The following is a 113837-nucleotide window of genomic DNA, read 5'->3' as shown; positions in this document are numbered from 1 at the left end:
TGGAGCCGGCTCGCCTGACCTTGTCGCTGCGCGATCTCGTCTGGGAGTTCATCTACGCCCCCCTCGAAGGAGCCGTGCTCTACGCCGCGGAACGGCTCAACGTCTTGCAGTTCCTGACCATCCGCAGCTACCTCAGCCTGGTTTTCGCAGCGCTGGTCCTCCTTCTCGTGCTGGTGGCAACATGGGCCTGATCCTCGCCATCCTCGTTCAGGGCATCCAGATGGTGCTGGTGCTGGCGCTTGCTCCGGGGCTCGTCGGTTTCACCCGCAAGGTGAAGGCGCGTCTCCTCCGCCGACAGGGGCCGTCGATCCTGCAGCCCTATCGCGACCTCCTGCGCCTTGTGCGCAAGGAAGCGGTGCTGGCCGACAATGCCTCCTGGCTGTTTCGCAACGCGCCTTATCTGATCTTCGCCACCACCTGGGTCGCGGCGGCCCTGGTGCCGACCTTCGCCTCCGGTCTGCATTTCTCCTGGGCGGCCGATCTGATCGCCATCACCGCGCTTCTCGGGTCGGCCCGCTTCTTCCTGGCGCTCGCCGGCATGGATATCGGCACCTCCTTCGGCGGCATAGGCTCAAGCCGCGAGATGCTGTTCTCGACGCTGGCCGAGCCGGCGATGATCATGATCGTGTTCACGGTAGCGCTGGTGGCCGGGTCGACCCAGCTTTCGACGGTGGCGGCCTTCATGGTCAACCACAGCACGCTGCGCGTCTCGCTGGGCCTTGCCTTGATCGGTCTGATCATCGTGGCGCTGACGGAGAATGCGCGCATACCGGTCGACAACCCGGCGACCCACCTTGAGTTGACCATGGTGCATGAGGCCATGGTGCTGGAGTATTCGGGTCGCCACCTCGCGGTGATCGAACTCGCCTCGGCACTGAAGCTGCTGCTCTACATCTCGCTGATCGCCTGCATCTTTGCGCCTTGGGGCATGGCGCGCCAGGACGATGGCCTGATTGGAATGGCAATCGGCGGTGTCACCTGGGTCGGAAAGCTTGCGGTCGGCGGCTTCCTGATGGTGGTGTTCGAGACGGCAATCGCCAAGATGCGGGTGTTCCGCGTACCGGAGTTCGTCGGCGGCGCGCTGATGCTCGGCTTGCTCGGCACTCTGTTGCTGTTCGTTTCGCGGAGCTTCTGATGGAACGCTTTTCCCTCGATGCTGCGCATCTTCTGGCCGGAGGCATGGTGCTGGTGAGCTTCATGATGCTCTATCAGAACCGTATCCTCGGCCTTCTCAACGTGTTCGCCGCGCATGCGGTGGTGCTGTCGCTCTCCGTCGCCTGGCAGGCCTATGTCCAGGCGGCGCCGCATCTGTTCGTCACAGCGGCCATCGCGCTGATCCTCAAGGCGATCATCATTCCGGTCGCGCTTCATCGCATGGTGCTGCGCCTTGGCGTGCACCGCGATATCGAGACGGTGGGCGGCATCGGCCTCACCATGCTGATGGGCATCGGCCTCGTGGCGCTCGCCATGGTCGTCATGCTGCCGGCCGCCGCCGAAGCCGATCCCATCGCCCGCGAGGATCTGGCGCTCGCGCTCTCGGTAATTTTGCTCGGCCTGCTGATGATGGTGACGCGCCAGAACGCCATCAGTCAGATCGTCGGCTTCATGAGCCTTGAAAACGGCCTGGTACTGGCCGCGACCGGCGCTCGCGGCATGCCGCTCGTGGTCGAGATCTCCGTCGCCTTTTCGGTGTTGGTCGCCTTCATCGTCATCGGCGTGTTCCTGTTCCGCATCCGCGAGCGCTTCGATACCATCGACACTCAGGCCCTCGACGACTTCCGGGAGGGTCGGGAATGACCGCCTTTCTCCACTTGCTCCCCTTCGCTCCGATCGATGCCGTGCTCGTGGTGCCCGGCATCGCCGCCGTGCTTCTGGCGCTGATCCCTCAGTACAAGCTCGGCGCCCGCGTCAACATGCTGGCATCGGGCATCACCTTCCTGTTCGCGTTGACGCTGCTCGTCGAGCGCCCCGACCCGACCGTCAGCATCCTGTTCGTCGACGATCTCAACGTCGTGTTCATCGTGCTTGGGACCTTCGTCGGCTTCACGACATCGATCTTCTCGGCAAGCTACATCGGCCACGAGATCGAGATAGGCCGGCTGAAGCCCGGCTACATCCGCTTCTACCACGGCATGTATCAAGCGCTGTCCTTCTCGATGAATCTCGGGCTGACGGCCAACAACGTCGGTCTGATGTGGGTGGCCGTCGAACTCGCAACGCTGACCACCGTTCTCATGGTCGGCCTATACCGCACGCAGGCGGCGCTGGAAGCGGCCTGGAAATACTTCATCCTGGGGTCGGTGGGCATCGCGCTGGCCCTGTTCGGAACCATCCTGATCTACATGGCTGCCAGACCGGTCATCGGCGAAGGCCACGATGCCATGGTGTGGACGACGCTGATCGCCAATGCCTCTTCGTTCAGCCCCGAACTTCTGAACGTCGCCTTCGTGTTCCTCATGCTCGGCTATGGGACCAAGGTCGGCCTCGCGCCTCTGCATGCCTGGCTGCCGGATGCGCATGCCGAGGGTCCGACGCCGATCTCGGCGGTCCTGTCCGGCCTGCTGCTCAACGTGGCGCTCTACGCGCTCCTGCGCTTCAAGATGCTGCTCGCCGCCAATCCGTTCGCCGTGGCGCCGGGACCGCTTCTCGTTTCGCTCGGCCTCGTGTCGCTGATCTTCGCGGCCTTCATGCTGTACCTGCGGCGCGACATCAAGCGCCTGTTCGCCTACTCGTCGATCGAGCATATGGGCCTCATCGCCTTCGCTTTCGGCATGGGTGGACCGCTCGCCAATTTCGCCGGTCTCCTGCACATGACCATGCACTCGCTGACCAAATCGGCCATTTTCTTTGCCGTCGGTCAGGTGGCGCAGGTCAAGGGAACGCAGAAGATCGCCGATATCAGGGGGCTTACCGAAAGCCATCCGACGCTGGGGTGGAGTCTCGTCGTTGGCGTCGCCGCCATCGCCGGCCTGCCGCCCATGGGCATCTTCACCAGCGAGTTCCTCCTCGTCAGCTCGACGTTTGCCCGCGAGCCCCTGCTTGCCATACCGCTGGTGGTGGGTTTGCTGCTGGCCTTTGGAGCCCTCATCTGGCGATTGACCGGCATCGCCTTCGGCAAGCCGTCGCCCAGCGTCGTCAACGCCGGCCGGCGACCGTCGATGCTGCCGCTCATCATTCACCTCGTTCTGGTGCTGATCGCCGGCCTCTACTTGCCGGGACCGCTTGTCGCCTGGTTCCAGAACGTTGCCCGAATGCTGGGGTGAGACCATGAGCACGCTCCGCACTGCCCTTCTCAACGCTGCTCTGACCATCGAAGAGCAGAAGCCCTGGCCGCGCATCGCCGTCGACGCCGACACCTGGCGCCAGGCAACACTGGCGATCGCCGCCGGCAACGCGACGCTTTCCGGCCTCTGGGCCGAACCGGGGGCCATACACATGGCCCTGCTTGACGACGACGACGGCGCGCTCATGGTGCTGAGTCTTGCCGCGCCCGAGGGCCGCTTTCCGTCGGTCGGCCTCACTCACCCGCCAGCCCAACGTCTCGAGCGGGCGATCGTCGATCTTTACGGCCTCGTTCCCGAGGGCATGCCGGACGATCGGCGCTGGCTCGATCACGACCGCTGGGGCGTTCGTGCCCCACTTGGCGCGGGCACCCCTGCCCCATCCGACGGCGCCCCCTACGCATTCCTGAAAGCCGAGGGTCCGCCCTTGCACCAGATCGCCGTAGGTCCGGTGCACGCCGGCATCATCGAGCCCGGCCATTTCCGCTTTTCGGCCAACGGCGAGATCGTCGTGCGCCTGGAGGAACGGCTCGGTTACGTTCACAAGGGAATCGAGGGACTGCTGACCGACACGACGCTGGAGGCGGCGGCCAAGGTGGTCGCTCGCGTTTCGGGCGACAGCACGGTCGCCTACTCCCTTGCCTTCGCGCGGGCAGCGGAGGCGGCCCTGGGCGTCGGGGTGCCACAGAGGGCGATCTGGTTGCGCGCGCTGATGGCCGAGCTCGAACGGCTTGCCAACCACCTCGGCGACATCGGCGGCATCTGCAACGACGCCGCCTTTGCGCTGATGCTCGCCCATTGCGGCATGCTGCGCGAGGAGGTGCTGCGCGCGGCCAAGGCCGTCTTCGGCCATAGGCTGATGATGGACCGCATCGTTCCCGGCGGCGTCACGTCGGATCTTCATGAGTCCGGGCCGATCAAGGCGCTGACCGCCCACATTCGCCAGCGCTTTCCTCGTCTGGTGGAGCTCTACGACAACACGGCTTCGTTGCAGAACCGAACCGTCTCGACGGGCCGCCTGTCGGCCGATCTCGCCCGTCGTTTCGGCGCCGGTGGACCGGTCGGCCGGGCTTCGGGCCGGGCGTTCGACGCTCGCAAGGCACCGGGCTATCCGCCTTATGGCGATCTCGACTTCAAGATGGTCAAACGGGAGAACGGGGACGTCGACAGCCGCATTTGGGTGCGCATCGACGAAGTCTACGAGAGCCTTGAGCTGATCGAACAGATCCTCGACCGACTGCCGCCCGGCCCGATCGCCTACCCGTTGGCGCCAGCGTTGCGAGAGCGCCGGGTGCCCCAGGCCGGCGGCCTGGCCAATGAGCCGCGCGATGGTACGACCGAGGGGCTTGCGATGATCGAAGGCTTCCGTGGCGACATACTGGTCTGGCTCAGAACGGACGAGACGGGGCGCGTGCTGAGAGGAACCGTGCGCGACCCGTCGGTCTTCCAGTGGCCGCTTCTGGAGGCAGCGATCAAGGGCGACATCGTCGCGGACTTTCCGCTCTGCAACAAGTCGTTCAACTGTTCCTATTCCGGCCACGATCTTTGAGACGGATGACCGATCATGCGTAGAATGCTGCTCGAGGGCTTGTTCCGACGGCCGGTGACCGAAGGCGTTCCGGCGGTCAGCGACGTCGAGGTCGAGACGCTGGCCGAACGGCTCGGAGTCGCGGCGCAGGCGCGGCTCGGCCGCAGCCTGTCGATCCGCGAGGTGGATGCCGGCTCGTGCAACGGCTGCGAGTTGGAAATCCATGCGCTCAACAACAGCTACTACGACGTCGAACGCTTCGGCCTGCGCTTCGTCGCCTCGCCGCGCCATGCCGACGTGCTGATGGTCACCGGACCGGTGACGGCCAACATGCGCGAGGGCCTCGAGCGCACCTATGCCGCGACGCCGGCCCCCAAATGGGTGGTGGCTGTTGGCGACTGCGCCGCCGGATGTGGCGTGTTCGGCAAGGGCTATGCGGTGATCGGCGCCGTTTCCGACGTCATTCCGGTCGATCTCGTCATCTCCGGTTGCCCGCCGGAGCCGATCGACATGCTGAAGGGACTGATCGGCCTCATCGAGGCGAGCGCCCGCGGCTAGAGGCGTCGGCCAAACCACCAGAGAATCAGCGGTTTGCGCCACGCGGCAATTTCCGCCACCGGACCATAGGCAGGCGCCTTGGCCAGCGCTCTGAGATAAGGTCCTACGAAGGCGAGCGGCAGAAACGCCGGTTTGGCACGCACGTCCGCCCCGGCGAGCGCGGAAAGCGCGCTGTCGAGGTGACCGGCGGCGCTGCTCCTGAGGCTGGCGAGAACACCCTCAAGCTCTCCGGCCTTGCGGCCATGGCGCACCTCGTCCGGCTCTATCCCGGCTGCTTTCAGAAGATCGGCGGGCAGATAGACCTGGTTGCGGCGCGCGTGGATCGGCAGAGCCCGCATCAGCCCGGTCAACGCATAAGCCACTCCGGCGTGCCCCGCGGCGTCGGCCACCTTCGGATCGGCGCCCTCGCAGAGCACCTGCGCGACCTCGAGGAACAGAACCGATGCCGTCTCGCCGGCATAGCCTTCGAGATCGTTCAACGTCGGCATGGCATCGTCATAGAGGTCGAAGCGTCGCGCCTCCAGCAGGTTGACGAAGCCGGATCGCCGCAGCGAAAAGCGACGGATGGTGTCGATCAAGGCGGCGGCGACGGGATGCCCGGCGACGTCCCCTCTCGCCTCCCCCTCAATGGCGTCAACCCACCATTGCAGACGAATCTCACCGGGCATCGCTTCGTGAATGGTCTCCCGGATGCGCGCGGCTTCATAGGAGAAGGCGTGGATGGCGAAAGCGTGCCGGCGCTTGTCGTCCGGCAGAAGTCCGTTGGCGAGCCAACGGTCGCGGTCGTGATCGCGAACGAGCTCCTCGCAATAGCGATAGGCGTCGTCGAGGCGAGCGGCGGGCGCCATCAGTCGACAGCCAGAAGCGCAGCGGCGAACCGGCGCCGTTCGCCCAGCATGACGTTGAACAACCGGACCGCGGCGCCCGTCGACATGGCTTCATGCTTGACGCCGCGTTCTCGCAGGACCCCGGCTAGGCCGCCCGTCACCGGAACGAGATCACGTCCGGTTCCGACAAGCAGCATGTCCAGTTCCACGGCCTCGTCGAAAACCTGGGCGAGGCTGTCGACGGTGATATCGGCGGGCGTGACCGCCGACCAGCCATGCACACCGGACGGAAGAATCAGGATCGAACCGCGATGTGACATGCCGCCAAAGCGGAAGCCGCCGTTGCCATAGGCTTCGACCGGCACCTGCTCGGGCAGATGCTGCTCGCGACGTTCCAAAGGACGGCCTCGCGGCACGAACAGCTTCATCGGCGATGCTCCGGAGGAGGCACGCCCGAACTCACGCCGGCTCGGCAGCCTCGTCGCTGTCATCCTCGACTTTTTTCGCCGACTTGTCGCCTGCCAATTGCGGATCGAGGAAGATCAGGACTGGCGCGGCGATGAAGATCGACGAATAGGTGCCGATCAGCACGCCGAACAGCATCGATCCCGTGAACGAGCGAATCACCTCGCCGCCGAAGATCACGAGCGCGGCAAGGGCGATAAGCGTTGTCAGCGCGGTGTTGGTCGTCCGGGTCAGCGTCTGGTTGATGGCGAGGTCGAGCAGGACGACGAGATTGAGACGCTTGTACTTACGGCGCATCTCTCGAATACGGTCGTAGACCACGACGGTGTCGTTCAGCGAGTAGCCGACGATGGTCAGGATGGCCGCGATCGACGACAGGTTGAACTCAACCTGAGTAATGGCAAAGAAGCCGATGGTCATCACCACGTCGTGCAGCGTCGCGATCACCGCTCCGAGCGAGTACTGCCACTCGAAACGGAACCAGACGTAGACCATGATGAGGCCGAGCGCCGTGATGATGCCGAGAATACCATTCTGGGCCAACTCGCCGGAAACACGGGGCCCGACCATTTCGGTGCGCCGATAGTCCACGCCATCACCGAGGGAAGCCTGCACCTTGCTGACAACAGCGGTCTGGGCCTCGTCGCCGCCCTCCTGGCGGGCGATGCGGATCAGCACGTCATCTTCCGCGCCGAACGACTGGACCTGTACTTCGCCGAGCCCCAAACCGTTGAGCTGGTTGCGAATTGCCTCCAGATCGGCAGCCCCGGACTTCATCTGGACTTCCATGAGCGTACCGCCCTGGAAGTCGATGCCGGTGTTCATGCCGTGGGTATAGAGCACTACGAAGCAAATGACCGACGCGAGGCCGGAGAAGAGGAAGCTCCACTTCCTCCACTTCATGAAGGGGATCTTGGTGTCGTCGGGAAATAGGCGAAGCAGGCGCATGATGGAGCCTCAGGGTCCGGATCAGAGCGGAACGACGGACGGCCGCCGATAGCGGACCCAGGTCGCCACCACCAGTCGGGTGAAGGTGATGGCCGTGAACATGGTGGTGACGATGCCGATCACGTGAGTGACCGCGAAGCCCTTGACGGGGCCGGACCCCATCTGGAACAGCACGATGGCAGCGATCAGCGTGGTGATGTTGGCATCGAGGATGGTGCCAAACGCACGGCGGAAACCGGCATCGATGGCAGACACAGGCGACCGGCCAAGCCGCTGTTCCTCGCGAATGCGCTCATAGATCAGCACGTTGCTGTCGACCGCCATGCCCATGGTCAGCACGATGCCGGCGATGCCGGGCAACGTCAGGGTTGCCTGCAATATGGTGATGATCGCCATGATCAGGATCAGGTTGACCACCAGTGCAAGGTTGGCGAACACGCCGAACAGGCCATAGGCCGCCAGCATGAAGATGACGACGGCGACTGTACCGATCAGCGCGGCACGCTCGCCGGCGGCAATCGAGTCGGCGCCAAGGCCCGGACCGACCGTGCGCTCCTCGGCAACCGACAGCTTGGCCGGCAGCGCGCCGGCGCGCAGCAGCACGGCGAGGTCATTGGCGGTTTCTACGGTGAAGTGGCCGGAAATCTGGCCCGAACCCTGGGTGATCGGCTCGTTGATGCGTGGCGCCGAGATGATCTCGTCGTCGAGCACGATCGCGAACAGCCGACCGACACTGTCGGTTGTCACCTGGGCGAATTTCCTGGCACCGGACGTCGACAGGCGGAAGGAAACCACCGGCTCGTTGGTCTGGCTCTGGAAGGATGTCTGGGCGTCGGTGAGGTCCTCGCCGGTCATCAACGGCGTCTCGTCGACCACCATCGGCATGCCGCCTTCCTTCTGCTTCAGAAGGATTTCGCCCGGCGGCAGGTTGCCCTTGGCGGCCTCATCGGCCGACACGTTGAGATCGACCAGATGGAAGGTCATCTGGGCGGTGCGACCGATGATGTTCTTGAGACGCGCCGGATCCTTTTCGCCCGGGGCTTCGACCAGAATGCGATCGGATCCCTGACGTTGGATCGACGGTTCGACGGCGCCCATCTGATCGACGCGGCGGCGGATGACTTCGATCGACTGCTGAACGACGGTGCCAAGCCGCTTCTCGAGGCCGGCCGACGAAAATCCGAGTCGCATCAGGCCGTCAGCCCCCTGATCGAACTGGAACTCGGTTACGGCGGCGCCACCAAGTGTGCCTGTCGACAGCGGATTGAGCAGATTGCCCAGGCGCTTGGCGGCCTCGTCCACCTTGTCGGCATCGCGGATCTTCAGCTGTACGACGTCGTCCTGGACACTCAGACCGGTGTAGCCGATGCGGGGTTCATCGCGCATCGCCTGGCGAATATCGCCCTCAAGCGCCTTGAGCCGCTTCTGCTTATAGTCGGTCACATCGATCTGATAGAGAAGGTAGACGCCTCCCTGCAGATCCAGGCCGAGGACAACTTGTCGTCCCGGAAGCCACGAGGGCCAGTATGACTTGATCTGGTCCGAGGTCAGGTAATTGGGGATAAGGACCACGAGCGCGACGAAAATCGTCAAGAGGATCGTGGTTACCTTCCAGCGGGAAAAATAGAGCATTTGCTGCCTCGGACCTTATTGGCCGAAAGCGGGCAGCCACGCTGCCCGCCTTTCATCTTGTGCCGACCGATCGGTCAGTTGCCTTCCTTGACGGGCTCGCCCTTGCTGCGAAGCTGCTGGACGAGACCGGCAGCGACGCGCACTTGCACCTTGGTCGTGCCGTCGCCCACATCGAGCAGAAGCTCGTTGCTGTCGTCGACGACCTTGAGAATCTTGCCGATCAGGCCGCCCTGCATCACTACCACGTCACCACGCCGCAGATTCTTCAACATGTCGCGGTGCTCCTTGGCCTTGCGCTGCTGCGGCCGAATGAGCAGGAAGTACATGATCACGAAGATCAGGATGAACGGCGCGAACTGGATGAGGAAATCGGTACTGCCGGGGGCCGCACCGGCCGCCTGGGCGTAAGCTGGGGTTACGAACATCGGGTCAACTCCATCGGCCCGCCGTCGCCCGCAAGCCGGACCGACGAGGCATTGAGACATCGAAGGGAGAGCGACATGCCGCCCATTCGAAAGTGGCCGGAATATACCTAGGCCGTTGGACTTTGCAAACCAAAGCTATGCGCCTCGGCCTCCGGATCGGGGCCTCTAGGTAGTCTCCGGCAGGATTTGCAGTGAAGCGTACCGGAAACGCCTCTCCAAGGTTTGCATCACCGCCCGGGGCGGACTAGAAAATGCCGAGAGAGTACCGCACGGTACACAAGGCGACGCAGACGGGCGAGAGGATGACCGACGTGAATGCTTCCCCCATCGAGACCCTGAACAACCACTTGGAGCGCATCGCCAGCCTTCTTGAGCGGCTGGTGCCCGCCCGGTTGGAAGCCCCCGACTTCGACGCAGCCGATGCCTTCGTCTTCGTCGCCGAGCCGGCTTCGCTGCAACCGGTCAACCGGGTCAATCGCGTCGAGATCGGTCTCCTCAAAGGCGTCGACCGCAATCGCGACATGATCGTCGCCAACACCGAGCGCTTCGCCCGCGGGCTCCCGGCCAACAACGTGCTTCTCTGGGGCGCACGCGGCATGGGCAAGTCCTCGCTGGTCAAGGCGTCGCAGGCGGAGGTCAATCGCCGCCTTGCCGGCCTTTCGGAGGTCACCCCGGTCAAGCTGATCGAGATTCATCGCGAGGATATCGAGAGCTTGCCCATTCTCATGAAGATGCTGCGCGACAGCCGGCACCGATTCATCCTGTTCTGTGACGACCTTTCGTTCGACCACGGCGATACCTCCTACAAATCGCTGAAGGCGGTGCTGGAAGGCGGTATCGAGGGGCGACCGGACAATGTCGTGTTCTATGCGACGTCGAATCGTCGCCATCTCCTGCCGCGCGACATGATGGAGAATGAACGAGCGACGGCGATCAACCCCGGCGAGGCGGTCGAGGAGAAGGTGTCGCTTTCGGACCGCTTCGGCCTTTGGATCGGCTTTCACAACTGCTCGCAAGATGATTATCTTGAAATGGTGCGCGGTTACGTCGCAGCCATGGCACTCGATGTCGATGCCGACCTGCTAAGAGCGGAAGCTCTCGAGTGGGAACGGACGCGCGGGGCGCGGTCGGGTAGAGTCGCCTGGCAATACGTTCAGGACCTCGCCGGCCGGCTGCGGCTCGCCGACTGACCGACGCGCATGGGAGGAGATTGAAGATGAACCGTGTCTTTGCGGTAGGCGCCGTGGTCTTGCTCGCCGGCTGCGTGTCGTCACCGGTGCCGGTCGTCTACAAGAGTGGATCGAGCTTTGCGGAGCGGCAGGCGGTGGCCGATCAATGCCGCATCGAGTCGCTCGAGAAAATCCCCCAGGCCATGATCACGGTCGTCCGACCGCCGGTATACCGACCCGGCTTTACCGAGTGCCGGGAAGATCCGGTGAATGGCCGCCGCTACTGCCGCGAGACCGGCGGCTTCGTCTATCCCGGCAGCAGAAGTACACGCGACGTCAATGCCGAGTTGCGGGAACGCTACATAGGTAGCTGCCTTCGCCGGTCGGGATTTGAAGTGATTGCAAAGCCGATCTGCGGCGGCGATGCCGGCGCCGCATATATGGCCGGCCGCGACAATCAGGCGCCAGCCGCCTCGCTCGCCTGCGTCACGGATGACGAACGGGTCATTCCGCGCGACTGGCGTTGATGTCCGGGGCCTATTGGAAGACACTTCGGGCTTGCCGAGACACTCGATCGGCCTTGTGGGGCACAGGGCGGGACGCAGGACTGCGATCCGATCCCTAGGTTGCAAATGAAAAAAACGGCGGCCGAAGCCGCCGAATTGAGGAAAATGTGCTGTCTCGCGCCTCGGCGCTCAGCCGCTGAGGTATGGCAACGGATCGACTGGCCGATTGCCATTGCGGATTTCGAAGTGAAGCTGCGGCCGGCTGACATTGCCGGTGGCGCCGACCTTGGCGATGGTCTGGCCGCGCAGAATGCTGTCTCCACGCTGGACCAGCACTTCGCTGGCATGGGCATAAGCCGACACGAAGCCGTTGGAATGCTTCACCAGCACCAGGTTGCCGAAGCCTTTCAGCTCGTTGCCGGCATAGATCACCTGACCGCCCTCCGCGGCCTTGATCGGCGTGCCCTCGGGCACCTCGATGTTGATGCCGTCGTTGCGCTCGCCGCCCGGCTTGACGCCGAAGGCGGAAATGACGCGACCGCGCACCGGCCAGCGGAAGCTGCCATCGGCGGCGCTTTCCACGCCCGACGATGTCGGCGTCGTGGCTTTGACGCTCGGCTGGGTTTGGCTGGGAGCCAGAGCGGCCACCTGCTGATTGGCTTGCTGGCCGGGCTTGTTGCCGGCCGGCGGCAACAGGCCGAGTTTGGCATCCGTCGCCGTGGTGGTCGTTGCCGTGGCCACGGTGGTGGTGGCGGCAGGCGCCGGCTTGCCGGGAGCCGCCGCGGCGACTTCGCTCGACACCGACTTCGGCGCCGGCGGCTTCGTGGGCGGCAACTGGCCGAGAATCTGCTGCCCAGGAGCGGTACCAGCTGCGGCGGCGGGCGCGGCAACGGCCGCGCTCTGCTGTCCGTAGGCGGGAATGACGATGTTCTGCCCCGGCGCCAGTTGAGCGCCGGCAACGAGGCCGTTGGCCGCCAACAACGACGATTCGGCAACGCCATAGCGGCGGGCGAGCACCTGCACCGTATCGCCCGGCTTGACGGTGACGGCGGTCCCGTTCGAAGGCGCCCAAGGCTGGGTAGCCGGAACCGCCCCCGTTGGCGGCGGAAGCGCAGCGGTCTGCCCGGGGCGAACGTAGGCACCGTTGTTGACGACGGCACCCGGCGCCGGGGGCAGCGTGCTCGAAGACACGGCGCCCGAGGACGGATAGGTGGAGGCCGGCGCCGCATAGGTCTGCTGCGTGTAGGCCGGTTGCGCATAGGCGGGCTGCGCGTAGGTCGCCTGGGAGTTTATGGATCCGGTCGGCATCGGATCGGCGCGCCCAATGATCTGATCCTGGTTGTCCGTCTCGGCAAACACGTTTCCGAAACGGCTGACGTCGCCGCTGCATCCGGCCGAAAAGCCGGCCAGTATGGCAACGGCGGCAACCTGGACCAGAAAGCGGGAGGTCCGGCAGATCGCTAGGTTACTCATGATCATCAGGTCTCGCCTGCTCGACTTCAACTGTAATGATTAAGCCGCAGTAACGTTGACAAAGGCTTAAAGCGAAGGGGCGACCCGCACCTGGAAGCCGCCAAACCCAGGGAAAACGGCGGATTTCCTCAAGACTTTAGGTGAACGAGCACGATCCGAACACGGAGACTCACAGTCGCCGGGCCACACCTTCCCGCAACGGGAACTGCCGGATCTTGCCAAGTTCGGCACGATGGAACAGTCGTCCATCGCGCGAGATTCGGACCAGTGTCTGCGTGTGGCCGGCCCCGACCGGAGCGACCAGCATCCCCTTGTCGGCGAGTTGGTCGAGGAGCGCCGTCGGCACCTTTTCAACCGCGCCATCGACGAGGATTCGATTGTAAGGCGCATGGCGGGTGAAGCCCTCCAGCCCATCACCGAGAAGAGTGATGACGTTGGAGATCTTCAAAGCCGAAAGCCGGTCCTCGGCGATGTCGATCAGGCTGCGAAACCTGTCCATCGTCACCACCTGGGCGGCGAGGTGGGCAAGAATGGCCGCCTGGAAACCGGAGCCGCAGCCCACTTCGAGCACCTTGTCGTTTGGTTCGACGGCCAGCGCAGACACCATCAAGGCCACCGTGGACGGGGCATTGATGGTCTGGCCGCATTCGATGGGCAACGATCGGTCGAGGTAGGCGCTTGCCTGATGAGACGCAGCCACGAACATGCGGCGCGGAACGAGCTCAAGGGCGCGCAACAGCCGGGTGTCGGTGACACCCATGCCGCGGAGCTTCATTGTGAGCTCCGCGATCGCCACCTTGTCAGGCTCGAAAGGCCTCATCGACACCATTCTCTCGCGCAATGCCACAAACATGAGTTGCGACGTTGCATTTATGACGGAGGTGTCAAAAGTAAGACGAACAGCCTTGAAAAAGCGTTTCGATCAGAACAGGGCCTGCAGTTTTTCCATGGCCGCCATGTCCGTCAGGTCGAGACGGAGCGGGCTCACGGAGACCTTGTTGCGCGAGATCGCGAATGCGTCGGTCCCTTGCGCGCACAGCATCTCACCGCGCTGGAAGGTGAGCCAGTAATAGGGCTTATGGCGCGCGTCGATACGCTTCTCGACGTCGATGCCATGGTCATAGGCAAAGTTGCCCTGCCGGGTCACCTCGATGCCGGCCACCTCGGATGGCTGGCAGTTGGGGAAGTTGACGTTGATGAAGGTGCCGTGGGCAATCCCCTGCTCCGTCAGTTTTCTGAGGATATCCGGACCCAGAGCCTCGGCGGTTTCGAAGGGAATGCGCCCCACGAAATCCTCGTAGGCCTGGCTGAGTGCCACTGCGGGAATGCCGAGCAAGGTCGCCTCGATGGCGCAGGCGACGGTTCCCGAGTAGGTGACATCGTCGGCCATGTTCGTACCGGCGTTGACACCCGACAGCACGAGATCGGGCCGACCGGGCAGCAGGTGGCGGACGCCCATGATCACGCAGTCGGTCGGCGTGCCACGCACGGCAAAGCGGCGTTCTTCGATTTTCCGCGCCCTGAGCGGATCGTGCAGCGTCAACGAGTGGGCAAAGCCCGACTGGTCGGTTTCCGGGGCGACCACCCAGACGTCGTCGCTGAGCGCACGGGCGATGTTCTCGAGTGCAGCGAGACCCGGTGCATGGATACCGTCATCGTTGGAGATCAGGATGCGCATGGCCGGGTCTTTCTCTTGCTGTTCAGACTTTTTCGATACGCGTGACGCCGCCCATCAGCGGCAGTAGCACATCCGGCACCGTCACCGTGCCATCCTCGTTCTGCCATGTTTCCATCACGGCTATGAGGGCGCGGCCCACGGCAACGCCCGACCCGTTCAGCGTGTGGACGAAACGGGTTCCCTTCGGCTCGCCGGTCGGACGATAGCGGGCGTTCATGCGCCGTCCCTGGAAATCGCCGCAAACGGAGCAGGATGAAATCTCGCGGAACCTCTTCTGGCCGGGCAACCAGACCTCGATGTCGTAGGTCTTGCGGCTGCCGAACCCCATGTCGCCGGTGCAGAGGGTCACGACGCGGTAGGCCAGCCCCAGGCGCTTCAGCACCTCTTCGGCACAGGCCAGCATGCGCTCGTGCTCTTCGATCGACTTTTCCTGGGCGGTGATGGAGACGAGTTCAACCTTGTTGAACTGGTGCTGGCGCAGCATGCCGCGCACGTCGCGGCCGGCCGAACCGGCTTCCGAGCGGAAGCAAGGCGTCAGAGCCGTAAGGCGCAGCGGCAGATCCTTCTCCTCCAGGATCTCCTCGCGAACGAGGTTGGTCAGAGGCACTTCGGCCGTCGGAATCAACCAGCGACCGTCGGTGGTCCTGAACAGATCCTCGGCGAACTTCGGCAACTGTCCGGTGCCATACATGACCTCATCGCGCACCATCAGCGGCGGAATCACCTCGGTGTAGCCATGCTCGATGGTATGGAGATTGATCATGAACTGGCCGAGCGCGCGCTCAAGGCGGGCGAGATGGCTCTTGACCACGGTAAAGCGAGCGCCGGCCAGCTTGGCGGCCCGCTCGAAGTCCATCATGCCGAGTCCTTCGCCCAGCTCGAAATGCTCCTTGGCCCAGTTGAACTGGCGCGGCTCGCCGAAGCGATGATGCTCGACGTTGGCGCTTTCATCCGGCCCGTCGGGCACGTCATCGAGCGGCGAGTTGGGAATCACCGACAGCGCGGCGTCCAGAGCGGCATCCAGCTCACGTTCCTTCGCCTCGCCGTCCTGGATGAACGACTTGATGCGCGCCACCTCCTCCATGAGTTCGGCGGCGCGAGCCTCGTCCTTGCCGGCCTTCGCCTTGCCGATTTCCTTGGAGGCGGCGTTGCGGCGCTCCTGCGCCTCCTGCAACGACTTGATGTTGGCCCGGCGCGCATCGTCGAGACGAACGGCCTCCGATACGGTGGCTTCGGCGAAGTCCGCCGACTGGCCGCGCCGCATCAGGGCGTGCTTCAGGGCTTCCGGATTGTCGCGAATCCACTTGATGTCGAGCATTGGCTTTCCCCGCGCGGCACGTCCGCCGGAGCCCTCGCATCAGCCTTCGGTGGTGGAGACGTCCCGGGACTCGCCGCGCTTGTTGATATACCTGACGGCAATAATGGACACTTCGTAGAGAAGCATCGTCGGAACCGCAAGCAGGATTTGGCTCATCGGGTCCGGCGGCGTCAGCACGGCGGCCACGATGAAGGCAAGCAGGATGGCGTAGCGGCGCCAGGATCTCAGTCCGGCCTCGGTGACGACGCCAACTCGCCCGAGCAGCGTGAGCACCACGGGCAACTGGAAGACGATACCGAAGGCGAAGATCAGCGTCATGATCAGTCCCAGGTATTCGGATACCTTGGGCAGCAGCTCGATCGCCGCCTGACCTTTGCCGCCAGCCTGCTGCATCGACAGGAAGAACATCATGATGGCGGGCATGACGAAGAAGAACACCATCAGCGCGCCGAGCAGGAACAGGATCGGGGTGGCGACGAGGAATGGCAGGAACGCCTGCCGCTCGTGCTTGTAGAGGCCCGGCGCCACGAACATGTAGATCTGGTTGGCGATGACCGGAAAAGCGACGAACAGAGCACCGAACAGCGCCAGCTTGAGCTGGGTGAAAAAGTACTCCTGCGGAGCGGTATAGATAAGCTTGACGCTCTGCTCGGCGCCCGCCGCCCGCTCATAGGGAATGACCAGGATGTTGAAGATGTCCTGGGCGAAGAAAAAGCAGATCAGGAAGCAGACAAGGATCGCCGCCACCGACTTCAGGAGGCGCGACCGCAGTTCGGCGAGATGCTCGATCAGAGGAGCCTTGGACGCCTCGATCTGGTCGTCTTCTTCTTTGGTGGTCATGCGGCGCTCCCGTCCTTGCTTCCGCCGGCAGCGGAGACCTCGGGTGCCTTCCCTTCAGCCGGCGTTGCCGTCTCTGCCGGAATCGATGGTTCGACCGGGCGAACGGTATCGACCGGCACCGGCTCGGCGACGGGCGTTTCGGCGACCGCCGCAGGCGGAGCGTCAGCCAAAGCGGCGGCTGGAGTCGATTCGACGGCCTTCGGAGGAATCGGCGCCGAGACCGACTTCTTGATGTCGTCACCGAAATTGCGCACGGGATCGAAGGTCTTCTTGAGATCGGTCAGCGGATTGGCGTTCTGAACGGTGGTCTTGAGGTCGGCGATATCCGCCTCTCGTTCGGCCTCGCGCAGCGCCTGATTGAATTGCGCCTGCATGTCGCCTGCCATGCGCCGCGCCTTGCCCACCAATTGGCCGACGGTCCTCAGGAGACGCGGCAAATCCTTGGTGGGGAAGACGATGAGCGCGACGATGGCGATCACCAGGATTTCCGTCCAGCCGACTTCAAACATCGCTCACTCGCCCACGATCGGCGCGCGCCGCACCACCCGGCGCGACGCCCCACAAAAGAACGCACGTCACAGGGGTCGATCAGACCCGCGGCGAATCGTCGGTCTTGTTCTCGACGGGCTTCGGCGGCGTTTCGTCGTCGTCAGACATGCCCTTCTTGAAGTTCTTGATGCCCTTGGCGAAATCACCCATCAGCTCAGGAATCTTGCCACGGCCACCAAACAGGATGAGGACGACGACCAAGACGATCAGCCAGTGCCAGATGCTCAACGAACCCATTTTTGTCTCCCGAGGGCGCACGCTTGCCCAAAAGTGGCGGCACTCTTGCACAACGGACGCCCCCTCGCAAGAAACCGAGGCAACGCTATGGATGAATTCCGGCTTTCTCAAGATAGTGACCAGCCCAAGGCCCCTAAGCATCATTCTTCAGGTGGCAGAGGCTCGTAGTCCTGGAAATCGAGTTCGGTCAGCGGATCCTCGTCGGGCATCAGCGTGTCCGATGCGTTGGGAGTCGGAACGCGGAATCCGGGAGGCACCGCCCCTTCGAGGAAGCCCGCCGCCTTGAGATCGTCGACGCCAGGGAGATCGGTCACCGCATCGAGGCCAAAATGGACGAGGAAGGCTTCGGTGGTTCCGTAGGTGAGCGGGCGTCCCGGCGTACGGCGGCGGCCGCGCATGCGAATCCAGCCGGTTTCCATCAGCACGTCCAGCGTTCCCTTGTTGGTGGCGACTCCGCGAATCTCCTCGATCTCGGCTCTGGTAACCGGCTGGTGGTAGGCGATGATGGCCAACGTCTCAAGCGCGGCACGCGACAGCTTTTTCGGTTCCACCTGCTCGCGTGTCAGAAGATGGGCAAGGTCGGGCGCCGTTCGAAACATCCACTTGCCGGCCACTTCCACGAGGTTGACGCCCCGCGATGCGTAAATGGTGCGAAGATCGACGAGCACCCGGGACACATCGGTGCCGGGCGCGAGCCGCTCGGCGAGTTCCTCGGCCCCGACAGGCTGCGCCGAGGCAAACAGGATCGCTTCGGCGCCACGAATCGCCGTCATCCAGGCCTCGTACTCGGCCGGATCGCGATCGCCGGCAAACAGACGCAACTGGCCGTGTGGCGTATCGTCGCTGGTGCCCGAACGGCTCATTGATCGCCCTCCTCATCCGGCACGCCCGCGACTCCCTTGCCCTTGCGCATGTAGAGAGGGGCGAAAGGCGCGGACTGCATCAGCTCCATTCGTCCCTCACGGACCAGTTCCAGCGATGCCGAAAAGGCCGAAGCACGAACGGTGGCCCGAGATTCCGGGCCGGTCATGTAGCGGATCAGATAGTCCTCGATCGGCGCCCAATCGGGAATCGCCCCGATCAGCCGTTCGAGAAGATCGCGCGCGTCCGCCAGCGCCCAGACCTGCCGCTTTCGTACCGTGTGGACGCGCACCATGTCGCGCTGCCGCTGCCTGCCGTAGGCATCGAGCAGGTCGAACAGGCTGGCCTCCCAGAGAGAGCGCCGCACGAGCCCCATTTCCTCCGGCGCGCCGCGCGGCAGAACGTCGCGTCCCAGCCGCGAACGGTCGACAAGCCGTCCGGCCAGGATGCGGATTCCTTCGAGCCGCTTCAGGCGCATCGCCAGCATGCCGGCGAGCTCCTCGGCGGAAGGTTCATCTCCGGGCGTTTCGTCGGGCGGCAGCATCAGCCGCGACTTCAGGTAGGCGAGCCAGGCGGCCATGACGAGATAGTCGGCCGCCAGCTCCAACCGGCGTTCGCCCAGCCTTTCGATGAAGGCCAGATACTGATCGGCCAAGGCTAGGATGGAGATGCGGGCGAGGTCTACCTTCTGATTGCGAGCCAGCGTCAGCAACAGGTCCAGCGGACCTTCGAATCCGTCGACATCGACCACGAAAGCCTCTCCGGCCGTCGCATCAATGTCGAGCCGGGTTTCGCTCCATTCGTCCTTCGTCGCCATGGAAGGCCGTTTCACCCCACGTTGCGCCACTCACACGGCGACGGCATCGTAAGCGACCAGCGCGGCGTCAAGCCGGGCAAGAACGCCGTCCGCATCATCATGCGGCGATCCCCCGCGCGCCTTCAATGCCCTTTCCGCCCGCGCAGCCGCTTTTCCAACGAGTTCGGGCGACTCAGCCGCGACGGCCGTCATCTCGGTCAGGTCGCCGGAGCAGTGGAGCGCGATATCGCAACCGGCGGCAAGCGTTGCGCGCGCCCGCTCGGCGATGGTTCCCTTCAGCGCGTTCATCGACAGGTCGTCCGAAAAGAGAAGACCGTCGAAACCGATGCGGCCACGTATGACGTCCTCGATGACGATTGGAGACTGGGTCGCCGGACGGGCGGGATCGATGGCCGTATAGACGAGGTGGGCCGTCATCGCCGCCGGCAGATCAGCCAGCGCCGCGAAAGGAATGAAATCCGAGGCGGCAAGACGTTCGAGATCGGCCTCGACCACCGGCAGCTCGTGATGGCTGTCGACACAGGCGCGACCATGCCCAGGCACATGCTTGATCACCGGCAATAAGCCGGCCGCCATCAGACCCTCGGCAAAGGCCCGGCCGGCGGAGGCCACCAAATTCGGCCGCTCGCCATAACTGCGGTCGCCGATCGCCGGGGTCATGTCCGGCGTCGCGATATCGAGACAGGGCGCGCAGTCGACGTCGATTCCAACGGCGGCGAGATCGTCGCCGATCAGATGGGCGACGTCGGCGATCAGCCTGTCATCGCCGGCCAGCGCCGCAGCGCCGGCCAGCCGGCGGCCCGAGGGATACTTGCGCCAGTGCGGTGCGGTCAGGCGCTGTACGCGCCCCCCCTCCTGGTCGACCAGAACAGGCGCCTGCCAGCCCACGGCATCGCGGAAATCGCCAGTCAGGCGCTTCAACTGGTCCGGGCCTTCGACGTTGCGACGGAACAGGATGAGCCCCCAGGGCGATGCCTCGGCCAGGAACGCACGCTCCTCGACCGAAAGCACCGTTCCCTCGAGTCCGGTCACGAAAGCGCGAGACATGGGCGGTTCTCCAAATGGAAGACCGCGCCGGATGCCATCCCGGCACCTCGACGCGGCCAACTGTCATCTGCCTGCCTTCAGCGCGCGATCAGGCAGTCGCCACCGGCCGAACGAAGCTGTTCGCAGAGATCCACGGCGGCGTTCCTGGTCGGGGCACCGACACGAGCCCGGTAGTAGACACCCTTGGAGCCGAGGTCGGCTTGCTGAATGTCGACGGTCGCCGAACCCAAGATCGATGGAAACTTGCGCTGAAGCGCGGCGAATGCCGAACGTGCCGCTTCTTCGCTTCGCTGCGACGACAGCTGCACATAGGCGCCGGCTCCACCGGAAGCCGCGGGCGCAGGCGTCGCCTGCGTGGCCGCCGGCAAGCTGGCGACCTCGGTGGGAGCGGCGGGTTGCGGCTGCGAGGCGGCAGCCGTCAGATCGAGCGGCCCGGACGACGGGGCGGCGGACGGAGCCGAAGGCTTGGCGGGCGGCAACGGCGCCAAAGTCCCGGCCGGCACCGACGCGGTCGTCTCGACCGAGGCACCCGCTTCCGGACCGGCTACGGCGGCAAGATTGATCGGCATCGACTGACCCGATGCATCGGTCAGGTTACTCGGCGGCAAGCCTTGCGGCGCGGCCGGCGAGTCGGCAGCCACCGTCTGATTGTTCGAAGCGAGTGGCGGCAGGCCGATGCCCGTCTCGGAATCGTCGCTCGCGCTCGGCGTGTCGGTCGCAGTTTCGCTGCGGGCGATGATCTGGCCTGCGCCATCACTGGGCGACGGCGACGCCGCACCGCTGGTGCCCGCCGTGTCGGCCGGCGTTTCGATCAGAGATCCATCGGGCCGAACCAGAACCGTGCGAACACGACGGGGGCCGGTCTCGTTGGGGTCGAAGCCGGTCGGAAGCTCCGCCTCGACCTCCTGGCCATCGGGCAACGTGATGCGCGAGACGTGCGGCGTGACGGACGGCAACTCAGGCACGTCGCCGCTACGGGCAACCAGACGTTCCTCGCTCTTGGGCGGAGCGCCACCCACCGTGTCGTAAACCGAGGCGCCTTCTGCGGACGCGACGACTTCCTTGGCGTTGGGGTCGGGCTTGACCTTGTAGGGGCCGTCCGGCGCCTTCACCACCACCGCCTCGCCAAACCCGGCACCGCCGCCCAGGAAGGCCCAACCGGCGAAGCCGGCGGCCAGCAAGAGAACGGCAGCAGCGGCGGCAGCCATGAGACGGCGACGGCCACGCGTTTCGGATGGCTCGGCTTCGACGCCACCCGTGTGCGGCGGCAGAACACCGAACTCGTCGACGACCGGGTCGACGCCGTCGCGCTCGAATTCGGCCATGAACTCGTCGAGCGCCTGATCGTCCCAAGGATCGTAGGCCTTGCTGGCCTTGCGAACATTGACCGGCTTGTAGACCTGGCCAGTGCGCATATCGACCGGGTTCATCGAGGCGATGTCCTGCTCCAGTTCGGCGGCAAGGGCGTCGACGAACTGGTCCATGTCGGCGTCGCTGGCTTGGCGGCCGTTCAGGACATCCTCGTAGTAGCGCTCATCGTCGGCAAGATGCTCGTTGTCGACGGATACGGCAGGCCGCATCTGCGATTGTTCGGCTGCGCTGCTCCTAACCATCGGCGTAGCTCTTCCCGTCTTTCTTCGCCATCGCCAGGACCGAACGATCCGTCGAGGCTACCTCATCTCTTCGGGCGCATTGACGCCGAGAACCTCAAGGCCCGAAGCAAGAACGTTCCGGACTGCCCTGACCAGAGCCAAGCGCGCGTGAGTCAACAGTGGTTCATCAGGGTTAACAAAACGCAAACTTACATTATCCTTGCCGGCGTTCCAGTGGCCATGAAAATCGCTGGCGAGCTCATACAGATAAAATGCAACGCGATGTGGCTCGTGCGTATCGGCCGCCGCGTCGATAATCCGAGGGAATTCCGCCAGCTTCCGGATCAGCGCCAGTTCGGACGGATCGGCCAGCAAGTGAAGCGGTGCCTTCGACTCGTCGGCCGCGGCGACATCGGGCGCCACCTCGCGCGCCTGCCGCAGGATCGAATGGCAGCGGGCATGGGCATACTGGACATAGAAGACCGGGTTGTCCTTGCTCTGCTCCTTCACCTTCACGAAGTCGAAGTCCAGCGGCGCATCGTTCTTGCGCATCAGCATCATGAAGCGCACGGCATCCCGGCCGACTTCCTCGACGACTTCGGCCAGAGTGACGAAATCGCCGGAGCGCTTGCTCATCTTCACCGGCTCACCGCCGCGATAGAGCTTCACCAACTGGCACAGGCGAACGATCACTTCGATGGAGCCACCTGAAATGGCGCTGCCCACGGCCTCCAGACGCTTCACGTAGCCGCCGTGATCGGCACCGAGAATGAAGATCATCTGCTTGAATCCGCGCAGATACTTCGAGCGCATGTAAGCGACGTCGGCCGCAAAATAGGTATAGCTGCCATCGGACTTGACGAGCGGCCGGTCGACGTCGTCGCCAGCGGTCGAGGACCGGAACAGTACCTGCTCGCGGTCTTCCCAGTCCTCCGGCAACTGCCCCTTGGGCGGCGGCAAGCGGCCATCGTAAACCAGATCGCGCTTGCGGAACTCCTCGATCATCTCGGCGATCTCCGAGGGCTCGGCGCCGCGCGGATCGTGCAACGTCTTCTCCGAGAAGAACAGGTCGTGCCGAACGCCCAGCAGGGCCAGGTCGTCGCGGATCATGTCCATCATCATGTCGACGGCGAGTTTTTTGACGACCGGCAGCCACTCGGCTTCCGGCATCGTCAGCAACCGGTCGCCCCAGGTGGCCTTGAGCGCCTCGCCAACCGGCTTCAGGTAGTCGCCGGGATAGAGCCCTTCCGGTATCTCGATCGTCTCGCCCAACGCCTCGCGATAGCGCAGGAAGACGGACCGGGCCAGAACATCGATCTGGCCGCCGGCGTCGTTGATGTAGTATTCCTTTGTGACATCGAAGCCCGCCTTGGCCAGAAGCCGGGCGAGAGCGTCGCCAACCACGGCGCCCCGGCAATGACCGACGTGCATGGGACCGGTCGGGTTGGCCGAGACATACTCGACGTTGACCTTGAGGCCCTTGCCGAGACGGGTTGCACCAACGTCGAGCCCCTGGGCAAGCGAGGTCTTCAGGAAGCCCGTCCAGAATGCCGGCGACAGGCGGAGGTTGATGAATCCGGGGCCGGCCACTTCGACCGCTTCCACGTCCGCATCGGTCCTCAGCACAGCGGCGATCTCCTCGGCGAGGTCGCGCGGCTTCCGGCCCAAGGGCTTTGCCAGGAGCATGGCGGCGTTGGTAGCGACATCGCCATGGCTCGCATCGCGCGGCGGTTCGACGGCAACGCGGGAAAGCGCATCGGCCGGAACGTCAAGCGACAAGGAAGCGATGGCGGAGCGAACGCGCTCGCCGAACACCTGGAAGATATTCATCGGGTACCTCGTGGGAGCCGGATTTCCGGCCGATCGGCGAGGGGCCTAGCGCAATTCCGGCGTATCGTCAAACCAGCGGCGATGCTCCTGGATGGCGAAGCGGTCGGTCATGCCGGCGATGTAGTCGCCAACCCGCCGTGCAAGAGCCACATCGTCTCCCGCATCCAAGTCGCTTCGCCACTCCTCCGGCATGAAGTCGGGGTGGCCCGCATAGGTGTTGAACAGGTCCTTGACCACGCGATCGGCGTCGCGTCGTACGCGCATGACTTCGGGATGCCTGTACATGCGAGGGAAGAGGAATCCCTTGATGGCAGCGTCGATGGCAGCCATTTCGTCGGAAAAGGTCACGATGGTGCGGCCGGCCTGCCGAATGTTGTCGGATGAGCGGGGGCGGAGGTCCGCGAGCCGGTTGACCGACGCAACGATGACGTCCTCGACCATGGCGGTGATCAACCGGCGCGTGATCTCGTGGATGGTACGGTGCCGATCGAGTCCCGGATACTTCGCCCCGATTGCCTCAAGAAAGCCACCGATCAGCGGCAGCGGCCGGAGATCGTCAAGGGAGAACAGCCCCGCGCGCAGCCCGTCGTCGATGTCGTGCGCGTCATAGGCGATATCGTCGGCGATCGCCGCGCACTGCGCCTCGGCGCTGGCGTGCGTGTCGAGCTTGAGCGAATAGAGGTCGGGATAGGCGAGAAGGGCTACCGGCAACCCTCGCTCGGCATGGCGGCCCACCGGCTTGCCGCTGGCATCCACCAGCGGGCCGTTGTGCTTGACCAAACCCTCGAGCGTTTCCCAAGACAGATTGAGCCCGTCGAATTCGGCATAGGAATGCTCAAGCTCGGTGACGGCCCGGAAGGACTGGGCGTTGTGATCGAACCCGCCGAAGTTGGCGAGACAGGCATCGAGCGCGTCTTCGCCGGTGTGACCGAAGGGCGTGTGACCCAGGTCGTGAGCGAGTGCCAGCGCCTCGGCGAGATCCTCGTTGAGGCGCAAGGCGCGGGCGAGCGCGCGGCCGATCTGCGCCACCTCAAGCGTATGGGTGAGGCGGGTCCGGTAGTGATCGCCTTCGTGAAAGACGAACACCTGCGTCTTGTGCTTCAGGCGCCGAAATGTCGTCGAATGGATGATGCGGTCGCGGTCGCGCTGGAACGGCGTGCGCGTCGGACTTGCCGGCTCGGGATAGCGCCGCCCCCGGCTCTCCTCCGGTTGGACCGCAAAGGGGGCCAGCGGTTCCGTACCAAACCCCAGACTTGCCACTGTCGCCTCCCGAAGCCATTACCCGGTTCACGCAAATCCGCATGACGGGCTCTCACTACCGTCATTTGACTTTGCCATCCGCTGCCTTACGTATGTCAGCAGGGTTCACACTTTCAAGACATTCGAGCCCCCTAGGGACCGCCATGGAAGCTCTCGCCGCCAATATCAGCATGACCGCCGGCGCGGCGCGCCGGATCTCCAAGGTTCTGGAAAAGCAGCCAGGCAAGACCGCGTTGCGCATTTCGGTCGAAGGTGGCGGCTGTTCGGGCTTTTCCTATCGCTTCGATCTGGTGGACAGCCAGAACGACGACGATCTCGCCATCACCCGCGATGGCGCGACCGTGCTGATCGACGCAGTGTCGCTGCCGTTCATGGACGGCTCCGAGATCGACTTCGTCGACGACCTGATGGGGCAGGCGTTCAAGATCAACAATCCGAACGCCACCTCAAGCTGCGGCTGCGGCACCTCGTTTGCGGTCTGACCCCCGGGCTCACACTGTCAGCAAGGTCGAACCCACCGTTTCGCGCGCCTCCATGGCCTTGTGGCAAGCGACGGCGTTGGCGAGCGTGAATTTCTGCCCAACGCTGATGGTCAGCACTTCGTTGCGAATCTGCTCGAACAGGTCCCCGGAGCAGGCATCGAGGGTGGCACGCGTCGCGGTATAGTGGCCGAGGGTCGGTCGCGTCACGTAAAGCGAGCCCTTCTGCGACAGAATGCCGAGATTGAACTCGGACACCGGGCCGGATGCGTTGCCGAAAGAGACGAACAAGCCCCGCGGCTTCAGGCAATCGAGCGAGGCAGGGAACGTATCCTTGCCGACCGAATCATAGACGACGTCGCACTTGGCGCCGCCGGTGATCTCGGCAACGCGGGCGACGAAGTCTTCCGTGCGATAGTTGATGACGTGGGTGTAGCCACAAGCCCTGGCGATCTCCGCCTTTTCCTCAGAGCTTACGGTGGCGATGGAGGTGGCGCCGAGCGACTTCAGCCATTGACCGGCGATCTGCCCGACACCACCGGCGCCGGCGTGGAACAGCACGGTATGGTCGCGCGTGACCTGGAAGGTCTGGCGCAGGAGATACTGCACCGTCATGCCCTTGAGTAGGCTGGCCGCCACGGTGAAGCCATCGATGTCGTCGGGAACGCGCACGAGCTTCTGCGCCGAGATGATGCGCGCCTCGCTATAGGCGCCGACCGATCCGGCATAGGCGACTCGATCGCCGGGGCGAAACTGGGCGACGCCCTCCCCCGCCTTTTCGACGATCCCGACGGCCTCGGCGCCGGGGATGAACGGCAGGCCGCCAGGGGCGGGATAAAGACCCTTGCGATAATAGGTGTCGATGAAATTGACGCCGATCGCGGTGTGCTTCAGGCGCACCTCCCCCGGCCCGGGAGCACCAACCTCGACGTCTTCGAAAGACATCACGTCGGGTCCGCCGGTCTCGCGGATGACAATCGCCTTCACCATGCCTGCACTCCCAGGAAACCTTGAGGTTATGTCGTGGAAGCGTTGGTACCACCAACGGCGGCGGGCTCGCCAATCATCTTTTGTTGGTCGACGAGATCGCCTGCCGGAGGATCGGCCTCGCGGGCGAACACGCCAGACATCGCGACGAACGGCAACATCAGCAAGAAGGCGGCCGTCAAGCCGAAATGCTGGGCGACGAAACCGACGCCCGGCGGGGCCAGCAGGAAAATGGCGGTGATGATCATCGACATCGCCGCCACGTTGCGGGCCGCATCGCCCGGCTTGTCGCCGGCCGCCGCCACGCCGATCGGCATCACCAGGGACACGCCGACGCCCATCAGCGCCAGCGACAGGCCGGAGATGACGATGTGCGGCGAAAAAATGAAGCCTGCGAGCCCGATGGCCGTCATGGTCGCGCAGATGCGAACGATGCTCGACGCCCGATAGCGGGCCCGGAACCAATCGCCGGCCACCCGGCCGACGAACATGGTCAGCGGGAAGGTCCCGTAGGCGACCGACGTCCAGAAGGGGCCGGGCTGCAGTTGCTCGCGCAGGAACAGGGTCCCCCAATCGTAGACGGCGCCTTCGGCCAGGGTGACGCCGGTCGCCATGATGCAAAGCCCGATCAACCCGACGCTCGGCAGGGTGAAGAACGGCGGCTTGGCGGCATCGACGGGGCGCAGGATGCGTTCATACATGGGGGCCGGCAGAAGGAACGCTATGCCGACGCAAGCCAAGACGCCCAGCGCGGCCATCATGGCAAGGTGCCAGACGAGCGGCACGCCGAACTGACCGAACAGGCCCGCCGACAGCGCGCCGGCCACGAAGCCGAGACTCCAGTAGCCATGGCATTGGGCCATGTACTTGCCGCCGGTGGTGACCTCGAGGCGCTGGACGCCGGCGTTGCCGCCGATCTCGAACAACGTGTTGCCGGCACCCGCGAAGAACAGCACGATGGCCAGAACCATCCAGTGGCCGGCAAGACCGATGCCGAGCAGCATCATCGCCGCCAGTACCAAGCCCCAGACGCCGACGCGAGCGGCGGCGAAGCGGTCCATCAACGGACCCGCGATCGGAGCCGTGACCAGCGCGCCGACCGGCCCCAGAAAAAGCGCGAGCCCCATGGTCGCCTTGTCGATGCCGAGATGGGCAAGCAGATCCGGCATGCGCGTCAGCCAGTTGGCCGTAAGAAAGGACGAGCCGAAGTAAAGGGTGCCGATGCGCAGGGCGGTAAACACGGGTATCACCGATCGAATGGGAAAGCGGCGGGTTCGCACGGGAATCCGCTGGAAGATAAACAAGCTGTAAAACGATTCAATGCATGAGCGCAACGACAGCCGTTCGGGCAGGGTTCGCTTCCCATGCGTTAGGCATGGCGCCGTGCCTTCCCGGTCACACCAGAAGGCGGCTCCGGCTCCTCGGAGCTTTCGGAAAACGCCCTGCCCTCGGTTGCCATGTCGGTTCCGGTCGAGTATGTGAAAGCCCGTTCGCGCCAGCCTCATCACGAGGTATAGTCGGCAAAGGCGGCACCAGCCGCTGCGATCGAGGTGGGAGCGCGTAGCTCAGTCGGTAGAGCACGTGACTTTTAATCATGGGGTCGTGGGTTCGAATCCCACCGCGCTCACCAATCTTCTCATTGTCCGGCCCTGAGACATGGGACAACCTCCACGTCATACGACAAAGGCTCCGGCAATCACCGAAGCCTTTGCTCAACTCTCATCTCACGCTCTGGTCCGGATGTTCCCTCGGAGGACGCCCGGAGCTGCCGGCTAGAAGTCGTAGGTATGGCGAACGGTAATCCGCCGACGATCCTTGCGCAGAAGAAAGCAGCTTGAGGCGCATCCTTCGCTCCAGGCCCGTGGTACCGGATGGCGGCACCGGATGAACGGACACTTGACCGCGTCCTGTGACAAATCGCTCATGATCCCCTCTCACCTTGGTCGTCAAACTCGTTGGCAGAGCCATACCATACTACTTTAGTATTAGTCACCCTTCGCGCGATCACGAAGTCGCGCGCGCTTTGGGCGGGCAATGGAAGTTGCAGGTTCGGTAAACGTTCGGTTTTCCTCTCTCAGACTTTAGTCTAAGAAAGAGAATACCAATCCTCGACTTGAGGTGCCGTCATGCCGGTTGCCATCGACTCCGCCCTTGATCACGCCGGCACCGGCCCGTTTCAACGGCGCCTCCTCGGCATCTTCGGCCTTGTCTGGGCGGCGGACGCCATGCAGGTGCTGGCGGTCGGCTTCACGGCTCCGTCGATCGCCGCCAGCTTTAATCTCTCAGTGCCGGAAGCACTGCAAACCGGTACGCTCTTCTTCTTCGGCATGATGATTGGCGCGGCGTTGTTCGGCCGGCTCGCCGACCGTATCGGCCGCCGACGGGTTCTGTTGGTCACGGTGGCCTGCGATGGCATCTTCGGCCTTGCTTCGGTAATCGCGCCAAGTTTCGAGCTGCTGCTCGTCGCGCGCTTTCTGACCGGTGCGGCCGTGGGCGGCACCCTGCCGGCCGACTATGCCATGATGGCCGAGTTCCTGCCGTCGGACCGGCGCGGGCGTTGGCTGGTGATGCTGGAAGCGTTCTGGGCTGTTGGGACGGTCGTCGTCGCGCTGACCGCCTGGGCCGCGGCCTCAGCCGGATTGACGGACGCCTGGCGCGCCATTTTCCTCGTCACGGCCATACCTGCCCTGGTCGGCTTCTGGCTGCGCCTGATGGTTCCCGAGTCGCCGCTCTATCTTCTGCGCAAAGGGCGAGGCGAAGAGGCACGCACCGTCATCGATCGCGTTTTGACAGCCAATGGTAAGGCGCCGCTCTCCGAGCCGCTCGCTCCAGGCGAGACATCCGAGGCCGTCAGCCTGCTGTCGCCGGCGCTGAAGGCGCGAACGCTGCTGATGCTTGCCATATGGTTCCTGGTGTCGCTCAGCTACTACGGCATCTTCACCTGGATGCCGGCGCGCCTCGCCGGCGAGGGCTTCGGCTTCGTGCGCGGCTACGGTTTCCTCGTCATCGTGGCGCTGGCACAGATTCCCGGTTACGCGCTGGCCGCGTGGGGCGTCGAGCGGGCAGGCCGCAAACCGACCCTGATTGCCTTTCTGCTGCTGTCGGCGGCCGGCTGTGCGCTGTTCGTCGTCGCCGGCAATGCTGCTCTGGTCGCGACGGCCATCCTGCTGATGAGCTTCTCGCTGCTTGGCACATGGGGCGCTCTCTATGCCTACACGCCGGAGCTCTATCCGACGGCGGCGCGCGCGAGCGGCATGGGGGCCGCCGGAGCAATGGCGCGGCTGGGCGGCCTGTTGGCGCCGTCCCTTCTGTCGTTGCTTATCGCCCGAAGTTTTGGGGCCGCAGTGGCGCTGTTTGCCATATTGCTGGTTCTTGCAGCGATCGCCGCTTCGAGGATCGACACCGAAACCCGGCAGCAGGCCTTGGACTGATCGCTCCGATGCAGTAGGCCGTAATCGGCGCATTGCGGACCGATATCCATGCGGAACATCCGCAGGGTTTGCGGACTCCTGCCATCAGGTTTGCGGTTTATTTTTCAAAACCACTCATATTCGATCAAAATCTAGGGGTTCATGCGAGGTTGTGAGCGCCGGGGGCAGCCAATACCTTTCAATTTGGTTCAGCCTCAGCAGATTTCCGTGCTGAAGGCATTTTTCACGGCGCCGGCCAACTGATGCCCTCCACCGTCGCGGTCGTCGGTGGGCCGGCAAACGCGGCCTCAGGAGGATAGAGCATGTCCCATCGCATGATTCTCAACGAGACGTCCTATTTCGGCGCCGGCGCTCGCGCCGAGCTGGTGGGCGAGGTGAAGCGCCGTGGCTACAAGAAGGCGCTGGTGGTCACCGACGCGGTGCTGGTGAAGGCAGGCACGGTGGCCAAGGTGACCGGCCTGATGGATGCGGCCGGCCTCGCCTACGAGCTGTTCGACAAGGTGATGCCCAACCCGACCATCGGCGTCGTCAAGGAAGGCGTCGCCGCCTTCGCCAAGGCCAAGGCCGACTATCTCGTCGCCATCGGCGGCGGCTCGCCGCAGGATACCGCCAAGGCGATCGGCATCATCACCAACAATCCCGAGTTCTCCGACGTGCGCAGCCTCGAAGGCGTCGCCCCCACCCGGAAACCGTCGGTGCCGATCATCGCGCTGGCCACCACCGCAGGCACCGCCGCCGAGGTGACCATCAACTACGTCATCACCGACGAGGAGAAGCGCCGCAAGTTCGTCTGCGTCGACCCGCATGACATTCCCGTGGTCGCCATCATCGACAGCGAGCTGATGGCCACCATGCCGACGCCGCTCAAGGCCGCCACCGGCATGGACGCGCTGACGCATGCCATCGAGGGCTACATCACCAAAGGCGCCTGGGAGCTGTCCGACGCGCTGCACATCAAGGCGATCGAGATCATCGGCCGGTCGCTGCGCGCCTCCTGCGCGGGCGATGCCAAGGGCGTCGAGGACATGGCGCTCGGCCAGTATGTCGCCGGCATGGGCTTCTCCAACGTCGGTCTTGGCCTTGTGCACGGCATGGCCCATCCGCTCGGCGCCTTCTACAACACGCCGCACGGCGTCGCCAACGCGGTGCTCTTGCCGACGCTGATGGCCTACAACGCCGACTACACGGGCGAGAAGTACCGGGCGATCGCCGCCGCCCTCGGCGTCAAGGGCACCGAGGCCATGTCGATCGCCGAGGCGCGCAAGGCGGCGGTGACGGCGGTGGAGACGCTTTCGAAGGACGTCGGCATTCCCGCCAAGCTTTCGGAAGTCGGCGTCAAGGCCGAGGACATTCCGGCGCTCGCAGAGGCGGCCTTCGCCGACGTCTGCACCGGCGGCAATCCCCGCGATACCAGCATCCCGGAAATCGAGGCACTCTACAGATCGATCCTCTGAGGATCTGATCTGCCGAAGCAGGCTGACGGCGCCCTCCGGGGCGCCGTTTGCGTTTCCATGGATAAAGTTTGCGACGCAACAACGAGCGCGATCCGACCTGGGGGTAACGTTCGGGCTACAAACAATGGAGAGCCCTCCGATGTCCCTTGATACGATCACCCCCGTCAGCACACTCGACGTGCGCCGCCTGCCCTGCGAGCTGCGCCGCGCCACCATCATCGAGAGTTTCGACGCCCTTGAGCCGGGGCAGTCGATGGAGATCATCAACAACTTCGATCCGGTGCCGCTGCGCCAGCACTTCGAAGAACGGACCCTGGTCGGTTTCGGCTGGGACTATCTGGAACAAGGCCCGGAGATCTGGCGCATCCGATTGACCCGGAGATAAGCCATGAAGCCAGAGATCCTCGCCGCCCTCGCGACCGTCGACGACCCCGAACTCGGCATCGATATCGTCTCCCTCGGCCTTGTCCGTCGCCTCGATATCGGCGAAGGCTCCGTCACCGTCGAACTGATGATGACGACGCCAACCTGCCCGCTCGGCAGCCTGATCGCAGAAAACGCCCGCGCCGCCGTGGAACGTGTCGTCGGAACCGGCTGGACCGTCAGCGTCACCATCGACAAGGCCGCCGTATGGTCGCCGGAGCTCGCCGATCCGGCCGTTCGCTCCCGCTTCGAGCGCCAGCCGTCACGGTTCGAAGCGGCGGTGTCGAAGTTCGCCGCCGGCCTGTTCGGGCGCTGAGGACCAAGCCGTCCAGCGGCCGCCTCTTCCGAATATTCCGTGGAGTCCCCCATGAAACTCACCCCGCTTCTCCGCATCGTCCTCGCCGTGACGGCTGCGGCGTCGCTGATCGCCGGTCTCACCGGCGGTCTCGCCCGATTGGGCGTCGTCGCCCCGGTCGGCGATACGGCGGACATGCACGGGGCGATCATGGCCTCCGGCTTCTTCGGCACCCTGATCTCACTTGAAAGGGCGGTCGCCGACGGGCGCCTCGCGGCACTGCTGGTCCCCGCCATGTCGGCGGCCGGGGCCGTTCTGCTGCTGTCAGGCTATGCCGAGGCGACGGCGCCGCTGTTTCTCGTTGCCGGCCTGGGGCTGACGCTGCTGACCGGCCTGGCCACGTGGAAGCTGCCGACATTGTTCACCGGGCTGATGACGGCAGCCGCTGCGCTATGGCCGCTCGGCACCCTGTTCTGGATGCTCGGCCGCACGCTGCCGGAAGTCGGTTATGTCTGGCTCGGCTTCCTCATCCTGACCGTCGTCGCCGAGCGGATCGAACTGTCGCGCCTGCTCAGACCGACGCTGGCCGCCCGTGGCCTACTGGTTCTGCTCGTGGCGCTGTTCGCCCTGGCGCTCGGACTGGGACAGCCATGGAACGGCTCGACGCTTCTTTCCGTGGCGCTGGCCGGCATCGCGCTTTGGCTACTCAGGGAGGACATTGCGCTCCGCACCGTCCGCACCAAGGGCTTTGCGCGCTTCTCCGCCCTGCTGTTGATCTGCGGTTATGGCTGGTTGATCGTTGCCGCCGCGAGCCTGACGCTGCTGCCGCCGGGCGAGGCCCTTTACGGTCACGATGCCGCCATCCACGCCATAGCCGTGGGCTTCATCCTGTCCATGGTGTTCGCCCACGCGCCGATCATTCTGCCGGCCGTCACCGGCGCTCCGGTTCGCTATGTGCCGATTTTGTATCTGCCGGCGGTCCTGCTGCAATTGGCGATCGGCCTGCGCATCGCCTTCGATGCCATGGAGGCCACCGAAAGGCTGCATTGCCCGGCATGGCTGACCATCGCGGCCATCGTGGCCTACGTCGCGCTGCTGCTCGGCACCATGGCGGTCCGGCCGAAAGCAATCCAGGCCCAATAGCCCGAACGCTCCCTCAGCCAGCCTTGAGCCAATCGTCCACCATTCGGTCGTGCATGGTGGACGACGCGCGATAGGCGCGGCACCGATTGCGCCCAACGCGCTTTGCCTCGGTCAGCGCCGCATCGGCAGCCACCATCAGGGAACCGATGTCGGCACCAACGTCGGCCACCGCCGCCACACCCGCGCTGGTGGTCAGCGGCACATGCTCGCCGCTTTCGGTCAGAAGCCTGAGTTCCTCGGTCCGCCGGCAAAGATACTCGGCGATCGACAAGCCGACATCGAGCCTGATCGATGGCATGAACAGGGCGAACTCCTCATCGCCAACCCGCGCGACGATGTCGGGCGACCGCACCTCGCGGTGCAGGACCTGGGCAAACGCCTTCAGCGCCCGATCGCCTTCTTCCCGGCCGAAACGGTCGTTGACGAACCGGAAGTGATCGAGATCGAACACCATCAGCACGCCGCGCTCACCGCCGCCTTGCAATAACGCCTCCGCGGCCCTGAAAAACGTCATCCGATTGGGCAAACCGGTCAGCGCATCCATGTCCGCCGATTTCCTATGAAACCGAGCATCGCGCTGAGCGAGCAAGGTCAGCATGGCCACGACGAGGAACAGGGTGAAAAGCAGCGCTTCCAGCACACCGAAGATGAACAGTGGCGACTGGTCGAACGCCGCGCCCAAGCCAAAATCGGGAGCGATCACCAGCAGCGGCACCCGCAGCGCGTAGAGCGTCCCGTGGGCCGCGAACAGCGCGGCGGTGGGCAAGCGAGCCGGCAGCGGCTCGATGCGTCGGCGTTGCAGCAGCTTCCAGGCGATCGCCAACGAATAGATGGCCATTACCGACGCGGCCAAAGCCCCATGCAGCGCGGGTTCGTCGCGAAGGAAGGGGACGGCGGCAAATGGAAGCCAGGCGACCGCGCCGATGACCGCCTTCCAGACCACGGGCCGACAGCCCTCGAACAGTTGGAAGCCGAGCCAGATCAGGCCATAGGCGAAAGCCAGCATGGCATTGCCGAACAGAACCGAAGTCCAGTCGGGCACGACCGGTCGCAAGATGTAGAACGCACAGGCAATGGCCCCGAACCAAAGGGAAGCCGCCCAGACGGCCAGGGCGAAGGTCCGCCGTTCCGTCAGCCAAATAAAACCAAACGTCGTGCCCGCGGTCATACCGCCCAGCACGCCGATCAATAACAGGGTCGAAACGTTGATCAGCTCGGCCATGACGACCTCCACGCCATTGAACAGCGGGGTCACCTCTCGGAGAGAGCCATTTCAATACTCGATTGTGTCAGAAAAGTGTAGGATTCAAGGTTCCGGACCAAGAATTTCCAATATTGCCCAAGGTTAACGTCGCCCCTTTCCTTTGAACGAGGTCAGAGATGGATAGCGACCCTTGGCCACCGGTGCGGGCGGTGGCGGAGGGGGTGTCGGCTTGAGCTTCAGTTTCTGCGGCTCGAGCGGCGCCAGCGTCTTCGAAACACCGGACTTCGCATCCTCGACCATTCGGACGAGTTTCAACAAGACGGCCGCAGTGCCCCTCAGGCGCTGCTCGGCCTCGGGCCAGTCGCGAGCCAGTACGATCTTCTGGTCCGGCCGGATCTTGGCAAGCGATCCCTGCTCCCCGATGTACTGGACCAGAGCCGCCGGGTTTTCGAATCTGCCTTCCCGGAAGGAGAGCACCAGCCCCTTCGGACCGGCGTCGATCTTCTCGATATTCGCCTTGCGGCAGAGGCTCTTGATGGTGATGGTCTTCAGGAGGTGCTCGACTTCCTCCGGCAGCGGACCGAAGCGATCGATCAGCTCGGCACCGAAAGCATCGATGGAGCCACCGTCTTCCAGTTCGGCGAGACGCCGGTAAAGGCCAAGACGAAGCTGAAGATCGGGCACATAGTAATCGGGGATCATCACCGGCGTGCCGAGCGTGATCTGCGGCGACCACTGGTCCTCGACAACCTCGTCGACGATGCCGGCCTTGAGCTGGGCGACGGCCTCCTCCAGCATCTGCTGGTACAACTCGTAACCCACTTCCCGGATGTGGCCGGACTGCTCCTCACCGAGCAGGTTGCCGGCGCCACGCAGGTCGAGGTCATGGCTCGCCAGCTGGAAGCCGGCGCCCAACGTGTCGAGCGACTGCAGCACCTTGAGCCGGCGCTCGGCCACCGAATTGACGCGGTTCTCCGGCGGCGTCGTGAAGATGGCGTAGGCGCGCGTCTTGGAGCGGCCGACGCGCCCCTTGAGCTGGTAGAGCTGCGCGAGACCGAACATGTCGGCGCGGTGAATGATCAGCGTGTTGGCGGTAGGAATGTCGAGGCCGGATTCGACGATCGTCGTGGACAGCAGGACGTCATACTGGCCTTCGTAGAAGGCATTCATGATGTCCTCGAGCTGCGTCGCGGCCATCTGCCCGTGCGCGACGGCCACCTTCACCTCCGGCACGTGCTTTTCCAGGAACTCACGCTGACTGGCGAGATCGGCGACGCGCGGACAGACGTAGAACACCTGCCCTCCCCGGTACTTTTCCCGCAAGATCGCTTCGCGGACGATCAGGGGATCGAACGGCGTGACGAAGGTACGGACGGCGAGACGATCGACCGGCGGAGTGGCGATCAGCGACAGTTCGCGGACGCCGGTCAGCGCCAATTGCAGCGTGCGCGGGATCGGCGTGGCGCTGAGCGTCAACACGTGCACGTCGGACTTCAGCTCCTTCAGCCGCTCCTTGTGCTTGACGCCGAAGTGCTGCTCCTCGTCGATGATCAGCAGGCCGAGATCCTTGAACTCGATGCCCTTGGCGAGCAGCGCGTGCGTACCGACCACGACGTCCACCGTGCCGTCGGCGAGGCCGGCCTTGGTGGCCGCGAGGTCCTTGGACGGCACCAGACGCGAGGCCTGACGCACGTTGATCGGCAGCCCCTTGAATCGTTCGTGGAACGTACGGAAATGTTGGCGCGACAACAAAGTGGTGGGCACGACGACGGCCACCTGCTTGCCGCTCATGGCCGCCAGGAAGGCGGCCCGCAACGCCACTTCGGTCTTGCCGAAGCCGACATCGCCGCAGACGAGACGGTCCATCGGCCGGCCCGAGGCGAGATCGCCGGCAACCGCCTCGATGGAGCTGAGCTGATCCTCGGTTTCGTCATAGGGGAAACGGGCAGCGAAATCGTCGTAGAGGCCTTCAGGTGGAGACAGCACGGGCGCGGTCTTGAGCAACCGGGCGGCAGCCGTCTTGATCAGTTCGTCGGCAATCTCGCGGATGCGCTTCTTCAGACGCGCCTTGCGCGCCTGCCAGGCACCGCCACCCAGCTTGTCGAGCTGCGCCTCGGCGTCGTCGGAACCGTAGCGGCTGAGGAGCTCGATGTTCTCGACCGGCAGGAACAGCTTGTCGCCACCGGCATAGACGATCTCCAGACAATCATGCGGCGCACCGGCCGCCTCGATGGTCTTGAGGCCGACGAAGCGGCCGATGCCATGGTCAACGTGGACGACCAGATCGCCCTCGGCCAGGCTGGTCGCCTCCTTGATGAAGTTCTCGGCCTTCTTGCGGCTCTTGGCGCCGCGCACCAACCGGTCGCCCAGGACGTCCTGCTCGGCGATCACCACGAAACCAGGCACTTCGAAACCGGTCTCGATGCCGAGAATGGCCAGCGGCAGCACGCCGAGGGGCGCCTTCAGCGCCGCGTCGAGGTTGGGGGCGAGCTCGGTGGCCTGACCGCCGTGATCCCGGATCACCTGGGCGAGGCGGTCGCGCGACCCTTCCGACCAGCAGGCAAGGATCACCCGGCGCTTGTCCGCTCCGAGCGAAGCGAGATGCTTCACCAGTGCGTCGAAGATATTGACGTCGCCAGCCGCCCGCTCGGCAGCGAAGGAGCGTCCGGTCTTGCCGCCGAAATCCACCACCTTGACCGATGATTGTTCGGGGCGGTTGAACGGTGTCAGGCGAGCAACGGCGCGCCGGGCCAGAAGCCCCTGCAACTCGCTCTCGGCCAGGTAGAGCGCGGTCGGCGGCATCGGCTTGTATGGAGCACCGGAACCGCCCGTCTTCAGCGTGTCGAGCCGAGCCTCATAGTGATCGGCCACGGCGGTCAGCCGTTCGTTGATGGCTTCGTCCACCAGCGGATCGACCATGACGGCAGCGTCGCCGGTGTAATCGAACAGCGTGCCGAGCCGTTCGTGGAACAGCGGCAGCCAATGCTCGATGCCGGCGTAACGGCGCCCCTCGCTGACCGCCTCGTACATCGGATCGCCCGAGGTCGCGGCGCCGAAGGCCGCGACATAGCCTTGCCGGAACCGCTTGATCGAGGCCGGCGTGATCTGCACCTCGCTCATCGGCACGAGATCGAGGCGCTTCAACTGCCCGGTCGAGCGCTGGCTCTCCGGATCGAAGGTTCGGATGGATTCGAGCTGGTCGCCGAAAAAGTCGAGACGCACCGGCGCTTCGGTTCCCGGCGCATAAAGGTCGAGAATGCCGCCGCGCACGGCGTATTCGCCCGTGTCGCGCACCGTCGACGAGCGGGAAAAGCCGGCATCCTCAAGCCAGGCGGTGAGCTTGCCCATGTCGGCCATGTTGCCGGGCGCCAGCGTCATCACCTGCCCCGACACCATGGACGGCGGCACCACGCGCTGCACCAGCGCGTTGACGGTGGTCAAAAGCACGAAGGGCCTGACATCGCCGGCGTGCGCCGCCAGTTCCGACAGCGTCGTCATCCGCCGCGCCACGACGGCCGGGGTTGGCGACACGCGGTCGTAGGGAAGGCAGTCCCACCCGGGAAACTCCAGCACGCCGACTTCCGGCGCGAAGAAAGCCAGCGCGCGCTGGAGCTGCTGCAACCGCTGGCCATCGCGGGCGATGTAGACCGCGTCGAGGCCTTTGCGCTTTTCCGAACGCACCAGTTCGGCGAGCGCGAGCGCTTCGGCTCCGTCCGGTACGGCGGCAACCGTGAGGGCGGAAAAGTCGGACAGCAGGCTGGACCAGGGAGTGGGCATGGCGGAGGGATATCGGCTCAGGGGAGGAAACGTGATCTTCTAAAGCATCCAACGGCAAAAGAAAACCCCGAGACGGAACAATAAATCATTAAATTCCAATGGGTTAGCAAATTTCCAATCGCAATTTGGCTCAAGCGACCACCCGAAAGACATCCTATTGGGGGCCTATGGCGACGTGGTGGCGTCCATTCCGTTCACGCATTCTTCAGCAAACCTCGTACTTTTCCATATCCTTTAGGCAATCCGCATAACAATGACCCTATAAAACACGGTCAAGGTTCGTCCCGCCTCTGGGACGATTTGTCGTCGGTCGACGCCGAAGAGGATCCTGTCGTGAGCATGCTGCTTCATGTGCCATCCCTGCTGATCGCAGCCGCGGTAGCCGGCGCCTGCGTCTCAACGAGCCATCTTCTGATTTGGCGCGGCGTCAGAAACGAGATCAGCGTTCCGCTCTGGGGTGTCGCCTACGGGCTCTGCACGCTTGCCATGGTCATGGTCGGCCTCAGAGGAGTGATCCCGGGATTTCTGTCGATCGTCGTCAGCAACGCTCTCTTGTTGGTGGCCGTTGGTCTCGTGTGGTTCGGCTATCGGCGTTTCATCGGGAAGATCGGCCGTCACGATCGGTTTCTGGCCTTGCTCGGAGGGCTTGCCTGGCTAGCGTTCGCCTGCCACCACAAGCTCTTTGCCGACATCAATCTCAGAACACACGCGGTTTCGGTCGCTCAGTCCGTCTATCTTCTTGCCATCATCCGCGATCTTGTCGAGCACAGGCGTAAGGAACCCTTGCCGTCACTATCGCTTACGGTGGCAGCCATCGCGGTCCAGCAGGCCCTGTTGATCGCCCGCACCATTCATTTGCTGATCTATCCGCTCGATGCCAACACCGACACCCTGCCCTCGGGCACGCCCGTCGTCCTGACGCTGATCGGATCGATCGGCTTCGTTGTTTTCCTGGGCCTCTTGCAGTTCGCGCTGGTGGGGCAACGGTCGGAAAGACGGTTTCGTGTCGCAGCCGAGACGGACGGACTGACCGGTCTGGCCAACCGCAGGCGCTTCCTGGGCGAGGTTCTGTCGCATCTGGAGAGTTCCCCCGCGCGCGGCGCCATGATCCTGTTCGATCTCGATCACTTCAAGAGCGTCAACGATACCCACGGCCATCTGACCGGCGACCGGGCGCTCGTCGAATTCGCCAACATTCTCGCAATGGCAACGCCCCAACGTGCCGTCGCCGCCCGGATCGGAGGCGAAGAGTTCGCCCTGTTTCTGCCCGACGGCAACGCCGCGACGGCGGCGGCCCTGGCAGAAGACATTCGTCGGCTCACCCAAGCCTTCGCGCTCAGCACGGCCAGTGGCCAGCTTCGCATAACGGTCAGCATCGGGGTTGCCGATGTCGCCGAGGTCGGGTCGAATTACGAGACGCTGCACGGTGCGGCCGACGTTGCTCTCTACAAGGCGAAGAGCGATGGTCGCGACCGCATTGCTGTCTATCGCAGGGAGCCTGCGCCCAAGCAGATCACGGCAAAGCGTGGAGAGATCGCCCAACTCGTGTCGGCGACGGCCTGACCCGGTTCAGCCGGCAAGCGGGTTGGTTTGCGAGAAGGCCAACACCTTGGCAAGCACCGCCTTGGGCGCGGTGTCCGGAACAGGCAGTTTGCCGAGAATCCAGCCGAACAGTTCGCGATCATCGACCTCCAGCAGGGCCTCGAACTCGTCCAGCTCTCCTTCCGTCAACGTGCCGATGGAATCGTCGGCAAAGCGACCAAGCAGGAGGTCCAGCTCGCGCGTGCCGCGATGCCAGGCGTGGTAGAGAATTTTCCGGCGCCGCGGCGAAAGGTCGTCGGACGTTCGGCTGAGCCCGGACATTGATATTTCTCCAGGATAACGAAGAGAGAAGGGCAGCTCGAAAGGCCCCTTGCCGTTCCCGTCTGTAGCCGATTTTCCCGGTGAAAGTAAACGATTACCGGTTGTCCGCCATATCCGCGACTGCCGAAGGCTGCTATAGGAGGCGGCCTTTTCCGGTATTATGTTGGCCGTTTTTGTCATGAATTCCGCTTCTTCCGGCCGTTGGTCCGAACTCGCTTCGCCGGCTTATCTTGCCGCCTCGCTGACACTCATGCTCGCCGCGGCGATCTTCGCCTTCAATGCCTTCCTGGTGTCCACGGCGATGCCATCGGCGGTGGGCGAGCTGCATGGCGAGGCCTACCTTTCCTGGACGCTCACCGTCTACATCGTCGCATCGATTACAGCCGGCGCCTCGGCGCCGTTGCTCAAGGCTCGCTTCGGGGCGCGCCGCTGTCTGTTCGTCGCCAGCGGCGTATTCGCCATCGGCACGCTCGCCGCGGCTCTCTCGCCGAGCATGGAGATGGTATTGGTCGGGCGCGCCGTACAAGGCGCCGGCGAAGGCCTGGTCGCCGCCATCGCCTTCGCGCTGATCCCGCAGCTCTTTCCGTCGCGGCTCGTTGCCAAGCTGTTCGGCGCCGAGGCGATCGTCTGGGCCGCAGCGGCCTTCGGCGGCCCGGTTCTGGCCGGCATCATCACCGAGTTCATCAGCTGGCGCGCCGCCTTCCTGATCAACCTGCCGATCGTCGCCGTCTTCCTCGTTCTCGTCCACGTGGCGGTGCCGCAAGAGGAGCGCAATTATGACGCGGGGCTTTTCCCCGGCGTCAGACTCGGGCTCGTGGCGCTCGGCATGATGGCCATCTCGGTGGCCGCCGTCGCACTCGATGAACCTTGGCAGGCCGCCCTCGTGGTGGCCGGCGCCGCTCTCTGCCTGACCGTCGCCGTCCGCATCGATCTTTCCGCTCGCGTCTCGATCCTGCCGCGCGGCGCCTTCAGCCTTTCGAGCGTGCCGGGGCTTGGCCTGTGGACGATTTTCCTCCTGCCGCTCGCCCAATCGGTGACCGGCGTGTTCCTGGTCTATGCCGTGCAGCACCTCTGGGGATACGGCCCGGCCGTCGCCGGCGGCATCGGCGCCATCATGGCCGTCGCCTGGAGTACCGGCGCGGTGACGGTGGCGAACTTTGACGGCATGGGCAGGCGTCTCACGTTCATCTCCATCGGCGCGGCGGTGGTGGTGGTTGGCCTCCTCGTGAGCCTCGCATCCATGGCCGAACACCTGCTCTCGCTGGTCATGCTCGGCCAGTTGGTGATCGGACTCGGCATGGGCATCGCCTGGGGCAGCCTTTGCCAGGTGGTGATGGAAACTTATCCCGAGGGCGAACGCGACAAGGCGTCGGCGCTGCTGCCGACGTTGCAATCGGCGGGCTATGCGGCCGGTTCGGCGGTGTTCGGTCTCGTCGGCAATCTCGCGGGCTTTGCAACCGATCCTTCGCCGGAAGGACTCCGGTTCGCGATGGTCGCCGCCTTCATCGCGGCGGTTCTGCTGGCGTTTCCCCCGCTTGCCCTGACGCTTCGGATGGGCCGGATTCATCGCGCCGGCCCGTCCGCCTGATCGTCAGATCGTCACCTCGACGCCGGGAATGATTCCGGCCTCTTGGAGATAGGCCACGACATGCTCGGCCAGCACGTCAGCAGCGGCATTGGTGGTGTCGAGGCGGATTTCCGCCTCCTCAGGCGGCTCGTAGGGCGAGGACACGCCGGTGAATCGGGCAATCTCGCCGGCCCTCGCCTTCGCGTAGAGCCCCTTGGGATCACGCGCCTCCGCAACATCGAGCGGCGTATCCACGAAAACCTCGACGAACTCGCCATCCTCGACCAGCTCACGCGCCAGTTGCCGTTCCGCCCGGAAAGGCGAGATGAACGACACCAGCACGATCAGACCGGCGTCGACGAACAGCTTGGCCGTTTCCGCGACGCGGCGGATGTTTTCGACGCGATCGGCATCCGAGAAGCCGAGATCGCGATTGAGGCCGTGGCGGACATTGTCGCCGTCGAGGATGTAGGCATGGCGCCCGAGCGCCGTCAGTTTCTTCTCGACGAGGTTGGCAATGGTCGACTTGCCGGCACCGGAGAGCCCGGTGAACCAGACGACGGCCGACTTCTGTCCTTTGGCGAGCGCCCTCGCCCGCTTGTCGACGTCGAGCGCCTGCCAGTGGATGTTGCCGGCCCGGCGAAGCCCATGGTCGATCATGCCGGCGCCGACCGTGAGGTTCGACAGCCGGTCGATGATGATGAAGGCGCCCGTCTCGCGATTGACGGCATAGGGATCGAAAGCGACCGCTTCCGACAGGGAGAGATGGGCGACGCCGACTTCGTTGAGCGACAGGCTTCTGGCCGGCAGCTCGCCGCCGGTGTTGACGTCGATCTTGTGGCGGATCGTCGTCACCTGGGCCCCGACCTGACGGGCGCCGATCTTGAGGAGATAGGGACGCCCGGGCAGGAGGGGATCGTCGGCCATCCATATCAAATGAGCCGCGAACTGATCGGCCACCTCCGGACGATCGATGGCGCCGGTCAGCAAGTCGCCGCGCGAGATGTCGATCTCATCGTCGAGCGTCAACGTCACCGCCTCGCCGGCCGAGGCAACGTCGAGCTCGCCATCGAAGGTCACGATGGACTTCACCGTCGAGGTCCGGCCGGACTTCGCCACCACCATGGCGTCGCCACGCCGCACGGTACCGGAGGCGATGGTGCCCGAAAAACCGCGGAAATCCAGGTTTGGCCGGTTGACCCACTGCACCGGCAGGCGAAATGGCCGCTCGGATGCGTCGTCATCCACCGCCACGGTCTCCAGGTGTTCGACCAGCGTCGGACCGTCGTACCAGGGCATGCGAGGGCTGCGCTCGAGCACGTTGTCGCCGTAGCGGGCACTGAGCGGAATGGCCGTCAACGTTTCAAAGCCGAGACGGGCGGCGAAGGCGCGGTAGTCGGCGACGATGGCCTCGAAGATGGCCTCGGAAAAATCGACGAGGTCGATCTTGTTCACCGCCAGCACGACGTGACGGATGCCGACCAGCGAGACGATGAAGGAATGACGGCGGGTCTGAGTCAGCACGCCCCGCCTGGCATCGATCAGGATCACCGCGAGGTCGGACGTCGAGGCGCCGGTCGCCATGTTGCGCGTGTACTGCTCGTGGCCGGGCGTGTCGGCGACGATGAACTTGCGCCGGTCGGTCGAGAAGAAACGATAGGCGACGTCGATGGTGATGCCCTGCTCGCGCTCGGCCTCAAGGCCGTCGACGAGCAAGGCGAGGTCGATGTCGTCGCCGACGGTACCGTGCTTGCGGGAGTCCTTTTCGAGGCTCAGAAGCTGGTCCTCGAACAGCAGCTTGGAGTCATAGAGCAGACGGCCGATCAGCGTCGACTTGCCGTCGTCGACCGAACCGCAAGTGAGAAAGCGCAGGAGGCTCTTCTTCTCGTGCCGGCCGAGATAGTCCGTGAAAGCGGACGCATCCGCGGCGACATTCGGATCGATGGCGTTCATCAGAAATAGCCTTCCCGCTTCTTCTTCTCCATGGAAGCGCTGTCGTCGTGATCGATCAGGCGACCGGACCGCTCGGATGTGCGGGCAATCAGCATCTCCCGGACGATCTCCGGCAGGGTCGCCGCATCGCTCTCGACGGCGGCGGTCAGCGGGTAGCAGCCCAGCGTGCGGAAACGAACGCGGCGCAGTTCGGGGCTTTCGCCTGAAAGAAGCGGCAGGCGGTCGTCATCGACCATGATCCACTGGCCACCACGGTTCACCACCGGCCGCTCGGCGGAGAAGTAGAGCGGCACGATCGGGATCTTTTCGAGCAGGATGTATTGCCAGATGTCGAGCTCGGTCCAGTTGGACAGGGGGAAGACGCGGATGCTCTCGCCCGGCCGGACTCGGGAGTTGTAGAGGCGCCACAGCTCCGGGCGCTGGTTCTTGGGATCCCAGGCGTGGGTGTCGGTGCGGAAGGAGAACACGCGCTCCTTCGCCCTGCTCTTCTCCTCGTCGCGGCGGGCGCCGCCAAAGGCCGCGTCGAAGCCGTGGGCCGTCAGCGCCTGCTTGAGGGCTTCGGTCTTCATGACGTTGGTGTAGACGGACGAACCGTGAGTGAAGGGGCTGATGCCGGCGGCGACGCCGTCCTGGTTGGTGTGGACGAGAAGATCGAGCCCCTCCTGCCTCACCGTCGCGTCACGGAAGGCGATCATTTCGCGAAACTTCCAGGTGGTATCGACGTGAAGCAGCGGGAACGGCAACTTGCCGGGATAGAAGGCTTTGAGCGCCAGGCGCAGCATCACCGAGCTGTCCTTGCCGATCGAATAGAGCATCACGGGATTGCGGAACTCCGCCGCGACCTCGCGGATGATGTGTATGGCTTCCGCTTCAAGACGCTTCAAATGGGTCAGACGATCCTGGGACACCTGAACTCACCTCGGGCGCGACCGGCCTCGCGACTTCATTCCCCAGCCCCTTTGACCGGAGATACTGGCAAAGCGGTACCAAGTCCCCTCATTGCTCTCAAGAAAGCGCACACTCCGACCAAAGCAGAAAAGAGAAAATCTTTCCGCCGGCCGCGTTTTGCTTTGACCGGCACTCGGAAATGCCAATTAACTACTGGATTAGTATTCTAATCACCGGGAACGACAACACGGCAACTTCGCCATCACACCTTCTCAGGCGCGGCAGCCGTCGATCCCCGGACGATAAGCTGCACCGGCCAGACCTCGGCGACCGTACCCGGCTTCTGGCCGGCCACGCGAGCCAAAGCCATCTCCGCCACCCTGGTTCCGGCGGCGCGGATCGACGAACGCGTGGTGGTAAGCTGGGGATGAAACTGATCTGCGGGGAAAGCGGGCATCTCATCGTCGTGAGCCACGATGGAAAGATCGCGCGGCACTTCGAGGCCGAGTTCGGCGGCGGCTCGCAGCACGCCAAGCGCCACGAGGATGGAGCCGCACAGGAAGGCCGTCGGGCGGTCCTCGTTCTCCAGCGCCTGCCGGGCACATCGATAGGCATTCTCGGCGGTCATCGGCATGAAATGCTCTTCGAGCATGTCCGGCGGCAATCCGGCGGCGGCAAAGGCAATGGCGGCGCCGCGCGAGCGATCCTGGGCGAAAGTGAAGTGCTCCTCACCGTTGATCAGCGTGACGCGTCGATGACCGAGCTGGATCAGGAAGCTGGTCGCCTGCTGGAACGCGCCGAAATTGTCGATGTCTATGTAGGAGATGCCGGTCGGATCCGGCGGCCGCCCATGCACGACGAAGGGGAACTTCAGCTCCTTGAGCAGGGCAATGCGCTCGTCGGTGGTCTGGGGGGCGGAGAGTATGACCGCATCAACCGTACCGTCGCGGGCAAGGCGCCCGAACGTGACGATCTCGTCGCGCGGCGTCGACGGACTGATGAGAATATCGAAGCCCTGCTTGGCGCTGGTTTCGGCCACCCCGGCAAGATATTCGACGAAAAGCGGATCCATCAGGGCGTTTCGCTCGGCGTTAAAGACGACGCCTAATGCGTGGGCACGTCCCGTCGCGAGCCGTCGCGCCGCCGGACTGGGCCGATATCCGAAACGTTGCGCAGCGGCGAGCACGATTTCACGCGTTTTTTCGCTGACCTCGGGGTATCCGTTGAGCGCGCGACTGACTGTCGTCTGCGACAAATGCAGCTCGGCGGCCAATTCCTTAAGATTCATTGTCAATTTCCGTCGCCATCGGAAGCCGCCTCGTTCTTCCCCCATGGACCGGGAGCCGACGCCGATGAGCGTGCCTTACCATTTGTAGCGTTATTGTTACACCCATTGTCCAGCCTGCTTAAAGGATCAGCACGGCCGAACGCCCTGTCCCGTTACCCGAAATCCTCCCTGCAAACGGTTACATTGACCAGTTGACAGGAACGCGGCTTTCAAGGATGATCTCGACGTTCAAAGCGCTTTGGAGGTTTCGAGCGCTTCGTACCCAGTTGCGGCATTCGGGAGAAGTGCCGCATTCAAGGGAGGACTTGATGTATCACTCAGCACTGCGTGCCGGTCTTTTCGCCGGTGCGGTTTTCAGCGCATCTGTCACGATGGCCGCCGAGCTTGCGATCGTGTCTGGCGACTCCGGCAACGGACTGGCCTTCCTGCAGAGCCAGTTGAAGGAGTTCGAGGCCAAGACCGGCAACACGGTCAAGATCGTGCCGATGCCGCCGTCGACCACCGACCAGTTCGGCCAGTACCGCCTGTGGCTGGCCGCCGGCAATGCCGACATCGACGTCTACATGACCGACGTCATCTGGGCGCCGCAGCTCTCCGAGCAGTTCCTCGACCTGACCGACGCCGCCAAGGATGTCGTCAAGGATCACTTCCCGTCGATCATCGAGTCGCAGACGGCCAACGGCAAGCTGGTGGCCATCCCGGCCTTCACCGACGCCCCCGCTCTGTTCTATCGCAAGGATCTTCTTGAGAAGTATGGCAAGCCGGTTCCCAAGACCTGGGACGAGATGGCCGCCACCGCCAAGGACATCCAGGACAAGGAGCGCGCTGCCGGTTCCAAGGACCTCTGGGGCCTCGTCTTCCAGGGCAACGCCTACGAAGGGCTCACCTGCAACGCGCTGGAGTGGGTGAAGTCGTTCGGTGGCGGTCAGATCGTCGAAGCGAACGGCGATATCTCGATCAACAACGAGAAGGCGGCCAAGGCTCTCGATACGGTCAAAGGCTGGGTCGGCACGATTTCGCCCCCGGGCGTGCTTGCCTACCAGGAAGAGGAAGCGCGCGGCGTCTGGCAGACCGGCAACGCGGTGTTCATGCGCAACTGGCCCTATGCCTACGCTCTCGGCAACGGCGACGACAGCGCCGTGAAGGGCAAGTTCGGCGTATCGACCCTGCCGGCCGCCTCGGCCGACGACAAGCCCGCCGCCACCCTCGGCGGCTGGAACTATGCGGTGTCGAAGTACTCCAAGCATCCGGAAGAGGCGATCAAGCTCGCCCTGTTCCTCGGTTCGACGGAAGTGCAGAAGAACCGCGCCATCAACCAGACTAACCTGCCGACCATCGTCTCGCTCTACGACGATGCCGACGTGGCCAAGGCCGCGCCGATCATCCCGCAGTGGAAGGACGTGTTCATGAACGCCGTGCCGCGTCCGTCGGCCCCGACCAAGGTCAAGTACAACGAGGTATCCTCGCTGTTCTGGTCGGCCGTGCACGACACGCTGTCGGGTAATGGCACCGCCGCCGAAAACCTCGAAGTCCTCGAGGCCAAGCTGACCGAGCTCAAGGGGTCCGGCTGGTAAGCCGACCTCGGCTCGACGGCCGTCCGACGCCATCCCCTTCGGCGATCGGGCGGCCGCACCTTCCGAGTGGTTCGCTCCACTCCCTGCCTGTCTGGACCTGGTTCGGACCGAAGGCTGTCGAGCCCCTCCGAACTATTCCAGACCAAGAGACGGCTGCCGAAAACCATCACGGTTTCCGGGCTGCGCTTGATCGATGCCGCCACGACGGCACCGATGCCTTCCGCACTCCATTGCAGGAATTGCCATGGCCTCCACCCAATCGACGATCCGGATCGTGCCGACCGGACATCCCAAGCGGGTCAAGTCCGAATTGATGCGCCAGCGCCTGAGGGCCGCCGGCTGGTTCCTGGTTCCGATGCTGGTCGCGCTCGCCATCGTCGCCGGATGGCCGCTTCTCAGAACCATCTACTTCTCGTTCACCAATGCCTCGCTGACCAACCTCTACGGCGCAGAGCTGGTGGGCTTCAAAAACTACCTCGGCTGGACGGTGCTGAAGAGCGGCCGCATCATATGGTCGGGTCTGCTTGCCGACCCCGTCTGGTGGAACGCCGTCTGGAACACGGTCCGCTTTTCCGTGCTGTCGGTGACGCTCGAGACCATCCTCGGCACCGTCGTGGCGCTGGTGCTCAACGCCGAGTTCAAGGGGCGCGGCATCGTACGCGCTGCCATCCTCATTCCCTGGGCCATCCCGACCATCGTTTCCGCCCGCATGTGGGGATGGATGCTGAACGACCAATTCGGCATCATCAACGACGTGCTGCTGATGTTCGGCCTGATCGATCACAAGATCGCCTGGACGGCCTCGTCCGACACGGCCATGATCGCCGTGCTCATCGTCGACGTCTGGAAAACGACGCCGTTCATGGCGCTCCTCATTCTCGCCGGCTTGCAGATGATCCCGCGCGATATCTACGAAGCGGCGGCTCTCGACGGCGTTCACCCGGTCAAGACCTTCTGGAAAGTGACGTTGCCGCTGGTGCGTCCGGCCCTGATGGTGGCGGTAATCTTCCGCCTGCTCGATGCCATGCGCATCTTCGACCTGATCTACGTGCTGACGCCCAATAGCTCACAGACGAAGACAATCTCGGTCCTGGCACGCGAGAACCTGATCGACTTCGACAAGTTCGCCTACGGCTCGGCACAGTCGACCATGCTGTTCCTGATCATCGCCCTGATGACCATTCTCTACATCTGGCTCGGCAAGGTCCGCTTCGACGGAGGAGACCGGTGATGCTCTGGAACCATACCAAGACCGCCTCCTTCTACATGCTCGTGGCGATCATCGTCTTCGTCTCGGTCTTTCCGTTCTATTACGCGATCCTGACGAGCTTCAAATCCGGCACGGCCCTGTTCGAGATCAACTACCTGCCGACCCACTTCAGCCTCGACAACTACATCGCCGTTCTGACCACCGGCGTGTTCGTCCGCAACCTCGGCAACTCGATCCTGGTGGCGACGTCGGTGGTGGTGCTGGCGCTGTTTCTCGCCGTGACGGCGGCCTTTGCCCTGGCACGCGTCAGCTTCCGCGGCCGTGGCCTGCTGCTGATGACCATCCTCGCCGTGTCGATGTTTCCGCAGATCGCGGTGCTGGCCGGCCTGTTCGAGCTGGTGCGAGCCTTCGGCCTGTTCAACACGCCGTTCGCCCTGATCTTCTCCTACACGATCTTCACCCTGCCCTTTACCGTCTGGGTGCTCACCACATTCATGCGCGACCTGCCGGTGGAGATCGAGGAGGCGGCGATCGTCGATGGCGCCACCCCGTGGGTGATCATCACCAAGGTGTTCATGCCGCTGATGTGGCCGGCGCTGGTGACGACGGGTCTGCTCGCCTTCATCGCCGCCTGGAACGAGTTCCTGTTCGCGCTGACCTTCACCTCCTCCAACGAGACGCGCACCGTGCCGGTCGCCATCGCCCTGCTGTCGGGAGCGAGCCAGTACGAGATTCCCTGGGGCCGCATCATGGCAGCCTCGGTCATCGTGACCGTGCCGCTCGTCGCTCTGGTGCTGATCTTCCAGCGCAAGATCGTTCAGGGGCTGACGGCCGGCGGCGTCAAGGGCTAGGAAGAGACGCCGCGTCTCGAAGCGGGGCCGGACGCCGAAGCAAGCTTTGCGTCCGCGCCACAGCTCGAACAAGATGGACCGTGCCGACGCCCTCCCCGCCGGCATCGCGATGAAGAGAAAGATCAACAGGAATGACGACACTCGAAAAAGCCGTTGCAAGCGCCGACCGGACCGCCGATCCCGACTGGTGGCGTGGCGCGGTGATCTACCAGATCTATCCGCGCTCGTTCCAGGACTCCAATGGCGACGGCATCGGCGATCTCGCCGGCGTCACCGCTCGCCTCGGCTATCTCGAAGACCTCGGCGTCGACGCCATCTGGCTGTCGCCCTTCTTCAAGTCGCCGATGAAGGATTTTGGCTACGACGTTTCCGACTATTGCGACATCGACCCCATCTTCGGCACGTTGGACGACTTCCGGAAGATGGTCGCCGAGGCGCATCGGCGCGGAATCAAGGTGATCATCGATCAGGTGCTGAGCCACACGTCGGATCTGCATCCGTGGTTCTCAGAAAGCCGGAAGGACCAGATCAACGCCAAGGCGGACTGGTATGTCTGGGCGGACGCCCAGCCGGACGGCACGCCGCCCAACAACTGGCTGTCCGTCTTCGGCGGCTCCGCATGGGAGTGGGATACACGGCGCTGCCAGTATTACCTGCATAATTTCCTCGCCAGCCAGCCCGACCTCAACTTCCACACGCCCGCGGTTCAGGATGCCCTGTTGGACGTGTTGAAGTTCTGGCTCGAACTCGGCGTCGACGGCTTCCGACTCGACACGGTGAACTTCTATTTCCATGACAAGGAGCTGCGCGCCAATCCGCCGCAGACGCGACCGGTCGACGCCATCGATGCGCCACGGGTCAATCCCTATCTCCGGCAGGATCATGTCCACGACAAGAGCCAGCCGGAAAATCTCGACTTCCTGAAGCGTATGCGTCAGCTGCTCGACCAGTACCCTGGCTCCACCACGGTCGGCGAGATCGGAGACGGCGATCGGTCCCTCAAGACGATGATCGCCTACACCTCGGGCGGCGACAAGCTGCACATGAGCTACACCTTCGACCTTCTCGGAGGAGAGCCGTCCCGAGCCTATATCGAAAAGACGCTGAAGACCTTCGAGGCCGGCGCCGGCGATGCATGGCCCTGCTGGGCGTTGTCCAACCACGACGTCGTCCGTTATGCGACGCGCCATTTGCCCTATGCGCAGAACCCGGCGCAGCAGGGCAAGCTGATGGCGACCCTTCACCTCAGCCTGCGCGGTTCGGTCTGCATCTATGAGGGCGACGAGCTCGGCCTCACCGAGGCAGATCTCGCCTTCGAGGATCTGGTCGATCCCTACGGCATTCGCTTCTGGCCGGAGTTCAAGGGGCGCGACGGCTGCCGCACGCCGATGGTTTGGGAAGCCGAGGCCGCGAATGCCGGCTTTTCGACTGCCAAGCCCTGGCTGCCGGTGTCGCAGGACCACCTCGCCAAGGCAGTGGATCAGCAGGTCGGCAAGCCCGAAAGCCAATACGAGCTCTACAAGGCCATGATCGCCTGGCGCAAGACGAGCCAGGCGCTCACCAAGGGCACGGTGCGCTTTCTCGAGTCCGATGGCGACATCCTCGCCTTCCTGCGCGAAGCAGGCGACGACAAGGTGCTCTGCGTCTTCAACTTCGGCAGGACGGGTGCTGGCTTCCCCGTGCCCGCGGACCTTTCCGTGGCGGCAACCGCCGACCTCGGCTTCGCCTCGAGGATTGTCGAAGGCATGGTGACGCTGCCGGCCGAAAGCGCCTTCGTCGCCAAGGTGAAATGATCTGAACGAATGACCGGCTGCCCTTTCGTGGGGCGGCCGGGTTCCAGGAACCGGGTTGGGAGAACCCTTCGGGAATTGAGGGAGGAGTTGCGCATGTCAGCCGGACTGAAGCTCAAGCAAGTCAAGAAGGCCTATGGCGCCGTGCAAGTGCTGCACGGCATCGACCTCGACATCAAGTCCGGCGAGTTCGTCGTCTTCGTCGGCCCCTCCGGCTGCGGCAAGTCGACGCTCCTTCGGCTCATCGCCGGCCTCGAAGACATCACCGAGGGAACGCTGGAAATCGGTGGTGCCGTCGTCAACACCCTGCCGCCCTCCAAGCGCGGCATCGCCATGGTGTTTCAGAGCTATGCTCTCTACCCCCACATGACGGTCTACGAGAACATGGCCTTCGGCCTGAAGCTGGCGAAGGCATCGCAAGGCGAGCAGGACCGGCGGGTGCGTGAAGCGGCCGACATGCTGCAGATCACGCCCTATCTCGACCGCCTTCCCAAGCAACTGTCCGGTGGCCAGCGGCAGCGTGTCGCCATCGGCCGGGCCATTGTCCGCGACCCCAAGGTCTTCCTGTTCGACGAACCGCTCTCCAACCTCGACGCGGCCTTGCGCGTAGCAACGCGCCTGGAGATCGCCAAGCTGCACGAGCGGATGGCCGACACCACCATGATCTACGTGACGCACGATCAGGTGGAGGCGATGACGCTCGCCGACCGCATCGTGGTGCTCAACTTCGGCGTGGTCGAGCAGGTCGGTACGCCGATGGAGCTCTATCATACGCCCGACAATCTGTTCGTCGCCCGCTTCATCGGCTCGCCGGCCATGAACATCGTCTCGGCGACCATCACCAGCACGGGCGCTCCGGCAACGGTGCAGCCGGACACCGGCAATCCGGTCGTCGTCAATGCCGAGGTCGCCGCCACCTATCTCGATGCCAAGGCAACCTTCGGCGTCCGGCCCGAAGACCTGACGCCCACCGACGGACCGGGACTTTTCACCGGGACCGTGTCGATCGTCGAAAAGCTCGGCGAGGTGACGCTGGCCTATCTCGACACAGGCCTTCCCGAGCCGATCACCGTCAAGATCGATGGCGACGTGGAGATCGCCAAGGGATCGACGCTGACGGTGACGGCCCCGGCCGATCGTCTGCATCTCTTCGATGAAAACGGCTTTGCTTTCCCGCGCATGCGGCTCTCGACCGCCGCCGCCTGACCGAGGTACGGCCGCCTCTCGAGGCGGCCCGTCCCCTCAGAGAATGCCGACCCGCTTCAAGAACCACCAGGCTCCCCATACCGAAAGCCCGCCTAGCATGAAGGCAAGCAGCGTGCCGAAATGCTCGCCGGCGAAAGGCAGGCCGCCGGTGTTCATGCCGAAGAAGCCGGTCACCAGCGTCGGCGGCAACAGGAAGGCCGTCATGATCGAGAGAATGTAGAGATGACGGTTGGTCTCCGAGGAAATCTTGGAGTCGATTTCTTCGTGCAGAAGACGCGCCCGATCCTGCAAGCCCTGCATCTCCTGGGAGGCCGAGCCGAGCAGGTCGGCCAGCGTTTCGGCCATTTCGACCGTACCGGTGGGTAGCGGATCGGGCTCGTCCCAACGCTGATACCGGCGGAACAGCGCCACGGATGCCCGGAGCAGTCGGTTCAAGCGGACCACGGTGCGCCGAACCGGACCGAGCCGACGGCGCTCGTCGCGCGGGGCCGTCTCGAAAACATAGTCCTCGATGCGATCGAGCTCGTCGCCCATCTCGACGATGAGGGCATCGACCACTTTCTCGAACTCGGTCACGACGGCGGCGAATACGCCCACCGTCCCGTGGATGGCGAGACCACGATCGACGGCGAGCCGCGCCGCCTCAACGCAGCGCAGGGGATGCAGCCGGGCCGTGACGATCAGTCGTTCAGACGCGGCGAAGCGGAACCAGCCGATATCGTTGGTCTCGTAGTCGAAGGCGCGTTCGATGTCGGTGAATACGCCGTGCAACACGCCATCGTCGGACGCAAGCACCACATGATTGTCGCGGTCGGTCAACGTGGCCCGTGCCGCCTGGGGAAGATCGGGGAAGCCTTCCAGGAACTTCGGAACGCGAGCATCGCTGAGAGCGAGATGCAGCCAGACGAAGCCTTCGTCGACGATCAGCTCCTCGCGTGGCGTGGTCGGCGGCAGCGGATGGCCGGCGCCGGTCGCGGCATCGAAACGATAGGCCCAGACGAAACCGGGAATCTCGGTGTTGAGCAAGGACCAGGCACTCCTGACAGGCGCGGCAAGCCGCGATTTTCCTGATAGCACGCGAGAGTGACGGTCTTCTACTCCGGTCGCAGACGCCTGGCGCTTCGGAGCGTGAGCCGGCGAGCGCTCCGGACTTGCACGAGCGCCCGCCGATCGAATGGTCAGGCCTTGGGCCGGCAAATGCCGGCACCACGGCCTGCGGACGGATCAGTCCGGGAGAGCAGCGGTGATGATGAACTCCACCTTGTATTCCGGAGCGGCCAGCTTGGCCTCGCCGGTGGCGCGCGCCGGCGTATTGCCCGGCGACACCCAGGTTTCCCAGACCTCGTTCATGGCGGCGAAGTCGGACATGTCGGCAAGCCAGACGATAGCCTGCAGCACGCGCGTCTTGTCGGTGCCGGCGGCGGCGAGCAGACGATCCACCTCGGCCAGCGCCTCCACGGCCTGCGACTTGACGTCACCCTTCGGTGAGCCGATCTGGCCGGCGAGATAGACGGTCTTGTTGTGGACGACGGCGTTGCTCATGCGCTTGCCGGGCTCGATGCGGGTGATCGCCATTGCGGGATTCTCCGTTTCCAGGGGCGGGCGGCCCATCCGCCCGCAGGGGTGTTCGTTGCCTATCTTCTCGGCAGATCGGCCGCAACAGGAAAACACGCGAGGGATCTGGTGCCCGGCGACGCCCCCGACCGAGCATCGCTCCGCAGCCGAAAGCCCGCTTCGGACGAAAGGCTCGGGCACGCTCCTTCGCAGTCTTCGCCGCTGGATCGATTAGCAACGTCAGATCGAACCCCATGAGCGCTGCCACGAATAGTCGACTACTGCCACGCCCCCTACAAGCCTTGGCTATGGTTCGTCGGTCACGACCACCACAGACGCGGAGCCTCTCATGTCATTCTTCGGTCCCTACGGCCCGCTCGACGCCGACGATATCGCGGCGATCAACGCCGTTGCTCGCTTTCTGGCGCTCGACGATCTTGGCGGCCGGGACAAGGACCATGCTCCGGCGTTCGACCTCGTCGTGTTGGCCGGCAATGCGCTGTTGTGGACGCTGGAAGGCGCGGTGAAAAAGGCCAGGGCAACCGGCGCGCCCCTGCTGATTTCCGGTGGTATCGGCCATTCCACCAGCCTGCTGGCGACAGCCGTCGATGCCCATCCGGTGTACCGGAAAGCATTGGCAGGTCAGACTTCGGAAGCGCGCCTGCTCGGCGACATCGCAGCCATGTTCCTCGGCCTCGATCAATCACGGCTGCTTCTCGAAGACGTCTCGACCAACTGCGGTGAGAACGCTCTGTTCACACGGCGCCTGCTGGACGAGCGTGGTCTGGCGCCGTCGGCAATCCTGCTCGTTCAGGATCCGCTGATGCAGAGGCGGACCGATGCGTCGTTCCGACAGGCGTGGGCGGATGCAACGTGCCCGGAACTCGTCAATTGGCCGGTACAGGTGCCGCGCCTCGGCTATCGCGGCGGCGGCATCGACTATCTCCAGAGCCCGAACAGCCGGAAATGGGCACCGGAACGCTTCCTGTCGCTGCTGACGGGGGAGATCCAGCGGCTCACCGACGATGAAAACGGCTACGGTCCGCGCGGCAAGGGATTCCTGCCGCATGTCGACATACCCGAGGACGTAACGGACGCGTGGCGCCACATCATGAACTCCGGCAAATTTGATGCCGCAGCCCTAGGCCGTCGCGCTGGCAGTTGAGGCCCAATCCAAGTCATTTCAACCATTTGGGTCATTGGTAGACTAAAGATTCCGAATAAGTACCTTCACGCATAACTCCCGCATACGTAGTATTACGTCTCACCTCCGAGTCTGGGTGGAGCCGGCGGTTGCTCTCGACCATCGGGCAGACCGGGGTGAAAGCATCACGTTTTGGGAGGAACACCGATGACAGCAGTCACCGTCGACCCGACGAAGACGCCTGGTTCGACCACGATGACGAAAGAGGAGCGGCGCGTGATCTTCGCCTCGTCGCTCGGAACCGTCTTCGAATGGTATGATTTCTATCTCTACGGCTCACTGTCAGCGGTCATCGCCGCCCAGTTCTTCTCCGGCGTCAATCCGACGGCGGCTTTCATCTTCGCCCTGCTCGCCTTTGCCGCCGGTTTCGCGGTGCGCCCGTTCGGCGCGCTCGTGTTCGGCCGTCTCGGCGACATGATCGGCCGCAAGTACACGTTCCTCGTCACCATCCTGATCATGGGCGCGTCGACATTCATCGTCGGCATCCTGCCCAACTATGCGTCGATCGGCATCATCGCACCCGTCATCCTGATATTGCTTCGTCTCCTCCAGGGCCTGGCCCTCGGCGGCGAATATGGCGGCGCGGCGACCTATGTCGCCGAACACGCCCCCGATCATCGCCGTGGCGCCTATACGTCCTGGATCCAGACGACGGCCACGCTCGGGCTGTTCATGTCGCTTCTGGTCATTCTCGGATGCCGCGCGGCGTTGTCGGCCGAGGACTTCAACGCCTGGGGCTGGCGCATTCCCTTCCTGGTGTCGATCCTGCTGCTGGCCGTTTCCGTCTGGATCCGCCTGAAGCTCAACGAGAGCCCGGCCTTCCGCCGCATGCAGGAAGAGGGCAAGACATCCAAGGCGCCGCTCACCGAAGCCTTCGGCCGCTGGAAGAACCTCAAGGTCGTCCTGCTTGCCCTGTTCGGTCTCGTCGCGGGACAGGCCGTGGTCTGGTACACGGGCCAGTTCTACGCGCTGTTCTTCCTGACCCAGACGCTGAAGGTGGAGGCACAGACGGCCAATCTTCTGATCGCCGCGTCACTGCTGCTCGCCACCCCCTTCTTCGTGATCTTCGGCACTCTGTCCGACCGGATCGGCCGCAAGCCCATCATCATGGTCGGCCTGCTTCTCGCCTGTCTCACCTATTTCCCGATCTTCAAGGGCATCACCCACTACGCCAACCCGGCTCTGGAACAGGCCGTCGCCAACGCGCCCGTGACCGTCGTCGCCGACCCCAACGAGTGCTCGTTCCAGTTCAACCCCGTGGGAACGTCGAAGTTCACCACCTCCTGCGACGTTGCAAAGGCGGCGCTGGTCAAGGCGGGCGTTCCCTATCATAACGAAGCGGCGCCAGCTGGTACGCCGGCGACCGTGAAGATCGGCGCAACCGCCGTCACTTTCGGCACCGAAGCCGGTGCCGACGGGGCCACGCCCGCGCAGGTGTTCAGCAAGTCGCTGACGGATGCCGTCACGACGGCTGGTTACCCGGCCAAGGCGGACCCTGCCCAGATCAACATCGTCATGGTGACGCTGCTGCTCTTCGTGCTGGTGCTCTACGTCACCATGGTCTACGGCCCGATCGCCGCCATTCTGGTCGAGATGTTCCCGACCCGTATCCGCTACACCTCGATGTCGCTTCCCTACCACATCGGCAACGGCTGGTTCGGCGGCTTCCTGCCGACGACGGCCTTCGCCATGGTGGCGGCCACCGGCGACATCTACTACGGCCTCTGGTATCCGATCGTCGTGGCGGCGGCCACGCTGGTGATCGGCATGCTGTTTGTCCGGGAAACCAAGGACAACGACATCCACGCCGACTACTGATCTGCCACAAAGATGCGTTGGGCCCGGCCGTCATGGCCGGGCCTTTGCATTTCGGGTCAGCCGCGCCCGGCGAACTGATCGAGCGTCTTCGCCGGGGTCACCGCCTGCGGGTCTAGGAAACAATGGACGATCGCCGGCTTGCCGGAGGCCATCGCCCGCTCGAAGGCAGGGGCGAACTCCGCCGTTGTCCGCACGGTCTCGCCGTGACCGCCATAGGCGCGCGCCAAGGCCGCGAAGTCGGGGTTCTTCAGCGAGGTCGCCGAAACGCGACCGGGATACTCCCGCTCCTGATGCATGCGGATGGTGCCGTACATGGCGTTATCGACGACCACCACCACGACCGGGATGTCGTATTGCACGGCGGTGGCGAATTCCTGGCCGTTCATCAGGAAACAGCCGTCGCCGGCAAACACGACGACCGGCCGCTCCGGAAACTGCCGCTTTGCCATGACGCCGGCCGGCACCGAATAGCCCACCGATCCCGACGTGGGCGCCAATTGGCCGGTGAAGCTGCGATACCGCCAATAGCGATGCACCCAGATGGCATAGTTGCCGGCACCGTTGGCGATGATGGTCTCGGGCGGCAGGTGCTCGCGCAGCCAGACCATGGCCTCGCCATACTGGAATTCACCCGGCAACACCGTGGGCTTGTCGGTCCAGGCCAGAAAATCGGCGCGGGCGGCCTTCGTCTCGGCCGACCAGGGAATTTCGACCGGCGGGTGCACGGTGGATAGCGCCGAGGCGAAGGCATGCGGACTGGCGACGATGCCGAGCGCCGGCTGATAGACGCGGCCGATCTCTTCCGGGTCGGGATAGACGTGGATCAGCGTCTGCCTGGGCTGGGGTATATCGAGCAGCGTGTAGGACGACGACGGCGATTCCGACAGGCGGCCGCCAATGACCAGCAGCACATCCGCTTCGCGAACCCGGGCGGCCAGCTTAGGGTTGGGACCCAGGCCGAGATCGCCAGCATAGTTCGGATGATCGGCCGGGAACAGCGAGGCGCGACGGAAACTCGTCGCCACCGGCAGGTCGAACCGCTCGGCGAAGCGGATCACCTCGCGGCGCGCCCGCTCGCTCCAGCGCGAGCCCCCGAGGATCATCAGTGGCCGCTTGGCCTCCCAGACCAGCTTCTGGAGACGCGCAAGATCGGCAAGCCCCGGCCAGATCTCGACCGGTTCGACCACCGGCGCATCGGCCACCTCGGCCGCCTCGGTCAGCATGTCCTCGGGCAGTGACACCACCACCGGTCCCGGCCGCCCTTGGGTGGCGACGCGGAAGGCGCGGGCCACCAGTTCCGGGATGCGCGCAGGATCGTCGATCTCGACCACCCATTTGGCGATGGAGCCGAACACCGCCTTGTAGTCCATCTCCTGAAAACAGCCGCGCTCCAGCATCCCGCGCTCGGCTTGGCCGACGAACAGGATCAGCGGCGTCGAGTCGTGCTCGGCGATATGGAGTCCGGGCGCGGCATTGGTGGCGCCCGGCGCCCTGGTCACGAAGCAGATTCCGGGCTTGCCGGTAAGCTTGCCATAGGCCTCGGCCATCATGGTGGCTCCGGCCTCGTTGCGGCAGACCAGCACGTCGATCGGGCTATCGTGCAGCGCATCGAGGGCGGCGAGATAAGATTCACCGGGCACGCAGGTCAGCCGCTCGACGCCCTGTCGGACCAGTTGATCGACCAGGATTTGACCGCCAGTGCGGGACGGGATGGACGGGGACAAGATGGAGAACTCCCAAAACGACCGGTGCGCCACCGGAATGTCGAGACTATCGAGACGGTCAGTCGATCAGCAGGTCAAGTCCGCGTCTCAGGCCCGCCTGCTCCCGCACCCGCCGCACGGCGAGCAGCGTTCCCGCGACATAGGGCGCTGCATCGGAACCGGCATCGTGGCGTATGAGGAGCCGTTCGCCGGGCGCGCCGAACTGCGCCTCGCAAGACAGCACGTAGCCCGGCATGCGCAGCGAATGCACCTGTACCGCGCCAACGGTGCCGCCGCGCGTTTCGCGGATGCCGCCGAGTTCGCCGACAGGCTTCGAGGTGGCAGGTTTGCGCACGAAGGACAGCCGCTCGGCCAGCTCGCGCGCCGTGCCGGATGGCGTGTCGGGCTTGGTTGCCGAGGCATAGTCGATCACTTCGACGTCGGCGACATACTTCGCGGCCATCAGAGCGAACTTGGTCATCAGCGTGGCGGTGATCGAGTAGTTGCCGGCGGCGAACGCGCCGACGGACTTCGCCCGTGCCGCCGCATCGATTTCCGCGTAATCCTCGGCCGATAGCCCGGAGGTGCCGATGACCACGGCGACACCGGCCGAAATCGCCGCGATGGCGTTGGCCTTCACCGCCTGGGGGGAGGTGTAGTCGACAAGCACGTCGGCTCCCGCCCTCAGCGCTTCCTCGACGGTGGCGACCACCGTCACGCCGACGGTCGATCCGCCCAGCGCCTCGCCAAGATCGCGCCCGGCAGCCGAGCGGGCAACCGCCCCGGCCAGGGTAAGGTCCTCGGATGCGAGAACTGCCCTGGCCACCGCACTACCGGTCCAGCCGGTCGCGCCGGCCACGATGACACGCATCGTCATTGGCTCACTCCACGTCGAAGCTGACGCCCTGCGCCAGCGGCAGGTCGCGGCCGTAGTTGATGGTGTTAGTGGCCCGGCGCATGTAGGCCTTCCAGGCGTCGGAACCGGCCTCGCGGCCGCCGCCGGTCTCCTTCTCGCCGCCGAAGGCGCCGCCGATTTCAGCTCCCGACGGGCCGATGTTGACGTTGACGATGCCGCAATCGGATCCCTTGGCCGACAGGAACGTCTCCGCCTCGCGCAGGTCGTTGGTGAAGATCGACGAGGACAGCCCCTGCGGGACCGCGTTGTGCGCATCGAGAACCGCGTCGGACTCGGTGTAGCGCATGACGTAGAGAATGGGCGCAAAGGTTTCCGTCATGACCACTTCCGTCTGTGCCGGCATCTCGACCAAGGCCGGACGAGCATAAAAGGCATTGCCGCCCAGCTCTTCGCGGGTGCGTTCGCCGCCATGAACGGTTGCGCCGTCGGCACGCGCCTTCCCGAGAGCCTCCTGCATGCGGTCGTAGGAGGCTTTGTCGATCAACGGCCCGACCAGGGTTCCGGCCTCGCGCGGATCGCCGATCGTCACTGATGCGTAGGCCTTCCTGAGGCGGGGCAGCAGGCTGTCATAGACGCTGTCGTGGACGAACAGGCGCCTCAGCGTCGTGCAGCGCTGGCCAGCCGTGCCCATCGCGGCGAAGGCGACGCCTCGCACCACCAGATCGAGATCGGCGCTGGGAGCGACGATGGCGCCGTTGTTGCCGCCGAGCTCCAGAATGGCACGGGCGAAGCGGGCCGCAAGGCGCGGCGCCACGGCGCGGCCCATGGCCGTCGACCCGGTCGCCGACACCGCGGCGACCCTGGTGTCATCGACCAGCGCCTCGCCAATCGCCCGGCCACCGATGATGACGGCGGACAGGCCTGACGGTGCCCCTGCCTTGGCCGCCGCCCTTTCGAACAGCGCCTGGGTGGCGAGGGCGGTGAGCGGCGTCTTCTCCGACGGCTTCCAGACGACGGTATCGCCGCAGACGAGAGCGATGGCGGCGTTCCACGACCACACGGCGACCGGGAAATTGAAGGCGGAGATGACGCCGACGACACCGAGCGGATGCCAGGTCTCCATCATGCGGTGGCTCGGTCGCTCTGTGGCGATGGTGAGCCCATATAGCTGGCGGGAGAGACCGACCGCGAAATCGCAGATGTCGATCATCTCCTGCACTTCGCCGAGGCCTTCAGAAACGATCTTGCCGGCCTCGATGGTGACGAGCCGGCCGAGATCGGCCTTGGCCGCCCGCAGTTCCAGGCCGAACAGGCGGATCAGTTCGCCGCGCTTGGGTGCCGGCACGAGACGCCAGGTTCGGAAAGCGTCCTGCGCGGCAGCGATGGCGCCGTCGCAGGCGGCCGCATCGGTTTCACGAACCTCGGCGATCCGTTCGCCGGTAATCGGCGACGTGACGATGAGGCTGCCACCCGTATGGGCGCTGTCTCGAACACCGAGACGGGCAAGCAGGTCGGCGGTTTCCTGAACAAGGCTGGAAGCGGGCATCGGGCACTCTCGTCGGCGCCGCCGGCCGGCGGCACGGCGGGGATGGGCTGAATGTCCGTAAGTTATTGTCCCGAGCCCCCTACCCTGCAAACGATCATTTCTGGTAGGGTCATGAGGAAAACTCATAACCGGACGAACAATGGCCCGCGATCTTCTGCCGTCGATCGGCGCGCTGGTTGCCTTCGAGAGCGCCGCCCGCCATCTCAGTTTCTCTCGCGCCGCCGCCGAACTGCATTTGACGCAAGGCGCCATCAGCCGGCAGGTACGCGAACTGGAAACGCGGCTCGGATTGCCGCTGTTCGAACGCGTCAACCAGCGGGTTTTCCTGACCGACGCCGGCGAGGCCTATCGGCTGGAGGTGACGCGTATCCTCGCCGGTCTTTCGGCTGCGACCGAACGCACGATGGCCAGCGCCGGCGGTGCCGAGGTGCTCAATCTCGCGGTGCTGCCCACCTTCGCCGCGCGCTGGCTGGTGCCCCGGCTGCCGAAGTTCCTCGCAGACCATCCGCAGGCCACCGTCAACTTCGCGGTACGCAACGAGCCCTTCTCCTTTGCCGACGCGTCACTCGATGCCGCCATCCATTTCGGCGAGCCCACATGGCCCGGCGCGGTGTGCGAGTTTCTCTGCACGGAGGAAGTCTATCCGGTCGCATCCCCGGCGATCCGCGACCGCTTTGGCCTCGATGATGTCGCGGCCATCGTCCAAGCGCCACTCCTTCACCAGTCGAGCCGGCCGACCGCCTGGGCCGACTGGTTTGCCGCGGGCGGCTTGCCGACGGCGGGGTCATATCGGGGATCCCGCTTCGACCAGTTCTCGATGATCGCCGAAGCCGCCGTCGCCGACATGGGCGTGGCATTGATGCCTCGGTTCATGATCGAGGCCGAGCTTGCCACCGGCCGGCTTGCGTTGCTGACGGAACGGCCGCTGGGGGCCGGCAAGGCCTACTGGTTCGTCTATCCGGAAGCCAGGGTCCGCTCGCGGCTCGTCAGGGCGTTCGGCGAATGGCTGAAAGTCGAGGCGGCCGCGCCGTCCGCATCGGTCTGAGAGCGGCCCAGGTACGACCGGCGCACTGCCACCGAGATCGCGGGGGCCATCGCAGCGCCCTGCAAGTGACCGTCAGGCGGAACCTTTTTCCCTCGGCGGCACTTATTAGGCCAAGGTCCATCGTGCCGGACAACCGGCGGCACAGGACCTGTCATTGCGGTGGATACCCCGCCACTCGTGCGACAGGAGAATACCATGGCCTCCATCCCCCTTGCTCCCGATAGCGCGCCCGCCGTCGAGTCATCCTTGTCGGCGATCAGCTGGGCTGCGATCATTGCCGGCGCCGTATCGGCCGCCGCCCTCACCTTCGTCCTGATGCTGCTTGGCTCGGGCCTCGGTCTGGCGATGGTCTCTCCGTGGACGAACCACGGCGCGGGCATCACCACGTTTGCCGTCTCCGCCGCCATCTGGATGATCGTCGTTCAGTGGCTCTCGTCCGCCGTCGGCGGCTACATGACCGGCCGGTTGCGGGTGAAATGGGTCGGCGTCCACACCGACGAGACCTTCTTTCGCGATACCGCGCACGGTTTGCTTGCCTGGGCGCTCGCGACGCTTCTCGTCGTCTGTATCGCCAGCTCGAGCTTGACCTCGGCCGTTGGCACGGGTGTGCAGGCCGCGTCTAACGTCGCCTCCGGAGCCGCCATGGGCGCGTCAGCCGGGACCATGGCGAATGCCGGCGATGGGGCCGAAGACACCGCGACGTCCTACTTCGTCGACAGCCTCTTCCGGCCGAACGATCCTGCACGCCTTGCCGCCCCGGGAGCTGAAGGTGACGCAGCGGCGGCAGCCCAAGCCTCGCGCATCCTGATCGCCAGCGCCGCCGCAGGCGAGATGTCGCCTGCCGACAGAACCTATCTTGGCCAATTGGTTGCTGCCCGTACCGGCCTTTCCGAAACGGACGCGAACGCTCGGGTCGACGCCGTGATCGCTCAGGTCGACCAAGCGAAGGCCAAGGCGCAGGAAGCGGCCGATACGGCTCGCAAGGCGGGTATCGCCTTTGCCTTGATGGCCGCGCTTTCCTTGGTGATCGGCGCATTCATCGCCAGCGTGAGCGCAGCTCTGGGCGGACGGCTGCGCGACGAGTGAGCCGAAGCGGGTCTTTACGGCCTAAAAGAGGTACTCTGTATTCGACGGCGATCGCTTGGTCGCCGTCGAGCCGCGTTCTGTCCCAGGCTGATGGCCATTTTTCGAGGGGAGAACCTGCGATGTCCGATTACGAACTCTACTATTGGTCCGTTCCCTTCAGAGGCCAGTTCGTGCGGGCCGTTCTCGCTCACGCCGGAAAGAGCTGGAGCGAGGCCGGCGACGTGGCGATCTCAGACCTGATGGGCGCACCCGTGAAGAGGATGCCGGTTCCGTTCATGGGGCCGCCCTTGCTTGTCGACAAGAAGGCCGGCTTCGCCATCGCCGAAATGCCGGCCATCATCCTTTATCTCGGCGAGACGCTGGACCTGCTGCCCAAGACGCTGCCTCTCCGTGCCATGACCATGAAGATCGTCAACGACGCCAACGACGTGATCGACGAGCTCACGTTGGATGGCGGTCGGGAGATGTGGACGGAAAAGCGGTGGCAGGACTTCGTCCCGCGCCTCAAGAAGTGGATGGCGCTTTGGGAGGAAACCGGCGAACGTCATGGTCTCATGGCCGATTCCGGGTATCTGCTCGGCGGCGAGCACCCGGGGATCGCCGATGTCGTCACCGCGACCCTGTGGTCGACGATGGCCGATCGATTTCCCATCATCGGGACGATCCTCGGCGAGAGCGCCCCCAAGGCCGCCGCCTTGACGCGGCGTATCGCCGCGCTGCCGCCATTGGCGAAACTGGCCGCCAAAGCCCGGGAAGACTATGGCAACGCTTATTGCGGCGGCCGGATCGAGGCTTCTCTCCGCAAGGTTCTGGGCGCGCAGACCTGATCTGTCCGTTCGCTCGGATCGACCGTCCGCACGGGCGTTAGCCTCGCGCGCCAACCGACCCGAGGTGAATTTACGCTTGGAGATCGCCGGAATCGCCTGCTTCCGGACGGTTGGCTGCCCACGTCAGCAAGGCGTCGAGAGCCGGGCACAAGGCTTGGCCCCAGTCCGTCAGCGCATACTCGACCTTCGGCGGAACCTGATGGTGGACGATGCGGCGGACGATGCCGTCGCCCTCCATCTGACGAAGCTGCTGGATCAGCATCTTCTGGGAGATTCCGGGAATGGCGCGTTCAAGATCGGAGAAGCGCATGATCCGACCACCGAACAGGTGAAACAGGATCACCAGCTTCCACCTGCCCTCCAACAGCTTCAGAGCTTGCTCTACGCCCTCCGCGGCAGTCTCCCGCGTGTGGGCATGGGGCTTACTTTCAGGTGAGTACCTAACTTTTTCGTGCGTTCTTGTCATTTCGTAAGGCTAGAGCCATTTTCCGCCTTACGCAATCCGCTGGCCAGCTGGAAGCGCCAACCCGAGGACAAACAGCATGATCAACCTTCCAGCACCGATCTCCGACTACTTCGCCGCCGATGCAAAGAACGCAGAAGCCGTAGCGCAATGCTTCACGGACGACGCTATCGTCAGGGACCAAGGCAAGACCTATGTGGGGCGGGAAGCCATTCGAGCCTGGAAAGCCGAATCGTCCGAAAAGTACAGCTATGTCAGCGCGCCACAAGCGATCGCCAAAGAAAGCGACAAAACCATCGTCACCAGCCGGCTCACCGGAAACTTTCCCGGAAGCCCGGTGGATCTTCGGTTCTTCTTTCGCTTGAAGGGCGACAAGATCTCCGGCTTGGAGATCATGCTATGAGCTTCGACCTCGAGCTTGGTGGCCGGCGCGCGCTGGTCACGGCAGGAACGCGTGGGGTCGGCGCGGCCGTAGTGGCGGCCCTTTGCGACGCCGGCGTAAACGTCGTCAGCACGGCGCGATCCATTCCGGACACCGCACCCAAGGGTGCCCACTTTATCGCGGCAGACATCTCCGAGGCCGACGGGTGCGCTGCGGTTGCCAGCGCCGTTCTGCAGCGCCTGGGCGGGGTCGACATCATCGTCAACGTGTTGGGCGGCTCTTCGGCGCCTCCCGGTGGCTTTGCCAAACTGACTGACGACGTTTGGGCAAGAGAGCTCGGCCTCAATCTCATGCCGGCCGTGCGCCTCGATCGGGCGCTTTTGCCGTCGATGATCGAACAGGCCTCCGGCGTCGTCATCCACGTCACGTCGATCCAGCACGAGCTGCCGCTTCCGGAGTCCACGACGGCCTATGCGGCAGCAAAGGCTGCCCTCTCGACCTACAGCAAAAGCCTGTCCAAGGAGGTGGCACCCAAGGGCATTCGCGTCGTCCGCGTTTCGCCGGGATGGGTCGAGACGGAGGCCGCGGTGGCGCTGGCCGACCGGCTGGCAGCCGATGCCGGCACCGATCGCGAAGGCGGTAAGCAGCTCATCATGAAGGCGCTCGGCGGCATTCCGCTCGGACGACCGGCCAGGCCACGGGAGGTCGCCGACCTCATCGCCTTTCTCGTGTCGCCGCGTGCCGGCGCTATCACGGGGACCGAGGTCACCATCGACGGCGGCACGGTCCCCACTGCCTGAGCCAAGCAACGGCGGGATGCAAACAACTGCCAAGCCGAGCTAACCGCCTTGGCTTGGCTCCACCAGCAGGGAACGCGGTGACCTGTCGGCCGCCATACCCTCGATTGCCTCATCCGACGGCCCGCTTTGGCGCAGATGCAGCCCGAACCCAGACGCCTCGGGAGAGGCCAGATCGCGACGTAAAACGAGGCTCGGAATGTTGTAGTCTCCGCCGTTCTGCCGGCGGTAGGCAATCGGCTCAGCAGTGTCGAGTGTCCGCATCCTCTCCCTGAGGTCGGTGCTTATGGCCGCAAATCCCCGCGCGTCGAGCCGGTCCACGCGGTAGGCAACGAACGGTGGCATCACGTCGAAGCCGGGATAGTAGAGAATGCCGTGATTGATCGGAAACAATAGGTCATCGATTGGCCCGTTGATCCCCCGTGGCGAATAGTGCTCTTCCCAGCCCCCTGTCGTCACGATGAGCATCGCCCTCTTGCCGACGAACCGACCTTCGCCAAAGCGATCCCCCCAATGTCGGTCGCTGTGTTCGCCGACACCATAGGCAAAGCCATAGGCGTAGACGCGATCGACCCATCCCTTGAGGATGGCCGGCATCGAGTACCACCACATTGGAAACTGGAGGATGAGCACATCGGCCCAATCAAGCTTGTCCTGCTCGGCCTGCACGTCTTCAGTGAGCGCGCCGGCTGCGAAGCCATGGCCGGACGCGGAAGCGACTTTCAGCCGCTGTTCGGCGGCAAGCAGGGGGAAATCGGCTCGATCGACCTCAGACTTCCAGCGCATTGCATAGAGGTCGGATACCCGCATCTCGTGGCCTTGGGCTTGCAGTTCGCCGATCGCCGCATCGCGCAAAGAGGCGGCGAGCGACTGCGGTTCGGGATGGGCAAAGACAAGAAGAACGTTCACGGGAAGACCCTCCGGCTGAAGATTTCGACCAGCAAGGTAGGCCAGCCCCGAATATTCCGATACATCAACGGAATGGATATGATATTGCCGAAATATGGATAGATCCGACATCACATTGGAGCGGATGCGCACCTTCGTCCGCGTCGCCGAGCGTGGGAACCTGTCGGCCGTTGCCCGCGAACTGGGAACCGGTCAATCGACGGTGACCCGGCATTTGCGCGAACTTGAGGACGCCGTCGGCGTGTCTCTGCTCAGCAGGACGACCCGTCGTGTCGTGCTGACCGAGGAAGGCAGTCGCTATTACGATCACTGCACCCATGTTCTCCGTCTGGTGGATCAGGCGGCCGACGGAATTCGCGACAAACACGACGCACTCTCCGGCACCGTTCGCCTGTCATGCACGGCGGCGCTCGGCGTGATGCACATCACGCGGCTCATTTTCGCCTTCCAGGCGAGCCATCCCGGCATTCAGGTCGACCTCAGTCTGACCGACGAGCGCATCGACCTCGTCAAGGAGGGCGTCGACGTTGCCCTTCGTCTGGGGCCGCTCGCGGACAGCTCGATGAAGCTGCACCATCTGGCGGAGAGCACGCGACTTCTGGTCGCCGCCCCCGGCTATCTCGGTGTGCACGGCAGGCCCAGCCAACCGGCGGACCTTGCCGTCCACAACGTCATCCGCATGTCGAACGTGGCCGGCAGCGAGACCATGACGTTCGTCGGGCCGGACGGCAACCGTCACACGGTTTCGGTCAAGGGCGACCTGAAAGTGGATCACGGCCTCGCCGCGCGCGAGGCATTCAGCAGCGGGCGCGGTATTGGCTCCACGCACCGCTGGCTGGTGGACGACTTGCTGGCGACCGGCGAACTGGAGGTGTTGCTGCCGGACCATTCTCTTCCCACCACCCCGCTCAACATGCTGATGGTGCCGGAACGCGCCAAGGTGGGACGCGTCCGTCTGATGGTCGACTACCTGGCCGAACAGATCAGGCGGTTGCCGGGAATGAGCTGAACGAACACGGTCCCGGCATGCGGAACAGGCAAGCCTGCATCCGGCCAGACGGTGCATTTGCACCCGGATACATACCTCGTCCTCGCCTCGCCCAACGGCGGTCTGTTTGCGGGAGAGATGTGTGCTCAGCTCGTGGCCGAGCCGGCAAGCACCTTCTTCTTCGCGGGCTGGACGGGACGCACGAAAACTCTGGTGATCGACGGCTGAGTTGAACGGAGTTTTTTGCCAAGGTCATGAACGGTGGCCTCGATCTCCTCGCTCGTCATTTCGTCATCGAAATCGAGCGAAATGCCGAGGAGTATGTCGGAGGGCCCCAGATGCATGCTGAGGATCTCTTCGATCCGCTGAATCCGGCGGTCGCCTTCGAGCACAGCACGCACCGAGGCCAGCACCTCCACCGAGGCGCTTTCGCCGGTCATGAGACTGAGCGTTTCCCGGGCAAGGAACACGGCAGTCAAGATCAGGATCCCGCCGATCGCCAACGAGGCGATGGCATCAAAGCGCGGCTCTTGCAGCACATGCGCCAAGGCGAGCCCGACGGCGGCCACCGACAGGCCGATAAGCGCCGCGGAATCCTCGCAGAATATGGAAAAAACGCTGGGATCCTTGCTCCCGCGGAGGGCCGCGAGCATTGTTCGGCCAGGTTGGCTGCGACGCAGCTCCCGCCAGGCCACCCGCAGCGACGTCGCCTCGATCGCGAAGCTGACACCGAGCACAAGATAATTGATCCAGGGATCCCGTATCGGCTCGGGATCGAGCAGGCGCTGCGCGCCCTCATAGATGGAAGCCGCTCCCCCGAGCGCGAAGATCATCAGGGCGACGATAAACGCCCAGAAATAGATCTCCATGCCGTGTCCGAACGGGTGCCGCTGGCTGGCCGGGCGAGCCGATCGACGAAGGCCGAGAAGCAGAAACCCCTGATTGCTGGTATCGACCAGCGAGTGGACCGCCTCGCTGAGCATGGCTCCGGAGCCCGTCCACCATGACGCCACGAACTTCGTCACGGCGATGGCGAGGTTACCGGCCAGTGCGGCGTAGATCACGATTTTGGAGTTGCCGGGGGTCAAGGTTCAAGCCGCCCGCGGCTGGGCTGTCGTCGTCGGGTACGATCCGCACCGAGTCTCGGCCGCTGTCCTAGACTGTCTGAATGGCCAAAGGGCGTGCCCAGCCGAAAGCTTCATTGGCTTCATCCGAAGATCCATAACGTCGAACCCGTCTCTAGAACGGCGTTTTTCCGAGAAGGTTCCCTGCCGTTTGCCATCCTATCGAGGAGCCTGTCTCTAGGCCCCGCCCCCGAGAGCTCGCGTCTTCCTTGAGGCCACCCCCTCCGCACGAGCAGCCCGACGCCGAACCTGCTATGAAGCCCGCTCCCTGCAATCCCCGCCGAGTCGTCGTGACCGTTCATCCCCTGCACATTCTGAAAACCGTTTATGGCTACGAGGCCTTTCGTGGACCTCAGGCCGAAATCGTCGACCATGTCGTGGGCGGAAACAACGCTTTCGTGCTCATGCCGACGGGCGGCGGCAAGTCGCTCTGCTATCAGATACCGGCGCTGGTCCGGCCCGGCATGGGCCTGATCGTCTCGCCGTTGATCGCTCTCATGGCCGATCAGGTGGCGGCGCTGCGGCAGGCAGGCGTCAAGGCCGCCGCGCTCAATTCCGATCTGCAGGGGGACGAGCGCCACGCCTTGTGGCGAGACATTTCGAGCGGCGGCCTGGACCTCCTCTACGTTGCCCCGGAAACGCTGCTGCGGCCCGATGTTCTGGATCTCTTGCACCGCACGCAACTGTCGCTGATCGCTATCGACGAAGCGCATTGCCTGTCGCAATGGGGGCATGATTTCCGCCCCTCCTATCGTCAACTCGACGCGCTCATCTCGGAGTTCCCCGGCATACCGCGCATGGCGCTGACGGCTACGGCCGATGCGCCGACCCGCGCGGAAATCCTGTCGCATCTCCAGATCGCCGAAAGCGACGCCTTCATTGCCGGCTTCGACCGCCCCAACATTCGCTACGCCATTGCCGAGAAGGATAATCCCAGGGCTCAGCTGAAGCGCTTTCTGAAGGCGCACGCGGGCGAAAGCGGCATCGTCTACTGCCTGTCGAAGCGAAAGACGGAGGAGACGGCCGCCTGGCTTTGCGAGCAGGGCTATACCGCGTTGCCCTACCACGGCGGCATGGACAAGGCGGAGCGTCAGGCAAACCAGACTCGCTTTCAGCGCGAGGAGGCCGTCATCATGGTGGCCACCATCGCCTTCGGCATGGGCATCGACAAGCCCGATGTCCGCTTTGTCGCCCATCTCGACCTGCCGGGCAGCATCGAGGCCTACTATCAGGAGACGGGGCGCGCCGGCCGCGACGGTCTGCCCTCCGAAACACTGATGCTCTATGGCTCCGAGGACATCGTCCTGCGTCGCCGCTTCATCGAGGATTCCGACGCCCCAGAACATCGCAAGCGCATCGAGCGACAGAAGCTCGATGCGCTGCTGGGCCTGGCAGAAACGGCCGGATGCCGGCGGCAGGCGCTGCTATCCTATTTCGGCGACCACTCCGAGCCTTGCGGAAACTGCGACACCTGCGCGGAACCGCCAGATCTGTTCGACGGCACGATCGCGGCGCTGAAGGCACTGTCCTGCATCTACAAGACCGGCGAACGTTTCGGCCAAGCCTACATTGCCGAGGTGCTGCTGGGCGGCTCGGACGAACGCATTGCCCAGTTCGGGCATGATCGCATCTCGACCTACGGCATCGGCAAGGAGCACGACGATCGCACATGGCGCGCCATCCTGCGCCAGCTCATCGCGCTCCGTCTTGTCGATGTCGACCTGGACGGTCACGGTGGGCTGTCGATTTCGGAGGCGGGCCGCCTGTTCCTGCGCGAGAGGCCGCCCCTCATGCTGCGCGTGCCGACAAGGCCGAAGGCCACCAGGGCAAAGGATGCTCACAAGCCGGCGCCGACCATGCTGTCGGAGGCAGATCAGAGGCTGTTCCACGCGCTGCGCGAGAAGCGCACCGAAATCGCCCGCGCCCAGAACCTGCCGCCCTATGTGATCTTCCATGACAAGACGCTGATCGAACTGGCCGCCGCGCGTCCCGGCTCGCGGGCGCAGATGGCGAAGATCCCGGGCGTCGGTGAGGCCAAGCTGGATCGCTACGGAGAGGTCTTTCTCGCGGTGGTCGCCGAACACGAACTGTAGCTTCGGCCGTCGCGCTATGGCGGCATCAGCACGGTGCATCGGTTGCGCTGGACCGCTAATGATGCCAGCGACTTCGGCCCCGCTGATGAGCGGGCCTAGACGTTCACCTGGTACCATCGTTCGCAGTGGTGGACATCGAGGGTCTGAAGACGCCCGGGGCCAAGGTTCTCGAAGCGATGCGGCAGCCCGCGAGGTCCGAGGACGACATCTCCCGCTTCGGCGTCGATGACCTGATCCCCGACGTAGAAACGCGCCCGCCCTTCCAAGATGACGAAGACCTCGTCGTAAGGGTGGACATGCAGGACCGGCCCCTGACCTGGGCTATCGTTGCCATAGGCGAGTATGGTGACCCCGGCCCCAAGCGCTTGGCCGAGAACGTGGCCACCATGGGGGCCGTCGTCGCTCGCGTCGAACAGTCTCAGCTTCCTCGCGGCGCGGCCTCCCGCTGACACGGTGGCCGGGTCGAATGTCTCGAACTTCATCGGGCATCTCTTCCGTGCCAAGGACCGCCACCGGCATCGCGTGCGTTCGACGGCTTCAGTGAAGGGTCTGCGACACGATCTCGACGATCTCCGCCGTGTCGGGAAAATGGCCGCGGGTGCGCTTGGCAACGACCCCATCGTTGACCCGCACTTCGAAGATCCCGCCGCCACCGGGATGAAGCTCGGCATCCAGTCCCAGCGCCTGCTTGAGTGCAGTTGCCGCCTCTCGCGCCCGCTTCTCGTAGCCGCACGGCCGGCAATAGGTGATTTCGACCTTGGTCATTTCGACGCTCCTCTCATCGGAGTTGATTGCGGTTACTCGGCGGCTCTCGAAACGGCGTTTTCCTCGATCCAGTCTGCAATCGTCCGGCCGATGGTGTCCGGGTGGTCCTCCTGCAGGTAATGGGCGCCAGAGCCGAGCTGCACGAGCCGGCAACTCTTCAGTTTGGCCGCGAAACTCTCCGCATATGCGGGCGACACCAGCGCCCCCGGATCTCCCACGAAGAGCAGCTTCGGATAGCTTGCCGAGACCAGTTGCTCGTGCGCATGCCTGAGCATGGCATCGACGTCTTTCGGCTGGCCGCTGATCGGCAACTCGTTGGGAAGACGCCAGATCGGTACCCGGTCACGCGCAAGAGCAAAGGGCGCGCGATAGGCGTCCATCTCCGCGTCGCTCATTTTGCGCTTAACCGAACCGGGCAGGACGCGCTCTATGAACACGTTCTCTTCGATAATGGCGCGCTCACCAGCGCCCGCCGTCCGGAACATTCTGAACGCATCGCGCACAGCTTCGGACTGGTGGAAATCGTCCCAGCCGTCAAACGGCCTAATGAACTCCATAAAAGCGAGCCCTCGGACCAGTTCCGGACGGCGCGCCGCCAGAACGAAAGCCAGCGCCGTCCCCCAGTCCTGAGCGACGAGATAGGCAGACTTGATCCCGACAGCCTCGATGAAGGCTTCGAGATAACGGACATGATCGGCAAAGCGATATTCGATGTCGGGCTTTCCGGACTGGCCAAACCCGATCAGATCCGGCGCAATGCACCGAGTGAGCGGCGCCACATGCGGCATGATGTTTCGCCAGATGTAGGACGAGGTGGGATTGCCGTGTAGGAACAGCGCCACGGTGTCCGCACCGTGCCCGACTTCGCGGTAGGAAATGAAAGAGTCCAGCACAGGCAGCCGCTTCAGGTGGAGATTGTCGTCCATCAGTTCACCTCCTTAAAGACTGTTGCGAAAGCGATTTTCTTGAAGCGTTCCAAGGCGTCACGGCGGCGCTCCACCTTCATCCGGAGGATGGCGCCCTCCCATGACGACAAGAGAAAGTCGGCGAGATCGGCCGGATCGAAGGTCGTCTCGATTTCTCCGAGGGACTGTCCCTCGGCTATGCAAGCGGCGAACTGATCGCGCCACTCGACGAATATCCGCTCCAACCGAAGCCGGACGGCCTCGTTGAGCTGAGTTGCTTCGGCACTAAAGTCGCCAATCAGGCAGCCGCGCCGCAGTCCGTCCTGCTCCAAAATGTCCGTGATGATGTCGAGATAGCGGATCAATCTGGCCCTTGGAGACAGAGTGCCACTCTCGAAAGCTTGGGCGACCAATGTCTTGACGTGATCGAAGTAGGCATCGAGCACGGCAATACTGAACGCCTCCTTGGTCGGGAAATGGTTGGTGAATGAGCCTTGCGGAGCCCCGGCTTCAGCGACGATGTCGCGAACGCTGGCGGCGGAGTAGCCCTTCACGAGCATCACGCGAAGCCCGGCGGAAATGATGTCGTCACGGAGAGATTGTCTAGCCATGACGAGATTAATACGTACGTCCGTATTGAATGTCAAGACGGTTCATTGCGCGCCGAAACCGGCGGGAAACCTTCACTCTATGCAAGGAGATGGGTGAGGCGGCGGGACGTGGCGAAGGCGTTCAGGCCTACGCCACGGGAGCACCCGGTTGCCACGCGGACCGGAGTCCTGGGCTTCGATGGTCGCGACCAACTGCTTGACGGGGAGATAACGGCTCAGGCTGACAAGGCCCGGGGTGAGCGATTGCCCCCATGACGTGCCGACAGGCTTCCTTCAGATGCACGCGTGTACCGGAGCCGCTTAGGAGCTTGGCGAAACCAGATATGTTCCGAAGCCCTGAACGACCAATCCGTCGGAGAAAACCAGAACCTCGCTCGCCTCGCGCCCATCCTGATTTCGATAGGCGATCGTCACGCAGTCGATGCCCTCGTAAGTGCCCACCAGCGTGAAGTGGAGGTTGGGGATAAGGCGCAGGCCCTCGCTCCAATAGGAGCGGAGCGCTGCCTTGCCGACAATGACGCCATCGGAACCAGGAACGATCTTTCGCGCCGCTGGAGACTTGAAGACGACCGAATCGTCAAAGCCACCGAGCAGTCGGTCGAGATCATGCGCATTCCAGGCAGCGCACCACTCAATGGAATAGGCCTGAAAATCAATCATTTCGCGTGACCTCGGAGTTCCGCTTGGCAGCGAGCGATCGGCATGGACGACGCCCCGGATTCGGGACAGATGTCCGAAGCTACACCGACATCCCGTTTTAGCCGACCTCCGGCAACAGAATGATCTTTCCACTCGACCGTCGGCTCTCGATGAGGCGATGCGCGTCTGCCGCTTCATGCAAGGGAAAATGGTGGCCGACATGCGGCCGCAGCACGCCTTGGGTCACGTAGCTGAACAGCGTATCGAGATCATCCCGCAGATACCGGGCAGCATCCTTGTGGCCCAAGAGCGGCACCAAGGAGTAACCAATCAGCGATTTGCCGGACATGACGAAGGACGGCATGTCTTCCTTCGAAAGCGCGGCGTACTCGCCGCTGGCTCCTCCATAAGCGACGAAGTGGCCGCCGATCGACAAGTTCGACAAGCCCAGCCGACTGACGGCGCCGCCAATTGCGTCGAAGATCACATCGGGCGGAGCGCCATCGGTGAGCGCCAGGAGATCGCCGACCCAATCTCCTTGCGTCGACACCACCGAATGAACACCAATCGCGTTGGGCAGCTCCGCTTTCCTGGCATCCCCCACGGATCCAATCAGTCGGCCAGGAGACCGCATCGCCACGAGCTGGGCCAGGAGGTGCCCGACGCCGCCAGCCGCCGAGTGAACGAGCACGGTTCGCCCTTCGATGGGCACAAGCTTTGAGAGCTCAAGGGCAACGATCCCGGACAGACCGAGCGCCACCGCCTGATCGAAAGTGATATCGTCGGGAAGGAGGAAGATGCCGTTCGCCGGAAGAGCGATATGCGTTGCGTAAGCCCCCGTGATGCGTCCAACAGCGAACGGTGCGGCAAAGGCTCTTTTGCCCAGGATGGCCGGATCGACGCCGCTGCCCAGCGCGACGACCGTCCCGGCCGCTTCGGAGCCGATTATCAGGTTGTCCGTCATCGGGACGCCCGCGCCCCCTGATCGGATCATGGTGTCGGCAAAGTTGACGCCCACGGACGCAACCTTCAAAAGCACCTCGCCTTCGCCTGGGGCAGGTGTCGGCAGCTCGCGCAAAATCAGGTGTTCAGGGCCACCAAATTGATCGATGATGACGGCTTTCAAGCGAGATCTCCTGGGTTGAAGAGCTCAACTTGATTGAACCAATCCATTCGGCGGTTCCACCGACTTTGCGGTGGGCTACACACCATGGGGTCAGTGAATGAACCGGCTTTCTTCCCTGCCGATCGAAAGAGCCCTGCAGATCATAGGCGGCCGCTGGAAGCTGTTCATCGTCTTTCATCTGCTGGCTGGCGCCCAACGGCCCGGCCGGCTCGAACGACTTATCCCTGGCATTTCGCAGAAGATGCTCTTGCAGCAGCTGAAGGAACTCGAGGAGCATGGCCTCGTCAGCAAGACGATCTACGCGGAAACTCCTGTGCGCGTAGAATACGAGCTCACGCAGCTCGGCAAAACACTCGCTCCGGTGATCGAGATGCTTCATCAGTGGGGAATCGAGCAGAGCCGCGCCACCGGCGACATTGAAACATTGAAGCTTTGCCATCCGCAACCACAGATCGACTGAGCTTACTTTTCATCCGCCAATGCCGGCTGCCGGCGCGACACGATCTTTCGCTTAACGATCGCCGAACTCGTCTCGGCCTTCTCGCCAATCGTCTCGAGCAACTCGTCCAGATGCTCGATGGAACGGCACAGAATGCGCGCGACGAAGCCATCGTCGTCGGTCACCTTGTCGCACTCCGCGACTTGAGGCATGTCTTGCAACAGCGCCTCGACGACATGCAGCTTTCCCGGCAGCGGGCGGATGCGGACTATCGCTTCGATGTGGTAGCCGAGCGCTTTCGTATCCAAGAGCGCGGTGAAGGCTTCGATTACGCCCGCCTCTTGCAGCTTTCGCAGTCGCTCCGCCGTCGCCGGCGCAGACAGGCGAACCTTGCTCGCAAGGTCCTTTGTCGAAATGCGCGCATTCTCCTGCAACGCGGCGAGTAAGGTGCGGTCAACGGCATCCATTTCGATTCAACTGTCCCTTGGCTCACTGAGCTTGGTTATATAGGAAAGCAGAACGCATTTCCTTTCTTTACATATGTCCCGAACGATGGGCGCCTTTTAGGCTGCGTGCTCCTCAGATGGAGCACCAAATGGATCTGCAAACTCAGGGCAAAATGGAGATGATCGTCGCGATGGCCCTTTCGGGCACGATCGGCATCTTCGCCTATTTCTCCGGTCTGTCCGAGTTCGCCATCGTTCTCTGGCGATGCATGATGGGTAGCGCGGTTCTTCTCCTGGTCTGCTGGCGCCGCGGATACTTGTCATCCCGGCACCTCAGCCGCCGATCGGTCGTACTTGCCCTTTTGGGTGGCGCGGCCCTGCTCGCCAACTGGCTGTTCCTGTTTGCCGCCTACCGACGAGCAAGCATCTCGATCTCCGGGCTCGTTTACAATCTACAGCCCTTCATCCTGGCTGGCCTCAGCGCCTGGATCCTGCACGAGCGCACTCGACGCGATCACATCGTGTGGGCGTGCGTCGGTCTGGCAGGGCTCGCGATCGTGGCGTTCGCGGGGCTCGATGAAGGCGTCGACAACGAGTTTCTGATTGGGCTGGGCTGCGCGGTTTGCGCCGCGTTCTTCTACGCCCTGGCCGCGCTGTCTGCGAAACTGCTGAGAGGAATGCCGCCCCATCTCGTCGCACTGATACAGTTCGCCGCCGGCTCGGTCGTTCTGCTTCCACTGATCGGGAGCAGTCTTCCATCCACCGATGTGGCATCCATCACGAGCATCGCCACGCTGGGCGTCGTCCACACCGGCTTCATGTACATCCTGCTTTACGGTGCATTTCAGAAACTCAACCCGGGGACGGCAGCCGCGCTGGCCTTCATCAATCCCGTGGTCACCATCCTTTCCGAAGCGCTGATCCTGCACAGATCTTTCTCTACGCTGCAGTACTTCGGCGGCGCGATCATTCTGCTCGCCGTCCTCGGCGCCACCGCTTTCCGGCGAGAAGACGCTTGAGAAAGCCGTCGCACACGCTGTGGTGACCGAAGCGAGGAACTAGGTCGCAGCATAAGCCCAGCATTTCCGGTATCAGCTCCAGGTGCGCCATGGAGATGGCGCTCCTGGTTCCGCGCCAGCGAGGTCTGCTAAGCGAGAGTGCGCAATCGAAGGTCTGGCGATCCGCCAGCGTGTTTCACAACCTGAACAACCCCAAGCCTTCGACGACCAGCTCCTTGGTCTTGTTCGTGATCTCGGTCGCCTTTGCCGTGCCCGCCCTCAGCACATCCATCACGGTGTCAGGGTCACGGGCCAGTTCGGCTCGACGCTCGCGGATCGGCGCGATCGTCTCTTCCAGAATGCCTGCCAAGCGGCGCTTCAGAACCATGTCGCCCAAGCCGCCACGGCGATACTGGGACTTGAGCTCCGCCACGGCCTCCTCGTCCGGATCAAAGGCATCGAGATAAACGAACACGATGTTCCCCTCGACCTGCCCCGGGTCGGATGCTCGGAGGTGGTCCGGGTCCGTATACATCCGCTGCACGGCCGCCTGGACGTCTGACGGACTGGCCGAGAGCGGGATCGCATTCCCCTGCGACTTGCTCATCTTTGACTTTCCGTCCACGCCGGGGAGACGGCCGGTTTTGGGAACAAGGGCTTGCGCTTCCAGAAGAAGTTCGCGACCGACCTGCCGGTTCAACCTGCGGACCAGCTCGTTCGTCTGCTCGATGATCGGCAGCTGATCCTCCCCCACCGGGACGAGCGTCGCTTGAAAGCCCGTGATGTCCGCCGCCTGCGCCGCCGGGTAGCAGAGAAAGCCTGCCGGGATGTTCCGCCCAAAGCCGCGCATCTGGATCTCATCCTTGATCGTGGGGTTGCGTTCCAGACGGGCGACCGACACGAAGTTCAGATACAGCATCGTGAGTTCTGCAAGTGCCGGGAGCGCCGATTGCACGCAGATCGTGGTCAGCTCCGGATCGATGCCGACGGCAAGGTAGTCGAGAGCCACCTCCAGGACATTCTGGCGGACCTTGCCCGGATCGTCCGCATTGTCCGTCAGCGCCTGCGCATCCGCGAGCAGCACGTATTGCCGGTGGCTTTTCTGCAGAGCGACGCGATTTCTCAGTGAGCCAACAAAGTGGCCAAGGTGCAGTGGACCCGTGGTGCGGTCGCCGGTGAGAATGACCGGTACGGCATTGATTTCCGATGACATGCGATTTCTCCAACTTGGGGAGCCGCTGCATCAGATCGGGAAACCGGGATAATGACCGCACCGCTCTTCAGCAGCGGCAAAGGTCATGATTGATGACAGGCCGCGCTCTATCGAGCGCGCCACCAAAACTGTGTGCCAAGGATCGGGCCGTTCATCATGGCCGACCTATAGCTGAAACGACAAACGACGAAAAGTGCCTCCTCATCCGCGATGAGCCTCGCCCAGCGCTGAGACGCCGTCCCTGTCACCGCTATAGCGGCATCACCATGGCGCACCGCAGCTCCACCGGAATGCCGGCTTTGCCCTCGTTCTCGAGAACCTTGAGAAGTCGCGGGGGAATTGCCTCTTCCGCTAGGGTATGGAAGCCAAGACGTTGGTAGTAGGGCTCGTTCCACGGCACGTCGCGAAACGTCGTCAGCGTCAGGGCTTTTGCCCCGCTCTCGCGCGCAATCCGGCCTGCCTCCGCGATCAACATTCGCCCGATGCCCTGCCCCTGCCAGTCGAGATGCACCGCGATCTGCCAGATGTGAAGGCCGTCAGGCGTCATCTCCCCGTTCAGAAAGCCGACGGCCCCGCGCTCCCGATCCTCGGCGACCAGAGCGACGCCCTGAGACATCAAGGTCAGGTGTTGATCGGGAGACTGTACATCGTCGTCGGCAATCCACTCCAGTCCAGCCCATCCACGAAAGATCGCGCCGGAACTCCGTTCAATGTCCGGAAGGTCATCCGCGTCCCGCTCGGACGCCGCTCGGATGGTGATCATGTCGGCGCGCCCCTTCTCAGCCTGGGTGCAGGCCAGGCGCTTCCTGGCCCGTGCTCGCAACATATTCGGTGTAGCCCCCGCCGAACTGATGGATGCCCTCGGACGTCAACTCGAGCACGCGGTTGGAGAGGGCCGCCAGGAAGTGGCGGTCATGCGATACGAACAGCATGGTGCCCTCGAATGTCGAGAGGGCCGCAACCAGCATTTCCTTCGTCGCCATGTCCAGATGGTTGGTCGGTTCGTCGAGCACCAGGAAGTTCGGCGGGTCGTACAGCATCTTGGCCATGACCAGCCGCGCCTTTTCACCGCCGGAGAGCACGCGGCAGGGTTTCTCGACGTCGTCACCGGAGAAGCCGAAGCAGCCGGCAAGGGTGCGGAGGGCCCCTTGTCCCGCCTGCGGGAAGGAACCGTCCAGCGAGTCGAAAACCGTCTCGTCACCGTCCAGCAAATCCATGGAATGCTGGGCAAAATAGCCCATCTTGACGCTGCTGCCGATGGTCACCGTGCCCTGGTCCGGTTCGGTGGCGCCGGCCACCAATTTCAGCAGCGTCGATTTCCCGGCGCCATTGGCACCGAGGACGCACCAGCGCTCCTTGCGCCGCAGCTGAAAGTCAAACCCCTCGTAGATCGGCTTGCCACCGTAGCCCTTATGCACGTTCTTGAAGCTCGCCACATCCTCGCCCGAGCGTGGCGGGGTGCGGAAGTCGAACTGAATGGACTGGCGCCGTCGGGGCGGCTCCACCCGCTCGATCTTGTCCAGCTTCTTCACACGGCTCTGGACCTGCGCCGCGTGCGAGGCACGTGCCTTGAAGCGCTCGATGAACTTGATCTCCTTGGCGAGCATCGCCTGCTGGCGTTCGAACTGCGCCTCGCGCTGCTTCTCGCCAAGCGCCCGCTGCTGTTCGTAGAAATCGAAGTTGCCCGAATAGGTCGTGAGCGAGCCACCATCGATCTCCACCACCTTGCCAACGATGCGGTTCATGAAGGCGCGGTCATGCGAGGTCATCAGCAAGGCGCCGTCGTAGGCCTTGAGGAAACTCTCCAGCCAGATCAGGCTTTCAAGATCGAGATGGTTGCTGGGCTCGTCCAGCAGCATGCCGTCGGGCCGCATCAGCAGGATGCGGGCAAGCGCCACGCGCATCTTCCAGCCTCCGGACAGGAGACCCACATCACCGTCCATGCGCTCCTGGCTGAAGCTCAGGCCGGCAAGCACCTCGCGCGCCCGGGCCTCCAGCGCATAGCCGTCCAGTTCCTCGAAACGCCCCTGCACCTCGCCATAGCGCTCGATAACGGCGTCCAGGTCGTCGGCCTGATCCGGGTCGACCATGGCGGCCTCCAACTTGGCCATTTCGGCGGCGAGCGCGCTCACCGGCCCGACGCCATCCATCACCGTCGCAACAGCACTCTGGCCCGACATCTCTCCGACATCCTGGCTGAAATAGCCGATCGTCATGCCGGTATCGATCGCCACCTGGCCATCGTCGGGTCGATCATCACCGACGATCATCCGGAACAGCGTCGTCTTGCCGGCGCCATTCGGCCCGACAAGTCCGACCTTCTCTCCTTTTAGGATGCTCATCGACGCATCGATGAACAAGATCTGATGGCCGTTCTGCTTGCTGATGCTATCGAGACGAATCATGGAGCCCGTGTTGGCTGGAAAACGAAACGGAGGCGCGAGTGAGTGCCGTGGTAGCTGCGCAATAAGGCAAACCGTCGGACATGTCGATGGCTCCCATCAGTGTTCGTGAAAAGAGGAAAGCCCAAAGCCAGATCATCGCGCACTTCCCGGGCGGATACCCAAGACGAGCACGCCCACCCATAGTGTCAGACACCGTAGTACAAATATATCGCGTAGCATGACGCCAGACCCACGATGACGTTCATCGGTAGCCCAATCTTGACGAAGTCGCTGAAACGGTAGTTGCCAGCGCCGTATACGAGCGTGTTGGTTTGATAGCCGATAGGCGTTGCAAAGCTGGCACTTGCGCCGAACATGATCGCAACGACCAGCGCCCGCGGTTCGATACCCAGTTGCTGGGCGAGACCGATGGCGATGGGCGTGAGAATAACGGCAACGGCGTTGTTGGTTATGAACTCGGTGAGGGTAGAGGACAGCCCATAGACGAGGAGCAGGACGAAGAACGGCGAGACTTCAGACATGACGGGCAGGACCGCATTCACGATGAGTGTCACCGCGCCTGTCTCTTCCAGCCCCTTGCCGACGACAAGCATCGAGAAGATGAGAATCAAGATGCCGCCGTCTATTGATCCCCACGCCTCATCCGCATCGATGCAGCGCAGGATGAGGATGGTCGGCACGGCGATCATCGCCAGAATGCCGATATCCATGACGTCGAATGCCGCAAGTACCACAACGAGACCCAGCGCCAGAAGTGCCAGCGGAGCCTTGGTGGGGCGGAAGGCACGTGCCGTGGAGCGCGTGACGGACACCAGCTCACTCTGGTGCGAGAGTTCGTCGAGCGCCTCGGTTGTGCCTTCGATCAGAAGCTTGTCTGCCGGGCGCAATCTCACATTGCTGAGGTCAGGACCAGGTACGTGCCGGTTCCGGTGGGCGCCCATGACGCGCACGCCAAAGCGTCGGCCCAGGGAAAGGCTGGACAGAAGCGTTCCGTGGCTCAATCGGCCAGGCGCGACGACGGCTTCAACAACAATTCTCTCACCACTGCCCGTGGCGGCTCGTCGTTGGCCCACGCGCACCCCTTCGCGATCATTCAGCGTCAGAAGTACGGCTGACTTGGCGAGGACAATTAACCCATCCCCCTTCTTCAGGGCGATGTTCTGAAAATCTTTGCGGATTACCTTGCCTTCAGTCCGAACACCGACGATACGCAGGCCGGTTTGCTTGAAGTCGGCGATTTCGCCGATCGGTTTGTCGGTAAAGGGACCATCGGCAAGCACCGTCAGTTCGGACAGAAACTCAGCCTCGTCCCGGCTATCGAGATCGCCGGTGTCTTCGCGTCGGTCGGGCAAAAGGAGTTTACCGAGCCCGAGCATGGTCAGAATTCCGGTGAGAGCGGTAGCCAGACCAACCGGTGTGATCTCGAAGAGCGAAAACGGTTCAAGGCCGTGCGTGCGCGCAACGCCATCGACGAGAAGGTTGGTGGACGTGCCGATCAACGTCAGGGTACCGCCGAGAATGGCAGCATAGGAGATTGGAATCAGAAGCCGCGTCGCAGCCAAATCCAGCGCGGCGGCCAGCCGAATGGCGATCGGGATCAGCACCAGAACAACAGGCGTGTTGTTCATGAATGCAGAGGCCCCAAGCGTGGTCAGCAGGAAAACCGCGAGCGCCAGCTTTGGACGTCTCCTAGAACGGTCAAGCACGACGCCGGCGACTCTTTCCAGAACACCGGTGCGCACCAATGCTCCTGTAAGGACAAACATGGCGCCGATCGTCAAAGGCGCCGAATTGGAATAGACCGCCATCGCTTTTTCGGGCGGGACGAAACCAAGCACGATGAATATGGCAGCTCCGCCAGCCGCGGTAACATCAGCTGGGTACTTCTCCCAGACAAACATCGCGAAGAGCGCGATGACCAGTCCAAGCGCGACTTCGGCCCGATAGCCCGCAAGAAGCTCCACCATCACTTCGCCATACCCCCAAATGCTCACGTGCTAAACGCCAGACCAAAGGTTTGGGTTCACATGACAGGAAAATGCCGAAGTCGATGGACGTCGCTAGGCCGGACTCAGACCGGCCTAGCGCCGGATTTGCTCGATAAGTAGCGTCGGTCAGCGGGAGGCGACGGATGGACGAGAGCAGGAGTTAGGCGACCGGAGTCGCCACTGAGCCCCCGTGGCCGTTTCCCCCTTATTCCCACTCGATGATTAACCGGAGCGGTAAGTATTTGAAGTTTCGATAAGTGTAAAACGGAGAAACAGGCGATTACCGTCAGATATACCGTCAGAATCGCACGCAATTGATTTTCCACAATAAATGTGGCGCGGTGCGTGACATCAATCTCTTCGTTCGCATTATATACGAAGTGCGGGAGAATTAGCTAGAGCCAATCGCAAAAGCTCGCGATTGACTGCGATAGATAACGATGCCGTGTGCGCGTTCCTCGCTGCGCTGCAGGCTACGCATTCGATGCCCTCCAGCCCTCACCGGGCTTCCAACGCTCATTACCGTCAGCGGGCTCAATCAGGGGAAGCAGAAATCCGGCGAGGTCGGACACCACGGCAGCCAGCTCCGTCGGCGCCGCGGCCATTCGCTCTCGCCCCAGGAAGGCCTTCCACTGCCGCCCCCAAGCATCGGCGTAAGCGTCACTCAGACCGATCGGCTTCTCGGTTGGAAGCATGGTCTCGCGTCGCGCAAGGGTCTGGCGAACGGCCTCTGCAAGCGATGCCCGATCAAATTCGAACGTCTGCGCGATCAGCCAGAGATCGTAGAAATCCTTCAGCCGGCTGTTCGCGATGCCGAGTTGGACGAGTGCCTGGAATTTCTTGGTCAGCACGGTCGTCACCGGATAGGCGCGAAGGCGGGGCGCCGGCGCGTCGAGTAGCTCCAACGGCTATCGGTGATCGCTATTGATCCGTCCCGCCCCACTCGCGGCGCACACGCCCCCGCACCGCCCGAAGCCGATCGCCGACGTAAGCGCTGTCGATTCCTTCTGGGTAAGCCAAATCATCACATCGATAGCTATTGACGGTACGACCGTGAACGATGTACACAGCCTTTGTGAATGATATTCACAGGTGGATTCGTGACCAAGAACACTGACGATCTTGTCGGAATTAATGAAGTCGCACTCATGGCGGGGGTCTCCAAGCAAGCAGTCGCCAACTGGCGAGTGCGCGTCTCAGATTTCCCTCTACCGGTGACAGAGCTAGCGTCTGGACCGATCTTCCGGCGCTCTCAGATTCGCTCCTGGCTGCTGCGAAATAAACGTAAAGGAAAGCCAATGACGCACGTGTTTTCGACAATCAATCTGAAGGGAGGCGTGGCCAAAACGACCACGACAGTGGCCCTGGCGGAAACCTTCTCAGCGAACATGCGTAAACGCGTCCTAGTAATAGACCTAGATCCTCAGACCAACGCCACGCTTATGCTGATTGGTGAAGATAAGTGGTTCGAGCTGAACGGCAAGGAGCGAACACTCGCCCGCCTATTTAAGGACGCCATGGACCCTGACAATCGAAAGTTCGACCTCGACAAAACTCTTCAGAAGAGTGTGTCGGACGTCGGCGCGGCGAAGACGGTGGACCTACTTCCCTCCAGCCTCGACCTCATCGATGTGCAGGACAAGCTGGCATCGGCGCCAGTTGGAAAGTTCTATGCGGCCAACCCGATCGAGCTCCTCTGGAGAGCTGTTAAGACACGTATCGACGACTACGACATTGTGATGGTGGACTGCCCGCCGAACCTGGGGATTATCACTCTCAACGGGCTCCGCATCTCTGACGGATACATCATCCCGACCATTCCAGATCACCTCTCTACCTACGGCATTCCGCAGATCGTCACTCGGATTAAGGACTTCTCGGAGGCAATTTCAGAAACGATCGAGCCGTTCGGCATCGTCGCCACAAAGTATCAGGCGAATTCGACGGTCCACAACAACGTGCTGAAACAACTTCGCGACGATGAGAAAATCCCTGTGGTGATGGACACGATTATCCGTCAGGCCAATCAGGTGGCCGCAGCCGCGGAATTTCAGACGTACCCGCGCACACTTAAGCAGAAATACGGCAGCGAATTGGCTATTCAGTATGATGAGCTCGCCCACGAAATATGGGATCAGCTGGAGGGCGGACTGTGAATATGAAAAAAGTACTGAACACTCTCTTCAAGGAAATCGTCCAAGAGACAGACACCAACCCTGCATTCCGTGCCCGCGTTGAAGCAGCATTGGGTCTCGACGACAAGAAGAAGCCAGAAGCGAAGGCTCACGATGCTAGCTCGCCGCACCCCAAGCGGCCGAGCAACCGCCGTCCACCGGCCGTCCTCGATCCTGTGCATCTGGCTAGGCAAGGTGAGGACCTACTCCGATCCGAACTCGCAAAGCTTGACATCGAGCAGTTACGCGACGTCGTCGCTGACTACGGTATGGACACAGGCAAGCTAGTTCTGAAATGGCGCGATTCCGAGCGCATCATCGAACGGATCATCGAAGTGGCGCGGGGCCGCGCTCAGAAGGGTAGCGCCTTCCGGGATCAAGGCCCAGGCGACGGAACAGCTGATCCAGCCGACCTCGACGATGGATCGCAAACAAAGACCTGAACCGGCTCGGAAAGTACGGACAAGAAGACAGTGGGGACAGTCATGCCCGTCATTTACATCACGCCTTTGGGCATCTATCGCGGGAGCCCGTAGCCCATGTTTATTGAACGGCTTACTCTGGCAAATTTTCGCTGCTTCGGCCCCGAGGCGACGACGATCGAACTGACCTCCGGCCTCACCACGTTTGTTGGCGTCAACGGCGCAGGCAAGACTGCGGTTATGCAAGCACTTCAACGCCTGTTTGGCATCACGGGCGATCACCGCCGGTTACGGCGCCATGATTTCCACGTGCCGGCAACGGAGTTGCTCGCACCGCTTCAACGGACATTCGTTCTGGAGGCAATTCTTGCCTTTCCCGAACTGGATCCCGGCGGTCTCCACGCGGGAGCCATTCCTGAGTTCTTCCAACAGATGGCGGCCGACGAGGCCGGCCGTCTGAAATGCCGGTTGCGCCTGGAGGCCACTTGGACGGACGATGGTTCGCTCGAAGGAACGATCGAGCAGAAATACTGGGCTGTTCGCGCATTCGGTCATTTCGTGGAAGCCGACTGCATCGAGCTGAAGGCGATCGATCGCGCTCGGATTCAGATGATTTATGTGCCCGCATCGCGCGATGGCGCATCCCAGGTGACGGCCTTTCTGCGCGGCCGCCTCTGGCGGGCCATCAACTGGTCGCAGGGCGTTCGGGGCACATTCTCCGAAGCGGGCGCCACACTCAACGGCGCCTTTTCCGCTGAAGCCGCTGTCGATATTGTGGCCACTGCGGTGCGGCGACGCTGGCAAGAGGTCCATACTGCCGGCACCGACACGACACCGCTTTTTCGCCCAGTCGATCTGCGCTTTCAGGAGTTCATCCGCAAGGTCGAGGTGGTCTTTTACCCCGACGAGGCAGGCCGCGAGCGGGCGCTCGACGACCTCAGCGACGGGCAACGCTCCCTTTTCCATTTGGCGATGACAGCCGCCACACTGGACGTGGAAGGCAGCATCGCCGCCGATCCGGTCGCCGCGGGATTCCAACCTGGCGGCGTTCCTCTGCCTGCTTTAACACTCATTGCCATAGAGGAGCCGGAGAACAATCTCGCGCCGTTCTATCTCTCGCGGATTGTGCGGCAGATCGAGGATTTGACGAAGGGAACCCGAGCGCAGGCCGTCGTCTCCAGCCATTCTGCGAGCATTCTTGCACGGGTGGATCCGTCGCAAGTCAGGCATTTCCGCCTCAACCCAGCGGATCGAACAGCGCGTGTCCGCGCCATCCGACTTCCCGTCGGCCAAGAAGAAGCGTCGAAATTCGTGAGGGAAGCGGTTCGCACCTATCCCGAGCTATATTTTGCTCGCTTCGCCGTGCTTGGCGAGGGAGCTTCAGAAGAAGTGGTCCTGCCGCGCCTTGCGGAGGCCATGGGCCTCGACATCGACCGCTCATTCGTCGCGGTCGTTCCCCTCGGCGGTCGCCACGTCAATCACCTCTGGCGGCTCCTCACTGATCTCGATATCCCCTACGCGACGCTTCTCGATCTCGACTGGGGCCGCGATGGCGGCGGCTGGGGTCGTATCAAGACCACGTGCACGCAGCTTCTTGAGATTGGCGTCCCGCCGCAAGCGATCTTCGGCCAGCACCTTAACGACGCGGGACCAGCGGCGAACCTTGCCGCGTTCGACACGCTGCTAGCCGAGAACACTGCCGACATGACGACTTGGATCAACTGGCTGCGCCAATTCCATGTCTTCTTCAGTGCGCCGCTCGATCTGGATTATTCAATGTTGCGCGCCTTTCCAGCGGCATACCAGTTGGCCGAGCCGGGGCGGCAGGGACCGTCGCCGCTGGGTGATCCTCGCACCGCGGTGCTCGGTGAATCCGGTCGTGGCAATCTCTATGCGGCAGACCAGGATCAGTTGTTGCGCTGGTATCGCTACCTGTTCCTCGGTCGAGGGAAGCCCAGCACTCATGTTCGCGTCCTAAGCGGACAGACACCTCAGGCTCTTGCCGCCGGTGCCCCCGAGGAGTTGCGGGCGCTTCTAACCTCGATTGCAGCCCGTCTAGCACCGGGCCGACAGCCGGTGGCCTGATCATGCCGCTCATCCACCCACAAGACTGGCGACCACGAGGGATTGAGGATCTCGAACCTGATGCTTGGCGCGCCCTGCGCCATGACGGCTCGACCTGCGTTGTCGCTGGCCCCGGCGCGGGAAAGACCGAATTTCTGGCGCAGCGTGCGGCGTACCTTCTCGAGACAGGGCTATGCCCAGCGCCCTATCGCGTTCTGGCGATCTCCTTCAAAGGCGATGCCGCCGACAACCTTGCCGCCCGTGTGCGAAAGCGCTGTCCACCCGAACTGGCGCACCGCTTCACATCGCTCACCTTCGACGCTTTCACGAAAAGCCTGGTTGATCGATTCCAGAGCGCTATACCTGCCGATTGGCGGCCAACCCGACCCTATGAGATCGCGTTTCCCGCATACCGGCAGACTGCAGGCTTCCTCGACCTCTCCCGCATCGCGGCTCCGGCGCAATGGCAGGCCGAAATCGCTGGCCTTAGCGCGAGCAATTTCGAGTCTCACTATGTTGGTGCCTACCGCCTGCCGATAGTGCGCCCGGCACCGCAGGCCGGCATTGAGTTCACCGTTCACCGTTGGTGGGAAGGTCAGCTCGGAGCCCACCCCCAATCGGCCCTGAGCTTTGTCAGCATCAATCGGCTCGCGGAGCTCCTGTTGCGGGCGAGTCCAGACATTCGCCGTGCGCTTCAGGTGACTTATCCCTTCGTGTTCGTCGATGAATTTCAGGATACGACCTACGCGCAGTACGATTTCCTGCTCTCGGCGTTCAGCGGCGCCAATATCGCCATCACGGCCGTTGGTGACGACAAACAGCGCATCATGACTTGGGCCGGCGCACGGGTCGACGCCTTCGACCGCATTGCCGCAGATTTTGTGGCCGTTCGGATCCCACTCCTGTTCAATTTCCGATCCTCACCAGATCTCGTTCGAATTCAGCATGTCGTGGCGAGAGCGCTTGATCCGAACACGGTGGCAACGGTGGCCCAAGCTGTGCGGCAAGTGGACGGCGATGTCGCCCAAGTCTGGAACAGCCCGACCAAGGCACGTGAAGCCGAGCACCTTGCGCGATGGCTGGCGAACGACATGGCGACCAGAGGTCGCGCGCCTCGCGACTACGCCATTTTGGTCAAGCAGAAGTCCGACGACTTCGAAGCCGATCTTGCGGCGCCACTGGCGCAGCAAGGTTTGCGGCTGCGAAACGAGAGCCACACCCTCGGACGCACGACACTTCAAGATCTCCTCTCTGATCAGTTCGCGAAAGTCGCGATCGCCCTGCTCCGCCTGGGAGCTACTCATCGCGCACCGGTTGCGTGGCAACTGTGCTCCGCTGCGCTATTGGAGATACGGGCTATCACGTCCGGGGACGATGTCGCGGAGGCGCGCACCGAGGCCGATCTCACGGCATTTCTGACGATGCTGCGCGCTGACATGGCCAACACGGCACCGTCGCCGGCGAGCGCCGCGATCTTCGTCGCGCGCATCCTGGCATTCCTCGATTTGGGCGCTGTCGCTCGAACCTACCTCGAATACGCGTCAGGCGATCTCCTGGCGATCATGGTCGATGCGCTCCAAAAGCATCTGGCTGCATCGGCAAACGGCGCTGCCACGTGGACGGCCTGCCTGGACGCTTTCGAAGGTCTCGAACAGATCCCGTTGATGACGGTCCACAAAAGTAAAGGCCTCGAATACGACACCATCATTTTCATCGGCCTTGATGATCAAGCATGGTGGGCACACACGCCGGGCAACCCGGAAGGCCTTGCTACCTTTTTCGTAGCGCTCTCCCGCGCCAAGCAGCGCGCGATTTTCGCCTTCTGCCAGGAGCGCGGTCAGCGCCGCCGCGTCGCCGAGCTATTCCAACTGCTTACGGACGCCGGCGTGCCAGAGATCGCGATATGAGCGGAGCATCGCAACTATCAGAACTCATCGCCGAAGCGCTGAAACAGCGTGCGACCAATGACCAGATGCCATCCGTCGCGATGGGTGCCGGCCTGGTGGTCCCCGACTACGAAGAGGGTGTGAGTAAGAAAGATCGGGCCCGCCAGGCTCTCGCGGGCAAGACCGATCGAGAGTTGGGCGAGATCGCGCGCCTACTTGGTGTGCAGTTCGGCGACTTTGCGCTTGAGGAAGCGGGACTCGCCGTTCTCGAACACGGCACAGCAGCCATCACGGAGATCACCCGACGCGACGCGGCCAAATGCTTCGGCGACGATCTTTGCGGCGAACAAGATGTAGTGGAAATCGTCCGCAAGCTCTTCCCGATCGACACGATGGGCGCAGATTTCTTCTCCAGTCGAAGCCTTGCGCGCGATATCGAACAGCACATGATCCGTAACCAAGGCGACTGGAGCGTCGAGCTTCTCTTCGATCAGATCGGTGCGCTCGCCTGTTCGCGAGATCGCTTCAACCGCCTCATCGAGGCGGCGCTTCACCCCCTCGGACGCAGAGGACCTGGACAAGCGGCATTGGTCGATGAACTCAACGTGGTTCTCCGACGAGACGGATATGTACTCAACATTGTGGACGAGGAATCCGGATATCCGATTTATCGGGTCGTCCCCCTTGGTCGAGGCCCAACAGGATCGCCGAAGAATCTCATCTTCGCGTCAAACGGCCCAAAGCCCGAGATCGGCTTCAGCGACGCGATCAACAATGACATCGTCATCCTGTCGAATGCTGCGAGCTGCCTCGTCTACGATCGACCGATCCGGCGCGACGGCCTGTTATGGAGTGAGTTGGTCGAATGGTGGCGCGGCGTCGCCGGCGTTGAGCCTGACGAAGCCGCCCGCACATTGGGGCTTCGCTTGCGCGCTTCCCTAGCCTCAGATGCAGAGCGCAATCTGTTTGACACATATTTCAGGCTTTATCGCGCGAAACTTGGAACGACGCTGCCCGCACTCATACCGCAGGTCTATCTTCACTACGATCCTGCAGTCGTCAAATTACTGCGCCACCGGGCCGGCTTATCACGGCAGCGAATGGACTTTCTGCTTCTGCTGCCGAACCACCAGCGCATTGTCGTCGAAGTCGACGGGTCACAACATTTCAGCCAAGGCGGTAAACCCTCGCTTGCCGCCTATTCGGAAATGGTTGCGGCGGATCGTGATCTGCGCCTAGCTGGCTACGAGATCTACCGTTTCGGTTCCAATGAGCTTGTCGGAGGGTCCGCAGCAGCCTTGATTCAGCGCTTCTTCGATCGCCTCTGGGTGTTTCACAAAATCACCACCCCGGCGTAACAGGAGCCCAATTGAGCCTGCGGTCTCTGAACTACCTGACCGCCGAGTCGTAGCGACAATGATCTGACGTGCCCAATGAGTAGTATTCTGAATGGTGCCATGGCGGGAAGTAATAGACCCAGTCGGAAATCCACCAGCTCAAGGACTTGAGTGAGGAAAAATGCGCGCAGCTCGCTCAAACATACCGTGGCAAACCAAGCAGCGAAGATTGCCGCAGCAGCCCCCCGAGGCCCGCCTTCTCGACATGCCTCGTCACGATCTCGCGCTCCTCTTCTGAGGTAGTCGACCCAAGCACAATTCTCTCGATCAGCACCCTGAGATCAACGTCCACCAAGATTCCATCGGCCGGAACAACGACGCCGAACTCCTCTGCCATCCGAAGCGAAATCGCTAGCCGGAACTCACGCTCCGATTCGAATGCACGGTGTTTGAAGAAGAACCTGTCAAGCATTCCGGCGCCCCTCATGCGGATCTGTGTGAGATCCACATAGTCGACGGGCCCCGCCCATAAATCCTCAATCCCGTAGTCCGCCCGCAGACGAAACGGACCGAAAGCGGCACGCATGCGCTCAGGGGTCGTGCAGATGGCAATGCCCTTGTGTTCCCCGGCGTAGAGCTTCCACATAGCATCGCTTTCATATGCGGCGCGATGCCAACAGCTTATCTTCGTCAGTCGCTTCAGTTCGAAGAACGCCTTCTCACCCCACTCCATCTCTGCATACCGCGGGTCAACGGGAGCTGCGTCCATCTGGACCGCAACCGCCCCTTCGAAAGGGTCAGAGAACTGATTGGCCGACGCAAAATAGATCTGGCTGGTCTCAAGGGTGGAAATGAAACGCTCCATTCTGAAATATTTCCAGAGGCCTTCCTGCCATTCTATTTTTTCACTATTAATTTCGCGCACGTAATAGCCTCTCCCGCTTTTATTACCGCGTTGAACATGGCATGTGCGGGGAAAATCTACGCGCCCTTGCCAACATCACCGTTTGCCGCGTCAAATAATAGTATGAACGGTTCACCTGCCTGTCTGCGGATAGCGACGCAGTCATCGCAAAGGCGGAGCGTGTCAACTCCGCCCGGCGGCCGGCTTGCCTCCAACCGATAGTCCTTGGCGGGATCGTCGCCGCAGATTGAACAGACGTCCATTCGGCCGGCGAGTTCGATGACTTTGCGCGTCATCATCGCCTTTGGTGGGTCCCATTGCTCCAGGGCACTGAACCATTCCGGCGTATGCGGCGTGAGATGTTTTGGCGCCGATCGTGAGAAATGACCATTTGCTTGGAGCCATTCAGCCGCAACGTCTATGCGTTGTTGGTGGAGCATCGCCAGATGCTCGTACAGCGCCGCCATTACCCGGAAAAACTGAAGGTCGTATTGCCGGGAGAAAAGCAGATATCCGCCGCGATTGACGACATAGCGGTTCGGCCCTCCATCCTCGTTCTCCAGCACACTCCAGCAATAAGCCTCGGCCTGATCGGCCGGCGCGGCATTTAGTAGGGCGAGATCATACTGCCAGGGATTCTTGTCCCGCTCGACCTTCCAGAGCGAGAGGTAATTCGACGTCTCAAGCAGTCGGCAGAAGTCGCCATCACATTCCGGATGGCTTACCAGATGACGATGGAGATCATCGAAGGTTTGTATATCAGGGCTCTTTGCACGCGCGCCACCAAGAACGGTGTTGATCGCATCCCGCATGAGCTGCGGGACGTCGTCGTTTCCATCCCACCATGCGGCTTCTTCTGCAGTCACAGGCACGGTCGCATCTGCCACCGAAGCCAGGAGCGGGCTACTCTGAATATTGGCGGGTGAACAGAAATTGGGATTAGCGACAAGATGGATACCCGCAGATGCGAAGGCTTGCGCGACGAGGCGGGAGCAGAACTGTTTCTTGCTCCATTGGCGCGCCCCGCCCAGCAACGTCAACATCGCCTCTCTGGTGGAATATTGCGTGCCGATGTGCCCGCGCATGTAGTTTCGAACCGCCGCGAGCTGCTGATCGGAAAGGCCTTCACGCAGACGCAGGACGTAGACCGAGCAATCTCCATCGAAGAACAGTCGCTGCGTATTGCGCGCATGAACACCCTCGCCAGTCGCGTCGATGATCGATCTGTCCTCGACGCACACCATGGCATGAGAGATGTCGCTGCCGGTTGCGACGCGGATGGCTTTGCTTACTGCAGCAGTCGTGGTCGTGAGAACGATATCGCCAGGCTTCATCACGGCCTCGTTTAGCCGCTTCAGACCTGGGCGCGCCTCTTTCGCAGCCTGCAATCCGGCAATTGCGATCTTGCCACTCATTTGCTCACGCTCCCTGCTGAAACGGCTTGAGGCATAAGGAAAGCTGCCAAATCTCTGACGACAGTCCCTAGATCACCAGGATCGTGAGCGACGTCTCCGACGAACGCCCGCCATTGTTGCTGCTTCTGCGCATCTTCGGCAAAGGCCATTGTCAACGCATCGGGCGGCTCTTGAGGAATCGGTGTTCCACGCCGCGCGAACGTGGCGGCAATCGCTCGCGGCAATCTATCATCGTCGAAGGTGAAGGACCGACTGAGAATCCAGATGTCGTAGAAGTCCTTCATCCGGCTGTTTGCTCGCCCCAACGCTACCATCGCCTGGAACTTCTCGGCGATCACCGTCTCGCGCGCATAGGCCCGCAGGCGTGGCGCGGGAAATTCCAGCATAGAAGGATAGTCCAGCACCTCGGCCCCAGGTTCCATCGCGTCACCAAAGCCGATGTCGATCGTCAAACCGATACGGGCTCCGCTGATCGAGGCCGTTGTTCGCAGCCGCAGGCCCCCATATTCCAGCTCCTCACGGATGCGATCGACACGCAGCGCCGCAATGTCGAATTCCACGCCATCAGCGACTTCCAGCGCCATGATTTCGCGGAACGTCGCCAGCATTGGTTCGGCTTCAGAATCTCCAAAACCCAACAGATCGAGATCGCGTGTGCCACGATGAGGGTCGTCAAACCAGCTCATCATCAGCATCGCGCCTTTCAGAACGAAGCGATCGGCATACGGGGATTGACCGAGCCGAAAGAGTAGCCGTTCGAGGGCGAAGCGTGTCAGGACGAGATCGAAGCTCTGTCCACTCGCCTTGGCGAGTTGCAGCAGCCGGGCACGCACCGAGGCTCCGATATTCTTGAGCTCTTTAGCCATTGGCGATCAGCGCCTCGAGATAGGGGCGAATGACGGTCGCGACCGCACCACGCCCGGCCTGCTTAGCAATTTCATCTGGGGTCGCCTTGCGTTGACGCAGCGCTTCCTGGAGGCCTTCGATTGCCACGGACAGGCCGATCTTGTTCCGATACCGGAAGCAGTCAGCGATGGTCTTGGCGACGCCGAAGACCTTCACTGACACCCCCTCGACGGTGTGGGACTCGACACCATCCGCTAGCAGGCGATCCGTGAATCGTACGAGCCGAATTGACACGCCGTCAGCCTTGGGCGCCCAATCCTTTTGGCCGATGGCCATCCACACATGCCTGGGCAGTTGATCTGTAAGGTCATGGAACGCGAGCGCTGAGACGAGGCAGACAACCCCTTTTGGCAGGCGCTTTGCGGCCTCTGCGAGACTATGATGAGCGTCGAACGGGGCATCGGGGAGCTGATATAGCCCCCGCGCGAGCCTGAGCACCTCGCCATCACGCTCCATGCGGCTCATGGTGGCGGCCGTCACGCCCTCCGCGCGCAGTTCCGCCAGGCGCGCGATGCCACGCGCTTTCAGCACAGTCTGGGCAATTCGGCGTTGGGACACGGGTTCGGGCAAGATACGTCAGCTCGGAGAGTTGGTGCTATTATCCGAGCTTTTGTATCACGCCTCTCCTCCTAAAGGAAGGTATGCCGCAACACAATCAGGCAACTAAGCCGGACTTCAACCGATGAAACAGGCCCGAAAATCTAGGCATCAGCTTTACCCCGCCGCGCCTTCGCAAACCCTCGGTCCGTTGCAATGAACCGCTCCAGCATGGGCACGATCAGGCGAACGGGATCGGCAGCGGCGTGGCCCGCCTGGCGAGCGAGGATTTCGGCGTAGGCAGTCAGGTCGCGATGCAAGCTGGCGGGCAGCTCCAGCGTGACCTTCACCGGCTTGTCGTCGGCGATAGGACCGAGTTTCAGCTTTGCCATATCAGCCTCCGTAGGGCTCAAGAACGAGATCGCGGGTGACGATCACGCGGACGGGGAAGCCCGGCCGGATGGTCAGCGTCGGCGCGATGTTGAGCTGACGCTGCACGATCTGTTGGCCGGTCTGGCTGATGCTGTCGGAGGCGCCGTTGCGCAGCGCGCGGATGATGTCGCTGTCATTGCTCGATGATCCGGATTGGGCGCCGACGCTGAGCAGCGTCGACAGCGCCGCGGCCTTGAACAACTCACCCCAATGGTAGTCGACGCCGTCTTCGAGCCCGGCATAGCCCTCGGCATCCGCCCCCGGCTGGCGCTCCAACACGATCGAGCGGCCATTGGGGAAGATCAGCCGGTTCCAGACCAGCAGCACGCGGCGTTGACCGAATCCGACGCCATTGTCGTATTGGCCGATGATCCGCGTGCCCTGCGGCACGAGCAGGATTCGCCCGGTCGGGCTGTCATAGACGTTCTCCGTCACTTGCGCAGTGATCTGACCGGGAAGATCGGAGCGGATGCCGGTGATGAGTGCTGCCGCGATGACCGCTCCCGCCTGCAGCACATTGGCCGACGCGGGCGCGCCGACACGATCTGGTGAGACCGTGCGCTTGTCGGGTGTCTGGTTCAGAAACGCGAGCTGGCGATCCTGCGCGGAAGGCGTCGCCGGCTGTGGTGCGAGCCCGAGGCTGGCGAGGTCCGCCTGCGGCGCGACCGTAACTTGCGGCTGTGCCACAGCAGTGCTGGCTGGCCGCGTCTCGGTCGAAGCAAAGAGACGCGCCGTCCGCGCGGCCTCCAGCTCTTGGATTCGACGCTGCTCTTCCTGACCGATCCCCGGATTGGGCGTCGCGATCCCCGGCGTCGGCACCGTCTGGCCGGCGTTCTGGGCGCTGAGGATCGGCCGGCCGAGGTCGCCCGGTAGCGGTGGGCCGAGCTTTGGGATACCGGCATAGTCCTTCGGCAAGGCGGCGAGCCCGTCGGGCGTCGTCCGGTTGTCGGTCGAATAGAGCTCCTCGTTCGTCTTGCCGCCGTGCCGGGTTTGGAGCGCGTAGATCAACGTGCCGCCGATGCCGGTACCGGCAAGCAGGCCAAGCGCGATCAGCACCTTTCGCGAGAGGCGCGTCACGCGCGGCGGTTCGGGCCGCAGCCGCATCGGCGCGACCGGCTCTCCGGTCAGCGGTCGGGCATCTGCTTCCGCCTCCGGCTTCTGACGATCGAGTTCGATCTCGCTCACGACGCCGGCCTCCCGTCGCTACGGGAGATGCGAACGCGCTTCTGATTCTTGTCGGCGCCGAAGCGCAGCTCGGCGGCGGCGAAGAGCCGATCGACGATCATGTAGTTGTCGCGGACGCGATAATTCACCAGTTCCGAGGTGTCACCCTCCGGACCGACGACGAAGAGCGGTGGCATCTCGCCCTGGCCGATACCGCGCGGGAACTCGATGAAGACCTGCTTGCCGTCGTCGAAGGCGCGGAGCGGCCGCCACGGTGCGCGGTCGCCGGTCACCTCGTAGCGGAAGTTGACGCGCGTGAGATCGATGCCTGTCGCCACTGGCTGGACAGCCTGCGCCTCGGCGTTCTGCCGACGCAGCGCGATGAGCTGGTCCTGCGGATACTGCCAGGAGACCGAGGCCATGTAGGTCTTCTCGGTCGAGCGCAGCTCCATATGGTAGGTGCGCGCATTGGTGTTGATGACGAGGTTGGTCATCAGCTCGGGCCGCGTCGGCTTGACGAGGATATGAACCTGCTTCGTCCCGCCCGCGCCACTCTCAGTGTCGCCGATGATCCAGCGCACCGTATCGCCAGCGGCGACCGGACCGGAGCCGACCAGCGTTTCGCCCGGCTGCAAGGCTATGTCGGTGATCTGACCAGGCGCGGTGTAGACCTGATAGAGCGCGCCATCGACGAAGGGATAGACCTGGATGGCGTTGATGAAGCCGTTCCGGACCGGCTGCATCCGCGCGGCGGCGTTGGCCTCGTTCACCCGCGCGGCGGGGTCCGGCAGTTCGGGCGTCGGCTTGCCGTCTTTGCCGACGGGCTTCAACTGGCCGGGCAGCGGCAGAGGCTTCGGCAACTCCACCACCCGAACCGGCGCCGGCGGATCGGCGGTCTGAACCGCAGGCATGGCATCGTCATAGGAGATTTCCGGCGGCTTCTGCGCCGTGGCGCAGCCGGCGAGCACGGATGTGCAAGCCAAGAGAAGCGGCAAGGCGGATTTACGGAAAGCCTGAGAACTGCAGGTGAGGAAAGCCGGCCTCCCGGCTTCACGGAAGGTCGGCGTCATTGGGTCAGCTCCTTCGACCAGTTGATGGCGGTGACGTAGATTCCGAGCGGGTTGGCCCGGAGCTTTTCGGCGTCGCGCGGCACCTGAACGACGACGGTCAGGATGGCGGTCCATCGCTCGGTGGAGGCAAGCGAGCCGTCCTGATAGGTCCGCTGAACCCAGGCGACGCGGAAACTGTCGGGTGACGCACGGATGACGCTCGAGACATCGACGGCGATCTGCGTCTTGCCGACCTTGGTGAAGGGGTCGTTGGCGCGGGCGTAGTCGTTGAGCGCCAATGCGCCGGCCTGCGTGGTGAAATCGTAGGCCCTGAGCCAGTTCTGACGGACGATGATCGCGTCCGCGGGGATCGAGCGGACCCCTTCGATGAAGCGCGCGAGATGGAAGGCGATCTGCGGATCTGTCGGCCTATAGTCGGCGGTCGCCGGAGCGACGGCCTGCGCCTGGCCGAGTTTATCGACCTGAACCACCCACGGCACGACCGAGCCGCTCAGCGATTGCCAAACCAAGGCGGCGGAGAGCCCCGCCGACAAGGCCAGTGACCCGAAGGCCATCAGGCGCCAGTTCTTCGCCTGCACGCGGGCCGAGCCGATGCGGTCGTCCCAGATCTGGGCGGCGTGTTGATAAGGTGTCTCGGGTTCGGGCGATTTGCCGTAATGGGTGGACGGTCGTTTGAACATCAGCGGTCGCCTTCGGAGAGATGGACGGAAGCACCGCCGCCGTGGCTGTCACCGGACTTGACCGCATGGGCGGCAGCCTGGACGCCGTGCGACATCGCCTGAGAGCGCTTCATGCGCTTGGCCCAAGCGGGCGGGCCGTCGGTGGTTGCGGATGAGGATGCGGCGGCATCGGAGGCGCCGCCCTCGCCGACAGCCGATCGCCCGCCCGCTTCGAAGCTGTCCTTCATCGACGCGGCGGCACGCCGGAATGGGCTGGCGATGGCAGAGCCGAGTTTGGCGGCACCAGTGCTGGCGACATTGCCGAGGCCAGAGGCGACGCCAGAGACGCCAGTGTGTCCGGCCGCGCCGAGGCTGTAGGCAGACGATGCTCCGCCTGCGAGCGCCGCCCCACCACGCGCTGCTGCGGCAGCGCCTCCTGCCAATGCCGCGCCACCGGAGGCGACAGCACCGACCGTCGCGGCACCCGCCATCGCCATGCCGCCAGCGGCAAGGCCCGTTCCGATCGCCGCGCCCGCACCGAGCTGCGGACCTCCGGAGACGAGGCCGTTGGCGATGCTGGGACCGAAGATGCCGAGACCGAGCAGCGACAGCGCCGCCAGCACGATTGCCATGGCGTCGTCGATCGTCGGCGTCGCGCCGTTGAAGCCGGCGGTGAACTCGGAGAACAGCGTCGAGCCGATGCCGATGATGACGGCAAGCACCATCACCTTGATGCCGCTGGATATCACGTTGCCGAGCACCCGCTCGGCCATGAAGGCGGATTTGCCGAAGAGGCCGAAAGGGATCAGCACGAAGCCGGCGAGCGTCGTCAGCTTGAACTCGATGAGCGTGACGAAGAGCTGCACGGCGAGGATGAAGAAGGCGAGCAGGATCAGCGCCCAGGCGAACAGCAGGCAGGCGATCTGAATGAAGTTCTCGAAGAACGAGACCCAACCCATCAGGTCCGAGATGGAGTCGAGCAGCGGCCGGCCCGCGTCGAGGCCGGTCTGCGCCACCTTGCCGGGACGCATCAGATCGCTGACCGAAAAACCCGTGCCGGACGCCTTCAGGCCGAGCCCAGCGAAGCTCTCGAAGACGATACGCGCGAGGCTGTTCCAGTTGCCAATGATGTAGGCGAAGACGCCGACGAAGAGGGTTTTCTTGATCAGCCGCGCGATGATGTCGTTGTCGGCGCCCCACGACCAGAACAGCGCGGCCAGCGTCACGTCGATGACGATCAACGTCGTGGCGATGAAGGCCACCTCGCCCTGCAACAGGCCGAAGCCGCTGTCGATGTAGCGGGTGAAGACCTCCAGGAAGTGGTCGATGACGCCGGAGCCGCCCATGGTCAATGCGCCTCCGACGAGGTGGGGCCGAGGAACCGATCCCGGTTCTCCGCCCAGGCCTTGAGGCAGCTTGCATCACGGCTGGCGGCCTCACCGATGTCACGGCAATGCCGGAGCGTGGTGCGCAGCGGTCCGGGATCACCGACGTGAGGACGGCTGACGGTCTGGATCTGCGTCACCTCGTCGGTGCGCGTCAGTTCGATCACCGTCGCGGTGATCGCCACCGCGACGAAGGCGACGGCGCCGATGCGTGCGAGGGTCTTGCCGTCCATCGCCGCGCCCTCAGTTGCTGCCGTAGAACATCTTGGCCGAACCGGGTTGATAGCCCGTGCCCGGCGTCAGGAAGCGGCGGCGCTGCTCACGCCCCTGTTCGGCGGCGGCCGCGCGCTCTGCATCGCTGAGCGCCTGTGCCCGGCCATTGGCGGCGACGACGGCGGTGAGGTCGGCGAGTTGCTGTGCCTGGAGGGCGAGAAGCTGATTACCGGCCTGTGTCGCCTGGAGCGCGCCGGTTGCCGACTGGCTGGCGCCGACCAGCGTCGACATCTGCGCACGATTGGTGTCGATGTTGCCGACGACGCCGGCCTGCACGCGCATGGCGTCCTGCAGACCGCCGACGGTGTTCTGCCAGCGCGAGCGGGCATCGGCGAAGAGTTGCTGGTCCGACGCCGACATCGAGGTGGTCGAGTATTTCTGCTGGAAGGCCCGATCGATCTGCTGAACGTCGTAGGCGATGTTCTGCGCCTGCCTCAGAAGCTGCTGCGTCCGTTGCACGGACTGTTGAAGCTGCTGGAGCGACGAATACGGCAGGCTCGCCAGATTGCGGGCCTGATTGATCAGCATCTGGGCTTCGTTCTGCAGCGAGGTGATCTGGTTGGTGATCTGCTGGAGCGCGCGGGCAGCCTGAAGGACGTTCTGGGCATAGTTCGAGGGATCGAACACGATGATCGCATGAGACGGCATCGGCAGCATCGGTGCGACAGCGACGGAGGCGGAAAGCAAGGCAGCGGCGAAGCGCGCCGCGCGCGAACGGCGCAGGGTCATGGACGTGTCTCCAGATTGGTGAGGTCGGGAATGAGGTCGGCGGCCCAGCCGGCACCGCGATGGCGCAGCCAGGCGTCGAGGAAGCCGTCGCGGCCGTGTTCGGCAACGATCTTCGCGATGGCCGCCTGATCAGTCTTCGAGGACGCGGCGCAGAGGGCGAGCGCCACGTCCGACAGGCCCAGCTCGAACAGCCGGTTACCGCGCCGGGACTGGCAGTAGTAGTCGCGCTTAGGCATGGCGCGAGCGATGATCTCGATTTGACGGTCGTTGAGACCGAAACGGCTGTATATGGCGGTGATCTGCGGCTCGATCGCGCGTTCGTTCGGCAGCAGCAATCGCGTCTGGCAGCTCTCGATGATGGCTGGCGCGATGGTGCTGCCGTCGATATCGGAGAGCGACTGCGTGGCGAAGATGACGCTGGCGTTCTTCTTGCGCAGCGTCTTCAGCCATTCGCGGAGTTGGCTCGAGAAGCCGTCGTCGTCGAGCGCCAGCCAGCCCTCATCGACGATGATGAGCGTCGGCGAGCCGTCGAGCCGGTCTTCGATCCGGTGAAAGAGATAGGCGAGCACGGCGGGCGCAGCTTCGGTGCCGATCAGCCCTTCGGTCTCGAACGCCTGTACCGTGGCCGAGCCGAGATGCTCACTCTCGGCATCGAGCAACCGGCCCCAGGCTCCGCCGATGCAGTAGGGCCGCAGCGCCTGCTTCAGGTCGTTCGACTGCAACAGGACGCAGAGGCCGGTGATCGTGCGTTCCTCGATCGGCGCGGACGCCAATGAGGTCAGTGCCGTCCAGATGTGCTCTTTCACCTCCGGCGTGATGGCGACGCCCTCTCGGATGAGGATGGCGACGATCCAGTCCCCAGCCCAAGCGCGTTCGGCAGTCTCCTCGATACGTGCGAGCGGCTGCAGGCTGACAGAGGTTTCCGAGCCGTCGGTCAGGCCGCCACCGAGATCGTGCCAGTCGCCGTGCATGGCGAGTGCGGCGGCGCGGATCGAACCACCGAAATCGAAGGCGAAGACCTGAGCCCCGGCATAACGGCGGAACTGCAGGGCCATCAGCGCCAGCAACACGGATTTGCCGGCACCGGTCGGACCAACAACCAGCGTGTGGCCGACATCGCCGACATGAAGGGAAAACCGGAACGGGGTCGAGCCTTCGGTCTTGCCGAAGAGCAAGGGGGCGGCGCCGAAGTGCTCGTCCCGTTCCGGCCCCGCCCACACGGCACTGAGGGGGATCATGTGGGCGAGATTAAGTGTGGAAATCGGTGGCTGCCGGACGTTGGCATAGACATGCCCCGGCAGGCTGCCGAGCCAGGCATCGACCGCGTTGATGGTCTCCACCATCGCTGTGAAATCGCGGCCCTGGATGACCTTCTCGACCAGCCGCAGCTTCTCGTCGGCGACACGCGGATCGATGTCCCACACTGTCACCGTCGCGGTGACATAGGCGATGCCGGCATAGTCCGCGCCCAACTCTTGAAGCGCGAGGTCGGCGTCCGCTGCCTTATTCGAGGCGTCGGTGTCCATGAGCACGGATTGCTCGTTGGTCATCACCTCCTTCAGGATCGCGGCAATCGACTTGCGCTTGGCAAACCACTGGCGGCGGATCTTGGTGAGCAGCCTCGTCGCGTCGGTTTTGTCGAGCAGGATCGCGCGGGTGGACCAGCGATACGGGAATGCCAGTCGATTCAACTCGTCGAGCAGGCCCGGCGTGGTCGCGGTCGGGAAGCCGGTGATGGTGAGGACGCGCAGGTGCTGCGCTCCCAGCCGCGGCTCCAGCCCGCCGGTCAGCGGTTGGTCAGCCAGCAGCGCGTCGAGATAGATCGGGGTTTCGGGAACGCGGACGCGGTGCCGGTGCGTGGAAACGCAGCCATGCAGATAGGTCAGTGTCTCGCCGTCATCGAGCCAGCGGCATTCCGGCATGAACGCTTCGATGAGATGCAGCAGCCGGTCGGTGCGGTCGGCAAAACCGGCCATCACTTCGTGCGCGTCGATGCCGGTCTTCTCGCGGCCTTCGTAGAGCCAGGTCTCGGCGCGCGCGGCGTCCTCAGCCGGCGGCAGATAGGTGAAGGTCAGGAAGTAGCTGGATTCGAAATGGCTTCCGGCTTCTTCGAAGTCGGCTTTCCGCTCGGCATCGACCAAGGCCGACGCAGCATCAGGGAAGCGGTTCGCAGGATAGATGCCGGCCGCATGGCGTTGTGCTTCGACGAAGATCGCCCATCCGCTGCCGAGACGACGGAAGGCGTTGTTGAGGCGGCCAGCAACGGCGACCAGTTCGGCGGGCACAGCCGAGTCCAGATCGGGACCATGGAAGCCTGCGGTGCGTTGAAAACTGCCGTCCTTGTTGAGCACGATGCCGGTGCCGACCAAGGCCGCCCAGGGCAGGAAATCGGCGAGCCGTCGATTGCGGTTGCGATATTCGGCGAGGTTCATCATAGCTGCGCTCCCCTTCAGATCGAGAGATGCGCGGGGATGCGCAGATGGCGGCGACCGACCTCGACGAACAGCGGGTCGCGCTTCGCCGCCCACACCGCCGCGAAGTGCCCGATCGCCCAGATGGCGATGCCGACCAGCCAGAGACGCAGACCAAGGCCCACCGCGCCAGCGAGCGTGCCGTTCATGATCGCGATGGCGCGCGGCGCGCCGCCGAGCAGGATCGGCTCGGTCAACGCCCGGTGAACCGGCACGGTGAAGCCCGGCACTTCGCCGTTCTGGTCGCCGACACCCGCCATCAGACCAGCGCCCCGCCGCCGAACGAGAAGAAGCTGAGGAAGAACGAACTGGCGGCAAACGCGATCGACAGACCGAAGACGATCTGGATTAGGCGACGGAAGCCACCCGAGGTGTCGCCGAACGCGAGTGCCAGGCCCGTGGTGATGATGATGATCACCGCGATGATCTTGGCGACCGGGCCTTCGATCGACTGAAGGATCTGCTGCAGCGGCTGTTCCCACGGCATCGACGAGCCGGAGGCATAGGCGGGTGCCGTCACCGCCACGCCGAGCGCGACGACGGATACGGTCATGGTGAGACGTTGGCGCGCGAGGCGTGCGGCTTTGATCACGGAGCTTCTCCTTCCGGGGTGGTGCTGATCGCGTTCGATGCGTTGTCGACGGCGGGTACGACGCGGTAATCGCCGTCCGGACCAAGGCCATCGACCCGGGCGAGTTCGGTGAGCCGGCGGGCGGAGCCACGGCCGGAAAGGACGGCCACGAGATCGATGGTCTCGGCGATCAGCGCGCGCGGAACGGTGACGACGGCTTCCTGGATGAGCTGTTCCATGCGCCGTAGAGCACCGATGGCGCTGCCGGCGTGGATCGTGCCGACGCCACCGGGATGGCCGGTGCCCCAGGCCTTCAGGAGGTCGAGGGCCTCGGCGCCGCGCACTTCACCGATCGGGATGCGGTCCGGGCGCAGGCGTAGCGAAGAGCGAACGAGATCGGAGAGCGAGGCGACGCCGTCCTTGGTTCGCATCGCGACGAGGTTGGGTGCCGCGCATTGCAGCTCGCGCGTATCTTCGATGATGACGACGCGATCGGATGTCTTCGCCACCTCCGCCAGCAGCGCGTTGGTCAGCGTCGTCTTGCCGGTCGAAGTGCCGCCCGCGACGAGAATGTTGGCGCGGGAGGAGACGCCGGCTCGCAATACCGCTGCCTGGGCCACCGACATGGTCCCAGCAGCGACGTAATCGTCGAGCATGAACACGGCGACAGCGGGCTTGCGGATGGCGAAGGCCGGGGCCACGACCACGGGTGGCAACAGCCCCTCGAAACGTTCGCCGGTCTCCGGCAGTTCGGCCGAGACGCGCGGACGACCTGCATGAACCTCAGCGCCAACATGGTGCGCGACCAGGCGCACGATGCGCTCACCATCTGCCGGCGACAGATGCTCGCCGGTATCCGACAGCCCTTCGGAAAGCCGATCAATCCAGATGCGCCCGTCCGGGTTCAGCATCACTTCGACGACGGATGGGTCTTCTAGTAACCGCGTGATGGCGGGGCCGAGCGCCGTGCGCAGCATCCGCGCGCCGCGTGCAAGCCCTTCAGAATTGTGGTGCGAAGCCGCCATCCGATCCCCGATCTCGCCGGGGAGAAGTCAGACAGTCCCCAGACGGGGTCGATTAAAAGGGCCGGAAATTGGGCTGATTCAACAAGGATTTGATGACGTGCGGCCTTGGCGAAGAAAAGGCGGCGATCGGCGGAATCTCGTATTCGCCTTGAGAACGATCGGCGCAAGTTGATGCCGATTGCTCCTTGATCGATTTACCCTTGACCCTGACATTGATGTCAGGGGTTACGAGATACAGCAGGAGGGCGGATGAAGATCGGAGACGCTGCAAAAAGGACGGGGGCGAGCGTGCGCTCCATCCGTCACTACGAGAAGGTCGGCCTGATCCGCGCCACCCGCGAGGAGAACGGCTATCGCGATTTCGACGAAGCCGACGTGCTTCTGGTGCGCCGCATCGGCCGGATGATCCGGCTCGGCTTCACCACCGAGGAAATCGCGACCTTTCTCAACTGCATCGTCGACGATCCCGCCACGGTCACCGCCTGTCCGAAGGTGGCCGCTGCACATCGGTTGAAGCTCGCGGCGATCGAACGGCAGATGGCCGATCTCGAAACCCGTCGCCAGAAGCTTCTCATCACCCTGAAGGCTGCCTCCGGTCAGGACGACACCAGCGTACCGGAGACGCTTGCCCATGCCGAAGCCAGCCCCATCACCCTCGCTCATCCTCGCCACCCTGGCGCTCGCGGTCTATTTCGTCGGCGCGGTTGAATTCATGCTCGCACCGATGCTGACGCCATTGGCGTCGGCTTTCGCCGCTAAGCCCGCCGACATTGCCTGGCTCGTCTCGGCCTATGCGGTGTCCTACGCCGTGCTCGCCCCGCTCATTGGCCTCCTCAGTGACCGGATCGGCCGCCGCCGCCTGCTCCTGCCGGCACTGGCTCTGTTTACCGCCGATGCGCTGGCCGTCGCCTTCGCGCCGTCGCTCACTTTCGCGATCATTGCCCGCATTCTCGGTGGCGCAGCGGGCGCAGCCCTGACACCGACCGCCTTCGCCCTCATCGCCGAGACGGTTCCCGAACCCCGCCAAGCCGGCGCCATGGGCCTCGTCCTCTTCGGCCTGACCCTCGGCATTGCCACCGGGCCGACCTTCGCGGGGCTCCTCACCGATGCCTTCGATTGGCAAGCACCGTTCATCGCCGTCGCCTGCGGCTGCCTCGCCGTTCTCGTGCTGGCCGCGCGCATCCTGCCGCCGTCTGTTGCGCGGCAGGGCCAGCCGCTCAAAGCCTCGGCGGCTCGCCTGCTCGAAGGCGCGATCCTCCGGCCCAACCTCTCCAAGGGCTTCTGGCTCGGTGCAACGATTGCCGGCTTCCTGATCTCCGGCGAGGTACTGCGCAGCCGCTACGGCCTTTCGACCAGCATGATCGGACTCTCGGTCACCGCCTTCGGGGTTGGCCTCGCGGCAGGCAATCTCGCCATCGGTCGCCTCACCGCCTGGGCCGGACGTCCAGAGACTGTCCTCATCTTCGCCATCGCGCTTATCTTCGTAACGCAGAGCGCCTTCCTCGCAATCGACCCGAGCCTCGGTTTGGCAATCGGACTATTGGCTCTCTGGGGTTTTGCATCAGGCCTCGCCGCCCCCGCCAACACCGCCATTCAGGCGAGCCGAGCCGGAACCGATGCCGGCTTCGTGCTGGCGTCGTCAGAATCGATGAACAACGGTGCGCTGCTCGTGCTTGCGCCGATCGTCGCCGGCTGGATCGGAGGTGGGGACACCATCAACGCGGCCATTCTGCTCGGCGTCTGCACGCTTGCAGCGCTAGGGGTAAATCTCGTCGACCGACAGTCCCGAACGAAGGCTGTCCCATGCGAGGCGAGTTAGGTGCTCGCGTTCGTCTCCTCTTGGATCGCGTCGACATCGCGGGACAGCTCTTTCAGAAAGCGATCCCCAGTCGCGAGCCTTCGACCGAGCGTTTGCAGGAAGCTCTCGAAGCGCTCTGCGCCTTTCGCCCGCGCCGAGGCCTGCGCGCTGTCGGGCAATGGCGGCGTGATGGTCAGCCAGAAGCGGATGAACAGCGAAAGCGTCTCTCCGAGGATGGCGAGGTCTTCGTCCAGTCCGTCAATCTGTCGACCGATCCGGTCCATACGGCGGGCAAACACGGCCTCCAGCCGCTCGGATGCATCAGCCGATAGGAAAGATGCGACGGCGGCTTCGATCACGGCGGATTTGGAAATGTTGCGTCGAAGCGCCAGCGCCTCGACCTTCTTCAGGAGGTCGGGGTCGAAATAGACATTCATGCGGGTCTTGGTCTGCATGGCCGTCCTCACAATTCGAGGCCATCGGCCGGGTCCATCGTCGCCTGCCGGGCATTCGATGTGACCTGCCGGCGCAAACGGCTGGCTCGGGCGGCGTCAACATCGGAATCGTCTTCGAGGACATCGAACTCGCTGAGGGGGGATCGCTCGGGTGGTGCGATCTCTTCATGCTCAGGCAATTCCGGCTCGCGGCGAATGCCGGCATTGGCCGGATCGACGCTCACGGCATTCCCGTGGTCGGATGTTGCTCCAGCCGATGCGGTCGGAATCGCCAGAGCCGACCAATCATCCGCGAACTGTGCTGCCGGCAGGGTCGCTGTCGCTGCCTTCGGCGGCGGCAGGATGCGCTCGCGGAACCGGGCATCCTCGTAGTAGCGGGCCTTCTTCGCCCGCGCCGGCGGCACACCCGCGACCAGCAGCAGTTCGTCGGCCGGTGGAAGCTGCATCACCTCGCCGGGGGTCAGCAGCGGCCGGGCCGTCTCCTGCCGCGACACCATGAGATGCCCGAGCCAGGGCGACAGCCGATGTCCGGCATAGTTGGTGGAGTCGCGCATCTCGGTCGCGGTGCCGAGCGCGTCCGACACCCGCTTGGCGGTGCGCTCGTCATTGGTGGCGAAGGCGACGCGCACATGGCAATTGTCGAGCACCGAATTGTTCGCGCCATAAGCCTTCTCGATCTGGTTGAGGCTCTGCGCGATCAGGAAGCTCTTGATGCCGTAGCCCGCCATGAAGGCCAAAGCCGACTCGAAGAAGTCGAGCCGGCCGAGCGCGGGAAACTCGTCGAGCATCAACAGGAGCCGATGCCGGTTGGCGGAGGTCTTCAAGTCTTCGGTCAACCGCCGTCCGACCTGATTGAGCAACAGGCGGATCAGCGGCTTAGTGCGGTTGATGTCTGAAGGCGGAACCACGAGGTAGAGACTGACCGGCCTCTCCCCCTCCACCAGATCGGCGATGCGCCAGTCGCAGTGGGCCGTCACCTTCGCGACGACGGGATCGCGGTAGAGGCCGAGGAACGACATGGCGGTGGAGAGCACGCCAGACCGCTCGTTGTCGCTCTTGTTCAACAGCTCTCGGGCCGAAGACGCGATGACCGGGTGGACACCGGCCTTGCCGAGGTGTGGCGTGCTCATCATGGCGCGCAGCGTCGCTTCGACGGGCCGCTTCGGATCGGAGAGGAAGTTGGCGACGCCGGCCAGCGTCTTGTCCGGCTCCGCGTAGAGAACATGCAGGATCGCGCCGACCAGCAGCGAATGACTGGTCTTTTCCCAATGGTTGCGCTTGTCGAGCGCACCTTCTGGATCGACGAGGATGTCGGCGATGTTCTGCACGTCGCGGACTTCCTTGTCGCCACGCCGCACCTCCAGCAGCGGATTATAGGCCGACGAAGCCGGATCGGTCGGATCGAACAACAGCACGCGGCCATGCTTCGACCGAAAGCCGGCCGTCAGACCCCAATTCTCACCCTTGATGTCGTGGATGATCGCGCTGCCCGGCCAGGTCAGCAGCGTCGGCACGACGAGGCCGACGCCCTTGCCGGATCGGGTTGGCGCGAAGCACAGTACATGCTCGGGACCGTCATGGCGCAGATAGTCGCCGTCGAGCCTGCCGAGCAGCACGCCATCGGGGCCGAGCAATCCAGCAGCGCGGATTTCCTCCGGCTCCGCCCATCGCGCCGAGCCATAGGTGGCGACGTTCTTCGCCTCCCGAGCGCGGATCACGGACAGGGTGATGGCGACGACGATCGAGACGAAGCCGCCCGACACGGCGATGCAGGCGCCTTCAATGAAGATCGGCGGCGCATAGGCGTCGTAGCAGTACCACCACCAGAAGAAGAGCGGCGGATAGTAGATCGGCCAGCCAGCTAGATCGAACCAGGGCTGCCCAAGCTGTGCCTGAAAGCCGAGCCGCCATGCCGTCCACTCCGTCGCGCACCAGATGGCAGTGAGCACGATCATGAGAACGATGGCGACTTGTCCCCACAGGACGCGGCTTCCGGACATAAAGGCTCCAACCGGCAAAAGAGACGGAGCCGATCAGAGAATAGCCGTGCCAGCCAGAAGCAACAGAAAATCCGAAACATCGGGGTTTCGGATACCACGGCGAAGAAAAAGGACGCTCAGTGCCGCGCCGAAAGCGCCTCGGTCGCCGCCTGTTCCAGTATCTTGCGATAGCCGGCCTTCGTCATCCAGCGAGCACGATTGAGATGGCTTTGCCAGCAGAGGTGCGTGCGTTCCCCTTCAGTCCCGGGATCACGATGCAGCACGATACGAGCCACTTCGGTCCAGTCCGCCCCATCCGTCTCAGCATCGAGCAGTCGCAGATACGTGACGAAGTGGCGTTCGTCGTAGACCGTGATCTCTGGCCCGCTGGGAGCGAGATCGTCGACATCGGGATCGAGTGCGGGGCGTATCCGCATAGGATGGCCCTCCTTTCGACAGTACAGCGGCCCGCAAGGAATAGTTCAACAGCTCTTCAATTTTGAGACAAACAGCTTGGTGAACCACGCCTTTTTCCGGTAGCGGGCTGGAATGCATCGTTTGGCCGAGCGGATCTATAGCACGGTTCAGTGCGAATCGGAATGATCGTTCCTGGAACGATCATTCCGACGCAGGCTCTCATTTCGCCATGGATCTCAAGGAGGTTATGGCAGTCAATCTGCGTCGGCTGCGCCATGACAAGCAAATGACGCAGGAAGAGCTGGCCGACCAGTCCGGCCTGAGCGCGCGTTATATCGGCGCGATCGAGCGCGCCGACGTTTCCGCCAGCGTCACGGTTCTTGGGCAGATTGCAGAGGCGCTTGGAATTGAGCCGGGTGAGCTTTTGAAGGAGTCAGCCAAATCGCGCTGATTTGGTTCCTTGCGCATCCGGCAAAGGCGGTCCCGCTTAACATCTGGATGCGGTCGCCATTTGTGCTGCGGTTGCCATGGGGCTCTGAGCGGACTAGCCGGTCTTGAAGCCGGTCAAGGTATAGTTGCCATATTAGCCTGGGAATTCTTCATGACCGCGTCCGACCCCATCGTGGTCATTCATCGCGTCTCAGTGATCGTTCAATATCTGCCATTCGCATAGCCAGCAGGACTAAGGACAGATCCAGGGGCACCCGCGCGGAGGGAAAGAAGTCGGACTGGAGGGACATTGCGGCTATCGGATGGAAGGGCCGGAATGTCGCCTGGAGCCACCCGCGTTTACACGGCCGCGGATGCCTCACGGGCGGTCGCGGCACGGTGGATCCTGACGAGCCGATCCTGAAGAGGGTTCAGAAGTTGGCCGAAAGCTGCACGGAACGGCACTGGAACTTTCTGGGCTATGTTGGCGCTGACTTCGGCGAACCCTTCGATCATCCGCGCGCGAATGTCCGGCGTGACGGCGGGATTAGTCCAAATGTTTTCGGTCAGCTTGGCAAACTCCTCAAGAAGCCTAACCCAATCCTCTGGTCTTAGCCGCCTGCCATCTATCGGCCCCCACGCGCGCGTCAGAGCGTCTTCGACTTCGCGGTCGAACTGCCGTTTAACAGACACCTGCATGAGGCGTCCGATGCGGTCCGTCGTCCGTTTATACAGTTCGGTATCGCCGAGCTTATGCGTGGCGGCCCATGGCATCGCCATAATCATAGGCATATCCACGGTTACCGGTATTTCCTTACCGGCGATGACATCCACAGCATACGTCTCGCAAACTGGCTCATCGCCGTCAAACTGCCAAGTGACGCCGACACCGAAGGCATCGAACAACTCCGCGTAGAAAAGCATCCGCCCTTTTGTCGGGTCGCCGACAAGTGCCAGGCGATGTGTCACTTCACCCGCCGCTTCGATCCATCGGCTTTGCGGCATGAAGAAGAATGTGTCGGGCGGAAGAGTTGGCGCATCAAGATCGAACCGATCGACATACGTGTGGAAACCAGGTGGAACTGCCTGCCCGTGATAGGTCGCGAAGACTGCGGCGGCGGTGAACGCCCAAGGGAAAAGGATTCTCGGTCCCATCTGCATGTTGAGATGCAGCGGTCCTTCCGGCCAACGGTGCTCGGTGATGGCATGTTTCATTGCCTCATCGATATCGAATTGCGGATGCTTCTTCTTGATCCTTCCCAAGAGAGTTTTTGCCTCCTTGAGCGTCCTCGCGGCGATTGTGAAACGAGTCTCGTTACCCACTTCCTCCTCGACAAACTCATGACGCAGAGGCGTTAGATGCTCCCCAAAGGAGAAAACGAAGATCTTGCCGTCCTCTCCTTGCATCCTGGTCTCTATAGTCGACTTCGAACGGTCGGCCGACCCGCCGATCAGGTTCATGATCGCCTGGAAGGCTTCGATCAGCGGATAGTCGAACTTGTCGTCGAGGATCCCATTTCCGACGCGCGAGAGGATGTCCTTTGGCTTCAGGCGCCCGCCGAGCGCGCTCGGGATTACGTGCGCTTTCGAGTTATTCGCAGGTGTGATCCGATCGCCGGTAACGATGCAATCCTCTCGTGCTGACATGGTTTCCCCTTCTGGCATGCTCGTTATCAAAGATATGGGGAGCGGCGTATCAAAATACCAATCGACGGCGGGCCCCTGATGCGCTCGATCATAGCGATGCGCGGCCGTGTAGCTTCCTCTCAGCACATCAAGTCAAAGAGGCCAAATCGTGAGTTCAAATCGAGACGACTTTTCCGAGGCAACCAGGAGGGCTCTCGCCGGACGAGCAGGGCATCGCTGTTCGATCTGCAAGACGCCGACGACCGGGCCTAGCGACGAGTCGCCTGCTTCATTCATGAATGTCGGTATCGCGTCCCACATCACTGCAGCAGCGCCGGGACAGGGTGCGAGACGATACGATTCTTCGCTCACGCCAGAGCAAAGATCAGATATCGACAATGGAATATGGTTGTGCCGTAGTTGCGACGGGATCGTTGATCGAGATGCCGTGCGCTTTCCACCCGAAACCCTGAAGCGCATCCGGCGTGACCACACCGAATTCGCCCGCTTGGGAACGCGCGTCGAGACCGAGGTCGGGCTGATCGCGATCGGACCGAATATTGTCGCTGGTGGGCAGGTTGTCCGCTTCAATGCGTCCGGCATCGTTCTGCACTTGGCGTTCTTCTTGCAGGGTTCCGCCGAGGATCTGTTCTCCTTCGTCCGCCATTTCGACGCGCAGCCGGCGCTGTCCCGGTACGTTCTACTGAGTGAACTCGGCCTCGGCGGACTCCTTGCAGAAGCACCGGAAGTCGCGCGCGAAGGGGTAGCGTGGAACATGACGTTTCAATGGCTGCCCGGTGCCCGCCGCCGGCCTGCGTCGGAGCTTGCGGGAATGAGCCGACACACCGGCAAGGTGGTTTCCGGAGAGGAGTATTGGAAACAGACCTTTGAGGCGGTCCTTGAGCAGCCGCCCGCCACCTGGTTTGCCAACATGGAGGGCGGAAGTCACCTTTCCGAGCTTTATGATGCGTTACGCGGATCAACTTGGTTTGAGCATCTCGTGAAGTGCGAACTGGTACGCCTCGCCTGCGTGCCCGCTCCAGCCAGGCTCGGAAGACAAGCCAGCGAATACCCTCCCTTAGTGTGCGTCAGGCACGTCCTCGGCGTGCGGATCCCGGACGCAACGCCTGTTGACGACCGTCTGCGCTTGGAGGTCGATTTTGATCTTGAAGGCCATGGCCGCTGGACCGGAAATTTGAGCTTGCACATCTATAGCCAGGAGGCTTTGCGGAGGGAGCGTGCAAAGGCTGCGTGGATGGCTGAAAACATCCGGCGTATTGAGAAAGGGGGGAGAATGCTGCCTAGTCCCGTACCACCTGACGGATGGGACACAGATGATGGTTACCCTGATTGACCTCCAGTTATAAAGAGGTGCCCACAGTGTTGTAATACACGTCGGCTTTCTGGTGTGGGCTCACCCAAACCGGACAGTCGCCTTCCCACCCCGTTTCCGCCTTGCGGCTGGTGGGGTGGACTGTTAGCTTTTGGGGAAACGAAAAGTCGGCCCGAATGGCCAAATGGAAAGCGCAAAGCTTCCGTTCCAGACGAACGAGACAGACCGCCCTCGTTGGGTCACGTTCGGTCAATTGACGAGTGTCTGTCTTAACCGGGTGGGCGCAATCTGCTCATCTCGGTAGCAAGATCAAGCAGATGTCTGAGGGCCGGATCGCGATTGTGTGGCGACCAGACCGCGCTGAATCTGGCCCGGTTCGGCTCATCGGCGATAGACCGGAACACGACGCCGGGAAACGGGACGTGAGACGCGGCTTCGCTCGTCAGCGTGATCCCCTCGCCATCTGCAACCATGTGCATCAGCGTGTCTCGACCAACATCGCACCGACGAATGCGTGGCGTCTTCTCTCGTTCGACGAGCCTGCGAACGATGTGGTCCAGGACCTGGGGACCGGCACCGGCTTGCCGGACCAGGAAGGTTTCTGAGGCAAGGTCGTGCCACACGAGACGCTCCGCGCACGTCAATGGATGGTCCTGCGGCAGCACGGCCATCAAGGTTTCCGACCATAGCTGCCGCGAATGGCAATCGGGTGCGTCCACGGCCCCTACCACGAAGGCGATATCGAGCTTGGCCTCGCGGACCTGACGAATGATTTCGTCTGAGCGTCCTTCGAAGAGGGCGAGTTCGATTTCCGGATGTTCGTCCCGATACCGATGGCGCAGATCGGCCAGGAACCCCGGCCCGATCGAAGACAAGAGCCCAATCGACAAGTGACCAACCGCGCCGTTCATGACCGACCCTGCGGTCTTGATCGCGAGATCGAGATGGCCGATCCCCGCCGCCACTTCCGCAATGAAGCTTCGGCCTGCATCAGTCAGGCGGACACCGCGGTGGCGACGCTCGAACAGAACAACACCGAGATCCTCTTCCAACGCCTTGATCCTGGTGCTCACACTCGACTGGCTGACGCCGAGAGCATTCGCCGCATGTCGAAAATTCAGATACTCGGCAACGGACAGCGTCTGGATCAGCGCCACGAGGGGGATGCGGCCTCTCAACAGCGCATTCTGTTGATCAACGACCTCCTGGCCATTGTTCGCTCGTCGCCGCATTGCGCCTCCTATCTCACTAAGCGCTCGGGCGATCGCTGAGAGGCGAGAGTCTCGATAAGCCATTGAGGGTCGGCGCGAAGCCAACCCTCAATGGAGCTGCCAGTCCATAGCCAGCGTCGGTCCTGTGCTGCGGCCCTCTTCATCCCACCGGAGACGTCTCCGCCTCCCGCGCCAATGCAGTTTTCACTGACTCTCGCGCGCCGATCCGCTGCATGTAGCGCGCGGTCGCCGGCCAACGGTCGAGATCGATCGAAAACCCCTTCATCCAGCCGAGCACGGTGAAAAGGTAGGCGTCGGCGACCGTGAAGCCGTCGCCCACCAGATAATCTTGAGATGCGAGGTTCACCTCGATGAAGTCGAGGCGCCGGAACAGCCGGTCCCGGAAGATCACCAGCGCCTCCTCCGGCAAGGCTCGATTGAACAGCGGGCTCGATCCGGCATGGACCTCGCTGGTGATGAAGTTGAGCCATTCCTGCAGCCGAACCCGCGCCAGCGTACCGGCGGTCGGAGCCAATCCCGCTTTCGGCTTCAGGTCGGCCAAATACTGAACGATGGCCGGTCCTTCGGTCAGAACCTCGCCGGTCTCGAGTTCGAGTGCCGCGACATAGCCCTTCGGATTGACGGCAAGAAAGTCCTCTCCCGTGGATGTGCGTTTCGTCCGATTGTTCACGCGGACGAGCTCGTAGGGCAGTCCGAGTTCCTGAAGCACGATGTGCGGCGAGAGCGAACAGGTGTCGGGGGCGAAATAGAGCTTCATCGTCGGGACCTCGATGTGGGGATAGATCGCCGCCCACATTGGCAGGTCCCGTGATATAATAAAAATTACTCCCATATTTTCTTGATATACCCGGCCTACATCAAAACCCGGAAATTTCTCGGATCGATGATATGGAAGTCATCGGATATAAAGTCTCTCAACTTGAGCCATTGGCTTGGTAAAGTTTTCCGGAAGAACACGTTCACCGCATCTACGAAATCGGCGAATCTTTC

108 protein-coding genes, 1 tRNA gene and 1 pseudogene (1 of these 110 running past the window's edge) are annotated in these 113837 nt (G+C 63.3%); 43 read left to right on the top strand and 67 right to left on the bottom strand.

Annotated elements, in window-relative coordinates; genetic code table 11:
- The 6 genes in view from hyfB to QQZ18_RS00520 are tightly spaced (at most 15 nt apart) and all read left to right on the top strand, a layout consistent with a single transcriptional unit that may run on beyond the window.
- Positions 1-191, top strand: partial view of a hydrogenase 4 subunit B gene (gene hyfB / locus QQZ18_RS00545; RefSeq protein WP_284537330.1) — the end only. The gene continues 1828 nt to the left of window position 1, outside the view; 191 of the gene's 2019 nt are visible here — the last part of the coding sequence; its start codon lies beyond the left edge, outside the window; it ends in the stop codon at positions 189-191.
- On the top strand, positions 182-1135 hold the full coding sequence (locus QQZ18_RS00540; RefSeq protein WP_284537329.1) for a respiratory chain complex I subunit 1 family protein: 954 nt from the start codon (positions 182-184) through the stop codon (positions 1133-1135). The genes hyfB and QQZ18_RS00540 overlap by 10 nt, the downstream gene beginning before the upstream one ends.
- Positions 1135-1797 carry a hydrogenase-4 component E gene (locus tag QQZ18_RS00535; protein ID WP_284537328.1) on the top strand — a complete coding sequence of 221 codons (663 nt, stop codon included), beginning with the start codon at positions 1135-1137 and terminating at the stop codon, positions 1795-1797. The genes QQZ18_RS00540 and QQZ18_RS00535 overlap by 1 nt, the downstream gene beginning before the upstream one ends.
- Positions 1794-3263: a hydrogenase 4 subunit F gene (locus QQZ18_RS00530; protein WP_284537327.1), complete on the top strand. Its 1470-nt coding sequence runs from the start codon at positions 1794-1796 to the stop codon at positions 3261-3263. The genes QQZ18_RS00535 and QQZ18_RS00530 overlap by 4 nt, the downstream gene beginning before the upstream one ends.
- Before the next feature lie 4 nt (positions 3264-3267).
- Positions 3268-4830 (top strand): hydrogenase large subunit, encoded by a 1563-nt coding sequence (locus QQZ18_RS00525; RefSeq protein WP_284537326.1) that lies wholly within the window; start codon positions 3268-3270, stop codon positions 4828-4830.
- A gap of 15 nt (positions 4831-4845) precedes the next feature.
- Complete coding sequence (locus QQZ18_RS00520; protein WP_284537325.1) at positions 4846-5367, top strand: NADH-quinone oxidoreductase subunit B family protein; 522 nt, start codon at positions 4846-4848, stop codon at positions 5365-5367.
- Here QQZ18_RS00520 and QQZ18_RS00515 read toward each other — a convergent pair.
- The 5 genes from QQZ18_RS00515 to yajC form a co-directional block, all read right to left on the bottom strand.
- Positions 5364-6215 (bottom strand): phytoene/squalene synthase family protein, encoded by an 852-nt coding sequence (locus QQZ18_RS00515; protein WP_284537324.1) that lies wholly within the window; start codon positions 6213-6215, stop codon positions 5364-5366. The two genes, QQZ18_RS00520 and QQZ18_RS00515, sit on opposite strands and share 4 nt — an antisense overlap.
- On the bottom strand, positions 6215-6622 hold the full coding sequence (locus QQZ18_RS00510) for an Mth938-like domain-containing protein (protein ID WP_284537323.1): 408 nt from the start codon (positions 6620-6622) through the stop codon (positions 6215-6217). The genes QQZ18_RS00515 and QQZ18_RS00510 overlap by 1 nt, the downstream gene beginning before the upstream one ends.
- A 31-nt stretch (positions 6623-6653) precedes the next feature.
- Positions 6654-7607, bottom strand: coding sequence for a protein translocase subunit SecF (gene secF, locus QQZ18_RS00505; RefSeq protein ID WP_284537322.1), 954 nt, complete (start codon positions 7605-7607; stop codon positions 6654-6656).
- Positions 7608-7628: 21 nt separating this feature from the next.
- Entirely contained in the window at positions 7629-9239 is a 1611-nt protein-coding gene (secD, locus tag QQZ18_RS00500) for a protein translocase subunit SecD (protein ID WP_284537321.1), read from the bottom strand.
- 74 nt (positions 9240-9313) lie between these two features.
- The gene (yajC, locus tag QQZ18_RS00495; RefSeq protein WP_284537320.1) at positions 9314-9664 is read right to left on the bottom strand and encodes a preprotein translocase subunit YajC; all 351 of its coding nucleotides are present in this window, start codon (positions 9662-9664) and stop codon (positions 9314-9316) included.
- Positions 9665-9966: 302 nt separating this feature from the next.
- On the opposite strand from yajC, the gene QQZ18_RS00490 reads away from it, so the two are divergent.
- The gene (locus tag QQZ18_RS00490) at positions 9967-10854 is read left to right on the top strand and encodes an ATP-binding protein (protein ID WP_284538733.1); all 888 of its coding nucleotides are present in this window, start codon (positions 9967-9969) and stop codon (positions 10852-10854) included.
- A 26-nt stretch (positions 10855-10880) separates the two neighbouring features.
- Positions 10881-11360 carry a hypothetical protein gene (locus tag QQZ18_RS00485; protein WP_284537319.1) on the top strand — a complete coding sequence of 160 codons (480 nt, stop codon included), beginning with the start codon at positions 10881-10883 and terminating at the stop codon, positions 11358-11360.
- A 168-nt stretch (positions 11361-11528) separates the two neighbouring features.
- Here QQZ18_RS00485 and QQZ18_RS00480 read toward each other — a convergent pair whose 3' ends face one another.
- From QQZ18_RS00480 to QQZ18_RS00420, 13 genes are all read right to left on the bottom strand, one after another.
- Positions 11529-12812, bottom strand: coding sequence for a peptidoglycan DD-metalloendopeptidase family protein (locus QQZ18_RS00480; protein ID WP_284537318.1), 1284 nt, complete (start codon positions 12810-12812; stop codon positions 11529-11531).
- Positions 12813-12981: 169 nt separating this feature from the next.
- Positions 12982-13632, bottom strand: a complete 651-nt coding sequence (locus QQZ18_RS00475) for a protein-L-isoaspartate(D-aspartate) O-methyltransferase (RefSeq protein WP_284537317.1) — start codon at positions 13630-13632, stop codon at positions 12982-12984.
- A gap of 102 nt (positions 13633-13734) precedes the next feature.
- Positions 13735-14490, bottom strand: a complete 756-nt coding sequence (surE, locus tag QQZ18_RS00470; protein ID WP_284537316.1) for a 5'/3'-nucleotidase SurE — start codon at positions 14488-14490, stop codon at positions 13735-13737.
- Between the two features lie 22 nt (positions 14491-14512).
- Positions 14513-15808 (bottom strand): serine--tRNA ligase, encoded by a 1296-nt coding sequence (serS, locus tag QQZ18_RS00465; RefSeq protein WP_284537315.1) that lies wholly within the window; start codon positions 15806-15808, stop codon positions 14513-14515.
- A 39-nt stretch (positions 15809-15847) separates the two neighbouring features.
- On the bottom strand, positions 15848-16648 hold the full coding sequence (tatC, locus tag QQZ18_RS00460) for a twin-arginine translocase subunit TatC (protein WP_284537314.1): 801 nt from the start codon (positions 16646-16648) through the stop codon (positions 15848-15850).
- Positions 16645-17157 carry a Sec-independent protein translocase protein TatB gene (tatB, locus tag QQZ18_RS00455; protein WP_284537313.1) on the bottom strand — a complete coding sequence of 171 codons (513 nt, stop codon included), beginning with the start codon at positions 17155-17157 and terminating at the stop codon, positions 16645-16647. Before tatB ends, tatC begins: the two co-directional genes overlap by 4 nt.
- A gap of 79 nt (positions 17158-17236) precedes the next feature.
- Positions 17237-17434, bottom strand: a complete 198-nt coding sequence (locus tag QQZ18_RS00450) for a twin-arginine translocase TatA/TatE family subunit (RefSeq protein WP_284537312.1) — start codon at positions 17432-17434, stop codon at positions 17237-17239.
- Positions 17435-17574: 140 nt separating this feature from the next.
- A complete protein-coding gene (gene scpB, locus QQZ18_RS00445; protein ID WP_284538731.1) occupies positions 17575-18207 on the bottom strand; it encodes an SMC-Scp complex subunit ScpB in 633 nt (210 codons plus the stop codon).
- Between the two features lie 86 nt (positions 18208-18293).
- Positions 18294-19112: a segregation and condensation protein A gene (locus QQZ18_RS00440; protein WP_284537311.1), complete on the bottom strand. Its 819-nt coding sequence runs from the start codon at positions 19110-19112 to the stop codon at positions 18294-18296.
- A gap of 30 nt (positions 19113-19142) precedes the next feature.
- Positions 19143-20159, bottom strand: coding sequence for a beta-N-acetylhexosaminidase (nagZ, locus tag QQZ18_RS00435; RefSeq protein ID WP_284537310.1), 1017 nt, complete (start codon positions 20157-20159; stop codon positions 19143-19145).
- Between the two features lie 77 nt (positions 20160-20236).
- Complete coding sequence (locus QQZ18_RS00430) at positions 20237-21772, bottom strand: SPOR domain-containing protein (RefSeq protein ID WP_284537309.1); 1536 nt, start codon at positions 21770-21772, stop codon at positions 20237-20239.
- Positions 21773-21829: 57 nt separating this feature from the next.
- Positions 21830-23581, bottom strand: a complete 1752-nt coding sequence (argS, locus tag QQZ18_RS00425; RefSeq protein ID WP_284537308.1) for an arginine--tRNA ligase — start codon at positions 23579-23581, stop codon at positions 21830-21832.
- A gap of 45 nt (positions 23582-23626) precedes the next feature.
- Positions 23627-24841, bottom strand: coding sequence for a deoxyguanosinetriphosphate triphosphohydrolase (locus QQZ18_RS00420; RefSeq protein ID WP_284537307.1), 1215 nt, complete (start codon positions 24839-24841; stop codon positions 23627-23629).
- 143 nt (positions 24842-24984) lie between these two features.
- Between QQZ18_RS00420 and erpA the strand changes: the two genes are divergently transcribed.
- Positions 24985-25323 carry an iron-sulfur cluster insertion protein ErpA gene (erpA, locus tag QQZ18_RS00415; RefSeq protein WP_284537306.1) on the top strand — a complete coding sequence of 113 codons (339 nt, stop codon included), beginning with the start codon at positions 24985-24987 and terminating at the stop codon, positions 25321-25323.
- A 9-nt stretch (positions 25324-25332) separates the two neighbouring features.
- Here the strand turns inward: erpA and QQZ18_RS00410 are convergent, their stop codons facing one another.
- Positions 25333-26310, bottom strand: a complete 978-nt coding sequence (locus tag QQZ18_RS00410; RefSeq protein ID WP_284537305.1) for a quinone oxidoreductase family protein — start codon at positions 26308-26310, stop codon at positions 25333-25335.
- Between the two features lie 26 nt (positions 26311-26336).
- Positions 26337-27548, bottom strand: coding sequence for an MFS transporter (locus QQZ18_RS00405; protein ID WP_284537304.1), 1212 nt, complete (start codon positions 27546-27548; stop codon positions 26337-26339).
- Positions 27549-27861: 313 nt separating this feature from the next.
- Between QQZ18_RS00405 and QQZ18_RS00400 the strand changes: the two genes are divergently transcribed.
- From QQZ18_RS00400 to QQZ18_RS00375, 6 genes are all read left to right on the top strand, one after another.
- Positions 27862-27937, top strand: a tRNA-Lys gene (locus QQZ18_RS00400).
- Between the two features lie 496 nt (positions 27938-28433).
- Positions 28434-29738 carry an MFS transporter gene (locus QQZ18_RS00395; protein WP_284537303.1) on the top strand — a complete coding sequence of 435 codons (1305 nt, stop codon included), beginning with the start codon at positions 28434-28436 and terminating at the stop codon, positions 29736-29738.
- 302 nt (positions 29739-30040) lie between these two features.
- A complete protein-coding gene (gene fucO / locus QQZ18_RS00390) occupies positions 30041-31192 on the top strand; it encodes a lactaldehyde reductase (RefSeq protein WP_284537302.1) in 1152 nt (383 codons plus the stop codon).
- A 139-nt stretch (positions 31193-31331) separates the two neighbouring features.
- Positions 31332-31577 (top strand): DUF2249 domain-containing protein, encoded by a 246-nt coding sequence (locus tag QQZ18_RS00385; protein ID WP_284537301.1) that lies wholly within the window; start codon positions 31332-31334, stop codon positions 31575-31577.
- 3 nt (positions 31578-31580) lie between these two features.
- Positions 31581-31931, top strand: a complete 351-nt coding sequence (locus QQZ18_RS00380) for a metal-sulfur cluster assembly factor (protein ID WP_284537300.1) — start codon at positions 31581-31583, stop codon at positions 31929-31931.
- Between the two features lie 51 nt (positions 31932-31982).
- Positions 31983-33053, top strand: a complete 1071-nt coding sequence (locus tag QQZ18_RS00375; RefSeq protein ID WP_284537299.1) for a hypothetical protein — start codon at positions 31983-31985, stop codon at positions 33051-33053.
- Positions 33054-33066: 13 nt separating this feature from the next.
- Here QQZ18_RS00375 and QQZ18_RS00370 read toward each other — a convergent pair whose 3' ends face one another.
- A complete protein-coding gene (locus QQZ18_RS00370; RefSeq protein WP_284537298.1) occupies positions 33067-34275 on the bottom strand; it encodes a GGDEF domain-containing protein in 1209 nt (402 codons plus the stop codon).
- Positions 34276-34398: 123 nt separating this feature from the next.
- Positions 34399-38034 carry a transcription-repair coupling factor gene (gene mfd / locus QQZ18_RS00365; protein WP_284537297.1) on the bottom strand — a complete coding sequence of 1212 codons (3636 nt, stop codon included), beginning with the start codon at positions 38032-38034 and terminating at the stop codon, positions 34399-34401.
- 339 nt (positions 38035-38373) lie between these two features.
- Between mfd and QQZ18_RS00360 the strand changes: the two genes are divergently transcribed.
- Positions 38374-39597 carry a GGDEF domain-containing protein gene (locus tag QQZ18_RS00360; protein ID WP_284538729.1) on the top strand — a complete coding sequence of 408 codons (1224 nt, stop codon included), beginning with the start codon at positions 38374-38376 and terminating at the stop codon, positions 39595-39597.
- A gap of 6 nt (positions 39598-39603) precedes the next feature.
- On the opposite strand, the gene QQZ18_RS00355 is transcribed toward QQZ18_RS00360, so the two are convergent.
- Positions 39604-39897, bottom strand: coding sequence for an FAD assembly factor SdhE (locus QQZ18_RS00355; RefSeq protein WP_284537296.1), 294 nt, complete (start codon positions 39895-39897; stop codon positions 39604-39606).
- A gap of 178 nt (positions 39898-40075) precedes the next feature.
- Here QQZ18_RS00355 and QQZ18_RS00350 point away from each other — a divergent pair, with 178 nt between their 5' ends.
- Entirely contained in the window at positions 40076-41485 is a 1410-nt protein-coding gene (locus QQZ18_RS00350; protein WP_284537295.1) for an MFS transporter, read from the top strand.
- Between the two features lie 3 nt (positions 41486-41488).
- Here QQZ18_RS00350 and cysN read toward each other — a convergent pair whose 3' ends face one another.
- The 3 genes from cysN to QQZ18_RS00335 form a co-directional block, all read right to left on the bottom strand.
- Positions 41489-43417 (bottom strand): sulfate adenylyltransferase subunit CysN, encoded by a 1929-nt coding sequence (cysN, locus tag QQZ18_RS00345; RefSeq protein ID WP_284537294.1) that lies wholly within the window; start codon positions 43415-43417, stop codon positions 41489-41491.
- Positions 43417-44325 (bottom strand): sulfate adenylyltransferase subunit CysD, encoded by a 909-nt coding sequence (gene cysD / locus QQZ18_RS00340; RefSeq protein WP_284537293.1) that lies wholly within the window; start codon positions 44323-44325, stop codon positions 43417-43419. Before cysD ends, cysN begins: the two co-directional genes overlap by 1 nt.
- A 242-nt stretch (positions 44326-44567) precedes the next feature.
- Entirely contained in the window at positions 44568-45638 is a 1071-nt protein-coding gene (locus tag QQZ18_RS00335) for a LacI family DNA-binding transcriptional regulator (RefSeq protein WP_284537292.1), read from the bottom strand.
- 263 nt (positions 45639-45901) lie between these two features.
- Between QQZ18_RS00335 and QQZ18_RS00330 the strand changes: the two genes are divergently transcribed.
- The 5 genes from QQZ18_RS00330 (at position 45902) to QQZ18_RS00310 (ending at position 52224) form a co-directional block, all read left to right on the top strand.
- Positions 45902-47167 carry an ABC transporter substrate-binding protein gene (locus QQZ18_RS00330; protein WP_446728585.1) on the top strand — a complete coding sequence of 422 codons (1266 nt, stop codon included), beginning with the start codon at positions 45902-45904 and terminating at the stop codon, positions 47165-47167.
- A 244-nt stretch (positions 47168-47411) separates the two neighbouring features.
- The gene (locus QQZ18_RS00325) at positions 47412-48398 is read left to right on the top strand and encodes a carbohydrate ABC transporter permease (protein ID WP_284537291.1); all 987 of its coding nucleotides are present in this window, start codon (positions 47412-47414) and stop codon (positions 48396-48398) included.
- Positions 48398-49228 (top strand): carbohydrate ABC transporter permease, encoded by an 831-nt coding sequence (locus tag QQZ18_RS00320; RefSeq protein WP_284537290.1) that lies wholly within the window; start codon positions 48398-48400, stop codon positions 49226-49228. The genes QQZ18_RS00325 and QQZ18_RS00320 overlap by 1 nt, the downstream gene beginning before the upstream one ends.
- A 131-nt stretch (positions 49229-49359) precedes the next feature.
- A complete protein-coding gene (locus QQZ18_RS00315) occupies positions 49360-51021 on the top strand; it encodes an alpha-glucosidase family protein (protein WP_284537289.1) in 1662 nt (553 codons plus the stop codon).
- A gap of 93 nt (positions 51022-51114) precedes the next feature.
- On the top strand, positions 51115-52224 hold the full coding sequence (locus QQZ18_RS00310) for an ABC transporter ATP-binding protein (RefSeq protein ID WP_284537288.1): 1110 nt from the start codon (positions 51115-51117) through the stop codon (positions 52222-52224).
- 36 nt (positions 52225-52260) lie between these two features.
- Here the strand turns inward: QQZ18_RS00310 and QQZ18_RS00305 are convergent, their stop codons facing one another.
- Together QQZ18_RS00305 and QQZ18_RS00300 are read right to left on the bottom strand one after the other, a co-directional pair.
- Positions 52261-53250 (bottom strand): transporter, encoded by a 990-nt coding sequence (locus QQZ18_RS00305; protein WP_284537287.1) that lies wholly within the window; start codon positions 53248-53250, stop codon positions 52261-52263.
- A gap of 198 nt (positions 53251-53448) precedes the next feature.
- On the bottom strand, positions 53449-53799 hold the full coding sequence (locus QQZ18_RS00300) for a RidA family protein (protein WP_284537286.1): 351 nt from the start codon (positions 53797-53799) through the stop codon (positions 53449-53451).
- 328 nt (positions 53800-54127) lie between these two features.
- Here QQZ18_RS00300 and QQZ18_RS00295 point away from each other — a divergent pair, with 328 nt between their 5' ends.
- Positions 54128-54943 carry a YdcF family protein gene (locus QQZ18_RS00295; RefSeq protein ID WP_284537285.1) on the top strand — a complete coding sequence of 272 codons (816 nt, stop codon included), beginning with the start codon at positions 54128-54130 and terminating at the stop codon, positions 54941-54943.
- Positions 54944-55129: 186 nt separating this feature from the next.
- Complete coding sequence (locus tag QQZ18_RS00290) at positions 55130-56800, top strand: MFS transporter (RefSeq protein WP_446728584.1); 1671 nt, start codon at positions 55130-55132, stop codon at positions 56798-56800.
- 56 nt (positions 56801-56856) lie between these two features.
- Here QQZ18_RS00290 and QQZ18_RS00285 read toward each other — a convergent pair whose 3' ends face one another.
- The 3 genes from QQZ18_RS00285 to amaB are packed head-to-tail and all read right to left on the bottom strand — an operon-like array spanning position 56857 to position 60905.
- Positions 56857-58524 carry a thiamine pyrophosphate-binding protein gene (locus QQZ18_RS00285; protein WP_284537284.1) on the bottom strand — a complete coding sequence of 556 codons (1668 nt, stop codon included), beginning with the start codon at positions 58522-58524 and terminating at the stop codon, positions 56857-56859.
- Between the two features lie 58 nt (positions 58525-58582).
- On the bottom strand, positions 58583-59380 hold the full coding sequence (gene dapB, locus QQZ18_RS00280) for a 4-hydroxy-tetrahydrodipicolinate reductase (protein ID WP_284537283.1): 798 nt from the start codon (positions 59378-59380) through the stop codon (positions 58583-58585).
- 4 nt (positions 59381-59384) lie between these two features.
- Complete coding sequence (gene amaB / locus QQZ18_RS00275; RefSeq protein WP_284537282.1) at positions 59385-60905, bottom strand: L-piperidine-6-carboxylate dehydrogenase; 1521 nt, start codon at positions 60903-60905, stop codon at positions 59385-59387.
- A gap of 139 nt (positions 60906-61044) precedes the next feature.
- Between amaB and QQZ18_RS00270 the strand changes: the two genes are divergently transcribed.
- From QQZ18_RS00270 to QQZ18_RS00260, 3 genes are all read left to right on the top strand, one after another.
- The gene (locus tag QQZ18_RS00270; protein WP_284537281.1) at positions 61045-61950 is read left to right on the top strand and encodes a LysR family transcriptional regulator; all 906 of its coding nucleotides are present in this window, start codon (positions 61045-61047) and stop codon (positions 61948-61950) included.
- A gap of 195 nt (positions 61951-62145) precedes the next feature.
- On the top strand, positions 62146-63036 hold the full coding sequence (locus tag QQZ18_RS00265) for a hypothetical protein (RefSeq protein ID WP_284537280.1): 891 nt from the start codon (positions 62146-62148) through the stop codon (positions 63034-63036).
- A 119-nt stretch (positions 63037-63155) separates the two neighbouring features.
- The gene (locus QQZ18_RS00260; protein ID WP_284537279.1) at positions 63156-63863 is read left to right on the top strand and encodes a glutathione S-transferase family protein; all 708 of its coding nucleotides are present in this window, start codon (positions 63156-63158) and stop codon (positions 63861-63863) included.
- Between the two features lie 70 nt (positions 63864-63933).
- Here the strand turns inward: QQZ18_RS00260 and QQZ18_RS00255 are convergent, their stop codons facing one another.
- Positions 63934-64329, bottom strand: coding sequence for a winged helix-turn-helix transcriptional regulator (locus tag QQZ18_RS00255; RefSeq protein WP_284537278.1), 396 nt, complete (start codon positions 64327-64329; stop codon positions 63934-63936).
- Between the two features lie 76 nt (positions 64330-64405).
- Here QQZ18_RS00255 and QQZ18_RS00250 point away from each other — a divergent pair, with 76 nt between their 5' ends.
- Together QQZ18_RS00250 and QQZ18_RS00245 are read left to right on the top strand one after the other, a co-directional pair.
- A complete protein-coding gene (locus tag QQZ18_RS00250; protein ID WP_284537277.1) occupies positions 64406-64729 on the top strand; it encodes a nuclear transport factor 2 family protein in 324 nt (107 codons plus the stop codon).
- Positions 64726-65508, top strand: coding sequence for an SDR family oxidoreductase (locus tag QQZ18_RS00245; protein ID WP_284537276.1), 783 nt, complete (start codon positions 64726-64728; stop codon positions 65506-65508). The genes QQZ18_RS00250 and QQZ18_RS00245 overlap by 4 nt, the downstream gene beginning before the upstream one ends.
- 39 nt (positions 65509-65547) lie before the next feature.
- Here QQZ18_RS00245 and QQZ18_RS00240 read toward each other — a convergent pair whose 3' ends face one another.
- On the bottom strand, positions 65548-66414 hold the full coding sequence (locus tag QQZ18_RS00240; protein ID WP_284537275.1) for an NAD(P)H-dependent oxidoreductase: 867 nt from the start codon (positions 66412-66414) through the stop codon (positions 65548-65550).
- 94 nt (positions 66415-66508) lie between these two features.
- Between QQZ18_RS00240 and QQZ18_RS00235 the strand changes: the two genes are divergently transcribed.
- The gene (locus tag QQZ18_RS00235; protein ID WP_284537274.1) at positions 66509-67423 is read left to right on the top strand and encodes a LysR family transcriptional regulator; all 915 of its coding nucleotides are present in this window, start codon (positions 66509-66511) and stop codon (positions 67421-67423) included.
- Positions 67424-67548: 125 nt separating this feature from the next.
- Here QQZ18_RS00235 and QQZ18_RS00230 read toward each other — a convergent pair whose 3' ends face one another.
- Positions 67549-68490 (bottom strand): cation diffusion facilitator family transporter, encoded by a 942-nt coding sequence (locus QQZ18_RS00230; protein ID WP_284537273.1) that lies wholly within the window; start codon positions 68488-68490, stop codon positions 67549-67551.
- Between the two features lie 326 nt (positions 68491-68816).
- Here QQZ18_RS00230 and recQ point away from each other — a divergent pair, with 326 nt between their 5' ends.
- A complete protein-coding gene (recQ, locus tag QQZ18_RS00225; RefSeq protein ID WP_284537272.1) occupies positions 68817-70619 on the top strand; it encodes a DNA helicase RecQ in 1803 nt (600 codons plus the stop codon).
- A 95-nt stretch (positions 70620-70714) separates the two neighbouring features.
- On the opposite strand, the gene QQZ18_RS00220 is transcribed toward recQ, so the two are convergent.
- The 6 genes from QQZ18_RS00220 to QQZ18_RS00195 form a co-directional block, all read right to left on the bottom strand.
- Complete coding sequence (locus tag QQZ18_RS00220; RefSeq protein WP_284537271.1) at positions 70715-71101, bottom strand: cupin domain-containing protein; 387 nt, start codon at positions 71099-71101, stop codon at positions 70715-70717.
- Positions 71102-71156: 55 nt separating this feature from the next.
- Positions 71157-71384 (bottom strand): Rdx family protein, encoded by a 228-nt coding sequence (locus QQZ18_RS00215; protein WP_284537270.1) that lies wholly within the window; start codon positions 71382-71384, stop codon positions 71157-71159.
- Positions 71385-71416: 32 nt separating this feature from the next.
- The gene (locus QQZ18_RS00210) at positions 71417-72310 is read right to left on the bottom strand and encodes a haloalkane dehalogenase (RefSeq protein ID WP_284537269.1); all 894 of its coding nucleotides are present in this window, start codon (positions 72308-72310) and stop codon (positions 71417-71419) included.
- Positions 72310-72900: a TetR/AcrR family transcriptional regulator gene (locus QQZ18_RS00205; protein WP_284537268.1), complete on the bottom strand. Its 591-nt coding sequence runs from the start codon at positions 72898-72900 to the stop codon at positions 72310-72312. Before QQZ18_RS00205 ends, QQZ18_RS00210 begins: the two co-directional genes overlap by 1 nt.
- Positions 72901-73200: 300 nt before the next feature.
- Positions 73201-73560, bottom strand: a complete 360-nt coding sequence (locus QQZ18_RS00200) for a nuclear transport factor 2 family protein (RefSeq protein ID WP_284537267.1) — start codon at positions 73558-73560, stop codon at positions 73201-73203.
- 97 nt (positions 73561-73657) lie between these two features.
- Positions 73658-74665 (bottom strand): quinone oxidoreductase family protein, encoded by a 1008-nt coding sequence (locus QQZ18_RS00195; RefSeq protein WP_284537266.1) that lies wholly within the window; start codon positions 74663-74665, stop codon positions 73658-73660.
- Between the two features lie 97 nt (positions 74666-74762).
- Between QQZ18_RS00195 and QQZ18_RS00190 the strand changes: the two genes are divergently transcribed.
- On the top strand, positions 74763-75125 hold the full coding sequence (locus tag QQZ18_RS00190) for a winged helix-turn-helix transcriptional regulator (protein ID WP_284537265.1): 363 nt from the start codon (positions 74763-74765) through the stop codon (positions 75123-75125).
- 2 nt (positions 75126-75127) lie between these two features.
- Here QQZ18_RS00190 and QQZ18_RS00185 read toward each other — a convergent pair whose 3' ends face one another.
- Positions 75128-75571: an Lrp/AsnC family transcriptional regulator gene (locus tag QQZ18_RS00185; protein ID WP_284537264.1), complete on the bottom strand. Its 444-nt coding sequence runs from the start codon at positions 75569-75571 to the stop codon at positions 75128-75130.
- A gap of 128 nt (positions 75572-75699) precedes the next feature.
- Between QQZ18_RS00185 and QQZ18_RS00180 the strand changes: the two genes are divergently transcribed.
- On the top strand, positions 75700-76569 hold the full coding sequence (locus tag QQZ18_RS00180) for a DMT family transporter (protein ID WP_284537263.1): 870 nt from the start codon (positions 75700-75702) through the stop codon (positions 76567-76569).
- Between the two features lie 175 nt (positions 76570-76744).
- Here QQZ18_RS00180 and trpS read toward each other — a convergent pair whose 3' ends face one another.
- The 5 genes from trpS to QQZ18_RS00155 form a co-directional block, all read right to left on the bottom strand.
- The gene (trpS, locus tag QQZ18_RS00175) at positions 76745-77761 is read right to left on the bottom strand and encodes a tryptophan--tRNA ligase (protein ID WP_284537262.1); all 1017 of its coding nucleotides are present in this window, start codon (positions 77759-77761) and stop codon (positions 76745-76747) included.
- Between the two features lie 250 nt (positions 77762-78011).
- Entirely contained in the window at positions 78012-78524 is a 513-nt protein-coding gene (locus tag QQZ18_RS00170) for a GNAT family N-acetyltransferase (RefSeq protein ID WP_284537261.1), read from the bottom strand.
- A gap of 16 nt (positions 78525-78540) precedes the next feature.
- A complete protein-coding gene (locus QQZ18_RS00165; protein ID WP_284537260.1) occupies positions 78541-80166 on the bottom strand; it encodes an ABC-F family ATP-binding cassette domain-containing protein in 1626 nt (541 codons plus the stop codon).
- 185 nt (positions 80167-80351) lie between these two features.
- The gene (locus QQZ18_RS00160) at positions 80352-82133 is read right to left on the bottom strand and encodes an SLC13 family permease (RefSeq protein ID WP_284537259.1); all 1782 of its coding nucleotides are present in this window, start codon (positions 82131-82133) and stop codon (positions 80352-80354) included.
- Positions 82134-82627: 494 nt separating this feature from the next.
- Positions 82628-83059: a nucleotidyl transferase AbiEii/AbiGii toxin family protein gene (locus QQZ18_RS00155; protein WP_284537258.1), complete on the bottom strand. Its 432-nt coding sequence runs from the start codon at positions 83057-83059 to the stop codon at positions 82628-82630.
- Between the two features lie 195 nt (positions 83060-83254).
- Here QQZ18_RS00155 and QQZ18_RS00150 point away from each other — a divergent pair, with 195 nt between their 5' ends.
- The 5 genes from QQZ18_RS00150 to QQZ18_RS00130 all read left to right on the top strand — a co-directional run bounded on the left by QQZ18_RS00150 (position 83255) and on the right by QQZ18_RS00130 (position 90058).
- On the top strand, positions 83255-84310 hold the full coding sequence (locus tag QQZ18_RS00150) for an AAA family ATPase (RefSeq protein ID WP_284537257.1): 1056 nt from the start codon (positions 83255-83257) through the stop codon (positions 84308-84310).
- Positions 84311-84312: 2 nt separating this feature from the next.
- Positions 84313-84771 (top strand): hypothetical protein, encoded by a 459-nt coding sequence (locus QQZ18_RS00145; RefSeq protein WP_284537256.1) that lies wholly within the window; start codon positions 84313-84315, stop codon positions 84769-84771.
- 96 nt (positions 84772-84867) lie between these two features.
- The gene (locus QQZ18_RS00140; RefSeq protein WP_284537255.1) at positions 84868-86835 is read left to right on the top strand and encodes an ATP-dependent nuclease; all 1968 of its coding nucleotides are present in this window, start codon (positions 84868-84870) and stop codon (positions 86833-86835) included.
- 2 nt (positions 86836-86837) lie between these two features.
- Positions 86838-88721, top strand: a complete 1884-nt coding sequence (locus tag QQZ18_RS00135; RefSeq protein WP_284537254.1) for a UvrD-helicase domain-containing protein — start codon at positions 86838-86840, stop codon at positions 88719-88721.
- A complete protein-coding gene (locus QQZ18_RS00130; RefSeq protein WP_284537253.1) occupies positions 88718-90058 on the top strand; it encodes an AbiJ-related protein in 1341 nt (446 codons plus the stop codon). The genes QQZ18_RS00135 and QQZ18_RS00130 overlap by 4 nt, the downstream gene beginning before the upstream one ends.
- A 175-nt stretch (positions 90059-90233) precedes the next feature.
- On the opposite strand, the gene QQZ18_RS00125 is transcribed toward QQZ18_RS00130, so the two are convergent.
- The 15 genes from QQZ18_RS00125 to trbB form a co-directional block, all read right to left on the bottom strand.
- Positions 90234-90962: a DUF2971 domain-containing protein gene (locus QQZ18_RS00125; RefSeq protein ID WP_284537252.1), complete on the bottom strand. Its 729-nt coding sequence runs from the start codon at positions 90960-90962 to the stop codon at positions 90234-90236.
- Between the two features lie 56 nt (positions 90963-91018).
- Positions 91019-92356: a YiiX/YebB-like N1pC/P60 family cysteine hydrolase gene (locus QQZ18_RS00120; RefSeq protein WP_284537251.1), complete on the bottom strand. Its 1338-nt coding sequence runs from the start codon at positions 92354-92356 to the stop codon at positions 91019-91021.
- A complete protein-coding gene (locus QQZ18_RS00115; protein ID WP_284537250.1) occupies positions 92353-93222 on the bottom strand; it encodes a nucleotidyl transferase AbiEii/AbiGii toxin family protein in 870 nt (289 codons plus the stop codon). Before QQZ18_RS00115 ends, QQZ18_RS00120 begins: the two co-directional genes overlap by 4 nt.
- Positions 93215-93832, bottom strand: coding sequence for a type IV toxin-antitoxin system AbiEi family antitoxin domain-containing protein (locus QQZ18_RS00110; protein ID WP_284537249.1), 618 nt, complete (start codon positions 93830-93832; stop codon positions 93215-93217). The genes QQZ18_RS00115 and QQZ18_RS00110 overlap by 8 nt, the downstream gene beginning before the upstream one ends.
- Before the next feature lie 131 nt (positions 93833-93963).
- Entirely contained in the window at positions 93964-94191 is a 228-nt protein-coding gene (locus QQZ18_RS00105; RefSeq protein WP_284537248.1) for a DUF2274 domain-containing protein, read from the bottom strand.
- A 1-nt stretch (position 94192) separates the two neighbouring features.
- Positions 94193-95416 carry a TrbI/VirB10 family protein gene (locus QQZ18_RS00100; RefSeq protein ID WP_284537247.1) on the bottom strand — a complete coding sequence of 408 codons (1224 nt, stop codon included), beginning with the start codon at positions 95414-95416 and terminating at the stop codon, positions 94193-94195.
- Positions 95413-96465, bottom strand: coding sequence for a P-type conjugative transfer protein TrbG (trbG, locus tag QQZ18_RS00095; protein ID WP_284537246.1), 1053 nt, complete (start codon positions 96463-96465; stop codon positions 95413-95415). Before trbG ends, QQZ18_RS00100 begins: the two co-directional genes overlap by 4 nt.
- Positions 96462-97145 carry a conjugal transfer protein TrbF gene (trbF, locus tag QQZ18_RS00090; RefSeq protein ID WP_284537245.1) on the bottom strand — a complete coding sequence of 228 codons (684 nt, stop codon included), beginning with the start codon at positions 97143-97145 and terminating at the stop codon, positions 96462-96464. Before trbF ends, trbG begins: the two co-directional genes overlap by 4 nt.
- Entirely contained in the window at positions 97145-98470 is a 1326-nt protein-coding gene (gene trbL / locus QQZ18_RS00085; RefSeq protein WP_284538724.1) for a P-type conjugative transfer protein TrbL, read from the bottom strand. The genes trbF and trbL overlap by 1 nt, the downstream gene beginning before the upstream one ends.
- A gap of 2 nt (positions 98471-98472) precedes the next feature.
- Positions 98473-98742, bottom strand: a complete 270-nt coding sequence (gene trbK-alt / locus QQZ18_RS00080; protein WP_284537244.1) for a putative entry exclusion protein TrbK-alt — start codon at positions 98740-98742, stop codon at positions 98473-98475.
- A 10-nt stretch (positions 98743-98752) separates the two neighbouring features.
- On the bottom strand, positions 98753-99511 hold the full coding sequence (gene trbJ, locus QQZ18_RS00075) for a P-type conjugative transfer protein TrbJ (protein ID WP_284537243.1): 759 nt from the start codon (positions 99509-99511) through the stop codon (positions 98753-98755).
- Positions 99508-101946, bottom strand: a complete 2439-nt coding sequence (gene trbE, locus QQZ18_RS00070; RefSeq protein ID WP_284537242.1) for a conjugal transfer protein TrbE — start codon at positions 101944-101946, stop codon at positions 99508-99510. The genes trbJ and trbE overlap by 4 nt, the downstream gene beginning before the upstream one ends.
- 14 nt (positions 101947-101960) lie before the next feature.
- Entirely contained in the window at positions 101961-102242 is a 282-nt protein-coding gene (locus QQZ18_RS00065; protein WP_284537241.1) for a VirB3 family type IV secretion system protein, read from the bottom strand.
- Entirely contained in the window at positions 102242-102535 is a 294-nt protein-coding gene (locus tag QQZ18_RS00060) for a TrbC/VirB2 family protein (RefSeq protein WP_284538722.1), read from the bottom strand. Before QQZ18_RS00060 ends, QQZ18_RS00065 begins: the two co-directional genes overlap by 1 nt.
- Before the next feature lie 35 nt (positions 102536-102570).
- Positions 102571-103578, bottom strand: a complete 1008-nt coding sequence (gene trbB / locus QQZ18_RS00055; protein ID WP_284537240.1) for a P-type conjugative transfer ATPase TrbB — start codon at positions 103576-103578, stop codon at positions 102571-102573.
- A gap of 249 nt (positions 103579-103827) precedes the next feature.
- Here trbB and QQZ18_RS23730 point away from each other — a divergent pair.
- The 3 genes and pseudogenes from QQZ18_RS23730 to QQZ18_RS00045 all read left to right on the top strand — a co-directional run.
- Positions 103828-103965, top strand: a pseudogene (locus QQZ18_RS23730) (MerR family DNA-binding transcriptional regulator); the annotation flags it as partial.
- 45 nt (positions 103966-104010) lie between these two features.
- Complete coding sequence (locus QQZ18_RS23725) at positions 104011-104286, top strand: hypothetical protein (RefSeq protein ID WP_446728600.1); 276 nt, start codon at positions 104011-104013, stop codon at positions 104284-104286.
- The gene (locus QQZ18_RS00045) at positions 104210-105397 is read left to right on the top strand and encodes an MFS transporter (protein ID WP_284537238.1); all 1188 of its coding nucleotides are present in this window, start codon (positions 104210-104212) and stop codon (positions 105395-105397) included. Before QQZ18_RS23725 ends, QQZ18_RS00045 begins: the two co-directional genes overlap by 77 nt.
- On the opposite strand, the gene QQZ18_RS00040 is transcribed toward QQZ18_RS00045, so the two are convergent.
- The 3 genes from QQZ18_RS00040 to QQZ18_RS00030 all read right to left on the bottom strand — a co-directional run bounded on the left by QQZ18_RS00040 (position 105394) and on the right by QQZ18_RS00030 (position 108247).
- On the bottom strand, positions 105394-105831 hold the full coding sequence (locus QQZ18_RS00040; protein WP_284537237.1) for a ribbon-helix-helix domain-containing protein: 438 nt from the start codon (positions 105829-105831) through the stop codon (positions 105394-105396). The genes QQZ18_RS00045 and QQZ18_RS00040 overlap by 4 nt on opposite strands.
- Before the next feature lie 8 nt (positions 105832-105839).
- Positions 105840-107831 carry a conjugal transfer protein TraG gene (locus QQZ18_RS00035; protein ID WP_284537236.1) on the bottom strand — a complete coding sequence of 664 codons (1992 nt, stop codon included), beginning with the start codon at positions 107829-107831 and terminating at the stop codon, positions 105840-105842.
- A 116-nt stretch (positions 107832-107947) separates the two neighbouring features.
- On the bottom strand, positions 107948-108247 hold the full coding sequence (locus QQZ18_RS00030; RefSeq protein ID WP_284537235.1) for a DNA -binding domain-containing protein: 300 nt from the start codon (positions 108245-108247) through the stop codon (positions 107948-107950).
- Between the two features lie 209 nt (positions 108248-108456).
- On the opposite strand from QQZ18_RS00030, the gene QQZ18_RS00025 reads away from it, so the two are divergent.
- On the top strand, positions 108457-108678 hold the full coding sequence (locus QQZ18_RS00025; RefSeq protein ID WP_284537234.1) for a helix-turn-helix domain-containing protein: 222 nt from the start codon (positions 108457-108459) through the stop codon (positions 108676-108678).
- Positions 108679-109016: 338 nt separating this feature from the next.
- On the opposite strand, the gene QQZ18_RS00020 is transcribed toward QQZ18_RS00025, so the two are convergent.
- Entirely contained in the window at positions 109017-110303 is a 1287-nt protein-coding gene (locus tag QQZ18_RS00020; protein WP_284537233.1) for a hypothetical protein, read from the bottom strand.
- 427 nt (positions 110304-110730) lie between these two features.
- Here QQZ18_RS00020 and QQZ18_RS00015 point away from each other — a divergent pair, with 427 nt between their 5' ends.
- Positions 110731-111636: a hypothetical protein gene (locus tag QQZ18_RS00015; protein ID WP_284537232.1), complete on the top strand. Its 906-nt coding sequence runs from the start codon at positions 110731-110733 to the stop codon at positions 111634-111636.
- Positions 111637-111884: 248 nt separating this feature from the next.
- Here QQZ18_RS00015 and QQZ18_RS00010 read toward each other — a convergent pair whose 3' ends face one another.
- Entirely contained in the window at positions 111885-112847 is a 963-nt protein-coding gene (locus QQZ18_RS00010) for a LysR family transcriptional regulator (protein ID WP_284537231.1), read from the bottom strand.
- Positions 112848-112986: 139 nt separating this feature from the next.
- On the bottom strand, positions 112987-113643 hold the full coding sequence (gene gstA / locus QQZ18_RS00005; RefSeq protein ID WP_342398903.1) for a glutathione transferase GstA: 657 nt from the start codon (positions 113641-113643) through the stop codon (positions 112987-112989).
- Positions 113644-113837 lie beyond the last annotated feature (194 nt).

The sequence above is a fragment of the Pleomorphomonas sp. T1.2MG-36 genome (genome assembly GCF_950100655.1).
GTDB lineage: Bacteria > Pseudomonadota > Alphaproteobacteria > Rhizobiales > Pleomorphomonadaceae > Pleomorphomonas.
Note: the sequence above shows the minus strand (reverse complement) of the source record. Positions and strands in the feature narration are given on the sequence as shown.

Bases quoted from the DNA above. Each gene is read 5' to 3' on its own strand.
- argS (WP_284537308.1), bottom strand. From the start codon at position 23,581: ATGAATATCTTCCAGGTGTTCGGCGAGCGCGTTCGCTCCGCCATCGCT.
- trbG (WP_284537246.1), bottom strand. From the start codon at position 96,465: ATGACGCCGACCTTCCGTGAAGCCGGGAGGCCGGCTTTCCTCACCTGC.
- QQZ18_RS00025 (WP_284537234.1), top strand. From the start codon at position 108,457: ATGGATCTCAAGGAGGTTATGGCAGTCAATCTGCGTCGGCTGCGCCAT.
- QQZ18_RS00335 (WP_284537292.1), bottom strand. From the start codon at position 45,638: ATGGGGGAAGAACGAGGCGGCTTCCGATGGCGACGGAAATTGACAATG.
- secF (WP_284537322.1), bottom strand. From the start codon at position 7,607: ATGCGCCTGCTTCGCCTATTTCCCGACGACACCAAGATCCCCTTCATG.
- trbB (WP_284537240.1), bottom strand. From the start codon at position 103,578: ATGGCGGCTTCGCACCACAATTCTGAAGGGCTTGCACGCGGCGCGCGG.
- QQZ18_RS00295 (WP_284537285.1), top strand. From the start codon at position 54,128: ATGTCATTCTTCGGTCCCTACGGCCCGCTCGACGCCGACGATATCGCG.
- QQZ18_RS00350 (WP_284537295.1), top strand. From the start codon at position 40,076: ATGAATTCCGCTTCTTCCGGCCGTTGGTCCGAACTCGCTTCGCCGGCT.
- QQZ18_RS00265 (WP_284537280.1), top strand. From the start codon at position 62,146: ATGGCCTCCATCCCCCTTGCTCCCGATAGCGCGCCCGCCGTCGAGTCA.
- QQZ18_RS00105 (WP_284537248.1), bottom strand. From the start codon at position 94,191: ATGGCAAAGCTGAAACTCGGTCCTATCGCCGACGACAAGCCGGTGAAG.
- QQZ18_RS00320 (WP_284537290.1), top strand. From the start codon at position 48,398: ATGCTCTGGAACCATACCAAGACCGCCTCCTTCTACATGCTCGTGGCG.
- QQZ18_RS00485 (WP_284537319.1), top strand. From the start codon at position 10,881: ATGAACCGTGTCTTTGCGGTAGGCGCCGTGGTCTTGCTCGCCGGCTGC.
- QQZ18_RS00220 (WP_284537271.1), bottom strand. From the start codon at position 71,101: ATGAAGTTCGAGACATTCGACCCGGCCACCGTGTCAGCGGGAGGCCGC.
- QQZ18_RS00525 (WP_284537326.1), top strand. From the start codon at position 3,268: ATGAGCACGCTCCGCACTGCCCTTCTCAACGCTGCTCTGACCATCGAA.
- QQZ18_RS00250 (WP_284537277.1), top strand. From the start codon at position 64,406: ATGATCAACCTTCCAGCACCGATCTCCGACTACTTCGCCGCCGATGCA.
- QQZ18_RS00270 (WP_284537281.1), top strand. From the start codon at position 61,045: ATGGCCCGCGATCTTCTGCCGTCGATCGGCGCGCTGGTTGCCTTCGAG.
- fucO (WP_284537302.1), top strand. From the start codon at position 30,041: ATGTCCCATCGCATGATTCTCAACGAGACGTCCTATTTCGGCGCCGGC.
- QQZ18_RS00475 (WP_284537317.1), bottom strand. From the start codon at position 13,632: ATGAGGCCTTTCGAGCCTGACAAGGTGGCGATCGCGGAGCTCACAATG.
- QQZ18_RS00375 (WP_284537299.1), top strand. From the start codon at position 31,983: ATGAAACTCACCCCGCTTCTCCGCATCGTCCTCGCCGTGACGGCTGCG.
- QQZ18_RS00260 (WP_284537279.1), top strand. From the start codon at position 63,156: ATGTCCGATTACGAACTCTACTATTGGTCCGTTCCCTTCAGAGGCCAG.
- tatC (WP_284537314.1), bottom strand. From the start codon at position 16,648: ATGACCACCAAAGAAGAAGACGACCAGATCGAGGCGTCCAAGGCTCCT.
- secD (WP_284537321.1), bottom strand. From the start codon at position 9,239: ATGCTCTATTTTTCCCGCTGGAAGGTAACCACGATCCTCTTGACGATT.
- QQZ18_RS00255 (WP_284537278.1), bottom strand. From the start codon at position 64,329: ATGACAAGAACGCACGAAAAAGTTAGGTACTCACCTGAAAGTAAGCCC.
- QQZ18_RS00355 (WP_284537296.1), bottom strand. From the start codon at position 39,897: ATGTCCGGGCTCAGCCGAACGTCCGACGACCTTTCGCCGCGGCGCCGG.
- trpS (WP_284537262.1), bottom strand. From the start codon at position 77,761: ATGTCATCGGAAATCAATGCCGTACCGGTCATTCTCACCGGCGACCGC.
- QQZ18_RS00120 (WP_284537251.1), bottom strand. From the start codon at position 92,356: ATGAGTGGCAAGATCGCAATTGCCGGATTGCAGGCTGCGAAAGAGGCG.
- QQZ18_RS00135 (WP_284537254.1), top strand. From the start codon at position 86,838: ATGCCGCTCATCCACCCACAAGACTGGCGACCACGAGGGATTGAGGAT.
- scpB (WP_284538731.1), bottom strand. From the start codon at position 18,207: ATGACGGCGATTCGTGGCGCCGAAGCGATCCTGTTTGCCTCGGCGCAG.
- QQZ18_RS00065 (WP_284537241.1), bottom strand. From the start codon at position 102,242: ATGGCGGGTGTCGGCGACCAGAACGGCGAAGTGCCGGGCTTCACCGTG.
- QQZ18_RS00410 (WP_284537305.1), bottom strand. From the start codon at position 26,310: ATGGTGAAGGCGATTGTCATCCGCGAGACCGGCGGACCCGACGTGATG.
- QQZ18_RS00385 (WP_284537301.1), top strand. From the start codon at position 31,332: ATGTCCCTTGATACGATCACCCCCGTCAGCACACTCGACGTGCGCCGC.
- QQZ18_RS00325 (WP_284537291.1), top strand. From the start codon at position 47,412: ATGGCCTCCACCCAATCGACGATCCGGATCGTGCCGACCGGACATCCC.
- QQZ18_RS00540 (WP_284537329.1), top strand. From the start codon at position 182: ATGGGCCTGATCCTCGCCATCCTCGTTCAGGGCATCCAGATGGTGCTG.
- QQZ18_RS00515 (WP_284537324.1), bottom strand. From the start codon at position 6,215: ATGGCGCCCGCCGCTCGCCTCGACGACGCCTATCGCTATTGCGAGGAG.
- gstA (WP_342398903.1), bottom strand. From the start codon at position 113,643: ATGTGGGCGGCGATCTATCCCCACATCGAGGTCCCGACGATGAAGCTC.
- erpA (WP_284537306.1), top strand. From the start codon at position 24,985: ATGGAAGCTCTCGCCGCCAATATCAGCATGACCGCCGGCGCGGCGCGC.
- trbF (WP_284537245.1), bottom strand. From the start codon at position 97,145: ATGTTCAAACGACCGTCCACCCATTACGGCAAATCGCCCGAACCCGAG.
- QQZ18_RS00190 (WP_284537265.1), top strand. From the start codon at position 74,763: ATGAACCGGCTTTCTTCCCTGCCGATCGAAAGAGCCCTGCAGATCATA.
- QQZ18_RS00215 (WP_284537270.1), bottom strand. From the start codon at position 71,384: ATGACCAAGGTCGAAATCACCTATTGCCGGCCGTGCGGCTACGAGAAG.
- QQZ18_RS00245 (WP_284537276.1), top strand. From the start codon at position 64,726: ATGAGCTTCGACCTCGAGCTTGGTGGCCGGCGCGCGCTGGTCACGGCA.
- QQZ18_RS00160 (WP_284537259.1), bottom strand. From the start codon at position 82,133: ATGGTGGAGCTTCTTGCGGGCTATCGGGCCGAAGTCGCGCTTGGACTG.
- tatB (WP_284537313.1), bottom strand. From the start codon at position 17,157: ATGTTTGAAGTCGGCTGGACGGAAATCCTGGTGATCGCCATCGTCGCG.
- QQZ18_RS00180 (WP_284537263.1), top strand. From the start codon at position 75,700: ATGGATCTGCAAACTCAGGGCAAAATGGAGATGATCGTCGCGATGGCC.
- QQZ18_RS00030 (WP_284537235.1), bottom strand. From the start codon at position 108,247: ATGCGGATACGCCCCGCACTCGATCCCGATGTCGACGATCTCGCTCCC.
- QQZ18_RS00300 (WP_284537286.1), bottom strand. From the start codon at position 53,799: ATGGCGATCACCCGCATCGAGCCCGGCAAGCGCATGAGCAACGCCGTC.
- QQZ18_RS00290 (WP_446728584.1), top strand. From the start codon at position 55,130: ATGACAGCAGTCACCGTCGACCCGACGAAGACGCCTGGTTCGACCACG.
- QQZ18_RS00185 (WP_284537264.1), bottom strand. From the start codon at position 75,571: ATGGATGCCGTTGACCGCACCTTACTCGCCGCGTTGCAGGAGAATGCG.
- QQZ18_RS00035 (WP_284537236.1), bottom strand. From the start codon at position 107,831: ATGTCCGGAAGCCGCGTCCTGTGGGGACAAGTCGCCATCGTTCTCATG.
- nagZ (WP_284537310.1), bottom strand. From the start codon at position 20,159: ATGTCTCGCGCTTTCGTGACCGGACTCGAGGGAACGGTGCTTTCGGTC.
- QQZ18_RS00510 (WP_284537323.1), bottom strand. From the start codon at position 6,622: ATGAAGCTGTTCGTGCCGCGAGGCCGTCCTTTGGAACGTCGCGAGCAG.
- QQZ18_RS00315 (WP_284537289.1), top strand. From the start codon at position 49,360: ATGACGACACTCGAAAAAGCCGTTGCAAGCGCCGACCGGACCGCCGAT.
- QQZ18_RS00360 (WP_284538729.1), top strand. From the start codon at position 38,374: ATGCTGCTTCATGTGCCATCCCTGCTGATCGCAGCCGCGGTAGCCGGC.
- QQZ18_RS00440 (WP_284537311.1), bottom strand. From the start codon at position 19,112: ATGGCGACGAAGGACGAATGGAGCGAAACCCGGCTCGACATTGATGCG.
- QQZ18_RS00010 (WP_284537231.1), bottom strand. From the start codon at position 112,847: ATGCGGCGACGAGCGAACAATGGCCAGGAGGTCGTTGATCAACAGAAT.
- QQZ18_RS00370 (WP_284537298.1), bottom strand. From the start codon at position 34,275: ATGGCCGAGCTGATCAACGTTTCGACCCTGTTATTGATCGGCGTGCTG.
- QQZ18_RS00170 (WP_284537261.1), bottom strand. From the start codon at position 78,524: ATGATCACCATCCGAGCGGCGTCCGAGCGGGACGCGGATGACCTTCCG.
- dapB (WP_284537283.1), bottom strand. From the start codon at position 59,380: ATGACGATGCGTGTCATCGTGGCCGGCGCGACCGGCTGGACCGGTAGT.
- trbJ (WP_284537243.1), bottom strand. From the start codon at position 99,511: ATGACCCTGCGCCGTTCGCGCGCGGCGCGCTTCGCCGCTGCCTTGCTT.
- yajC (WP_284537320.1), bottom strand. From the start codon at position 9,664: ATGTTCGTAACCCCAGCTTACGCCCAGGCGGCCGGTGCGGCCCCCGGC.
- QQZ18_RS00145 (WP_284537256.1), top strand. From the start codon at position 84,313: ATGAAAAAAGTACTGAACACTCTCTTCAAGGAAATCGTCCAAGAGACA.
- QQZ18_RS00330 (WP_446728585.1), top strand. From the start codon at position 45,902: ATGTATCACTCAGCACTGCGTGCCGGTCTTTTCGCCGGTGCGGTTTTC.
- QQZ18_RS00040 (WP_284537237.1), bottom strand. From the start codon at position 105,831: ATGCAGACCAAGACCCGCATGAATGTCTATTTCGACCCCGACCTCCTG.
- serS (WP_284537315.1), bottom strand. From the start codon at position 15,808: ATGCTCGACATCAAGTGGATTCGCGACAATCCGGAAGCCCTGAAGCAC.
- QQZ18_RS00235 (WP_284537274.1), top strand. From the start codon at position 66,509: ATGGATAGATCCGACATCACATTGGAGCGGATGCGCACCTTCGTCCGC.
- QQZ18_RS00530 (WP_284537327.1), top strand. From the start codon at position 1,794: ATGACCGCCTTTCTCCACTTGCTCCCCTTCGCTCCGATCGATGCCGTG.
- QQZ18_RS00045 (WP_284537238.1), top strand. From the start codon at position 104,210: ATGCCGAAGCCAGCCCCATCACCCTCGCTCATCCTCGCCACCCTGGCG.
- trbK-alt (WP_284537244.1), bottom strand. From the start codon at position 98,742: ATGGACGGCAAGACCCTCGCACGCATCGGCGCCGTCGCCTTCGTCGCG.
- QQZ18_RS00200 (WP_284537267.1), bottom strand. From the start codon at position 73,560: ATGATTGATTTTCAGGCCTATTCCATTGAGTGGTGCGCTGCCTGGAAT.
- QQZ18_RS00380 (WP_284537300.1), top strand. From the start codon at position 31,581: ATGAAGCCAGAGATCCTCGCCGCCCTCGCGACCGTCGACGACCCCGAA.
- QQZ18_RS00310 (WP_284537288.1), top strand. From the start codon at position 51,115: ATGTCAGCCGGACTGAAGCTCAAGCAAGTCAAGAAGGCCTATGGCGCC.
- QQZ18_RS00480 (WP_284537318.1), bottom strand. From the start codon at position 12,812: ATGAGTAACCTAGCGATCTGCCGGACCTCCCGCTTTCTGGTCCAGGTT.
- QQZ18_RS00130 (WP_284537253.1), top strand. From the start codon at position 88,718: ATGAGCGGAGCATCGCAACTATCAGAACTCATCGCCGAAGCGCTGAAA.
- mfd (WP_284537297.1), bottom strand. From the start codon at position 38,034: ATGCCCACTCCCTGGTCCAGCCTGCTGTCCGACTTTTCCGCCCTCACG.
- QQZ18_RS00060 (WP_284538722.1), bottom strand. From the start codon at position 102,535: ATGACCGTATCCGTCGTCGCGCTCGGCGTGGCGGTGACGGCACCCGCC.
- QQZ18_RS00210 (WP_284537269.1), bottom strand. From the start codon at position 72,310: ATGGACGACAATCTCCACCTGAAGCGGCTGCCTGTGCTGGACTCTTTC.
- QQZ18_RS00165 (WP_284537260.1), bottom strand. From the start codon at position 80,166: ATGATTCGTCTCGATAGCATCAGCAAGCAGAACGGCCATCAGATCTTG.
- trbE (WP_284537242.1), bottom strand. From the start codon at position 101,946: ATGATGAACCTCGCCGAATATCGCAACCGCAATCGACGGCTCGCCGAT.
- QQZ18_RS00020 (WP_284537233.1), bottom strand. From the start codon at position 110,303: ATGTCAGCACGAGAGGATTGCATCGTTACCGGCGATCGGATCACACCT.
- QQZ18_RS00395 (WP_284537303.1), top strand. From the start codon at position 28,434: ATGCCGGTTGCCATCGACTCCGCCCTTGATCACGCCGGCACCGGCCCG.
- QQZ18_RS00205 (WP_284537268.1), bottom strand. From the start codon at position 72,900: ATGGCTAGACAATCTCTCCGTGACGACATCATTTCCGCCGGGCTTCGC.
- surE (WP_284537316.1), bottom strand. From the start codon at position 14,490: ATGCGCATCCTGATCTCCAACGATGACGGTATCCATGCACCGGGTCTC.
- QQZ18_RS00140 (WP_284537255.1), top strand. From the start codon at position 84,868: ATGTTTATTGAACGGCTTACTCTGGCAAATTTTCGCTGCTTCGGCCCC.
- QQZ18_RS00490 (WP_284538733.1), top strand. From the start codon at position 9,967: ATGACCGACGTGAATGCTTCCCCCATCGAGACCCTGAACAACCACTTG.
- QQZ18_RS00520 (WP_284537325.1), top strand. From the start codon at position 4,846: ATGCGTAGAATGCTGCTCGAGGGCTTGTTCCGACGGCCGGTGACCGAA.
- trbL (WP_284538724.1), bottom strand. From the start codon at position 98,470: ATGGGCGGCTCCGGCGTCATCGACCACTTCCTGGAGGTCTTCACCCGC.
- QQZ18_RS00535 (WP_284537328.1), top strand. From the start codon at position 1,135: ATGGAACGCTTTTCCCTCGATGCTGCGCATCTTCTGGCCGGAGGCATG.
- QQZ18_RS00115 (WP_284537250.1), bottom strand. From the start codon at position 93,222: ATGGCTAAAGAGCTCAAGAATATCGGAGCCTCGGTGCGTGCCCGGCTG.
- amaB (WP_284537282.1), bottom strand. From the start codon at position 60,905: ATGCCCGCTTCCAGCCTTGTTCAGGAAACCGCCGACCTGCTTGCCCGT.
- cysN (WP_284537294.1), bottom strand. From the start codon at position 43,417: ATGAACGCCATCGATCCGAATGTCGCCGCGGATGCGTCCGCTTTCACG.
- QQZ18_RS00430 (WP_284537309.1), bottom strand. From the start codon at position 21,772: ATGGTTAGGAGCAGCGCAGCCGAACAATCGCAGATGCGGCCTGCCGTA.
- QQZ18_RS00450 (WP_284537312.1), bottom strand. From the start codon at position 17,434: ATGGGTTCGTTGAGCATCTGGCACTGGCTGATCGTCTTGGTCGTCGTC.